Annotated in this window: 104 protein-coding genes (1 of these 104 only partly in view); 59 read left to right on the plus strand and 45 right to left on the minus strand. The window is 64.8% G+C overall.

The window, feature by feature from the left end:
- Window positions 1-255, minus strand: a complete 255-nt coding sequence (locus ACOIX3_RS02620; RefSeq protein WP_420968267.1) for a hypothetical protein — start codon at window positions 253-255, stop codon at window positions 1-3.
- A gap of 201 nt (window positions 256-456) precedes the next feature.
- On the opposite strand from ACOIX3_RS02620, the gene ACOIX3_RS02625 reads away from it, so the two are divergent.
- Together ACOIX3_RS02625 and ACOIX3_RS02630 are read left to right on the plus strand one after the other, a co-directional pair.
- Window positions 457-813, plus strand: coding sequence for a response regulator (locus ACOIX3_RS02625; RefSeq protein WP_420968268.1), 357 nt, complete (start codon window positions 457-459; stop codon window positions 811-813).
- Window positions 814-837: 24 nt separating this feature from the next.
- A complete protein-coding gene (locus tag ACOIX3_RS02630; protein ID WP_420968269.1) occupies window positions 838-1038 on the plus strand; it encodes a hypothetical protein in 201 nt (66 codons plus the stop codon).
- A gap of 34 nt (window positions 1039-1072) precedes the next feature.
- Here the strand turns inward: ACOIX3_RS02630 and ACOIX3_RS02635 are convergent, their stop codons facing one another.
- Entirely contained in the window at window positions 1073-2008 is a 936-nt protein-coding gene (locus ACOIX3_RS02635) for an ATP-grasp domain-containing protein (protein ID WP_420968270.1), read from the minus strand.
- A gap of 297 nt (window positions 2009-2305) precedes the next feature.
- Between ACOIX3_RS02635 and ACOIX3_RS02640 the strand changes: the two genes are divergently transcribed.
- The 3 genes from ACOIX3_RS02640 to ACOIX3_RS02650 all read left to right on the plus strand — a co-directional run bounded on the left by ACOIX3_RS02640 (window position 2306) and on the right by ACOIX3_RS02650 (window position 6447).
- Complete coding sequence (locus tag ACOIX3_RS02640) at window positions 2306-3079, plus strand: ferredoxin--NADP reductase (RefSeq protein ID WP_342725051.1); 774 nt, start codon at window positions 2306-2308, stop codon at window positions 3077-3079.
- A gap of 230 nt (window positions 3080-3309) precedes the next feature.
- A complete protein-coding gene (locus ACOIX3_RS02645; RefSeq protein ID WP_420968271.1) occupies window positions 3310-4179 on the plus strand; it encodes a patatin-like phospholipase family protein in 870 nt (289 codons plus the stop codon).
- A gap of 642 nt (window positions 4180-4821) precedes the next feature.
- Window positions 4822-6447 carry an FMN-binding glutamate synthase family protein gene (locus tag ACOIX3_RS02650; protein WP_420968272.1) on the plus strand — a complete coding sequence of 542 codons (1626 nt, stop codon included), beginning with the start codon at window positions 4822-4824 and terminating at the stop codon, window positions 6445-6447.
- 113 nt (window positions 6448-6560) lie between these two features.
- On the opposite strand, the gene ACOIX3_RS02655 is transcribed toward ACOIX3_RS02650, so the two are convergent.
- From ACOIX3_RS02655 to ACOIX3_RS02680, 6 genes are all read right to left on the minus strand, one after another.
- Window positions 6561-8030 carry an FAD-dependent monooxygenase gene (locus ACOIX3_RS02655; RefSeq protein ID WP_420968273.1) on the minus strand — a complete coding sequence of 490 codons (1470 nt, stop codon included), beginning with the start codon at window positions 8028-8030 and terminating at the stop codon, window positions 6561-6563.
- 311 nt (window positions 8031-8341) lie between these two features.
- Window positions 8342-10336: a carbohydrate porin gene (locus tag ACOIX3_RS02660; protein ID WP_420968274.1), complete on the minus strand. Its 1995-nt coding sequence runs from the start codon at window positions 10334-10336 to the stop codon at window positions 8342-8344.
- Window positions 10337-10643: 307 nt separating this feature from the next.
- Window positions 10644-10883 (minus strand): hypothetical protein, encoded by a 240-nt coding sequence (locus ACOIX3_RS02665; protein WP_420968276.1) that lies wholly within the window; start codon window positions 10881-10883, stop codon window positions 10644-10646.
- Window positions 10880-12565, minus strand: coding sequence for an NRAMP family divalent metal transporter (locus tag ACOIX3_RS02670; RefSeq protein WP_420968278.1), 1686 nt, complete (start codon window positions 12563-12565; stop codon window positions 10880-10882). Before ACOIX3_RS02670 ends, ACOIX3_RS02665 begins: the two co-directional genes overlap by 4 nt.
- 13 nt (window positions 12566-12578) lie before the next feature.
- On the minus strand, window positions 12579-12872 hold the full coding sequence (locus ACOIX3_RS02675; protein ID WP_420968279.1) for a hypothetical protein: 294 nt from the start codon (window positions 12870-12872) through the stop codon (window positions 12579-12581).
- A 186-nt stretch (window positions 12873-13058) separates the two neighbouring features.
- Window positions 13059-13352, minus strand: coding sequence for a hypothetical protein (locus ACOIX3_RS02680; RefSeq protein ID WP_298373664.1), 294 nt, complete (start codon window positions 13350-13352; stop codon window positions 13059-13061).
- Window positions 13353-13689: 337 nt separating this feature from the next.
- Here ACOIX3_RS02680 and ACOIX3_RS02685 point away from each other — a divergent pair, with 337 nt between their 5' ends.
- Window positions 13690-13959, plus strand: coding sequence for a metal-sensing transcriptional repressor (locus ACOIX3_RS02685; protein ID WP_097670986.1), 270 nt, complete (start codon window positions 13690-13692; stop codon window positions 13957-13959).
- Window positions 13960-14154: 195 nt separating this feature from the next.
- Here the strand turns inward: ACOIX3_RS02685 and ACOIX3_RS02690 are convergent, their stop codons facing one another.
- Window positions 14155-14418 (minus strand): hypothetical protein, encoded by a 264-nt coding sequence (locus ACOIX3_RS02690; RefSeq protein ID WP_173640237.1) that lies wholly within the window; start codon window positions 14416-14418, stop codon window positions 14155-14157.
- A 216-nt stretch (window positions 14419-14634) separates the two neighbouring features.
- On the opposite strand from ACOIX3_RS02690, the gene ACOIX3_RS02695 reads away from it, so the two are divergent.
- A complete protein-coding gene (locus tag ACOIX3_RS02695) occupies window positions 14635-15324 on the plus strand; it encodes a hypothetical protein (RefSeq protein WP_420968280.1) in 690 nt (229 codons plus the stop codon).
- 166 nt (window positions 15325-15490) lie between these two features.
- On the opposite strand, the gene ACOIX3_RS02700 is transcribed toward ACOIX3_RS02695, so the two are convergent.
- On the minus strand, window positions 15491-16297 hold the full coding sequence (locus tag ACOIX3_RS02700; protein WP_420968281.1) for a creatininase family protein: 807 nt from the start codon (window positions 16295-16297) through the stop codon (window positions 15491-15493).
- A gap of 145 nt (window positions 16298-16442) precedes the next feature.
- Between ACOIX3_RS02700 and ACOIX3_RS02705 the strand changes: the two genes are divergently transcribed.
- From ACOIX3_RS02705 to ACOIX3_RS02740, 8 genes are all read left to right on the plus strand, one after another.
- Window positions 16443-17474, plus strand: coding sequence for an ABC transporter substrate-binding protein (locus ACOIX3_RS02705; RefSeq protein WP_420968282.1), 1032 nt, complete (start codon window positions 16443-16445; stop codon window positions 17472-17474).
- A 16-nt stretch (window positions 17475-17490) separates the two neighbouring features.
- Window positions 17491-18294 (plus strand): ABC transporter ATP-binding protein, encoded by an 804-nt coding sequence (locus tag ACOIX3_RS02710; protein ID WP_420968283.1) that lies wholly within the window; start codon window positions 17491-17493, stop codon window positions 18292-18294.
- A complete protein-coding gene (locus ACOIX3_RS02715) occupies window positions 18291-19079 on the plus strand; it encodes an ABC transporter permease (protein ID WP_420968284.1) in 789 nt (262 codons plus the stop codon). The genes ACOIX3_RS02710 and ACOIX3_RS02715 overlap by 4 nt, the downstream gene beginning before the upstream one ends.
- On the plus strand, window positions 19079-20062 hold the full coding sequence (locus ACOIX3_RS02720) for a 2-hydroxyacid dehydrogenase (protein WP_420968285.1): 984 nt from the start codon (window positions 19079-19081) through the stop codon (window positions 20060-20062). The genes ACOIX3_RS02715 and ACOIX3_RS02720 overlap by 1 nt, the downstream gene beginning before the upstream one ends.
- On the plus strand, window positions 20062-20757 hold the full coding sequence (locus ACOIX3_RS02725; protein ID WP_420968286.1) for an AprI/Inh family metalloprotease inhibitor: 696 nt from the start codon (window positions 20062-20064) through the stop codon (window positions 20755-20757). Before ACOIX3_RS02720 ends, ACOIX3_RS02725 begins: the two co-directional genes overlap by 1 nt.
- A gap of 291 nt (window positions 20758-21048) precedes the next feature.
- A complete protein-coding gene (locus ACOIX3_RS02730; protein WP_420968287.1) occupies window positions 21049-21420 on the plus strand; it encodes a YciI family protein in 372 nt (123 codons plus the stop codon).
- A gap of 18 nt (window positions 21421-21438) precedes the next feature.
- The gene (locus tag ACOIX3_RS02735) at window positions 21439-21789 is read left to right on the plus strand and encodes a YciI family protein (protein ID WP_173640245.1); all 351 of its coding nucleotides are present in this window, start codon (window positions 21439-21441) and stop codon (window positions 21787-21789) included.
- 31 nt (window positions 21790-21820) lie between these two features.
- A complete protein-coding gene (locus ACOIX3_RS02740) occupies window positions 21821-23104 on the plus strand; it encodes an RNA polymerase sigma factor (protein ID WP_420968289.1) in 1284 nt (427 codons plus the stop codon).
- A gap of 20 nt (window positions 23105-23124) precedes the next feature.
- On the opposite strand, the gene ACOIX3_RS02745 is transcribed toward ACOIX3_RS02740, so the two are convergent.
- Window positions 23125-23562, minus strand: coding sequence for a hydrogenase (locus tag ACOIX3_RS02745; protein WP_420968290.1), 438 nt, complete (start codon window positions 23560-23562; stop codon window positions 23125-23127).
- A gap of 240 nt (window positions 23563-23802) precedes the next feature.
- On the opposite strand from ACOIX3_RS02745, the gene ACOIX3_RS02750 reads away from it, so the two are divergent.
- Window positions 23803-24831: a putative zinc-binding metallopeptidase gene (locus tag ACOIX3_RS02750; RefSeq protein WP_342725033.1), complete on the plus strand. Its 1029-nt coding sequence runs from the start codon at window positions 23803-23805 to the stop codon at window positions 24829-24831.
- Window positions 24828-25862 (plus strand): D-alanine--D-alanine ligase family protein, encoded by a 1035-nt coding sequence (locus ACOIX3_RS02755; protein WP_342725032.1) that lies wholly within the window; start codon window positions 24828-24830, stop codon window positions 25860-25862. The genes ACOIX3_RS02750 and ACOIX3_RS02755 overlap by 4 nt, the downstream gene beginning before the upstream one ends.
- Window positions 25863-25935: 73 nt before the next feature.
- Here the strand turns inward: ACOIX3_RS02755 and ACOIX3_RS02760 are convergent, their stop codons facing one another.
- Window positions 25936-26208 carry a hypothetical protein gene (locus ACOIX3_RS02760; protein ID WP_420968291.1) on the minus strand — a complete coding sequence of 91 codons (273 nt, stop codon included), beginning with the start codon at window positions 26206-26208 and terminating at the stop codon, window positions 25936-25938.
- A 365-nt stretch (window positions 26209-26573) separates the two neighbouring features.
- Entirely contained in the window at window positions 26574-27275 is a 702-nt protein-coding gene (locus tag ACOIX3_RS02765; RefSeq protein WP_420968292.1) for a Crp/Fnr family transcriptional regulator, read from the minus strand.
- Window positions 27276-27483: 208 nt separating this feature from the next.
- Here ACOIX3_RS02765 and ACOIX3_RS02770 point away from each other — a divergent pair, with 208 nt between their 5' ends.
- Both ACOIX3_RS02770 and ACOIX3_RS02775 read left to right on the plus strand, forming a co-directional pair.
- Window positions 27484-28482, plus strand: coding sequence for a L,D-transpeptidase family protein (locus tag ACOIX3_RS02770; protein WP_420968294.1), 999 nt, complete (start codon window positions 27484-27486; stop codon window positions 28480-28482).
- 146 nt (window positions 28483-28628) lie between these two features.
- Complete coding sequence (locus ACOIX3_RS02775; protein ID WP_420968295.1) at window positions 28629-30164, plus strand: serine hydrolase domain-containing protein; 1536 nt, start codon at window positions 28629-28631, stop codon at window positions 30162-30164.
- A gap of 542 nt (window positions 30165-30706) precedes the next feature.
- Here the strand turns inward: ACOIX3_RS02775 and ACOIX3_RS02780 are convergent.
- Window positions 30707-30883, minus strand: a complete 177-nt coding sequence (locus ACOIX3_RS02780; RefSeq protein ID WP_420968296.1) for a hypothetical protein — start codon at window positions 30881-30883, stop codon at window positions 30707-30709.
- 381 nt (window positions 30884-31264) lie between these two features.
- Here ACOIX3_RS02780 and ACOIX3_RS02785 point away from each other — a divergent pair, with 381 nt between their 5' ends.
- Entirely contained in the window at window positions 31265-31396 is a 132-nt protein-coding gene (locus ACOIX3_RS02785) for a hypothetical protein (RefSeq protein ID WP_275948933.1), read from the plus strand.
- A 120-nt stretch (window positions 31397-31516) separates the two neighbouring features.
- On the opposite strand, the gene ACOIX3_RS02790 is transcribed toward ACOIX3_RS02785, so the two are convergent.
- From ACOIX3_RS02790 to ACOIX3_RS02805, 4 genes are read right to left on the minus strand one after another with little or no spacing between them, the layout of a single operon-like run.
- Entirely contained in the window at window positions 31517-32272 is a 756-nt protein-coding gene (locus ACOIX3_RS02790; protein WP_342725027.1) for a GntR family transcriptional regulator, read from the minus strand.
- Between the two features lie 6 nt (window positions 32273-32278).
- On the minus strand, window positions 32279-33259 hold the full coding sequence (locus ACOIX3_RS02795) for a Gfo/Idh/MocA family protein (protein ID WP_420968297.1): 981 nt from the start codon (window positions 33257-33259) through the stop codon (window positions 32279-32281).
- Window positions 33256-34143 carry an NAD(P)-dependent oxidoreductase gene (locus tag ACOIX3_RS02800; RefSeq protein WP_420968298.1) on the minus strand — a complete coding sequence of 296 codons (888 nt, stop codon included), beginning with the start codon at window positions 34141-34143 and terminating at the stop codon, window positions 33256-33258. The genes ACOIX3_RS02795 and ACOIX3_RS02800 overlap by 4 nt, the downstream gene beginning before the upstream one ends.
- A 19-nt stretch (window positions 34144-34162) precedes the next feature.
- Entirely contained in the window at window positions 34163-35122 is a 960-nt protein-coding gene (locus ACOIX3_RS02805) for a Bug family tripartite tricarboxylate transporter substrate binding protein (protein ID WP_420968299.1), read from the minus strand.
- Window positions 35123-35259: 137 nt separating this feature from the next.
- Here ACOIX3_RS02805 and ACOIX3_RS02810 point away from each other — a divergent pair, with 137 nt between their 5' ends.
- From ACOIX3_RS02810 to ACOIX3_RS02820, 3 genes are all read left to right on the plus strand, one after another.
- Window positions 35260-35649 carry a carboxymuconolactone decarboxylase family protein gene (locus ACOIX3_RS02810; protein ID WP_420968300.1) on the plus strand — a complete coding sequence of 130 codons (390 nt, stop codon included), beginning with the start codon at window positions 35260-35262 and terminating at the stop codon, window positions 35647-35649.
- A 60-nt stretch (window positions 35650-35709) separates the two neighbouring features.
- Window positions 35710-37071 carry a class-II fumarase/aspartase family protein gene (locus tag ACOIX3_RS02815; protein ID WP_420968301.1) on the plus strand — a complete coding sequence of 454 codons (1362 nt, stop codon included), beginning with the start codon at window positions 35710-35712 and terminating at the stop codon, window positions 37069-37071.
- A 119-nt stretch (window positions 37072-37190) separates the two neighbouring features.
- Complete coding sequence (locus ACOIX3_RS02820) at window positions 37191-38447, plus strand: aminopeptidase (protein ID WP_420968303.1); 1257 nt, start codon at window positions 37191-37193, stop codon at window positions 38445-38447.
- Window positions 38448-38684: 237 nt separating this feature from the next.
- Here the strand turns inward: ACOIX3_RS02820 and ACOIX3_RS02825 are convergent, their stop codons facing one another.
- The 6 genes from ACOIX3_RS02825 to ACOIX3_RS02850 form a co-directional block, all read right to left on the minus strand.
- A complete protein-coding gene (locus tag ACOIX3_RS02825) occupies window positions 38685-39617 on the minus strand; it encodes a GNAT family N-acetyltransferase (protein WP_420968304.1) in 933 nt (310 codons plus the stop codon).
- Between the two features lie 11 nt (window positions 39618-39628).
- Window positions 39629-40678 (minus strand): amidohydrolase family protein, encoded by a 1050-nt coding sequence (locus tag ACOIX3_RS02830; protein ID WP_420968305.1) that lies wholly within the window; start codon window positions 40676-40678, stop codon window positions 39629-39631.
- A gap of 83 nt (window positions 40679-40761) precedes the next feature.
- Window positions 40762-42150 (minus strand): MFS transporter, encoded by a 1389-nt coding sequence (locus tag ACOIX3_RS02835; RefSeq protein WP_420968306.1) that lies wholly within the window; start codon window positions 42148-42150, stop codon window positions 40762-40764.
- A 34-nt stretch (window positions 42151-42184) separates the two neighbouring features.
- Window positions 42185-42646: a MerR family transcriptional regulator gene (locus ACOIX3_RS02840; RefSeq protein WP_212311799.1), complete on the minus strand. Its 462-nt coding sequence runs from the start codon at window positions 42644-42646 to the stop codon at window positions 42185-42187.
- The gene (locus tag ACOIX3_RS02845) at window positions 42646-43641 is read right to left on the minus strand and encodes an aldo/keto reductase (protein ID WP_420968307.1); all 996 of its coding nucleotides are present in this window, start codon (window positions 43639-43641) and stop codon (window positions 42646-42648) included. The genes ACOIX3_RS02840 and ACOIX3_RS02845 overlap by 1 nt, the downstream gene beginning before the upstream one ends.
- Before the next feature lie 120 nt (window positions 43642-43761).
- On the minus strand, window positions 43762-44577 hold the full coding sequence (locus ACOIX3_RS02850; RefSeq protein WP_420968308.1) for an MBL fold metallo-hydrolase: 816 nt from the start codon (window positions 44575-44577) through the stop codon (window positions 43762-43764).
- Window positions 44578-44803: 226 nt separating this feature from the next.
- Here ACOIX3_RS02850 and ACOIX3_RS02855 point away from each other — a divergent pair, with 226 nt between their 5' ends.
- The gene (locus tag ACOIX3_RS02855) at window positions 44804-45688 is read left to right on the plus strand and encodes an alpha/beta fold hydrolase (RefSeq protein ID WP_420971957.1); all 885 of its coding nucleotides are present in this window, start codon (window positions 44804-44806) and stop codon (window positions 45686-45688) included.
- A gap of 6 nt (window positions 45689-45694) precedes the next feature.
- Here the strand turns inward: ACOIX3_RS02855 and ACOIX3_RS02860 are convergent, their stop codons facing one another.
- Both ACOIX3_RS02860 and ACOIX3_RS02865 read right to left on the minus strand, forming a co-directional pair.
- A complete protein-coding gene (locus tag ACOIX3_RS02860; protein WP_420968309.1) occupies window positions 45695-47215 on the minus strand; it encodes a permease in 1521 nt (506 codons plus the stop codon).
- The gene (locus ACOIX3_RS02865; RefSeq protein WP_420968310.1) at window positions 47212-47964 is read right to left on the minus strand and encodes an ABC transporter ATP-binding protein; all 753 of its coding nucleotides are present in this window, start codon (window positions 47962-47964) and stop codon (window positions 47212-47214) included. The genes ACOIX3_RS02860 and ACOIX3_RS02865 overlap by 4 nt, the downstream gene beginning before the upstream one ends.
- A 293-nt stretch (window positions 47965-48257) precedes the next feature.
- On the opposite strand from ACOIX3_RS02865, the gene ACOIX3_RS02870 reads away from it, so the two are divergent.
- The 6 genes from ACOIX3_RS02870 to ACOIX3_RS02895 all read left to right on the plus strand — a co-directional run bounded on the left by ACOIX3_RS02870 (window position 48258) and on the right by ACOIX3_RS02895 (window position 55112).
- A complete protein-coding gene (locus ACOIX3_RS02870) occupies window positions 48258-49133 on the plus strand; it encodes a branched-chain amino acid ABC transporter permease (RefSeq protein WP_212311793.1) in 876 nt (291 codons plus the stop codon).
- Between the two features lie 9 nt (window positions 49134-49142).
- Window positions 49143-50294 carry a branched-chain amino acid ABC transporter permease gene (locus ACOIX3_RS02875; protein WP_420968311.1) on the plus strand — a complete coding sequence of 384 codons (1152 nt, stop codon included), beginning with the start codon at window positions 49143-49145 and terminating at the stop codon, window positions 50292-50294.
- On the plus strand, window positions 50291-51049 hold the full coding sequence (locus ACOIX3_RS02880; protein WP_029077993.1) for an ABC transporter ATP-binding protein: 759 nt from the start codon (window positions 50291-50293) through the stop codon (window positions 51047-51049). The genes ACOIX3_RS02875 and ACOIX3_RS02880 overlap by 4 nt, the downstream gene beginning before the upstream one ends.
- Before the next feature lie 10 nt (window positions 51050-51059).
- Window positions 51060-51839 carry an ABC transporter ATP-binding protein gene (locus ACOIX3_RS02885; protein WP_092119687.1) on the plus strand — a complete coding sequence of 260 codons (780 nt, stop codon included), beginning with the start codon at window positions 51060-51062 and terminating at the stop codon, window positions 51837-51839.
- A 156-nt stretch (window positions 51840-51995) separates the two neighbouring features.
- Window positions 51996-53834 (plus strand): AMP-dependent synthetase/ligase, encoded by a 1839-nt coding sequence (locus tag ACOIX3_RS02890; protein ID WP_420968312.1) that lies wholly within the window; start codon window positions 51996-51998, stop codon window positions 53832-53834.
- Between the two features lie 78 nt (window positions 53835-53912).
- Complete coding sequence (locus tag ACOIX3_RS02895) at window positions 53913-55112, plus strand: ABC transporter substrate-binding protein (protein ID WP_420968313.1); 1200 nt, start codon at window positions 53913-53915, stop codon at window positions 55110-55112.
- Between the two features lie 131 nt (window positions 55113-55243).
- Here the strand turns inward: ACOIX3_RS02895 and ACOIX3_RS02900 are convergent, their stop codons facing one another.
- Window positions 55244-55996, minus strand: a complete 753-nt coding sequence (locus ACOIX3_RS02900; protein WP_420968314.1) for a transglutaminase-like cysteine peptidase — start codon at window positions 55994-55996, stop codon at window positions 55244-55246.
- A 594-nt stretch (window positions 55997-56590) separates the two neighbouring features.
- On the opposite strand from ACOIX3_RS02900, the gene ACOIX3_RS02905 reads away from it, so the two are divergent.
- Entirely contained in the window at window positions 56591-60754 is a 4164-nt protein-coding gene (locus ACOIX3_RS02905) for a VCBS domain-containing protein (RefSeq protein WP_420968315.1), read from the plus strand.
- Window positions 60755-60847: 93 nt separating this feature from the next.
- Complete coding sequence (locus ACOIX3_RS02910) at window positions 60848-63082, plus strand: CHASE2 domain-containing protein (protein WP_420968316.1); 2235 nt, start codon at window positions 60848-60850, stop codon at window positions 63080-63082.
- 137 nt (window positions 63083-63219) lie between these two features.
- Here the strand turns inward: ACOIX3_RS02910 and ACOIX3_RS02915 are convergent, their stop codons facing one another.
- Window positions 63220-64827 carry an ABC transporter substrate-binding protein gene (locus tag ACOIX3_RS02915; protein WP_420968317.1) on the minus strand — a complete coding sequence of 536 codons (1608 nt, stop codon included), beginning with the start codon at window positions 64825-64827 and terminating at the stop codon, window positions 63220-63222.
- A gap of 210 nt (window positions 64828-65037) precedes the next feature.
- Here ACOIX3_RS02915 and ACOIX3_RS02920 point away from each other — a divergent pair, with 210 nt between their 5' ends.
- The 7 genes from ACOIX3_RS02920 (at window position 65038) to ACOIX3_RS02950 (ending at window position 72442) form a co-directional block, all read left to right on the plus strand.
- Complete coding sequence (locus ACOIX3_RS02920) at window positions 65038-66690, plus strand: ABC transporter substrate-binding protein (protein WP_420968318.1); 1653 nt, start codon at window positions 65038-65040, stop codon at window positions 66688-66690.
- A gap of 198 nt (window positions 66691-66888) precedes the next feature.
- Window positions 66889-67842, plus strand: a complete 954-nt coding sequence (locus ACOIX3_RS02925) for an ABC transporter permease (protein WP_176528672.1) — start codon at window positions 66889-66891, stop codon at window positions 67840-67842.
- A 64-nt stretch (window positions 67843-67906) separates the two neighbouring features.
- The gene (locus ACOIX3_RS02930; RefSeq protein WP_420968319.1) at window positions 67907-68794 is read left to right on the plus strand and encodes an ABC transporter permease; all 888 of its coding nucleotides are present in this window, start codon (window positions 67907-67909) and stop codon (window positions 68792-68794) included.
- Window positions 68795-68797: 3 nt separating this feature from the next.
- Window positions 68798-69871 carry an ABC transporter ATP-binding protein gene (locus tag ACOIX3_RS02935; RefSeq protein ID WP_420968320.1) on the plus strand — a complete coding sequence of 358 codons (1074 nt, stop codon included), beginning with the start codon at window positions 68798-68800 and terminating at the stop codon, window positions 69869-69871.
- A complete protein-coding gene (locus ACOIX3_RS02940; protein ID WP_092119665.1) occupies window positions 69868-70059 on the plus strand; it encodes a hypothetical protein in 192 nt (63 codons plus the stop codon). The genes ACOIX3_RS02935 and ACOIX3_RS02940 overlap by 4 nt, the downstream gene beginning before the upstream one ends.
- Window positions 70056-71468 (plus strand): amidase, encoded by a 1413-nt coding sequence (locus ACOIX3_RS02945; RefSeq protein ID WP_420968321.1) that lies wholly within the window; start codon window positions 70056-70058, stop codon window positions 71466-71468. Before ACOIX3_RS02940 ends, ACOIX3_RS02945 begins: the two co-directional genes overlap by 4 nt.
- Window positions 71465-72442, plus strand: a complete 978-nt coding sequence (locus ACOIX3_RS02950; protein ID WP_420968322.1) for an ABC transporter ATP-binding protein — start codon at window positions 71465-71467, stop codon at window positions 72440-72442. Before ACOIX3_RS02945 ends, ACOIX3_RS02950 begins: the two co-directional genes overlap by 4 nt.
- On the opposite strand, the gene ACOIX3_RS02955 is transcribed toward ACOIX3_RS02950, so the two are convergent.
- Window positions 72439-73347 (minus strand): LysR substrate-binding domain-containing protein, encoded by a 909-nt coding sequence (locus ACOIX3_RS02955; protein ID WP_420968324.1) that lies wholly within the window; start codon window positions 73345-73347, stop codon window positions 72439-72441. The genes ACOIX3_RS02950 and ACOIX3_RS02955 overlap by 4 nt on opposite strands.
- A gap of 300 nt (window positions 73348-73647) precedes the next feature.
- Between ACOIX3_RS02955 and ACOIX3_RS02960 the strand changes: the two genes are divergently transcribed.
- From ACOIX3_RS02960 to ACOIX3_RS02970, 3 genes are all read left to right on the plus strand, one after another.
- Window positions 73648-74253 carry a hypothetical protein gene (locus ACOIX3_RS02960; protein ID WP_420968325.1) on the plus strand — a complete coding sequence of 202 codons (606 nt, stop codon included), beginning with the start codon at window positions 73648-73650 and terminating at the stop codon, window positions 74251-74253.
- 149 nt (window positions 74254-74402) lie between these two features.
- Entirely contained in the window at window positions 74403-76154 is a 1752-nt protein-coding gene (locus ACOIX3_RS02965) for a type I secretion system permease/ATPase (protein WP_420968326.1), read from the plus strand.
- A complete protein-coding gene (locus tag ACOIX3_RS02970) occupies window positions 76151-77473 on the plus strand; it encodes an HlyD family type I secretion periplasmic adaptor subunit (protein WP_342709015.1) in 1323 nt (440 codons plus the stop codon). The genes ACOIX3_RS02965 and ACOIX3_RS02970 overlap by 4 nt, the downstream gene beginning before the upstream one ends.
- A 275-nt stretch (window positions 77474-77748) precedes the next feature.
- Here ACOIX3_RS02970 and ACOIX3_RS02975 read toward each other — a convergent pair whose 3' ends face one another.
- Complete coding sequence (locus ACOIX3_RS02975) at window positions 77749-78231, minus strand: CinA family protein (RefSeq protein WP_420968327.1); 483 nt, start codon at window positions 78229-78231, stop codon at window positions 77749-77751.
- Window positions 78232-78416: 185 nt separating this feature from the next.
- Here ACOIX3_RS02975 and ACOIX3_RS02980 point away from each other — a divergent pair, with 185 nt between their 5' ends.
- The 4 genes from ACOIX3_RS02980 (at window position 78417) to ACOIX3_RS02995 (ending at window position 81640) form a co-directional block, all read left to right on the plus strand.
- Window positions 78417-79493 (plus strand): amidohydrolase family protein, encoded by a 1077-nt coding sequence (locus ACOIX3_RS02980; protein ID WP_420968328.1) that lies wholly within the window; start codon window positions 78417-78419, stop codon window positions 79491-79493.
- Complete coding sequence (locus ACOIX3_RS02985) at window positions 79490-80599, plus strand: amidohydrolase family protein (RefSeq protein ID WP_420968329.1); 1110 nt, start codon at window positions 79490-79492, stop codon at window positions 80597-80599. The genes ACOIX3_RS02980 and ACOIX3_RS02985 overlap by 4 nt, the downstream gene beginning before the upstream one ends.
- Window positions 80600-81013 (plus strand): Rieske (2Fe-2S) protein, encoded by a 414-nt coding sequence (locus ACOIX3_RS02990; protein WP_016846808.1) that lies wholly within the window; start codon window positions 80600-80602, stop codon window positions 81011-81013.
- Window positions 81014-81133: 120 nt separating this feature from the next.
- Window positions 81134-81640, plus strand: coding sequence for a class I SAM-dependent methyltransferase (locus ACOIX3_RS02995; protein ID WP_420968330.1), 507 nt, complete (start codon window positions 81134-81136; stop codon window positions 81638-81640).
- Between the two features lie 39 nt (window positions 81641-81679).
- On the opposite strand, the gene tcuB is transcribed toward ACOIX3_RS02995, so the two are convergent.
- The 5 genes from tcuB to ACOIX3_RS03020 form a co-directional block, all read right to left on the minus strand.
- On the minus strand, window positions 81680-82783 hold the full coding sequence (tcuB, locus tag ACOIX3_RS03000) for a tricarballylate utilization 4Fe-4S protein TcuB (RefSeq protein WP_420968331.1): 1104 nt from the start codon (window positions 82781-82783) through the stop codon (window positions 81680-81682).
- Between the two features lie 70 nt (window positions 82784-82853).
- Window positions 82854-83888, minus strand: a complete 1035-nt coding sequence (locus ACOIX3_RS03005) for an esterase (protein WP_420968332.1) — start codon at window positions 83886-83888, stop codon at window positions 82854-82856.
- Window positions 83889-83912: 24 nt separating this feature from the next.
- Window positions 83913-85313, minus strand: coding sequence for an FAD-dependent tricarballylate dehydrogenase TcuA (gene tcuA / locus ACOIX3_RS03010; RefSeq protein WP_420968333.1), 1401 nt, complete (start codon window positions 85311-85313; stop codon window positions 83913-83915).
- 78 nt (window positions 85314-85391) lie between these two features.
- The gene (locus tag ACOIX3_RS03015) at window positions 85392-86720 is read right to left on the minus strand and encodes an MFS transporter (RefSeq protein ID WP_420968334.1); all 1329 of its coding nucleotides are present in this window, start codon (window positions 86718-86720) and stop codon (window positions 85392-85394) included.
- A gap of 239 nt (window positions 86721-86959) precedes the next feature.
- Window positions 86960-87859: a transcriptional regulator GcvA gene (locus ACOIX3_RS03020; protein WP_420968335.1), complete on the minus strand. Its 900-nt coding sequence runs from the start codon at window positions 87857-87859 to the stop codon at window positions 86960-86962.
- 118 nt (window positions 87860-87977) lie between these two features.
- Between ACOIX3_RS03020 and ACOIX3_RS03025 the strand changes: the two genes are divergently transcribed.
- Both ACOIX3_RS03025 and ACOIX3_RS03030 read left to right on the plus strand, forming a co-directional pair.
- Window positions 87978-88181, plus strand: a complete 204-nt coding sequence (locus ACOIX3_RS03025) for a DUF1127 domain-containing protein (RefSeq protein ID WP_298373485.1) — start codon at window positions 87978-87980, stop codon at window positions 88179-88181.
- 69 nt (window positions 88182-88250) lie between these two features.
- Entirely contained in the window at window positions 88251-88874 is a 624-nt protein-coding gene (locus ACOIX3_RS03030; RefSeq protein ID WP_420968337.1) for a GNAT family N-acetyltransferase, read from the plus strand.
- Window positions 88875-89188: 314 nt separating this feature from the next.
- On the opposite strand, the gene ACOIX3_RS03035 is transcribed toward ACOIX3_RS03030, so the two are convergent.
- Window positions 89189-90019 (minus strand): enoyl-CoA hydratase, encoded by an 831-nt coding sequence (locus tag ACOIX3_RS03035; protein ID WP_420968338.1) that lies wholly within the window; start codon window positions 90017-90019, stop codon window positions 89189-89191.
- 163 nt (window positions 90020-90182) lie between these two features.
- A complete protein-coding gene (locus ACOIX3_RS03040; RefSeq protein ID WP_420968339.1) occupies window positions 90183-90884 on the minus strand; it encodes an SDR family NAD(P)-dependent oxidoreductase in 702 nt (233 codons plus the stop codon).
- A 71-nt stretch (window positions 90885-90955) separates the two neighbouring features.
- Between ACOIX3_RS03040 and ACOIX3_RS03045 the strand changes: the two genes are divergently transcribed.
- On the plus strand, window positions 90956-92737 hold the full coding sequence (locus ACOIX3_RS03045) for an acyl-CoA dehydrogenase family protein (protein WP_420971958.1): 1782 nt from the start codon (window positions 90956-90958) through the stop codon (window positions 92735-92737).
- A gap of 54 nt (window positions 92738-92791) precedes the next feature.
- On the plus strand, window positions 92792-93880 hold the full coding sequence (locus ACOIX3_RS03050; protein ID WP_092119616.1) for a Zn-dependent alcohol dehydrogenase: 1089 nt from the start codon (window positions 92792-92794) through the stop codon (window positions 93878-93880).
- 148 nt (window positions 93881-94028) lie between these two features.
- Here the strand turns inward: ACOIX3_RS03050 and ACOIX3_RS03055 are convergent, their stop codons facing one another.
- From ACOIX3_RS03055 to mbfA, 4 genes are all read right to left on the minus strand, one after another.
- Entirely contained in the window at window positions 94029-94382 is a 354-nt protein-coding gene (locus ACOIX3_RS03055) for a nuclear transport factor 2 family protein (RefSeq protein WP_420968340.1), read from the minus strand.
- Window positions 94383-94504: 122 nt separating this feature from the next.
- A complete protein-coding gene (locus ACOIX3_RS03060) occupies window positions 94505-95977 on the minus strand; it encodes an amidase (protein ID WP_420968341.1) in 1473 nt (490 codons plus the stop codon).
- A 159-nt stretch (window positions 95978-96136) separates the two neighbouring features.
- Window positions 96137-97003 carry a hypothetical protein gene (locus ACOIX3_RS03065; protein WP_420968342.1) on the minus strand — a complete coding sequence of 289 codons (867 nt, stop codon included), beginning with the start codon at window positions 97001-97003 and terminating at the stop codon, window positions 96137-96139.
- Window positions 97004-97023: 20 nt separating this feature from the next.
- Window positions 97024-97995 carry an iron exporter MbfA gene (mbfA, locus tag ACOIX3_RS03070; protein WP_420968343.1) on the minus strand — a complete coding sequence of 324 codons (972 nt, stop codon included), beginning with the start codon at window positions 97993-97995 and terminating at the stop codon, window positions 97024-97026.
- A gap of 166 nt (window positions 97996-98161) precedes the next feature.
- On the opposite strand from mbfA, the gene ACOIX3_RS03075 reads away from it, so the two are divergent.
- Window positions 98162-98884, plus strand: coding sequence for a hypothetical protein (locus ACOIX3_RS03075; RefSeq protein WP_420968344.1), 723 nt, complete (start codon window positions 98162-98164; stop codon window positions 98882-98884).
- Between the two features lie 77 nt (window positions 98885-98961).
- Here ACOIX3_RS03075 and ACOIX3_RS03080 read toward each other — a convergent pair whose 3' ends face one another.
- Together ACOIX3_RS03080 and ACOIX3_RS03085 are read right to left on the minus strand one after the other, a co-directional pair.
- Window positions 98962-99333 carry a hypothetical protein gene (locus ACOIX3_RS03080; protein WP_194458035.1) on the minus strand — a complete coding sequence of 124 codons (372 nt, stop codon included), beginning with the start codon at window positions 99331-99333 and terminating at the stop codon, window positions 98962-98964.
- Between the two features lie 212 nt (window positions 99334-99545).
- Entirely contained in the window at window positions 99546-100691 is a 1146-nt protein-coding gene (locus tag ACOIX3_RS03085; protein ID WP_420971959.1) for an alpha/beta fold hydrolase, read from the minus strand.
- A 104-nt stretch (window positions 100692-100795) separates the two neighbouring features.
- Here ACOIX3_RS03085 and ACOIX3_RS03090 point away from each other — a divergent pair, with 104 nt between their 5' ends.
- Window positions 100796-101302 (plus strand): hypothetical protein, encoded by a 507-nt coding sequence (locus tag ACOIX3_RS03090; RefSeq protein WP_420968345.1) that lies wholly within the window; start codon window positions 100796-100798, stop codon window positions 101300-101302.
- 202 nt (window positions 101303-101504) lie between these two features.
- On the opposite strand, the gene ACOIX3_RS03095 is transcribed toward ACOIX3_RS03090, so the two are convergent.
- Both ACOIX3_RS03095 and ACOIX3_RS03100 read right to left on the minus strand, forming a co-directional pair.
- Window positions 101505-103049, minus strand: a complete 1545-nt coding sequence (locus tag ACOIX3_RS03095; RefSeq protein ID WP_420968346.1) for an acyl-CoA synthetase — start codon at window positions 103047-103049, stop codon at window positions 101505-101507.
- Window positions 103050-103229: 180 nt separating this feature from the next.
- On the minus strand, window positions 103230-104402 hold the full coding sequence (locus ACOIX3_RS03100) for an acetyl-CoA C-acetyltransferase (protein WP_420968347.1): 1173 nt from the start codon (window positions 104400-104402) through the stop codon (window positions 103230-103232).
- A gap of 198 nt (window positions 104403-104600) precedes the next feature.
- Between ACOIX3_RS03100 and ACOIX3_RS03105 the strand changes: the two genes are divergently transcribed.
- From ACOIX3_RS03105 to ACOIX3_RS03135, 7 genes are all read left to right on the plus strand, one after another.
- Window positions 104601-105263: a TetR family transcriptional regulator gene (locus ACOIX3_RS03105; protein WP_420968348.1), complete on the plus strand. Its 663-nt coding sequence runs from the start codon at window positions 104601-104603 to the stop codon at window positions 105261-105263.
- A 96-nt stretch (window positions 105264-105359) separates the two neighbouring features.
- Window positions 105360-106118 (plus strand): SDR family NAD(P)-dependent oxidoreductase, encoded by a 759-nt coding sequence (locus ACOIX3_RS03110; protein WP_420968349.1) that lies wholly within the window; start codon window positions 105360-105362, stop codon window positions 106116-106118.
- 205 nt (window positions 106119-106323) lie between these two features.
- The gene (locus tag ACOIX3_RS03115; RefSeq protein ID WP_420968350.1) at window positions 106324-107130 is read left to right on the plus strand and encodes an enoyl-CoA hydratase/isomerase family protein; all 807 of its coding nucleotides are present in this window, start codon (window positions 106324-106326) and stop codon (window positions 107128-107130) included.
- A gap of 41 nt (window positions 107131-107171) precedes the next feature.
- Entirely contained in the window at window positions 107172-109037 is a 1866-nt protein-coding gene (locus ACOIX3_RS03120) for an AMP-binding protein (protein ID WP_420968351.1), read from the plus strand.
- A 167-nt stretch (window positions 109038-109204) separates the two neighbouring features.
- On the plus strand, window positions 109205-110332 hold the full coding sequence (locus ACOIX3_RS03125; protein WP_420968352.1) for an acyl-CoA dehydrogenase family protein: 1128 nt from the start codon (window positions 109205-109207) through the stop codon (window positions 110330-110332).
- Window positions 110333-110450: 118 nt separating this feature from the next.
- Complete coding sequence (locus ACOIX3_RS03130; protein WP_420968353.1) at window positions 110451-111698, plus strand: acyl-CoA dehydrogenase; 1248 nt, start codon at window positions 110451-110453, stop codon at window positions 111696-111698.
- Window positions 111699-111810: 112 nt separating this feature from the next.
- On the plus strand, window positions 111811-112933 hold the 5' portion of the coding sequence (locus tag ACOIX3_RS03135; protein ID WP_420968354.1) for an acyl-CoA dehydrogenase. It continues 122 nt past the right edge of the window; the window shows 1123 of its 1245 coding nt (coding positions 1-1123); the start codon lies at window positions 111811-111813; the stop codon falls past the right edge of the window.

The raw sequence follows: 112933 nt of genomic DNA on the forward strand, positions 1-112933 counted from the left end.
CTAGTGTCGCTCCGCGACAAGCCGATCGACCTGCTGCTTGAGCTCCGCTTCCATCTCGGAAACGATGTCGTGCGGCAGGCGAGCGTCAAGCGAGCCGGTCGTCTCTCGCTCCATCGCCTGATGCCGCATATCATTGGCATCTCCGACCGGGTCTTCGACCCGTCGTCGAGAGGATAGATAGCTGGGCGCGCCAGCCGCCGCGTCGGCTTTGGTGGGTTCAGAAAAATCCTGATCCGAGCGTACAGCGTTCTTCATCAGCTTTGCCTCCTGGCACGACTTCCTGTCCCCAGGCCCGAACCATCCGGCTCGTCTCTCATCAATGACGCGGTAACCTCGAATGTTGTTCCGCTCGGAACTTGCAAACGTCCGCCGGAACCCGCCGGTTATCGAGTCCGGAACCAGAACTTTAAGCGTCCTCAGTCATTGAACACTGGGGTTGACCGTTTGGAGGTTGCCATGGGCTACACGAGGTCAATTCACCAAACCGCAATTGTGGTCGAAGACGACACGATCCAGCGCGACATGATTGCGTTGTTGTTGAAGGAAGGGCATTTCGACGTCATCCAATGCGAAGACGGCGAGACGGCTGCGCTTGCCGTCAAGATGCGTCACCCGTCACTGCTGGTCACCGACATCAAGCTCACGGGCAGAATGAACGGCATCGAACTCGCACAATGGGCGCTGGATTGCGACCCGGGCGTGCGCGTGCTCGTGATCTCGGGCCTGGCGCCGCCCAGTGATCTGCCTGACGGCGTCAAGTTCTTTGCAAAGCCGGTTTATCCTCCCGCCCTGCTGCGAGAGTTCACGTCGTAATTCTCGCGGATAGAAACCTGGCCTATGCAAGACGATCCTGAAATCGATTGGCACCGCGAGCAGATCACGAGGAATCGTGAACTGCTCGCGGAGTTGCAATCCGGAAATGCGGCAGGCGCTGATGTGTTTCCGGAGACGCAAGCCGAGATCGACCGTCTCACCGCACAGGTCGAGCAATCGAAACTGATCGTCGCCGCCTATGAGAAAGAGCACCCGCGAGGCTGATCGGGGGGCTCGAGGCAAGCGCGTGGCACGCTGCTTACGCGAACACGGCGTCCAGCGCCGCGTGATACGCCGCCTCGACCAGCGCCGGATGGCGGCGGCCCAGTGCCTCCATCTTCACGCCCGAATTCACTTCCAGCACCTGCCACGCGCCATCAACGTGCACGACGTCGATGGAGGCGAAGCGGATGCCGACGGCCTGCGCGGCCTCGATCGCGAGCGCGACGCAGGCCTCGCGCGTCGCATCATCCGTGAGCAGTACGGGCTCGGCACCGGCATCGAGGTTGTGCCGCCAGTTCAGCAGAAGCCGTTCGCCGGGCGGCGGAACGGCGTCGAGCGCAGCGGCATCGAAGTCCTCGCAGAGAGCCTTCAGCTGTTCGGCCGTCGCGGTCGCCTGCGCCAGCGCGCGCAGCGAGCGAACGCCGTCGCCGACCACCGACGGCCGTGCCTTGCGGTAGGCGATCAACGCGCGATCATCGAGCAGCACGATGCGCACCTCGTCCTTGATCTCGACATAAGGCGAGATCGCAAGGCTCGGATGCGCGGCGAGGATGCGTGCGACCGCGGTCTCCAGTTGCGTTCGCGTCGTGACGCGGAAGACGAGCTCGCCGGAGGTCCCTTCATTGGGCTTGACGACGAGGCCGTGCGGATGTTGCGCGAGCAGAAGCCGCATCGCATCCAGCGAGTCCGATCCGGGGATGTGCTTGCTGAGCTTGCTGCCAAGGAACAGCCGGTGCGGAACGGCTGATATGCCGGCCGATGCCAGCACGTCGGCGCAAGCCGATTTGTCGTTGGCGACCTGGTGCGCGACCGCGCTGTTCAGCCCGATGTCGTAGCCGATCGCGAGCCGCCGCGTGTCGCCTTTGGTCATGATGACCAGCCAGCCGCCGGACCGCACCTCGACGGCAATCGAGCGCGCCAAACAATATTTTTTGATGGTTTCCAGGAAGATTCGCTGGCTGATCAGGACCACGAGATCATTTTCCCTTCACCGCGGCTTTCGTAGCAATTAATTGCCAGATCGGTGGCGATCTCAGCAAGTAAATTACCTGCAGCGCCACGTGTTAACGATGTCGTGGCTGAACCTCTGCGCGAAATCGGACGACTGCCATTCTGAGATCGCAATTGCACGCCAGTTGATCTTGACTATCTCATGCATTGGCGCAATGGACACGCGAGATCTTCAATGATTTCGGCCACTTCAGCGCCGTCGCGAGCAGTCTAGAAATCAAGCCATTCTAAATCTGATCAGTCGAGAAAACGAAAACCCATGAGCGCGTTCTATCGAGAGAAAGTTCTTTCTGTTCAGCACTGGACCGATACGCTTTTCAGCTTCCGGGCCACCCGCGATTCCGGTTTCCGCTTCCAGAATGGCCAGTTTGCCATGATCGGCCTCGAGGTCGAGGGCCGGCCGCTGCTGCGCGCCTATTCGATGGCGAGCGCCAATCACGAGGAGGAGCTCGAGTTCTTCTCGATCAAGGTGCAGGACGGCCCGCTCACCTCCAAGCTGCAGAAGATCCGCGAGGGCGACACCATCCTGGTCGGCCGCAAGGCGACCGGCACGCTGATCACCGACAATTTGATTCCCGGCAAGCGGCTGATGCTGCTGTCGACCGGCACCGGCCTTGCGCCGTTCGCGAGCCTGATCAAGGACCCCGAGGTCTACGATCGCTACGATCAGATCCTGCTGGTGCATGGCTGCCGCCAGGTCTCCGAGCTCGCCTATGGCGAGGAGCTGGTCGCCAAGCTGCGCGACGACGAGCTGTTCGGGCCGTTGCTGTCCGAGAAGCTCTCCTATTATCCGACGGTGACGCGCGAGCCGTTCCGCAACCGCGGCCGCATCACCGACCTGATCACGTCGAACCAGCTGTTCGCCGACCTGCATCAGGGCCCGCTCGACATCGAGACCGACCGCATCATGATGTGCGGCAGCCCGGCGATGCTGGACGAGCTGAAGCAGCTGTTCGAGACCCGCGGCTTCAAGGAAGGCAGCGGCAACACCCCCGGTCACTTCGTGATCGAGAAGGCGTTCGTCGAGCGCTGATCTCTGTCGTCCCGGGCAAGCGAAGCGCGACCCGGGACCCATAACCACCGTTGCTGATTGGACGAAGGCTGGGGCCCCATCGGGCTCCAGCCTTTTGCATTCGTGGTTATGGGTCCCGGCCTTCGCCGGGACGACGATGGTGTTTGTGGCGTAGTCCATTGTCCCCTTGCTATAACGCCCTCAACGCCGCGCAGCCCTCTCCCGAACGCGGCGACCCGAGGAGCCGCGCCTTGTCCATCACCGATCCCGATGCCCCGAAGACCGCCTTTGTGTTCGCCGGCGGCGGCAGCTTTGGCGCGGTCCAGGTCGGCATGTTGCAGGCGCTGGCGGCGCATGGCGTCGCCGCCGACATGGTGGTCGGCTCCAGCGTCGGCGCCTTGAACGGCGCGTTCTATGCCGGCGACCCGACGCTCTCGGGGGTGGCGCGGCTGGCCGAGATCTGGCGCGGCCTGAACCGGCAGGACGTGTTTCCGGTGAGCTGGCGGACGCTGGTAGGCTTCCTGTGGCGGCGCGACTTCCTGATCTCGCATGACGGCGTCCGCAAGCTGATCGACGATTACATCCCGTTCCGCAATCTCGAGGACGCGCGGCTCCCGATCCACATCGTCACGACGGACATCATCAGCGGCGACAGCGTGGTGCTGTCGGAAGGCTCCGCGGCCGAGGCGATCGTCGCGTCGACTGCGATCCCCGGCGCGTTCACGCCGGTGCATTACCGCGATCGTTACCTTGCCGACGGCGCGATCTCCAGCAACACACCGGTCCGCGTCGCCGTGAAGCATGGGGCAAAGCGCCTGATCGTGCTGCCCACCGGGCATGCCTGCGCCAACCAGGCGCCGCCGGTCGGCGCGCTCGCCAATGCGCTGCATGCGCTGACGCTCCTGATCGCGCGGCAGCTCGTCAGTGAGCTCGAGAATATCGGTCCCGACGTCGAGTATTTCGTGGTGCCGCCGCTCTGCCCGCTGGTCGGCTCGCCCTACGATTTCTCCCGGACATCCGATCACATCGCACGCGCCCTCGACACCACCAATGCGTGGCTCGACAGCGACGGCCTGAAGGCGGGGCATATCCCCCACGAATTGCAGCCGCACGACCATTAGGCGAACGGTGCAGGTGATGGCACCGCGTGGTGTGACGCTTTAGAACGGGAACCGTCCTCATCGTCGTCCCTGCGAAAGCAGGGACCCATACGCCGGGGCGGACCTTGTTGCAGGGACTCGTCGTTCCAGCATCGCCCAACAATTGGCAGTTGTGGTTATGGGTCCCTGCTTTCGCAGGGACGACGCCCTGGAGGGGCCGCGGACACAACGGCAGGCGTCTCGACGGATGGCCGCAGGGAAGTACCGCGCCAGGGTTTTCCCCATACACGATGCGCCCCCCGCAAGCGCCACGGCGATCGCCGCAGAGTGAGGACGTTCGTCTCTACGATTTCGGAATAATGGAATAATGCCGGTGAGTTGCCCGACATGTCAAGTTGCGCTGTCGAACGCCGGTAGTTGCCGGCTACTGTGCATGGGGTTGTTTTCGATATTTTGACCGGGCGCCATTGTGGAGCTCCACTGCGCTGCACTGCAAAAGTCGATTTCAAATCAATTTGGCCGGTTGCGGCAGCCGCACCCGCCCATCCGGGCGGTTGTCACATCTGTGACTGCTCGGCCGTATAACCGTAGTGCACTTGTTCCGCGAGTTGGATTAGGCTCGCCGCCGACAGGGTATTCAAGGCAGACCGGTTGAGGGATTTGATGGATACGATACTGCTTCCGTTCTCGCCGCGCTTCATCGTGCTGACGATCTGCGCCGTCGTCACCGCGCTCCTGCTGTTGGTCGGGATTTTCGACCACAAGGTCTTCAAGATCGTTGTGATCCCGCTGGCGATCTTCGGCGCGCTGACATTGCTCGGCATCCGCGACCTGACGCAGAAGAACCATGCGGTGCTGCGCAACTACCCGATCTCGGCGCATGTCCGCTTCCTGCTCGAGGAGATCCGCCCGGAGATGCGGCAGTATTTCTTCGAGAGCGAGAAGGACGGCATGCCGTTCTCCCGCGACACCCGCGCGGTGGTCTATCAGCGCGCCAAGATGGTGCTCGACAAGCGGCCGTTCGGCACCCAGGAGGACGTTTATCGCGAGGGCTATGAGTGGATGCACCATTCGGTGGCGCCGAAGCCGAAAGCCGACCAGAAATTCCGCATCACCATCGGCGGCCCCGATTGCACCAAGCCGTACTCGGCCTCGGTCTTCAACATCTCGGCGATGAGCTTCGGCGCGCTCAGCCCGAACGCGGTGCGGGCGCTGAATGCCGGCGCCAAGAAGGGCGGCTTCGCCCATGACACCGGCGAGGGCGGCGTCAGCCCCTATCACCGCGAGATGGGCGGCGACATCATCTGGGAGGTCGGCTCCGGCTATTTCGGCTGCCGCAACCGCGACGGCACCTTCAATCCGGAGCTGTTCGCAAGCGTTGCCGGTGACGACCAGATCAAGATGGTCGAGCTCAAGATCAGCCAGGGCGCCAAGCCCGGCCATGGCGGCGTGCTGCCGGCCGCGAAGGTCTCCGAGGAGATTTCCAAGATCCGGGGTGTGCCGATGGGCGAGGACTGCATCTCGCCGGCCTATCACAAGGCGTTCTCGACGCCGCTGCAGATGATGGAATTCGTCGCCCAGATGCGCAAGCTGTCCGGCGGCAAGCCGGCCGGCTTCAAGATGTGCATCGGCCATCCCTGGGAGTTCCTGGCGATCTGCAAGGCGATGAACGAGAGCGGGCTCTATCCCGATTTCATCGTGGTCGACGGCAATGAAGGCGGTACCGGCGCCGCGCCGCTCGAGTTCATGGACCATCTGGGCATGCCGATGCGCGAGGGCGTCAGTTTCGTCCACAACGCGCTGATCGGCATCGGCGCGCGGGACCGCATCAAGATCGGCGCTTCCGGCAAGATCGCGACCGCTTTCGACCTGGCGCGCGCGATGGCGATCGGGGCCGACTGGTGCAATTCGGCGCGCGGCTTCATGTTCGCGCTCGGCTGCATCCAGTCCCTGAGCTGCCACACCGATCGCTGCCCGACCGGCGTCACCTCGCAGGACCCGATCCGCAACCGCGCGCTCTACGTGCCGGACAAGATCGAGCGCGTGTACAACTACCACCACTCGACCCTGCACGCGCTGACCGAGCTGCTCGCCGCCGCCGGCCTCGAGCACACCAAGGATCTGCGCCCGATCCACTTCTCGCAGCGGTCTTCGACCACCGACGTCCGCACCTTCGCACAGCTCTATCCGGCGCTGCGCCCGGGCGAGCTGCTCGAAGGCACCCAGGATCCCCGCTTCCGCGACGCCTGGGCGATGGCGCGCGCGGATTCGTTCCAGCCGGCGGGGTAGGGACGAAAGCGTCGCTTCGTAGCCCGGATGAAGCGTAGCGAAATCCGGGGCCGCTGTCTCCGGATCGACCGATCCCGGATTACGCTTCGCTCCATCCGGGCTACGCAGGTTCGTCAAGCTGATGGCGCGCCGAACCATTTGGTCAGCGCCTCGGCGAGGCCCAACTGACTCCGGTCTCCGACCCACGCCACGTAGCCGTCGGGCCGGACCAGCACCGCGCCGGGCGCCGCAACCGTTCCGAGCGCCGGAAGCTCCCACGTGCCGGCATACTCGGCATCGACCAGCTGAACCCGGTCTCCCCATCCCGCGATGTCGAAGCCGCCGGGCTCGCCAAGATTGAGCAGCACCGGCCGCGCGCCGTGCAGCAGCGCGAAGACCCGCAGCGGGCCGCTCGTCGTCGCCAGATCAAGATCGGGCATGCGGCGTCCGAGCAGCGGATGGCCCTCGCCGAGATCGTAGCGCAGGTCGAGGCCGGACATCATCGCGGCGAATTTTCGGCGCGGCTCGTCCATGCGCAGCAGTTCGGAGACGATCTCGTGCAGCGCCTTGCTGCGCGCGTCGGTCCGGCTGAGCGCGACATGCGCCATGGTGTTGCGCAGCACGCGGGCCGCCACGGGATGCCGCTCGGCCTGATAGCTGTCGAGCAAGCTGTCCGGCGATGTCTGCTTGACCACCTGGGCGAGCTTCCAGCCCAGGTTCGCCGCGTCCTGCACGCCGATATTGAGGCCTTGTCCGCCCATCGGCGGATGCACATGGGCGGCATCGCCGGCCAGCAGTACGCGCTGCTTGCGGTAGGTCACGGCCTGTCGGGTCATATCCGTGAAGCGTGATATCCAGACCGGGCTGTGGATGCCGAAATCGGTGCCGTACACCGCGGCCAACCGCTCGCTGACGTCACCCAGGGTCGGCTCCCTGTCGGTGCCGAGTTGCCGCTCGGTCAGCACGAGCCGCACCCGTTCACCGTCTTCCACCTTGCCGATGGCATAGATGCCGGCGTCGTCGTGGCGAAAGCCCCATTCCGGTTCGTCTGACATCTCGGCCTCGGCGATCAGCCAGCTCCTGGTCGGATCCCATCCGGCGAATTCGATGCCGGCCGCCTTGCGAACGATGCTGCGGCCGCCGTCGCAGCCGACCAGATACCGTGCGCGGAGCACCTCGCCATCCGACAGCGCGACATCGACGCCATCGTCGTCCTGCATGAAGCCGGTCACGTCGCGCCCGCGATCGATCGGCACCGCCAGTTGTTCGGCCCATTCGCCGAGCACACGCTCGATATGGTTCTGCCGTAGCCCCAGCGTGAAATTGCGCCTGGTCGGGAAGTCGCCGATCTCGAGCGGAACCAGATGCGAGTGGAACAGCACCGCCGGATGGCGCGTCCCCAGCGCGACGAAGCGGTCGCCGATGCCGCGCTGATCGAGCACCTCGATGGTGCGCGCGTGCAGACCGCCCGCCCGCGCGCCGATCAGGTCCGGATTCTCGCGCCGCTCGACGATCGCAACATCGACACCGGCCAGCGCCAGCTCGCACGCCAGCATCAGCCCGGTCGGCCCTCCGCCGGCAATCACCACAGCATGTTCCCGCATCGCGCACTCCTCCGTTCGATTGGGCGCGCGTTCTACGGGATGACCCCGGGCTTGCGGCAAGCCCGGGGGGTCTACATATATTTGAGTGGGGAGAGGGCTTTTGCTCTATCGAACCAATCCCGAGACATCATTGCGAAGAGCGGCGCGGCAAATTCAATGTCGTCCCGGCCTAGTGCGCAATTGCGCACGGCAGCCGGGACCCATAGCCACAGGGTGTTGTATTTGCCTCGCTGTGGCCCCAGCCCGTCATAACCACGGACAAAGGTGGTTATGGGTCCCGGCTTTCGCCGGGACGACGAAGTTGGCGCGCTTCAGAACTCGCCGTGGATGCGGCCGGAGAAGATGTGCACCGGGCCGCGGTCGGCGTTGTAGGCGGGGTTGGTGATGAACTGGTAGTCCGCGGTCAGCGTCAGGCTCTTGTTCACCTGATAGGCGTAGTAGGTTTCGAAGATCCGCTCCGGACTGTAGTTGAGTGCGCCGTCGCCGATCAGAAGACCGAGGCCGCCGGCGGCGAGATAGTCGCGATGCGCTGACGACAGTCCGTTGACCGCGCCGCCGATGCCGATCGTGTCGTTCGCCCGGCCCCAATAGCTGCCCTTGATCGACACGCCGCCGGAGACGCTGCGGTCGACGTCGGTGAACGACAGGATCTCGTTCTGACCGTCGTTCCAGCTCAGGCGGCCGAACAGGCCGACATCGGTTGCGATCTGCTGCTCGCCGTTGAGGTAGAAGCCGTACTTGGTGTTGTCCTTGCGGATACCGGCCATCACGTCGTTGATGTCGAGCCCGGGGTTGGCGTCCTCGATCGCGAGCGCCTGGCGATAATTGCCGGTGTTGCCGCGATTGCCGAACACGCCGACACGCAGCTTGCCGGGTTGATCGAAGATCGAGTAGCGGCCTTCGAATTCCAGCACCGCGCCGCCATTGTTGGCGTTGGAGACCAGCACGTCGCTGTTCGGTGCATTGGGCACCTGGAATACGCCGGCGCGCACCGCCCAGTCCTTGCGGTTGAGCTCGACCACGGCGCCGCGGGTGTAGCCGGGCAGATCGGCCGGGAAGTCGTAGGCCGCGGAGGCCCACATCGCCCAGTTCATGAAATCGGCGCGCGGGTCCTTGGCGTAGGAATTGCCGTCGAAGAAGTCGCCCACCGCAAAGCGGCCGACGACGATCGTGAGGCGGTCGATGTCGCGCTTGCCCGCGATCTGGTTGGGACCGTCGGGGACGTCTTCCTGCTCGCCGCCGAAGCCGAAGGTCTGCTTGAAGTAGTAGCGCTGCGGCCGGATTTTCGGGAAGGCCGCGCCGGCCTTCTGCGCTTCGCCGTTCGAGAAGCCGGCAAGGCCGAGCGTGCCGTTGAGGCCAAAGCCCTGCGCCGTCTCCGGATTGAAATAGAACTCGCCGCCTTCCCAGAGCCGTACGCCGAGAAACGCCGTCGTGGTCCAGGTCTCCTGCACTTGCCCCGCGCCCGGAAGGCTGTTGGTGCCGCCATAGGGCGCGCGGAACGACGGATAGCCCTGACCGAGCAGCGTCGTCTGTCCGTGCACGCTCCAGTCGCTGGACTCAGGCAGCGCGGTGCGCGTCGGCGTCGCCGACCAGGGCGAGTCGCCGAGCTGGTAGTTCAGGCCGAATTTGAGCAGGTGAATGCGCGGATCGATGCTGACGCCGGGCATGCCGAAATCGTTGAGGCCGAGCGTGCGCCGCGACAGGTCGATGTAGTCGTATTCGACCTTGGCCGTCCAATTGCCGCTCACCGCGAATTCGGCACCGGCGCCGACGGTCCAGCCGGTCTGGTACTGGCCGGGCTGCGAGATCACGGTGCCGCCGGCATCATTGACCCTGACCTCGGTGTGTCCCCAGGCGAAGCCGCCGGTCACATAGGGCATCCAGGTGCCGAAGCTGTAGCCGGCGCGGCCGCGCAGCGTGCCGACATAGTCGATCGACGAATTGAAGGGCCCCGGCACGCGCCGCGGCTGGTCGGTCGGCCCGGTGAAGGTCGCATCCGCCTCCATGCCGAGCACGAAGCGGTTGGCGAATTCCTTGTTGTATCCGGCCTGGAAGCCGCCGATCCCGCCGGTGATCGTGGGCGGAAAGAACACGCCCTGTTCCAGGATCGGATTGGTGCCCGGACCCAGCGTGCCGTCGCCATAGCCGACATGTGCGCCGACATAGAATCCGGTCCAGCTGTAGACCGCCTTGGCGGCGGGAGACTTGAGGGGCAAATCGGCCGCGGACGCCGGTGTGCCGAATGCCGCCGCGCCGAGCGCTGCGCCGGCGGCGATCCGAACCCGGAAGAGGCGGACGCAGGTCATGACGCGGCTTTCCGCGAACGGTTGGCGGTTTCGCCCGGCATTGCAGATTTGGCGGCCACTTGCCACCCGAGATTTGAATTCATCGCCCGCCGTCCCCGGTCCGATCCGTGTCGTCCCATCCAAAGCCAGATCAGCACCTAGCATCCCCCACGGCTTGTTGCAAGTAATTCGCAATAGCAACTGAGGCGCGCGGGATACCTCTCCGATTTGCACGCCACTATGACAGTCGCGTAACACCCCGAGGCCGTGGACCTCATCCGCTGCGATCGACCGCGCAGCTGTGGCAAATCGGTCGAGATTCGGCCGTTCAATCGAGGCCACCATTGTCTTCGTCCCTTGTCTTGATGAATGCCGCCTGCGAGTTGCTGCCCAGCACGACCCTCGCGCCGGCCCGTTCGGCCCATCGCGCCATCGACAACGCCGTCCGCAGCGCGGCACCTGAAATCACACGTCGCTGATAGAGCGCGGTTGCGCCGCGCAGGATGGCGCTTGCCAGCCTGAACAACACGATCGCGCCCCATCGTCGGCCGCGGCCGAGTCTCGTCACGCTCCCACCGTGGCGAGCTGGACGATCCGCAGCAGCACGAGCCCGGCGGCGACGACGAGGTAGCCGCGCAGCACCAGCATCCAGATCCGGCTCAGCGGGCTCAGCCGCGCCGGTGGCAGCCGGTCAAGCGGCGGCATCCGCCAGGTGTCACGGTCGAACAGCGGCGGCTTGTGCTTGAAGCGGGAGGACGCGCGACCGTGTGACAGCATCTCGTACAGCTTGACCGCCGCGGTGACCGCGAGCCCAAGCAGGCTGCCGCCGATCAGGATGCCGATGATCCATGCCTCGCTGAGATCCGGGAACAGCACCGCGGCAGTCAGGATCACCGACAGCATCACCAGCCCCGCCACCACCGCGCCCGTGAACAGGTTCAGCCTGACAGAATTTACCCACGGCCCGAGGATGTGGCGGTCGTTGCACAGCAAGAGCAGGAACACGGTCGCGCTCGGCAGTAGCACGCCGGCCAGCGTCTGCACCGCGTTGGTGAGCAGTCCGAGCGGCGTGCCCGGCGTCAGCACCAGCACGGCGGCAAGCACGATCAGCCCGCAATAGACGCCGTAGAAGCCCTTCGCATCCCACGGCTTGCGGTGCAGCGAGTGCTTGACCGCGAACACGTCGCCGATCGCATAGGCCGTCGAGAGCGAGACCGCGGCCGCGCCGATGATGCAGGCATCCAGCAGTGCGAGGGCAAACAGCACCGCCGGCAGCCGGCCGGCATATTTCTCAAGCCCGACCGCCGTCCCCAGCGCGTCGGTGTAATTGCCGAATTCGGGCTTGCCGCCGAACACTTCGGCGCAGAACGAGATCATCGCGACGGCGCCGACCACGACCAGCACGATGCCGATGCACAGGTCCATCCGCTCATAGCGGATGAAGCGCGGCGTGATCCGCTTGTCGACGATGTAGCTCTGCTGGAAGAACAATTGCCACGGCGCCACCGTGGTGCCGACGATGGCAACGATCAAAAGCATCACCTCGCTGAGCTTGGCGTCTTGCGGCATCTTCGGCACGAAGAAATCCGCCGCTATCTGCCCGACCGGCGGATGCACCATCAGGATCACGGGCACCAGCAGCAGGCTACCTGCGACCAGCACGATGCCGAAGCGTTCGAAACGGCGGAAGTCTCCGGTCGACACCGCCAGCATCACGATCACAGCCGAGGCCAGCACGCCCCAGAACTGCGAGACGCCGAGAAAATGAAGCGCGAATGTGATGCCGATGAACTCGGTGACGATGGTCAGCGCATTCAGAACCAGCAGGTCGATGACGCTGAAGGCGCCCCAGAACTTGCCGAAGCGCTCGAAGATCAGCCGCGCATGGCCGACGCCGGTGACGGCGCCGAGCCGCACCACCATCTCCTGGTTGACGTAGAGCACCGGGATCAAAAGCAGCAGCGTCCACAGCAGCGTGGTGCCGTAGTTCTGACCGGCCTGGGTGTAGGTGCCGAACGCGCCGGCATCATTGTCGCCGACCATCACGATCAGGCCGGGGCCGACGATCGCCAGCAGCGTCTTCAACCGGGCGAGCCATGTCGCGCGCGGCGCGGTGTCGTCGCGCGCGATGCTGCCGAGCGCGCCGTGGATGTCGCCGGCATGCGCGGGGTCGAGCACCGCGGTGCGGACGGAGCTGGCGGTGGCCTCACGATCGGAGGCGTGCACGTTCAAGTCATTGACGACGGTCATGACTCATTCCTTCTCATTTGCGTGGTTTGGTCGTTTTGGGAGTTGGAAAGCGGATGATGTTGCTGGCTTCGGGTGCCGGGATGTGGGCCGCAGCAGTCCGGCACCGCGGTGGATCGCTGCCGGTGTCCAGCATCAGCGCGATGCCAAGCGCGGCGACATGGCGCACGAGGCCGGCGCTCTCGTTGATCAGACCGACGACGCTTCGCATCACCGGGACGAGCGGGTCGTTGGCCGTTGCGGGACGCCTGACGGCACTGGCAACGGTCGGCCGACGGGCTTGCCCGAAAATGTCATTTATCTTGCTCATCGTCGTCTCCCCGCTGCCTGTTGGGCACGGCAGTAGGGACGCGGAGCAGCTCTATGCGCGCGCGCAGCCTCCGCTGCCGTGAGCAGCGGCAATTCCAAAAGTGATGTCGTTCCCCGGAGGGAGTCCCGTTGCCGCGCCGCGATGGCGCGCAACGGGACAACTAGGTCCTTCGTCCATGTCGGTCCTTCAGGCGCTTGCGGTCATCTTTGCTGCGGAATGCGCAGGTATTGCGCGCGGGCCGGAATACCGGTCCGCACGCCGCTTTCGATCGAGATCATTCGTTGATGATTCGAGGGTGGTTTCGACGATCCACCGGCACTCCAGGCGGCCGTCGATCAGGATCCAATGACAGGCCGGGGTTGGACGCCGGCGATCCGCCGGGCGGCGAAAACCCGGCAGGTTGTCATTGGAATAGGTGGCCGCCCGCGGCGGGATCTGCCGCGGCTCAAACGGCCGGAATTTTGCGAGCTTTTCGAACATCGCTCACCTCCACTTCCGCTGTCGCGCGGCGGGCCGGTGAGGAGCAGGCGGTTACGTGAGGCGTGACCACCCATCCACGCAGGCGAAATCTGCGCGATCAGTCTTGCTGTGTTGCGGCGTCAAGTGTCCCGTTGCCGGTCTACTGTCGCCTGAGTTGCTACTGCCCATGTGCCTTCTGTGTTGGCTCGTGGTCGGGTTGGTGTCGGGGGTCAGACCCCGGTGCGGAACGCATGTTCCGGCAACCGGGCACTACGCCTGCCACAATGGCCTGTCAAGCCGATTCTGCTATCCTCCGGGGAGGATCACGATTATCCTCCAGGGAGGATAGGAGAACCGAATGTCAGACGACCATCCGCACGCAGCGATTGCCCGGCGCCTGAAGCGCGCCAACGGCCATCTCGAGACCATTGTCGAGATGATCGAGCAGGGCCGGCCCTGTGCGCAGATCGCCCAGCAATTGCAGGCGGTGGAGAGCGCGATCGAGAGCGCCAAGAAGGCGCTGATCCACGATCACATCGGCCATAGCCTGGAAGAGACGCTGAAGGCATCGGGCCCGAAGGGCCGCAACATGCTGCGCGACTTCCGGCTGATCGCGAAATATCTGTGATCGCCGCCTTCAAGAATTGACCCGCCCGGGGGGATCACCGGACGGGTCGTGTGCGACACGGGGTGGATGAGGACCCGTGCCGAACGCAGGATCCGCAGCCCTAGAGCCTATTCGGCTCTAGATTCTTATTTGACGTGTTTTCTTCACGCGAACCGGTGCCCACTTCGCTCGAAAACACTATGAAAATCCCGTCGATCAGTAGCAGGAGCGCACGCGGCCGATGTAGTTGCCGTAGGCGTCGAACTGGCGCACCCAGGCGCAGCGGCGATAGCCGCCGTCATAATAGCCGTCACTGGCCGCGATCGCGCTGCCGACGATGGCGGCGCCGACGAGGCCCGCGCCGACGCCCCAGCCCCAGCCATACGGCTTGGCATTGGCCTGCGACGTGGTGGACGCGATGGTGCCGGTCACGGCGAGCGCGGTGAGGGCGAGGGCGGCAAACTTGGTCTTGATCGACATGGGATACTCCATCCTGTTTGAGCGCGGCGCCGGTGTGGTCCGCATGCCCGTTGGACGGAGGCTTTCCGGTTCCGGTTCGAAGGCCGTGCCGGAAATATGGTTTCGTGGATTGTTTCGTCGGCCTCTGCGAGGATATTGTCCTCGCCGTACCTAGCATCGGCGGATATGCTGAACTACCGCTGCTAACAGGGCTGGCGGCGCCTCTGGAATGCCCTCATGAAATTCACCCTGCATTATGATGGCCCGCTACCCTCATCGGGCAACAAACACAAGAATGCAGTCAAATGGGAAATCCGGTCGAAGCTCCACCCGCAGCTTGTCGACCTTTGGGTCAGCCACCCAGCGCTTCGAGCCGTCGAGGATAATCGACATTTCCCTAAGAGTGGCGGCGCGACGCTCACCCAAGCTCACCACCTCTACCCGGGTCCAGTAAACGCGCCGATCACCGGACCACTTCCCTTAGGTTACCGAGGTCGCGAACCATATAGTCAACCAGAGCCGCGCGAATTGCTGGATTTGTGCGAAGCTATCGAAAAGCACGGAGCATGGTTTCGACCGTTGGTTCGAGACTCTTATGCTCTTCACTGCGGCATGAAGGTTCGCTTTTTGCGCAAAGAGCCTCCAGGGAAGGTCTATCAGGGCGGCGACATAGATGGCCGGATCAAGACACTTGTGGATGCCCTAACGATGCCGCGCCACATCGAGCAAGTCTTGGATAGAACTAGTTCCGAAGCTTCCCCGATTTATTGTTTGCTCGAAGACGATTCTCTCGTTTCCGGATTCGAAGTCGAAAGTGAGAGATTGCTAGGGGACCAAGACAACGCGGCGGATTGGGTCAAGTTGATAATTGAAGTTGACGTGCGCGTCCGCCAAGCGACAATCTACAACCAATCATTCATTGGATGATATTGGCTTTCAAGGCCTTGTAGTCATCTCAAGCGCTCGCTCGAATTGCTCGCCGTCTTCGTCAGGACCAAGCTCCTGGGTCGTCTATGTGAGTCGATTGCACCCCGCCTGTCTGGGGACGGCCGGTGGAAGATCACCGCAGTAGCCAGGACGAAGGAATTCCCGGTCAGTTGCCCTGAAATACGCCCGGATCGAACCTGTCGACGTCGGCCAGCAGCTCGCAGAACGCGCGCGCGCCGTGCTCGATCAGCTGCTCGCCGTTCTCGGCCGAGGCCTTGGTCGCATCGCCGATCGCGCCGCTCGGATTGAGGTCCTGCGCCTGCCAGGCGAACGGCGCCGGCCGCTGGGTCGACAGCAAGCGGTGGTCCTTCTCGATCTGCACGCTCGCGGGCTTGAAATCCGCGATCGCATCCTTGCGCACATGTTGCGGATATTTCGCCAGCATGATCGAGGTCTCGACCGCACCGCCGTGGATGCCGTGGCGCAATTCGTCGGCATCGAACAGCCCATCCGGCGTGCCGAAGCGCGACCAGCTCGTGGTCACCACCAGCATCTTGTGTTGCGCGCGCAGGTCCTGCGCCACGAGCTGCATCGCGGCGGAATTGCCGCCATGGCTCGTCACCATCACGAGCTTCTTGATCCCAGCGCGCGCCACGCTCTCGCCGAGCGCCATCCAGCTGTTCAGCGCCACCTTGGTCGGCAGGGTCAGCGTGCCCGGAAAATCGATGTGCTCGGTGGAGATGCCGACCGGCTGCAGCGGCAGGAATGTGGCCGGCGTGGCCGCCGGCAGCAGCTCCTGAACCCGCGCCAGATACGCCTCGCCAATCATGACGTCGGTTCCAACAGGCAGATGCGGCCCGTGCTGCTCGGTCGCGGCCAGCGGCAGCACCGCGATCCAGCGCGCGGCCGAACCCTCGGCGAGGTCGGGCCAGTGGATGGCGGTCCAGTCACGGGGCGGAAGCTGAGAAGTCATCAAGCCGGTCGTCTCAATACAAGCGTTTCATGGGATGGATTTGCAGGCTAGTTTGTTTAACATCGGCGAGGCGTTCGCGTCTCCGGGCGCGGTCCGCGTCTTCCCGCCTTCCATCATGGGCCATAATGATCGACGGAGTCCAACCATGATCCCGGCCTTTTTGCCGCGAGCGTTAACCACGGCCCTTCTGGCCGCCACCCTCGGCGTTTCCGCAGGCCTCCTCCCGGCGCGGGCGCAGACTCTGGACAAGGTCTCGTTCGGCACCAATTGGGTCGCCGAGGGCGAGCATGGCGGGTTCTTCCAGGCGCTCGCCGACGGCACCTACAAGAAATACGGCCTCGACGTCACGATCGTGCCCGGCGGTCCGAACGAGAACAACCGCATGCTCCTGATCGCGGGCAAGCTCGACTTCTTCATGAGCGCGAACTCGCTGCAGACCTTCGACGCCGTCACCAACAACGTGCCGCTGGTCGCGGTCGCGGCGATGTTCCAGAAGGACCCGCAGGTCTTCCTGACCCATCCAGAGGTCAAGGTCAGCAAGATCGAGGATCTGAAGCCGCTGACGCTTTTGATCTCGAAGGAGGGCATCACCAGCTATTTCCAGTGGCTGAAATCCGAATACGGCTTCGACGAGAACAAGGTGAAGCCCTACACCTTCAACCCGCAGCCCTTCATCGTGAACAAGCAGACCGCGATGCAGGGCTATGTCACCTCGGAGCCCTTTGCGGTGGAGAAAGCCGCGGGCTTCAAGCCGAACGTGCTGCTGCTCGCCGATTACGGCTTCAACTCCTACTCCACCTTGATCGAGACCCGCCGCGACCTCGTCGACAAGAAGCCGGATCTGGTGCAGCGCTTCGTCGATGCCTCCGTCGTCGGCTGGTACACGTATGTCTACGGCGACAACTCGGCCGGCAATGCGATGATCAAGAAGCTCAACCCTGATATGAACGACGAGCTGCTGGCCTATTGCGTCGCCAAGATGCGCGAGCACGGCATCGTTGATTCCGGCGATTCCATCAAGAACGGGATCGGCGCCATGACCGACGAGCGGATGGCGAGCTTCTTCGACAAGATGGTGCGCGCAGGCGTGGTCAAGAGCACCATCGACTATCGCCAGGGCTACACGCTGCGCTTCGTCAACAAGGCGGTCGGCGTCGAGCTCAGGCCGAAGAACTGACGGGTGCGGACGCGCGATGGCGGAGCCTGCGTTGTCTGGATCTGATGCCGGATGGGCGGTGCGCCTGCGCGGCGTCACCAAGACCTATGACAGCGGGGTGAGGGCGCTCGGGCCGCTGGACCTCGACGTGAAACGTGGCGAGTTCGTCTCGCTGCTCGGCCCCTCCGGCTGCGGCAAGTCCACCGCACTCCGGCTGATTGCAGGTCTTGCCATCCCAAGCACCGGTACGGTCGAGCTCTCGCATCATGGCGCCGAGCAGCGCGGCAGCCACAGAGTAGGCTTCGTGTTTCAGGAGCCGACGCTGATGCCGTGGGCCAATGTGCGCGACAATGTCCGCCTGCCGCTCAAGCTCGCCCGCGCGCCGGCGACCGACGCCGAAGTGCGCATCGAGGCGGCGCTCGATCAGGTCGGGCTTGCGGAGTTCGCGACCGCCTATCCGCGCGAACTCTCCGGCGGCATGAAGATGCGGGTGTCGCTGGCGCGCGCGCTGGTCACCGATCCCGATATTCTGCTGATGGACGAGCCGTTCGCAGCGCTCGACGAGATCACGCGCTTTCGCCTCAACAACGATCTGCTGTCGCTGTGGCGCAATTTGCACAAGACCGTCATCTTCGTGACGCACTCGGTGTTCGAGTCGGTCTATCTCTCGCAGCGCGTGATCGTGATGACGGCGCGCCCGGGCCGGATCGGCGCCGCGTTTCGCATCACCTCGCCGGAGCCGCGCGGCGAGGAGTTCCGCACCTCGGCCGAATATGCCGCGCTCTGCCGCGAGGTCTCAGGCGCGCTGGCGCCGTCCTATGCAGGGCAGGCGGGCGCATGAAGTCTCCGCAGGACCTCGTCCGCTTTCTGCTTCCGCTTGCGGTGTTTGCCGCGGGCCTCGTGCTCTGGGAGGCGATTGTCCGCGCCTATGGCATCCAGCCCTATGTGCTGCCGAGCCCGCTATTGGTGCTGAAGACGCTGGTTGCGGATTGGCCGGTGCTGGCGCAATCGCTCGGCGTCACGCTGCTGACCACGCTCGAAGGCTTCGTCGCCGCCGCGATCGGCGGCGTCGTGCTGGCGCTATTGTTCAACCAGTCGAAATGGCTGGAATATTCCCTATTCCCTTACGCCGTGGTGCTGCAGGTCACGCCTGTGATCGCGATCGCGCCGCTGCTCCTGATCTATCTGCAGCAGCAGACCGCCGTGATCGTCTGCGCCTGGATCGTGGCGTTCTTTCCAGTGCTGTCGAACACCACGCTCGGCCTCAACTCGGTCGATCGTAACCTTGCCGGATTGTTTCAACTTTATGGCGCCTCGCGGCTGCAGACGCTGCTGTTGCTGAAGCTGCCCGCGGCGCTGCCCTATATCCTCGGCGGCCTGCGCATTGCCGGCGGGCTGTCGCTGATCGGCGCCGTGGTGGCGGAGATCGCGGCGGGCAGCGCCGGCGCCGGCTCGGGCCTCGCCTTCCGGATCGCTGAATCGGGCTACCGGCTGAATATTCCCCGCATGTTCGCAGCACTTCTGCTGCTATCGCTGGCCGGGATTGTCATCTATGGGGTGCTGGCGTTAGTTTCGCACCTTCTGTTGCGGCGTTGGCATGAGAGCGCGTTAGGAAAGGACAATTGATGGCCCCGATTTCTTCCGAAAAGATCGATCTGTTGGTTTATGGACCGATCCGGCCAATCCTCGAAAACGGCTTTTCCGATCAATACGTGCTGCACCGGGCCGAGAGCCGCGGCGACCTCGAGCGGCTGACGCCCGACACGATGGCCAAGATCCGCGGCATCGCCGTCACCTATCACACGATGGCGACCGACAAGACCGCGATGGCGATGTTTCCGAAGCTCGAGATCGTCGGCAGCTTCGGCGTCGGCTACGACCACGTCGATTCCGGCTATGCGCGGGATCACAATATCGTGGTCACAAACACGCCCGACGTGCTGACCGAGGAGGTCGCCGACGTCGCGATGGGCCTGTTGATCGCGACGCTGCGTGAATTCGTCAAGGCCGACCGCTATGTGCGCTCCGGCCTGTGGCAGACCCAGAATTATCCGCTCAGCGTCGGCTCGTTGCGCGACCGCAAGATCGGCATCGTCGGCATGGGCCGGATCGGCCAGGCGATCGGGCGCAGGCTCGAGGCCTCGCGCGTGCCGGTGTCCTATCACTCGCGCAATCCGTCCAAGGACGTCGCCTACAAGCACTATCCCGATCTGATCGAGATGGCGAAGGCGGTCGATACCCTGATTGTCATCGTGCCGGGCGGCGCCTCGACGGCGAAGATGATCAACGCCGACGTGCTGAAGGCGCTCGGCCCGCGCGGCGTGCTGATCAACGTCGCGCGCGGCTCTGTCGTCGACGAGCCGGCGCTGGTCGCGGCGCTGAAATCCGGCACCATCCTGGCCGCCGGTCTCGACGTGTTCGCGGCCGAGCCGAACGTGCCGGACGAATTGAAGGCGATGCAGAACGTCGTGCTGCTGCCGCATATCGGTTCGGCCTCGGTGGTGACGCGCAATGCGATGGACCAGCTCGTGGTCGACAACATCACAAACTGGTTCGCCGGCAAGCCGCCGCTGACGCCGGTTGCGGAAACGCCGGTGAAGGGGCGCTGATGTCGCTGTCCCGCTTCAGCGCCGTGCTGCTCATGCTGCTGGCCGGATGCGGTCCGGCAGCCGCGCAGGACGTCTCGACGTTGAAGAAGGACATGATCGGGCAGTGGGAACTCGCCACCACCGAGCGCAGCAAGACCTGCGTCGTGACGCTGAAGGGCGATGCGACGCCGCAAGGTTTCAAGCTCGAGCTCGAGCCGGCCTGCGTCGCAGCACTGCCCTTCACCAAGGACATTACGGGCTGGAGCATCAAGGGCCTCGGCGACATCGTGCGGCTACAGAATGCGGCCGGCGACGCCGTGATCGACTTCACCGAGGTCGAGACCGGCATCTTCGAGGGGATGCGCACCAACGAGGGCGTCTACATCCTGCAAAACCTCGCCGCCGCCCGCGCGCTCGCCAAGTCGATGGACCAGATGATCGGCGACTGGTCGATGGTCCGCGGCAACGGCCAGGCGATCTGCGCCCTGGTGCTGACCAACACCGACGCCGGCAACGACAATTTCCAGCTGTTCCTGAAAGGCAAATGCGATCCCGCGGTCGTCGCCTTCAATCCGACGCAGTGGCGGCTCGATCACGGCCAGATGGTCCTGATGTCGCCCAAGGGCGAGACCTGGCAGTTCGAGGCCGATGACAACGCCCAATGGCGCCGCGTCCCCGACAGCGCCGACCCGCTGATCATGCTGCGAGAGCAGTAGGGGACGGCGCCGCCACAAACTCGGTGTCGTCCCTGCGAAAGCAGGGACCCATAGCCACGATGCAAGTTGGTTTTGCGCGGCTGTGGCCACCGCATGCCTTAACAACCCAACCCTGTGGTTATGGGTCCCTGCTTTCGCAGGGACGACGATTGGGGCGATCTGCTTCTCGATCACACCCCGAAAATAAATCCCCAGCCTCTGTCGATCCGGCGGCTGCCGGATCGTCGTTCCCCATAGCGAGCCGATTTCACCGCGATTATCCTCGTGGCTTGCCGGAAACAGGAGCATTTCATGCGCTTTATGTCGATCGTCACCTCGCCCCAGCCGCCCGCACAGCCGACCCCGGCGCTGCTGGAGGCCATGCACAAACTCGCCGACCGCGAGATCAAGGCCGGCCGCATGGTCGATACCGGCGGGCTGATGCCGCTCGCGACCGGCGCGCAGGTCCGCATTGTCGACGGCCATCTCAGCGTCGTCGATGGTCCGTTCGTCGAGGCCAAGGAAGTGATCGGCGGCTACGCGATCTTCGAGTTGGGCAGCAAGGAAGAGGCGGTGGCGCTCGCCGTCGAGTTCATGCAGCTCCACAAGGATCACATGCCCGGCTGGCAAGGCACCTGCGAGGTCCGCGCCTTTGCAGGCTTTGCCGGACAGTGTCCCGAGTGAGTCGGAGGAGGACAGCCGATGCGCTTCATGTATGTCCTGGTGGCCGAGAAGCCGATGCTGCCGAACCCACCATTGAGGGAGGCGATCGGCAAGCTCGCCGAGCGCGAGATCGCGGCCGGCCGCATGCTCGACACCGGCGCGCTGTTGCCGCGCACGGCGGGCGCGGAGGTGAAGATCAAGGACCGCAAGCTCACTGTCACCGACGGTCCGTTCATGGAGGCCAAGGAGGTGGTCGGCGGCTACGCCGTGTTCGAGCTGAAGGACAAGGAGGAGGCCGTGGCGCGCGCCGTCGAGTTCATGCAGCTTCATCTTGACCATATGCCGGATTGGGAACTGTCATGCGAGGTTCGCCCCTTCATGGACTGCTGACGGTCGCCTCGGTCGCAGGCCGGGGGCCGGCGTGACGGAGGACGAGGTCAAGCGCACCATCCTCGGTGTGTGGCGCATCGAGCAGCCGCGGCTGATCACCAGCCTGTCGCGGATGCTGCGCGACGTGCCGCTCGCCGAGGACCTGACCCAGGAAGCGCTGATCGCGGCGCTCGAGCACTGGCCGCTCAGTGGCGTCCCGGAGAAGCCCGGGGCCTGGCTGATGGCGACCGCCAAGCGGCGTGCGCTCGATCATATCAGGCGCGACCGCATGCTGACCGAAAAGCACGGCATGCTTGCGCATGATCTGGTGCGGGAGCAGGAGACCATGCCCGATTTCGATTCCGCGCTCGACGACGATATCGGCGACGAATTGCTGCGGCTGATCTTCACCGCCTGCCATCCGCTGCTGTCGCGCGAGGCTCGTGCCGCACTGGCGCTTCGGATGATCTGCGGCCTCACCACCGAGGAGATCGCGCGCGCCTTCCTGCAGGCGGAGACGACCATCGCCCAGCGCATCGTGCGCGCCAAGCGCACGCTGTCGGAATCCGGTCTGGTCTACGAGACGCCGCGCGGCGAGGCGCTGTCGGAGCGGCTCGCCTCCGTGCTCGAGGTCGCCTACCTGATCTTCAACGAGGGCTATACCGCGGCAAGCGGCGACGAATGGCTGCGGCCGCAGCTCTGCAACGAGGCGCTGCGCATCGGCCGCGTGCTGAGCTCGATCGCGCCGCAGGAGCCGGAGGCGCACGGGCTGCTGGCGCTGATGGAGTTCAACGCCTCGCGGATGGCAGCGCGCACCGACGCGGCCGGCGAGCCGATCCTGTTGATGGACCAGAACCGCGCGCTGTGGGACCGCCTGCAGATTCGACGCGGGCAACTGGCGCTGGCGCGCGCCCGCGAGCTCGGCGGCGCCGGCGGCTTCTACGCGCTGCAGGCCGCGATCGCGGCCTGCCACGCCGAGGCCGACACGCCTGACGCGACCGACTGGCACCGCATCGCCGCGCTGTACGGCGATCTCGCCGCGCTGCTGGATTCGCCTGTCATCGCGCTCAACCGCGCGGTCGCGATCGGCATGGCCGAAGGACCGCTGGCGGCGCTCGCGATCGTCGACGGTCTCGCCGACGAGCCGGCGCTGAAAGCCTATCATCTGCTGCCGAGCGTGCGCGGCGATCTGCTGCACCGGCTGAGCCGTTTTGCCGAGGCGCATACCGCGTTCGAGGCCGCCGCTGCACTCGCCGGCAACGCGCGCGAGCGCGAATTGCTGCGGCGGCGCGCCGCGGTCGCGGCACGCGCCGCGCAGGATCACGGCCAGCGCTGACGACGGGAAGTCAGGAGGAGCTATCCCGCGTCATGGGCAAGGGCAGCCTTGCCGCGCAGTCCCCACAACAGCAAGATCGATGCTGCGATGATCGCAAGACCGATCGAGACGAATCCTGTGGTCACCAGCGCCTCCTGCCACGGCGCGGCGCCACGCCCGGCCGCGGTCACCGGCGACAACGCACCGGTTCCGAGAACCGCGGCGAGTGTCGTCACGGCCCAGTTGCCGTATGTCCCGCACAACAGCGCCCAGTAGGCTGCGACGCTCGCGCGGCGCGGCAGCCTGACCTCGCTCCAGATCGCGCCGACCGCGAGCAGGAACGTGCCGTTCATCACACCTTCGAGATGGGCCGCGAGCGCCATCCGCACATTGCTGAAGTGCTGCTCGAGAAGGCCGGTCAACAGCCCGATCAGGAACAAAACCATGCCGTGAAAAAGCAGCCGCCGCCGATCATCCATTCCTGTCCCCTCAAATCACTGGTGTGAATAACGGCCGACCATAGCAGAATGCGCGAAGACGCCCGGGCGCGATTAGCGCCTGCCGCGCCGGCTGCCGGCCGAAGCATGGGCGGGCGCGCGCCCGGACTGGACCTGAGCCGGCACGGGCCGGGCCCGCCATCCGCGAAGGCCCGGCGGTTGTTGCGGGCGGCAACCTATGACACCATCCCGATTCCGGTTTGTTTTTGATCTTGGAAGCCTATGCCGCGTCGCAAATTTGCCTGGGAGAAGCTCACGGATGCGCAGTTGCTCGAGCAACGCCTCAGCAGTCTGAGGGTTGCGGTCGAAGGCACCTGGCTCGCGGATTGTGTCAGCACGCTCTACGAAGAGCTCGAAGAGCGCGGCATCCGGCTGCGGCCGCATGCATGGATCTCGAGCGAATGGTTCAGCCCGGCCGATGTGCCCGGTATCGCCATTCCGTTCTATCTCGCGCATCCCCGCCTGATGAAGCTCGAGAAGAAGATGATGCTCGACGTCGAGGGCGCCTCGTGGTCCGAGTGCATGGCCATTCTCCGTCACGAGGCGGGGCATGCCATCCAGCACGGCTACCAGCTGCAACGCCGCCGGCGCTGGCAGCAGCTGTTCGGTCCGTCGTCGCAACATTATCCGCGCTACTACCGGCCCAATCCGGCCAGCCGCAACTATGTCCAGCATCTCAGGCTGTGGTACGCGCAGAGCCATCCGGATGAGGATTTCGCCGAGACCTTCGCGGTGTGGCTGCGGCCGCGCTCGAACTGGCGGACGCGGTATGCCGGCTGGCCGGCGCTGAAGAAGCTCGAATATGTCGACGAGCTGATGGGCGAGATCGCGGGCAACCGGCCGTTGCTCACGACGCGGGAACGGGTGGATCCGCTGCATACGCTGAAGCAGACGCTGGGCGAACACTACAAGAAGAAGCAGGCGTTCTACGCCTTCACGCCGCCGAAGACCTACGACCGCGATCTGTCCAAGCTGTTCTCCGCCGATCCGCGGCATCGGCGGCAGCCGCCGGCCGCGGTCTTCATCAGGCGGCACCGCGCCCAGATCAGGCAGCTGGTCGCGCGGTGGACCGGCGAGAACCAGCTGACGCTCGATGCCGTGCTCGACGACATGATCATGCGCTGCCGCGAGCTCAATCTGCGTGCCGTCGGCCCCGAGCAGAAGCTGGTGACCAATTTCACCATCCTGCTGACAGCCAAGACCATGCACGCGCTGTTCGGCCCGTCGCGCCGCAAATGGATCGCGCTATGAAACACTTTCGCATTCTGGTGCTGATGCACCCGGACTGTGTGCCGCCGGACTCCAGCGACGGATACTCCGCGCGGGAAATCAACGAGTGGAAAACCGAATACGACGTGGTGAGTACCCTGCGCGCGGCCGGCCATGAGGTGCGTCCGCTCGGCGTGCAGGAGGAAATCAAGCCGGTCCGCGACGAGATCGAGGGCTTCAAGCCGCACGTGGTGTTCACACTGCTGGAGGAGTTTCACTACGACGTCGTGTATGACCAGCACATCGCGAGCTATCTCGAGCTGATGAAGATCCCCTATACCGGGTGCAATCCGCGCGGCCTGATCCTGGCGCGCGGCAAGGATCTGTCCAAGACGCTGGTGCATCATCGCCGCATCCCGGTGCCGGCCTTCGCCGTGTTCCCGATGCGCCGCAAGGTCAAGCGGCCGCCGCGGCTTGCGCTGCCGCTGATCGTCAAGAGCCTGAGCAGCGATGGATCGCTCGGCATTTCGCAGGCGTCGATCGTCGATACCGACGAGAAGCTCGCGGAGCGCGTCGCCTTCATTCATGAGCGGATCGGAACGGCCGCGATCGCCGAGCAGTTCATCGAGGGACGTGAGCTCTATGTCGGCGTGATCGGCAACAACAGGCTGCGGGTCCTGCCGGTTTGGGAATTGAAGTTCGGCAGCATGGGCGGCCCCGCCGCACGCCAGATCGCCACCGAAAAGGTCAAGCACGATACCAGCTATCAGGAGCGCATCGGAATTGCGGATGGGCCGGCCGAGGATCTGACGCCGGAACTATCCGCCCATATTCAACGGCTGGCGAAGCGCATCTACCGGACCCTCGGGCTCGATGGCTATGCGCGCATCGACTTCCGCCTGTCTACCAATGGCGTGCCGTATTTCATTGAAGCCAATCCCAATCCCGAAATCGCCAAGAGCCAGGAGTTCGCGACAGCCGCCGGGCATGACGGACTGGACTATCCGGTTTTGTTGAATCGCATCCTGACGCTCGGAATCAGCCGCGCCAAGGCCGGCGTATCCCTGGGCTGAATCGGAACTCTCGATTCTTGTTTTGACGCGTTTTCTTCACGCGAACCGGCGCCCACTTCGCTCGAAAACGCTTTTAAAGGCTGCGCTGCAGCAGGTGGCGTCGCGCGTCCCTGGGGATGAACATCGCAAACGTTTCCCTAACGCGTGCCGCCGGTGTCGCGACCGCAGTGGCTGTGGGAGCGGGTGCTGTCTCCGGACGAAACGCATCCGGGTCCGGCCAGCGCCGTGCAATCACGTCGCGCACGGGGGCTGCCCTCAGCAACCCGTCGCTGCGGCAGGCATCGTAGACGTACAAAACGGCAAGAAAAATCGATACGACAACAAGGATCGTCTTGAAAATCGGCATTGTGATTGCGCCTTCTTGATTGAGGCGAACAATGCCCGGTCACGGTGAACCGCGCGTTTAGCGCGCCGGCCGATCGGCCGATACGGTTCGCAACTCATGAACGGAAGCTTGCGTAAACGGCTCGCTTACCAATGCCTTCAAGGTTGCGGCAACCAGCTTTCCTCACCGGCGGGAAAGAAGTCTCTGGCATCAAGAGACCAACAAGAAGACTGAGGAGGCACCATGTTCGTCGCCATTCGAGTCATGATCCTGATCGCCAGTGCTTACGCCGGCTCGGCCGTTGCAGAGATGCAGTTCGCGCCGCTGCCGAGCCTTGCGGCGTCGTCCGCGCCGTAGCACCGGCAACCGGCGAGTGCCCCGGCGCTTCACGCAGGATTGGGTGTTGCCGCGGCAACCCCGATTGCGCGGGCGGCGTTTTCCGTCATCCGGGTCGCCGTCAGCCGCAGGAAATACAGCGACAGTCCCGGATTGCGTTCGCATAGCTTCCGCAGTGCGCCGTCGCTGATCCACAGCAAGTCCACATCGGTTGCTGCCATGGCCGTCTGCGTGCGGCGCCGTTCGAGGGAGAACAGTCCGATCTCCCCGAACAATTCGCCTGCCGAGACCCCACGATCGATCTCGGGAAACCTGACGTCGCCCGATACGACCATGTAGAGCAGGTCGGCGTCGTCGCCTTTCTTGAAGATCGTTTCTCCCGCCCTGACGTGCTTCGCGTGCATGAACGGTTGCAGCCAGTTCGGAGAAAGATCCGTCGCGGCAGCGCGCCTGGCCTTGCGAAGCAGCCGAACCATCTGGAACAGCAATACCACGTTCAGCGGCAGCAGAATGATGTGCAGGATGAGCACCGGGTAGATCCGGTCGCCCAATCCATAGCTGATGAATGCCAGATTGCTGGATATCGCGACGGCGCGCAGGCTCAACATCGTGCTCATGCAGAACGTCAGCAACACAAGAGCCGACGCCAGGTAACCCAAGCCATCAATGAATGTCATGACAGCGCCCACTGGAAAATGAATGGCAAGCAAAGCGATCTGAAAACGACCGGCAACATACACCAGGGCGTTCATTTTACTGAACGGAAATCCATCCGGCCCGCGCTTGCGGCGGTGCACACGCCGTGACGCGGCCTCAGCTCGACGAGCGCGAACGCGAGGCCACGTCGATTGCGGCGAAGCCGCGATATCGGCTGTTCCACCGCAGAACTCCGTCGCTGTTTGCATTGGAACTTCGACGCTTTCCGTAACTTTACGGAATGTAGCCACGTTGAGATGCACGATGTTCCGACATTTTCCCGTCGCGTGTTTTGCTGTTGTCCTTTTGCTTGTCTCCGCTGCGCCCGCGATGGCGGCGGGCCTCGATGCCGCCGCGATCAACGACGCAGTGGCGCCAACGAAAAAATTGCCGGGCCGTCATCAGGCCAGCGCCTCCATTGCCAAGCTCGAGATTCTGCTCGATCGCGCGCATTTCTCTCCCGGCGAGATCGACGGCCAGCTAGGCGAGAATGCGCAGAAAGCGCTCACGGCGTTTGCCGCGGCGAATGGATTGTCGTTCGACAAGGCTGTGACGCCGGATATCTGGAGCAAACTCGCCGCCGCCAGCGAAGGGCCTGCGGTCGTCAACTACACCATCGTCGATGCCGACGTGAAAGGCCCCTTCCTGAAGCAGGTCCCTGCGAAGATGGAGAGCATGAAGGGCCTGCCCGCGCTGAACTACACCGGTCCGCGCGAAGCGTTGGCCGAGAAATTCCACATGAGCGAGGCGTTGCTACAGGCACTCAATCCCGGCCAGAAGTTCGACAAGGCCGGCGACAGCATCGCGGTTGCCAACGTCGTCGACACTGGCGCTTCGGCGCCGGTTGCCCGCGCCGAAGTCGACAAGGCGCGACAGACGCTCAGCACATTCGACGCCGCAGGAAAGCTCACGGCCTTCTATCCCGCAACGGTCGGCAGCACAGAGAAACCGACACCGAACGGCACGTTGAAGGTGACGGCGATCAACAAGAACCCGACGTATCGCTACAATCCCAAGTACAAGTTCAAGGGCGTCAAATCCAGGACGCCGTTCACGATCAAGCCCGGCCCCAACAACCCGGTCGGCTCGATCTGGATCAATCTCTCGGCGGAAGGCTACGGCATCCACGGCACGCCCGATCCCGGCAAGGTCTCCAAGGCCGCGTCCCACGGCTGCGTTCGGCTGACGAACTGGGATGCGCAGCAGGTCGCGGCCGGTGTCGCGAAGGGGACGCCGGTTACGTTCGTGGACGGGACGCGATAATGCGATAGGAGGGACCGAGCTGCGCCGGCCATCGCAAAGCGCTGCCGCCACGGCGGTACCGAGATTGACAGGTAAGCCTGGCATCGCGGATGGTGCGGTGACAGCCGCATCCTGATGGGGCGCCGATGCATCTCAGACATTTGGCCGTGTCGACGCTATGGGGGCTATCGCTCGCCGCGCTGATCTGGTCCGGCGCAGCCCGCGCAGAAGGGGCCGCCGATCCGGTGTGGCCGACCCGGCAGTGGCAGAGCTCGACGCCGGAAGAGCAGGGGATGGAGTCCGCCGCGCTGGCGCGGCTCGTCAACTTTGGCGCGGCTCACAATTTCGATAGCCTCCTGATTGCGCGTCACGGCCGGATCGTGCTCGACGCTTACTACGCGCCGTACACGCCGGAGATTCCGCATCTCTTCAATTCCGTCACCAAGGCGGTGACCGGCACGCTGGTCGCGATGCTGCTTAGGGACAATTTGCTCGACAGCCTCGACCACCGCATGGTGGATTTCTTTGGCGACCGCAGCATCGCCAATCTCGATGACCGCAAGCGGGCGATCACGATCCAGACCATGCTCGACATGACCTCGGGGATGGCCTGGACGGAAGGCGTCGAGGGCGGCAGGCCGGAGTCGCTGATCGAATGGGGGCGCAACCCCGATGCGATTCAGTTCATCCTGGACCGTCCAATGGCAAAGGCGCCGGGCGAGGCGTTCTACTACAACACCGGCAATCCGCAGCTGCTGGCCGCGATCATCAACAAGCTCACCGGCGTGAGCGCGCGGGACTATGCGGTGACGAAACTGTTTCGCCCGCTCGGGATTGCCGCGCCGTACTGGCACAGCATCGGGCCGGGGCTGACGCAGGGCGGCGGCGGGCTTCTGCTTGCGCCGCGCGACGCCGCCAAGATCGGGCTGCTCTATCTGCATGACGGCGAATGGGAGGGGCAGCGGCTGCTGCCGTCCGGCTGGGTCGATCGTATCAGGCACGCGACGACAGAGATGCACGCCTCGTTCGATCCGTCCCTGCGCTACGCCAATTTCTTTTGGGTGATGCCGAAGCAGCAGGCCTTCTTGGCGGTCGGCGACCGCTGCCAGCTGATCATGATCCTTCCCGCGCTCGACATCGTCACGGTCGTGACCGCGCGCGACTACTGCTCATTCGGCAGGATGGCCGACGACATATCCGGCGCCGTCAAGTCCGACACGGCACTGCCGGTGAACTCCGCCGGCGGCAATCAGCTTGCCGCGGCGCTGCGTGATGGCGCGACGGAAAAGCCGTCGGCGGTCGATCCCGTGCCCGAGACCGCGGCGGCCATCTCGGGCAAGACCTGGCGCTTCCCGGCCAACGGTCTCAATCTGCGGGCGCTGACGCTGTATCTGACCGATCCGTCCGCGCACTACGAGCTGGAGACGGCGACGCCGGATCCGGCGCGGCCGGTCATCAAATTGGCGGGACCGATCGGGCTCGACGGCACCTATCGTCTCGGCCAGCCGACGCCGCTCGGCGTGATGGCGCTGAAGGGAACGTGGCAGACTGGTGAGGCGTTTGCGATCGACCTGCGTCTGGTCGGCGGCGATACCGACCACAGATGGCTGCTCACGTTCGACGGCGGCAAGGCCACGCTCAGCGGCAAGGATCGCTTCGGCCACGATGTGCAGGTCGATGCGGAAGCGCAGGCCGCGCAATAGCGATTCGCTATTTTGAGGCAACGCGCACGGTGCAATAACGGTGATGTGTGCACGCACCCGGCTTTCCCTGCGCCCTCTGTTCGAGAGAGAGGGCGAAACAAAATGTAAAACTCGGACAAGGATGTCGCGAGAACGCGGAAGCGTGATCCACAAGCAGCGCCATAAATTCAGTGTCGTCCCGGCGAAGGCCGGGACCCATAACCACCGAAGGTGATTGTTGCGCGCCGCTGGGGCCACAGCTCTCTTCAACAACACGACCCTGTGGTTATGGGTCCCTGCTTTCGCAGGGACGACGCCTGGGAAGGAGCCGTGCACTCGATCACCCGCTTTCGCTTTTCGCGGGTGATGGCACCGAACGAGCTGTTTGACAGGTCAATCGGACTCTCCCCGTCGCGCGTGCAACGGCTTTGCCGTTGCGGCCCGAGCAGGCCCCCAGCACGACTGACGCACACCAATGCGCGCAGCGGCCATTGTCAGACGGCCGCACGGATCAGCAATGCTGCGGAGATTGTGCGCTCGCGAGTCGAGCCGCGGCAGCGCGCCTAGTGGTCGGTCTTCGGCGTCTTGGCTGCGAAGTCGAGGCCGAGCCGAAGGGCACGCTCCTGGCGCTCTTCCGCCAGGAACTGCAGCTCCCGCTCCAGCGACCGCGCGACCTCGTCCTGGGTTTTCTGGGAGTGGCGGCGGGAGCCGCCGTGCGGTTTGGCCGGTTGGACAGTCACGGGAGAACCCTTGTCATCGCAGTGTCACAGGCGCAGGCATGCCACGGCTGGAGTCCGGCGGACAATCAAAAAGAATTCAGCGGCGGCGCTTTGGAACGTTTGTTGTGCATCTGACTCAAATTTAAGCAGGAAATTCTCCGGCCTTGTCGTGCGCACCGGAGCCGTCAACCCGCGGTCTCATCAATTCGGATGAGACGGCCCGGTTCCGACGAAATCATTTCCGGATTCGCACGAAGACGTCCCGAAACCGACAAGGTCTAACCTTAGTAGCGTTGTGAAGGACGGGTGCCTGGTGAGACGCTGACGGTTGAGGTCGTGAGATTCACGACCGAGGTTGTAAGGTTCGTCGGTGCACCTGAGACGTTGGGGATGATCTCGGAAATGAAGAAGCCGAATGCTGTGCCATATGTCTGGGCGGCCGCGCTGATCGCGGTCGTGATCTGGGGCGTGAGCGGAACCCCGCAGATGGCACATACCTCTGCCAGCAGCACGCATCTGGCTCGGGCGCGCTAGCGCGACTTCAAGCGAAGCGGCTTCCGGCTCGCGTCAAGACAACGCGTCTCCACAAAGCCAGAGCGTCTTCGAGCGAAGTGGACACCGGTTCGCGTGAAGAAAACGCGTCAAAACTAGAATCTAGAGCTTCGGCCGCAGCGAGCGCTGCATATCCATCGTGTAGGTGTAGCGCCCTTCCGGGTGGGTGGTGATGGTGACCTCGAACAGTTCCTCGCGCAGGCCGTAGTAGCGGCGTACCACGGTGAGCGCCGGCGATCCGGTCTTGACGCCGAGTGCCTTGGCGATCGGCGCCGGCATGCCCCGCACGAAGATTTCCATCTGCGCGCGCTCGGTGACCTGGCCGTACATTTTGGCGATCTGCTCATGCACCGGGGTGCGGCCGTGGTCGCTGCGGGTCACGACATCGGCGAACCGGCGCAGCACGTAGATCTCGGTCCAGCCGAGCGGCGCGGCGAACTGGTCGGAGCGGCGCACGGCCTCGATCAGGAACCAGCTCTTGCCGGGCTCGCATTTCAGGAGCGCAGCCAGCTTGCGGTCGGCGACGATATCGCTGTTGCCGACCACGTCGCGGTAGGTCTCGTTGGAATAGCGCAGCCACTCGCCGAGCGACTTGACGCTGTGGGTGAACAGCACCGGCGGCTCGGAGGCGATCACCACCGAACCGAGGCCGGCGCGGCGCACGATCAGGCCCTGGTCGATCAGGATGCGCAGCGCCTCGCGCACGGTCTGGCGACTCGCCTGATAGCTCGCCATCAACTCGGTTTCGGTCGGCAACAGATTGCCCACCGCGTAGGTGCCGAGACGGATGTCCTTCTGCAGTCCGGTGGCGATGTCGCGGTAGCGGGACGATCTCGCCCTCTCCGGTTGTTCAGACATGGCGGATCACTGGTATGCCGTATGGCAGGCAACCGGATGTCCTGACTGCATCGACTGCAACGCGGCCTCGAACGCCGAGAGCGTCGCCAGCACATCTGCTTCGGGCACCGGGAACGGCATCTTGCGTTCGACCGCGTCGGCAAAGGCCGAAAGTTCCGCGGTGAGCGTGTTGACCGCCGGATAGCGCGTCGTTGCAGGCGCCTCGCCGGATTTCCGTAGCACCATCGTCCCTTCGTCGAGCACCTCTGCGGATCCCTTCGTCCCGAACACATGCACGCGCCAATAGAACGGTGTTGCGCGGACCGTAGCAAGGGTTGCACTCACGCCATTCACAAATTCAATCGCTAAAGTTGCAGTGTCGAGCGGCGGCGGTCCGGCCTCGCGTTCACTCAACCGGGCATAAACCTGTCGGGCAGGACCAAGGAGGCTGACGAAGCCGTCGAGCACATGCAGTCCCGCGCCGGTCAGCCCGCCGCCCGGCGACTCCGCGGGCGACAGCCGCCAGCCCTGCGTGACGGCTAGAGAGTTCTCGTTGCTGTTGTGGCCCTCGACATGCAGGATGGTGCCGAGCTCGCCGCTGGCGACAATCGCGCGCAACGCCTGCATCGACGGCCAGAACCGACGGTTATGCCCGACCGCGAGCAGCACGCCGGCATCGCGGCAGGCCGCGAACATCTCGGCCGCATCGCTGCGCCTCAGCGCCAGCGGCTTCTCGCAAAACACCTGCTTACCGGCTCTGGCTGCCGCGATCACCTGGCTCCTGTGCAGCGAATGCGGTGTTGCCAGCAGCACGGCATCGATGTTGGGCTCGGCCAGCACGGCCTCGATGCTGGCCGCAGGGGACAGACCGTGCGCTGCGCAAAAGCTCGCGGTGGCGCTCATGTCGGGTTCCACCGCGCGGACGATCCGCAGCCGCGGCTCGCCCTGCGCAGCCTCGACCAGCGCGCGGCCCCAGCGGCCGAGGCCCGCGATCGCACAATTGATCATGAATGTTCCTCACCCCGGCCGCGTCCGGCACGGATCGCCTCGATGACAGCGGCACTGTCGCTGTCCGGGCCTTGCAGCGCTATCGCCGCGCGCAGCAACTCGGCCTGCACCGAGGTCAGCGGCAGCGGCAGGCCGTGCCGGCCGGCCTCCTGCAGGATCAGCTCGGCGTCCTTCAGGGTCTGCGCGATATGCGATTGCGGCGCGAAATCCCGCGCCAGCATCTTCGGTCCCTTGCTGTCCATCACGGCGGAATATGCCGCCGATTGCCGCGCGGCCGCAAGGAAGCTCGCGCCGTCAAGGCCGAGGCTCTCGGCAAAGGCGATGCCTTCGGCGAGCGCGGCGCGGTTGTTCTGCAGGATCAGGTTGATGGCGAGCTTGGTGCGGCTGGCATTGCCGATCGCGCCGACATGGATCCGCTGTGGGCAGAGGATGTCGAGCGTCGCTGCGGCGGCTGCGATGACGTCGCGATCGCCGGCGACCAGCGCGGTGGCCGTGCCCGCGCGGACCTCGGCGCTGGTGCCCGAGATCGGCGCTTCGATGAAGGAGAGGCGTGCGCGCGCCGCGAATTCGGCGATCGCCGTGATCTCGTCCGGCGCGCAGGTGGTGGTGCAGATCACGAGCGGCGGCGGTTCGGCGTTCGCGAGGTCCGGCAGCAGGCCCGTGACCTGGGCCGCGTCGTAGACGGCAATCACGATGGTCCGGCAGCGCGCCGCCACGTCGGCTGCGAAGGCCGCGAACTCGGCGCCGCTGGCCCGCATCCCGTCCGTCTTCGCCGCGTCGACATCGAAGCCGATCACCCCGATGCCTGCATCGATCAGCCGCGCGGAGAGCGCCGATCCCATCAGGCCCAGGCCGATCATGCCGATAGGTGTCTCGCGAGCCATGGTGCGCCGCCGCTTCGCTTTATTGCGGCTGGATGCCGGCCGCCTTCACCTCCGCCGACCAGCGCACGACCTCGCTCTTGACGAAGGCGCCGAACTCGGCCGGCGCCAGCGGCGCCACCATCACACCGACATCGGCGAGCTTCTTCCCGGTCTCCGGCATCGCGAGGTATTTGGCGCACTCGGCGTAGATCTTGTTGACCACCGGTTCCGGCGTGCCGGCCGGCGCGAACAGCCCGTACCAGATGGTGGCCTCGAAGCCCGGCATTGCTTCCGAGAGCGCGGGCAGGCCGGGCGTCAGCTCGTTGCGGGTCGCCGATGTCACGGCGATCCCACGCAAGGTGCCGCCCTGCATCTGCGGGATCGCGACCGAGAAATCGCCGAAGGTCAGGTCGATGACGCCGGCCATCACGTCGGTCATCGCCTGCGGCACGCCGCGGTAGGACGCCGCGATCAGCGACAGGCCGCCGCGCGACTGCAGTTGCGCAATCGAGATCTGCGATGCGCCGGAGCCGTAGCCCGCGGTCAGATTGGGGGTGGCCTTGGCGTAGGAGAGGAACTGCGGCAGGTCCTTCGCCGCGAGCTTGGGGTTGACCAGCAGCACCATCGCCGTGGTGGTGGTGCGGATGACGGGCGCAAAATCCTTCACCGGGTCGTAGGGCAGGCTCTTGAGCGTCGCGACATTGCTGGCATGGGTGGTGTTGGTGCCCATCAACAGCGTGTAGCCGTCGGGCGCGCTGCGGGCGACTTCCTGGGCGCCGATGCTGCCGAGCGCGCCGGCGCGGTTCTCGATCAGCACGGTCTGGCCGAACGCGTCCTGCAGGTGCTGGCCGACCAGCCGCGCGACGTTGTCGGGGCCGGCGCCGGCCGGAAACGGCACGATGATCTTGATCGGCCGTTGCGGGAAATCGTCCGCCGCGAAAGCCGGCAGGGCCGGAAGCGCAGCGAGCAGGACGACGAGCAGCCCCAGCCGTAACTTCATCCCGGTCCCCTCCGCCTCTGCTTTTGGCAAATTTATACGGACAAATAGTTCGGAAAGGCAAGCATCAAGCCTATCGGAATATTGAGGTGCGACATATTTATCCGTATAAATAGCCCAACCAGGGGAGCCAGACGACGATGGTGGACATCAGCGATCTCCATGCCCGCGGGCTGCGCCGGCGCCAGAAGATGTTCGGCGAGGGCGATGTCGCCAAGCGGATGGCGGCTGCGGGCGATTTTGGCACGCCGCTGCAAAACATCATCAATGCTTACGTCTATGGCGACGTCTGGGAGCGCAGCGGCCTGTCCGACCAGATTCGCAGCCTCGTGATGCTCGGCATCACCGCGGCGAGCAGCAAGCCGACCGAGTTCCGTGTCCATGCCAAGGGCGCGCTCGCTAATGGCTGCACCGCCGCGCAGGTGCAGGACGTGCTGCTGCTGGTTGCGATGTATTGCGGCATTCCGGCCGCGATCGAGACCAGCAAGATCGCAGCCGAGGTGTTCGGCGAGGCGCCTGCGGAGGGGTAGGGCACGGGCGCGCGCCGTGATAGGGACGTTGCCGACTGCGACCGGCAACAGGATCTGCCCATGTCCGCCTTTCCGACCTCGACCACCGTGCTCGATTCCGTGCTGTTTCGCGATGCCTTCGGCACAAGCGCGATGCGCGAGGTGTTTTCCGACCTGCGGCTGCTCCAGCGCTATGCCGAGGTCGAAATCGGCCTCGCGAAGGCCGAAGCGCGCTGCGGCGTGATCCCGGCGGAAGCGGCCGAGGAGATCGCAAGGCGCACCGATGTCGCCGCGTTCGATTTCGACCTGCTACGGCAGGAGACCGACGTGGTCGGCTACCCGATCCTGCCGCTGGTGCATCAGATGGCGAAGCAGTGCGGCGAGGCCGGCCGTTATGTCCATTGGGGCGCCACCACGCAGGACATCATGGACACCGCCGTGGTGCTGCAACTGCGCGATGGCCTTGCCATCATCGAGGACGACATCGCCGCGCTGCGCGGCATCCTGGCCGATCTGTCGAAGAAATACCGCGACACGCCGATGGCCGGCCGCACCCATCTGCAGCAGGCGCTGCCGGTGACCTTCGGCTACAAGACCGCGATCTGGCTCGCCGCGTTCGATCGCCACGCCGCACGGCTGGCGGAGCTGAAGCCGCGCGTGCTGGTCGGCCAGTTCGCCGGCGCCGCCGGCACGCTGGCCTCGCTCGGCGACAAGGGCTTCGAGGTCCAGCAGGCGCTGTGCGAGGAACTCGGCCTCGGCATTCCCGTCTCCACCTGGCACGTCGCGCGCGACGGTCTGGCGGAAGCGGTGAATTTCCTCGCGCTGGTGACGGGAACGCTCGGCAAGATCGCGCTCGACATCATGATCATGGCGTCGACCGAGTTCGGCGAGGTCTACGAACCCTTCGTCAAAGGACGCGGCGCTTCCTCGACCATGCCGCAGAAGCGCAACCCGATCTCCTCGGAGCTGATGCTCGCCGCTTCCAAGGCGGTGCGCCAGCACGCAGGTTTGATGCTGGACGCGATGGTGCAGGATTTCGAACGCGCCACCGGCCCGTGGCACGCCGAATGGATGGCGATCCCGGAAAGCTTCGTGCTGACCGCAGGCGCCCTGCACCAGGCCAGGTTCGCGCTTGGCGGCCTGATCGTCGACGAGAAGCGGATGGCCGGCAATCTCGACATCAACCGCGGGCTCATTGTGGCCGAGGCCGTGATGATGGGCCTTGCGCCGGCGATCGGCCGGCAGGAGGCGCATGATGTGGTCTACGACGCCTGCCGGGTCGCCAACGACAAGGGCCTGACGCTGGCCGAGGCGCTGGCAGCGGATGATCGCGTCGCGAGCCGGATCGATCGGGCGACGATCGACCGTCTCACCGCGCCGAAAAACTATCTCGGCCTCGCACCCGAGATGGTCGACCGGGTGCTGGCGTCGGTGAAGCGGTAAAATTCGCGGCAATTGCTCGCCGTCGCGTGATCGAGCGCGGCGGGCGGGAACCTTGCGGATGCGGATCGAATTGGACTACGAATCCTTGAATGCCCTCAAACGACACGGCCGGACACTTCATGACCGCACATCAACGCAACCTTTCCGCCTCGATCGATCCCGTGAAACTCGATCGGCTCGCCGAAGTCGCGATCAAGGTCGGCCTGCAGCTGCAGCCGGGGCAGGATCTGCTGCTGACGGCGCCTTCCGCGGCGATGCCGCTGGTGCGGCGGGTGGCGGAGCACGCCTACAAGGCCGGCGCAGGTCTTGTGACCCCGTTCTTCTCGGACGAAGAGCTCACGCTGGCGCGCTACCGCTACGCCAACGATGCGAGCTTCGATCGCGCCGCAAGCTGGCTCTACGAGGGCATGGCCAAGGCGTTCGGCGCCAACACCGCGCGGCTTGCGATCGTCGGCGACAATCCGATGCTGCTGTCGGGCGAAGACCCGACCAAGGTGGCGCGCGCCAGCAAGGCGAATTCGATCGCCTACCAGCCGGCGCTGGAGAAGATCGTCAATTTCGACACCAACTGGAACATCATCGCCTATCCCAGCACGTCCTGGGCGAAGCAGGTATTCCCCGATGATGCCGAGGACGTCGCGGTGGCGAAACTCGCGGACGCGATCTTCGCCGCGTCCCGGGTCGATCAGGACGGCGCCGTCGCCAACTGGGAACAGCACAATGCCAGGCTGCGCGAGCGCACCGAATGGCTGAACGGCCAGCGCTTCCACGCATTGAAATATTCCGGTCCCGGAATGGACCTCACCATTGGCCTTGCCGACGGTCATGAATGGGAAGGCGGCGCATCGACCGCCAAGAACGGCATTGTCTGCAATGCCAATATCCCGACCGAGGAAGTCTTCACCACGCCGCACTGCCGCCGCGTCTCAGGCCACGTCGTCAGCTCCAAGCCGCTGTCCTATCAGGGCACGCTGATCGACAATATCTCGGTCAAGTTCGAGGAGGGCCGCATCGTCGAGGCCAGGGCCTCGCGCGGCGAGGAAGTGCTGAACAAGGTGCTCGACACCGACGAGGGCGCGCGCCGCCTCGGCGAGGTCGCGCTGGTGCCGCACTCATCGCCGATCTCGAAGAGCGGGCTGTTGTTCTTCAACACGCTGTTCGACGAGAACGCCGCCTCGCACATCGCGCTCGGCCAGTGCTACTCGAAATGCTTCGTCAACGGCGACAAGCTGACGCCGCAGCAGATCGCCGAGCAGGGCGGCAACAAGAGCCTGATCCATATCGACTGGATGATCGGCTCCGCCCACACCGACATCGACGGCATCCACGCCGACGGCCGCAGTGTGCCTGTGTTCCGGAAGGGCGAGTGGGCGTAAGGGGCAGCTGACCCATCTTACGCAGCCCAATTCCGTCATCCTGAGGAGCGGCCACTTGGCCGCGTCTCGAAGGATGCACGGCCCGGATGCGTCTGCGCGCTGCTTCTCTACCACCGGGAGTGTGGCCGTCGACCCTTCGAGACGCCGCTTCGCGGCTCCTCCAGCGACAAAGGCGAAGCCTTTGCGCGGGGGGTGACGGGGATAGATTTGTGCCGCGGGACTTATGCTGCAGGCCGGCTAGCGAAACTTCCGCTCACGCGCGGCGATCAGCTCGCTTCGCGGCGCGCTGAAGCGGCAGGTCTCGTGCTGGGGCCGGAATCCGAGCCGGCGGTAGATTTTCAGCGCGGGCGCGTTGCGGCTCGAGACGTTGAGCCAGCAGGGATGTTCGACCGACACGTCGTGGGCGGCCAGCACGCGGTAGACCAGCAGCTGGCCGAGCCCGCGTCCTTGCCGCGCCGGGTCGACGGCGACCGACTCGATCCACATCGAGTTCCGCTCCGGCTCGGTCAGGCAGAAGCCCGACATCTGGCCATCTTCCGACGCGATCCAGACCTCGCTCTCGGACAGGACCTGCGCCATCTCCTCCGGCGAATACCGTCTGAAGGCGGAGTCCGAGGCATAGGCGGCGTTATGGATGCGCGCGACCTCGCCGGCGCAGGCGGTGACGTCGCCGGTCTGCTCGATGGTGGCGCGGGCCGCCGCGAGCGTGCGCGCCGGCTGCAACGGCTCGACGCATTTCATCCCGATTTCGGACTCGACATGAACAAAGCCGAAGGCGGCCACGAAAGCCATTCCCGCCGGCCAGTCGCCGCTCACCAGCGTCTGGACGGTGAGATCGCGATCGGTGTCGATCGCAAGCACGTCGTCGAACAGCGCGAGGCCAATCCGGCGGCGCCGCATCTCGGGCGCGACGACGATCTTGAGGAACCGGGAATGATGCGCGCCCTGGTCGCGCAACGATGATTCAGCGAGGCCAAGAAGCCGGCCGTTCCGCTCGGCAATGCGGAAGTCGCGGCCGCCACGGTTCTGCGGCAGCTTCAGGAACTGGTCCCACTGCGGCAGCGTGACAGGGCCCAGCCGCGGTTCCACCGCAGCCGCCTTTGCGTAGAGTTCGACCACCGCTTCTGCATCAGCCTCACGAAGCGGCCGGATGGTGATGCTGTCATCCATGAGTCGCAAGTTTACCCGATATCGAGCCGATAGACATCCTTTGCCGTCTGCAAGAACAACGCCGTCTTCTCGGCTTCGCTATATTGTGATGCAAGCCGTTTAAAGGTGTTGAAGATCACCTGGTAGCTGCACTGTCCCTTATCAGGTGGGAAGTTGCTTTCGAACATGCAACGGCTCGGGCCGAACGCCTCGATGCAGGTCTCCACATAGGGCCGCCAGGCGGCTGCGAGTTCCTCCGACGAGGGCGGCCTGGGGCGGAGGTGGAAGTCGTAGCCGAGCAGGCACATCGCCAGCCCGCCGAGCTTGACCACGACGTTCGGGCATTTGGCGATCTCCCGGATCGACGCCTTCCAAACCGGAAAGGTCTCCTCGCGCTTGCCGGCGAAGCGGCCGGTGCCGACGGGTCCGCCGCAATGGTCGAGCACGATCCTTGTGTCGGGGAAGGCACGGGCGAGGTCGGTCAGTTCGCCGATCTGCGGGTGGAACAGCCAGGCATCGAAGCTGAGGCCGAGCGGCGCCAGGCAGGCGAACCCCCTCCGAAAGGTGGCATCCAGCAAGATGCCCTTCGGGCGGTTGGCATACATGTGGGCGACGTTGGGGTCCTCGTCCCAGGCCGAGGAGTGGCGGATGCCGCGGAACCGGCCGTTGCCAGCGGCGATTTCCGCCTCCAGCACCGCCTTGGCCTGGTCGCCGATCAGAAGGTTAACGTGGCTGACGATGCCGGCGCAGATCGCCGCCTTGCCATAGCCGCCGCTCGCCGCCATCGCCGCGACGCCGTTGGCGAACTCGACCTCGCCGACCGGGCGGAACGCCTCCGGCCCGTCGGCGCGATACATCGACCGGCAATCGACATAGACGGTCGCCACGATGTTGTGGCCCGAGGCGATGTCATCGCGCATCTCCTCGATCAGGTAGCGCAAGCCGCCGCGGTCCCAGAGATGATGGTGCGGATCGACGATCGGCCTGTCGGGATCGATGATCTCCTCGGTATATTGGGCGAGCCAGTCTTCGCGCGGATTGGCATAGAGCCCGCTCGCAGAGGCGGGCAGAGTGCTGGCCATGGATGATGCTCCCTGTTCTTGCTCTTGTCGGCCGCCGATCCGGTGTCGGCTGTGCGAAGGATAACGAGCAGCGCGCGAGCAGGTCAAATGCGCAGCCGTGGCGCCTCGCGCCCTGTCACCATCCACGCCACGCCGGCGCCAGCGAACTGGACGAGGCTTCCGGCGATCATCGCGAGCAACAGGCCGTGGCTGCCGCCGCCGGTTGCCGCGTAGCACGCGCCGAGCACCGCAACCCCGATCGTCGCGCCGCTGATCCGGGCCACGTTGATCAGCGCGGCCGCCGTACCGGCCCGCGCAGCGGCGACGTCGCCGACAGCCATCGCCGAGAGCGGCCCCGCGGCGAGGCCGAGCCCGAGCCCGGTGATGGCCAGTCCGAACTCGGCCAGGGCGATGTCCGGTCGCAGGCCACCGAGGCCAATCATCAGGAGGCCGACACCCATCAGCGTCACGCCGTCCGAGGTGGCCGCGCGCAGCCCGAGCTTTTCCGACAGCATGCCGGAGAACGGTGAGACCAGGACGAACACCAGCGACATCGGCAGCAGCGCGGCGGCGCTTGCCGCGGCATCGAGCCGTCCGCTCGACTGCCACGCCAGCGGCAGCACGAAGACCATACCGTACCCGCCGAAGGTCATGCCGGTGGTGGCGATCATGGCGGCGCGGAACCGGCGTGCGCTGAAAATCTCCGGCGACAGCAGCGCCCCGGTCCCTCTCCTTCTTTCGACGGCGATCAGCAGGGCTACCGAAAGCGAAGCGATGACCAGGGCGGCGGTCATCGCGCCCGGCGCCGATTGTGCGGCGATGGCGGCATAGGTCAGGCTTCCAAGTGCCAGCGCACCGCAGAGCTGGGCCGGAATGTCGACCGCGCGCCGCTGCGGGTTCACCGATTCCGGGATCGTCGACCCAGCCATCAGCACGACGAGCAGGCCGAACGGCACGATCACCAGGAAGATGCTGCGCCAGCCCAACCACGGGATCAGCAGCCCGCCAAGGCTCGGTCCCAGTGCCATGGCGACGCCGTTGCAGGCGGCCCAGATACCAAGCGCGCGGGCGCGCTCCTCCGGCCGGTCCCAGACCACCCGGATGATCGCAAGCGAGGCCGGAATCATCAGCGCGCCGCCGGCGCCCGTGAGGGCACGTCCGCCGATCAGCACCAGCGCGGATGGCGCGGCCGCGCATAGCAGCGACGCGAAAGTGAAGATCAGAGCGCCGCAGATCAGAATGCGACGCCTGCCATATCTGTCCGCGAGCATCCCGCCGGTCAGCAGCGAGACCGCGTAGACGAGATTGTAGCTGTCGACGATCCATTGCAACTCATCGACACCCGCACCGAAATGATCGCCGATCGCGCGCGCGCCGAGATTGACGATGAACGTATCGATATGCGCGATCGTGACGGCTAGGCACAGCGTCAGCAGCGTCAGCCGCTGCGATGCGCGCATGGCAAAGGGTTTACGCCGAAGCATATCGTCCATCGCGGATCCTGCTATTCGATGTCGGGCCGGGCGTTCAGGCCCTGGTGGCGGACCGCTTGGCGCGGGCGCGCTGCTGTGGCGAGACCTTGGGCCGCGTGCCTGCCGCGACCCACTCGTCGTAGAACTCGATCTTGGCGTCGACCAGCGCGAGCGCTTCGGTCCATTTGGCGATCATGGCCCGGACGCGGAGCTGGTGCTCGGCGAGCAGCGCGCGGCGCTTGCGCAACGTCGCGCTGCCCTGCTTCACGAGCGTGGTATAGTCGCGAAGCTGCTTGATCGACATCCCGGTCAAGCGCAGCCGCTCCATCAGATCGAGCCAGCCGATGTGATAGTCGTTGTAGACGCGGCGCCGGCCGCGGTCCCTGACGACGCCGGGCATCAGGCCCTGCGCTTCGTACCAGCGGATGGTATGCACGCTTCGGCCGGAGCGCCGCGCGATGTCGCCGATGTAGAGTGCGTTCGGCGTCGCCTGCAAATTTGGTGTCCGGGCGTCCATCACAGATAGACCGCTTTCATCGCGCCGGATGGATAGCGCTCACCTGCCGCGGCGCCGGCCGGGATGGCTGCTGCAATCCGTGCAAGCTCGTCCGGCGAAAGCACCACGGCGAGGGCGTCGATGTTCTCGTCCAGCCGGACGCGCTGCTTGGTGCCGGGAATCGGCACGATGTCCTGTCCCTGCGCCAGCAGCCAGGCGAGCACGAGCTGAGCCGGTGTGCAATTCTTCTCGCGTGCGATCGTCACGATGCCGCTGACGAGATCGCGGTTGCGGGCAAAATTATCGCCGGCGAAGCGGGGATGGTCGCCGCGGCGATCGCCCGCGATGTCGGCTTGCGACTGGATCTGCCCGGTCAGGAAGCCGCGGCCGAGCGGCGAATAGGCGACGAAGGCGATGCCGAGCGCCCGCGTCGTCTGCAGGGTCTCCTCGGCCTCGCTGCGGTATAGCAGGGAATATTCGGTTTGCACCGCGGCCAGTCTGTGCACCTTGTGCGCGCGGCGAATGGTTTCGGGGCGCGCCTCGCACAGGCCGAGATGGCGAACCTTGCCTTGCTCGACGAGGCGCGCCATCGCGCCGACCGTATCCTCGATCGGAACGTTCGGATCGATGCGGTGCTGGTAGTAGAGATCGATGGTTTCGATGTTGAGCCGCTTCAGGCTCGCCTCGCAGGCTTCTTGGACATAAGCGGGCCGTCCGTCCACGCCCTGTCCGGTCGCGGTCTTCACCTGACCGAATTTGGTCGCGATCACGACCCTGTCGCGCAGGCCCTTCAGCGCGCGGCCCAGCAATTCCTCGTTGTGGCCCCAGCCATAGAGATCGGCGCTGTCGAGGAAGTCGATGCCCCGGTCGATGGCGTAGCGGATGAAGTCGGGCGTCGCCGTATCGTCATTGGCGCCGTAGATGCCGGACAGTGACATGCAGCCGAGCCCGACGGCGGAAACCTGCGGGCCGTCAATGCCGAGCCTGCGGTGCGGGAGCTTGCTTGAAGGTGTCATGCGGTTGGTCCTCGTGGCCGGGTGTTGCCGGACGATCCCGAGTGAACAAGCTAGAGTATACTCTAGGTCAAGCGCGAAAAGTGCCGGTGCACGAAATCGTGTCAGGGGCAGTCGGGCGCCTTATACGCCGTCGAGGATGATCACCGTCGGCGTTGACGGCAGGGTGTCGCGCGAAATCCGCAAGGTGCGCTCGCCGCCGCGGCGGTCGATCTCGAATTGCTGGCCGATCAGGCGCATGAACTCGTCGAGCGGCGTGGCGAAGCGGTGCATCGGCAGCACGACGGCGGCGCGCAGCCGCTTGGTGATCTCGGAGATGCCGTCGAGCGACATCGTATAGGTGCCGTCGATCGGCACCATCACGATGTCGAGCCGGCCGATCGCCGCGAAATGGCTGTCATCGAGCTTGACGTGGAGGTGGCCGAGATGGCCGATGCAGAGGCCGGCGACCTCGAAGATGAAGATCGAGTTGCCGTCCTTGATCATCTCGCCGCCGGAGTCTTCGCCCCAATAGCGACGAATGTCGGTGGTGACGTTGCGGATATAGACGTCGCCGATCCGCATCCCGTAATGCACGGCCTGGCCGTTCTCGCCCCAGCCATGCAGCACGTGAGGAATCCCGGGATCGGGAAACAGGGTATAATGCGTCGCGTGTGCCCGGTTCATGGTCGCGACGTCGGGCAATCGCCCGGTCTGATAGACGCCGTTGTAGTCGGTCGCGATCCTGACGCCGCCGGGCGTGTCGATGTAATAGGTGGAATGGCCGGCATAGGTGATCGCGACCTCGTCGGCTTTGGCCGCGACGCGCCGGTAGTTCACCGGGACGGCGCGCGGGGGCGCATTGGCCATCGCCAGGCATTCGCTGCGCTGGGCATCCTGCGCAAAGGCGTGACCGGTCAAGGTTCCCAGCGAGACGAGCGCGGCGAGCAATCTCAACATGACCTGTTCCGCCTTCGGCGATCCCCGGCGTAAGACTATCGCGCAATTGGCGTGCCGTCATGATGAGACGGGCGCATCGCTCCATGGCGTTGGCTGCAATACGATCCGGGCGATTATTGCGTTGGCAGGCGCTATGATGCCCGCGCAGATCACAGCGATCAGGGAGTTCTGCGTGACTGACAATAGCTCCGCGCCGCGCGCATCATCCACCAAACGGCTCGAGCCGTTGCGCCATGTCGACGCAGGCGTGCTCGACATCGCCTACTATGAGGCCGGCCCCGCCGACGGTCCCGCCGTGATGCTGATGCACGGCTTTCCCTACGACATCCACTCCTATGTGGACGTCGCCCCACTGCTGGCGGCGCAGGGTTGTCGGGTCATCGTGCCCTATCTGCGCGGCTACGGCCCGACGGTGTTCCGCGACAAGGCGACGCCGCGCTCGGGCGAGCAGGCGGCGGTCGGGGCCGACCTGATCGCGCTAATGGACGCGCTCGGCATCAAGCGCGCGGTATTTGCCGGCTATGACTGGGGCGGGCGCGCCGCTTCGATCGGTGCGGCGCTGTGGCCGGAACGCTGCATCGGGCTCGTCTGCACCAATGGCTACATGATCCAGGACATCGCACATGCGATGGTGCCGGCGCGGCCCGAGCGCGAGGTGCCGCTTTGGTATCAGTACTACTTCCAGCTCGAGCGCGGACGCGCCGGGCTTGCCGCCAACCGGGCCGGCATCGCGAAGCTATTGTGGTCGCAATGGTCGCCGAGCTGGGCGTTCGACGATGCCTGCTTCGAGCGGACCGCGGTCGCATTCGACAATCCCGATTATGTCGACGTGGTGATCCACAGCTACCGGCATCGCTACGGCGTTGTCGCCGGGGATCCGCAATATGCGGATTTGCAGCGGAGGCTGGACGCACTGCCGGTGATTACGGTCCCCACCATCACGCTCGACGGTGGCGATGACGGGGTTACGGCTGCCGGCGATGGCAGCGCCAGCGCGGCCAAGTACACGGCGCGCCGGGCCTATCGTGTGGTCCCGGGCGCAGGCCACAATCTGCCGCAGGAAGCGCCGGAGGCATTTGCTGCGGCGGTGATGGAAGTGATGAAGGCGTGATGGCCGTCAAACGCGCCGCGGGCTGATCTTCCAGGCGATCGCGAGCGTCAGCAGCGTCAGCATGCCGCTGACCAGCGCGGCCATCGGGATGGTCAGGGCCAGCGCCGCGGTTGCGGCCCAGCCGATCGAGGAGAAGGCTTCCGCGAAGGTGGCGATGCGGGAGGAGGTCTGGCGCCGGCGGAACTGGCTGCGCTTGGCCTGCGCGCGGAACCAGAGCTGGACCGCTGCGGCGGATGCGGTCGCGATGATGATCGCGATCGCCGTCACCGCGGCCTGCCCCGGCGAGGCGAACGCCAGCGCGGCCACCAGCGGCGCGAAAACCGAAGCGATCGCGATCAGGACGACCTCGACCTTGGCACGGGTCACGCGCGACGGCGGCAGCGGCGCGGTCGCCACCAGATCGGGCGCGTCTTCGCCCGAGATGGTCAGCCACGCCAGCCCACCGGCGAGCTGGCCTGCGGCCATCACGATGACAGGCGTGATCAGCACGATCGCGGTCGACGTGCCGGAGAAGCTGCGCCACAGCATCAGTGCCGGCGGCAGCAGATAGAGCATCTGCATCAGGCTCTGCGACAGCAGCCACGGATCGCGGCGGAGCAGCAGGAATTCCTTGCGCCGCAGCGCCTGCTGCCGCGAGCCGGTCCGGAATGCGCGGGCGCGTCCTTGCGTGACCGCTGCCGGATTGGCTGCGACGCGCGCGACGGTGTCGGCAAACCGCGGCGCGAACACCGCCATCACGCCGCCGAGCAGCACGAGCGCTGTGGCGAGCAGCAGCATCATGATGTCGAGATCGCCGAGCGATGCGCGCGCCGGCCACCAGACGAGGCTGTCGAGGGCCGGGGCAATTCGTGCCGCGGTTTCCGAGGTCAGGAAGGCAAAGCGCGACAGTGTGCCGTAGGACAGCACGGCGACGACCTGCAACGCGATGACGAAGCCGGCGCCGATGACGGCGGAGACGATCTGTGCCACCAGCCGCGTCCGGCCCGGTCCGATCAGGCGAAACAGCAACGCGGTGACCGCGATCGCCGCGGCCGCCGCCGACAACCCGATCGCAAGGACGACGCCGAAGCCGGCAAGCCAGCGTGCACCGCCGAGATACACCAGTACGTCGATGAACGGCGTCGACAGCAAAAGCGCCATGCTGCTCACCGTCAGCGCGATCGCGGCGATCCGGATCGAGAATATGTTGGTGAGTTTTGCCGGCGACGACATGATCAGGTCGAGATCGGCGCGGGCGTAGAACACCCGCGTCACCGACTCGATCGCCTGCGACAGCATCAGCGCCCAGGACAGGAAGATCGTCGCGGTCAGCACGATCAGCGAGGACGGATCGAGCGGAAACCGCAGGTCGACATAGCGGGCAACCACGGCATAGGCCGGCAGATGCAGGATCACCGCGAAGATCAAGAGGCCGATCACGGCGCGATTGCGCCGGCGCCGGCCGCCGGTCATCATCGCCAGCCATTCGCGCCACGCCAGGCGGAATTCGTGGCGGGCGAACCAGGTGAGATGGGCGACCGAGCTCACGCGGCCGCCGCTTCGGTATCGACCAGCGCGATGAACATGTCCTCGAGGGTGGTGTCGTTGCGGCCGTTCTGCTCGCGCAGCTCGGCCAGCGTGCCCTCGGCGATCAGCCTGCCGGCCGCGATCACGCCGATCCGGTCGGCCATGCGCTCGGCGACTTCGAGAATGTGGGTGGTCATGATCACGGTGCAGCCGGCCCGGACGCGCTCCTGCAACAGTCCCTTGACGTGACGCGCCGACAACGCGTCGAGGCCGGTCAGCGGTTCATCGAGAATGATCAGGCGGGGGTCGTGCACCAGCGCACCGGCGAGCGCCACCTTCTGGCGCATGCCCTTGGAGAAGCCTTCGCAGCGCGCGTTGAGATGCGGCTCGAGCCCGAGCGACACCAGGAGATTGCGCGCCGACTTCTCCGACGTGCGGGGATCGATGCCCCACAGGCCGGCGACGAATTCGAGATATTCGAGCGGCGTCAGCTTGTCGTAGATCATCGGCTCGTCGGACACCCAGGCCATGATCTGCTTGGCTGCGACCGGGTCGGCCAGCGCATCGATGCCGAGGATCGACACCGAGCCGGCATCGGGCCGCAATAGCCCCGCCACCATGCGCAGCGTCGTGGTCTTGCCGGCGCCGTTCGGCCCCAGCAGCGCATAGAATTCACCGACACGGACGGTGAGATCGAGCGCGTCGACCGCCGGGCGGTCAAAACGCTTGGTTAACCCTCGCACGGCGAGTGCGGACAGTTCCGAAGTCATGGTGCGTTGGCGATCCGGGAGTTCGCTCGTCGGTTGCGTAAGCTTGGACAAAAACCGTTTCGGTGCAGTGAATCGCACGGGGCAAATCGAACGCGATATCCGTATTAGTCCGTGCTGCGGCATATCTCCGCAAATGTGATGATATAGCCGGATCAGCGGTTTGTTGACAGGGATCGGGCCTTTTGGCTCAATCGGGGCGGACATAGGCAGCTTTCAGCGCTTCCCACACAAGGGCGTGAAGGCGGGATGCAACGAGCGATCGGGAAGAATCGCCGGGCATCGGGGAGGGAACGATGCTGGACTTTGTTCAGCAGCTCGTCAGCGGCATCGCGCTCGGCTGCGTTTACGGCCTGATCGCGCTCGGCTTCGTGCTGGTCTACAAGGCAACCGAGGTCGTCAATTTCGCGCAAGGCGATTTGATGATGCTGGGCGGCTTTTTCGCCTTCACCTTCATCGGCATGCTCGGACTGAATTACTGGGTCGGCTTCGCCGGCGCGGTGATCTGCATGGCGCTGTTCGGCATGCTGGCCGAGCGGGTCGTGGTGCGGCCGATTCTCGGCTATCCGCAGTTCTCCATCATCATGGCGACGATCGGGCTCGGCTATTTCCTGCGCTCGGTCTCCGGCATGATCTGGGGCACCGACGACTTCAAGATCGAAACGCCGTTCAGCCAGGGCGTCTTGAGGATCGGCAGCCTGGTGCTCGCGTATGACAAATTGTCGGTGATCGCGGCGACCATCATCCTGTGCGCGCTGCTCTATCTGTTCTTCAACCGCACCACGCTCGGCACCGCGATGCGCGCCAGCTCCGAGAACATGCTGGCTGCCTATTACATGGGCATCCCGGTCAAGCGCGTGGTCTCGATCGTCTGGGCGATCTCGGCGGCGGTGGCGACCTGCGCCGGCGTGCTGCTGGCGCCGATCACCTTCATCCATTCCAATGTCGGCCTGGTGCTGGGGCTGAAGGCGTTTCCGGCCGCCGTGCTCGGCGGCTTCGGCTCGATCCCGGGTGCGGTGGTCGGCGGCGTCCTGATCGGCGTGATCGAGAGCATGGCCGGCTTCTATCTGCCGCAGGGATGGAAGGACGTCGCGCCCTACATCGTGCTGCTCGCGGTGCTGTTGCTCAAGCCCGAGGGCCTGTTCGGCCTTCACGTCCGCAAGAAGGTTTGAGGGTAACACATGCGGTTTCTCTTCAAGACCGACTATGAAGACGACATCAGGCTGTTTCCGCATTCCGGCTATATCTATTCCTACGGCCTGCTGCTGGCGGTGCTGTTGATCGCGCCCTACGTGCTCTCTAGCTATCTGATGAGCCAGCTCGTCTTCGTCTGCATCTATGCGACCGTCGGCGTCGGGCTGTTGATCCTGACCGGCTTCACCGGACAGGCCTCGCTCGGCCATGCCGCGTTTCTGGCGATCGGCGCCTATACCGCGGCCTATCTGCAGCAATTCAACGTGCCGTTTCCGGTCTATTTCCTCGCCGCGGGGCTGTTGACCGGCGTGGTCGGCGCGCTGGTCGGATTTCCGGCGCTGCGGCTGCAGGGCATCTATCTGGTGATCGCGACGATCTCGTTTGCCTTCATCGTCGAGGAAATCCTGGCGCGCTGGGAAAGCGTGACCCACGGCAATGAGGGCATGCGGGTCAAGACCATTCAGCTGCTCGGCACCACCGTGTCGCGCGACGGCCCGACCTTCTATTATCTCTGCCTTGCGGTGCTGGTGCTGACCATCGTCGGCACGCTCAATCTGCTGCGCTCGCCGACTGGGCGCGCCTTTGTCGCGATCCGCGACAGCGAGACCGCGGCGCGCAGCATGGGCATCAACGTTGCGCTCTACAAGGTGAAGTCGTTCGCGATCTCGGCTGGTATCACCGGCTTTGCCGGTGTGCTGTTCGCCCACAAGCTGTCCTTCATCTCGCCCGAGATGTTCACTTTGCAGCTCTCGATCGAGTTCATCATCGTGATCCTGATCGGCGGCACCTTCAGCCTGCATGGCGCGGTGCTGGGCGCGATCTTCCTGGTCATGATCGATCCATTCCTGACCTATCTGAAGGACGACATGCCCGGCGTGATCAGCGGCGTCGCGGCCACGTTCGGCGCCGGCACGGAACGCGCGGGCCATATCCAGGATGCGGTCGCGGCGTTTGCCTCCGCCAACGGGCTGAAGGGCGCGATCTACGGCGTCATCATCGTGGTGTTCGTACTCTTCGAACCCCTGGGGCTCTATGGCCGCTGGCTCAAGATCAAGCTCTTCTTCCAGCTGTTCCCGCTGTACAAGCGCGCGACCTTCAAGCGGCAGAAGATCTACGTGAAATCGGAGCGGAACAGATGAGCTATTTCCGCGCCGAGAACCTGTCCCTGCATTTCGGCGGCCTCAAGGCCGTCGATGCGGTCAGCTTCGCGGTCGAGAAGGGCGAGATCCTCTCGATCATCGGGCCCAATGGCGCCGGCAAGAGCTCGATCTTCAACCTGATCTCGCGGATCTATCCGCCGACCTCGGGCAGGATCTTCTTCGAGGATCAGGACATCACGCAGGAGCCGGCCTACGACATCGCCAGGCTCGGCATCGCGCGGACCTTCCAGAACATCGAGCTGTTCGAGAACGCGACCGTGCTGAGCAATCTCTTGGTCGGCCGCCATCGCCATTCCACCACCCAGCTCTGGCAGGAACTCTTGTTCCTGCCGAGCGTCCGGGCCGGCGAGAAGGCGCATCGCCGCCGGGTCGAGCAGGTGATCGAATTCCTCGATCTCGAGCCGTACCGCGACAAGCTGATCTCGGGGCTGCCCTACGGCGTGCGCAAGGTGATCGAGCTGGCGCGCGCGCTGTGCTCGGAGCCGAAGCTGATCCTGCTCGACGAGCCGTCGTCCGGCCTCAACGTCGAGGAGACCGACGACATGTCGTTCTGGATCCGCGACATGAAGAGCGAGCTCGGCATCACGGTCTTGATGGTCGAGCACGACATGACGCTGGTCAACCGGGTCTCCGACCGCGTCATCGCGCTGAACTACGGCCGCGTGCTGGCGATGGGCTCGCCGTCCGAGGTGCAGCACCATCCCGACGTCGTCGCAGCGTATCTCGGCGCATGAGGATGATGCCATGAGCGCAGCAGACATCATCCTGAAACTCTCCAACATCGAGAGCTATTACGGGCCGATCATGGCGATCCGCGGCATCAGCCTCGAGGTGCCGCGCGGCCAGATCGTGACGCTGCTCGGCGCCAACGGCGCCGGCAAGACCACGGTCTTGAAGACGATCTCCGGCATCCTCGATCCGCAGAAAGGGTCGATCGAGTTCCTCGGCAAGCCGATCCAGCGCATGGAGGCTGACCGGATCGTGCGGCTCGGCCTCAGCCATGTGCCGGAAGGCCGCGAGGTGTTTCCGTTCCTGTCGGTGCGCGAGAACCTGATGATGGGTGCCTATCTGCGCAAGGACCGCGACGGTGTGGCGCAGGACCTTGAACGCGTCTACGGCTATTTTCCACGGCTGAAGGAGCGGCTCGGCCAGCCGGCCGGGCAGCTTTCGGGCGGCGAGCAGCAGATGCTTGCGATCGGGCGGGCGCTGATGAACCGGCCGACCTTGCTGCTGCTGGACGAGCCGTCGCTCGGGCTGTCGCCGATCCTGGTGAAGGAGATCTTCACCATCATCCGCCGCGTCAATGAGGAGCAGGGCATGTCGATCCTGCTGGTCGAGCAGAATGCCAAGATCGCGCTGGAGACGGCGCATTACGGCTATGTGCTGGAGATCGGCCGCGTCGTCATGAACGACACCTGCGAACGGCTGTTGAATTCGCCCGATATCCAGGAGTTCTACCTCGGTGCCAAGGAAGCGGGCGCGCGGGGCGAGCGGCGCTGGAAAAAGAAGAAGACGTGGCGCTGAGGCATATCTGGCGTTGACGAAGGTTGGCGTCGACTAAAGTTGGCCGAGGAAGGTTTGGCGCTAAAAGCGAGTTGGAGCTAGATTTCAGGCCTGCTTCGCGAACAAGACCGGCATTCGGGCCGGCGGGCGAGGCAAGCGGCAGAGGAGGGAGCGCGCATGGCAGGACCAGCGGTGCTGACGGTTGCCGACACGATCGCGAGGAGCTTTCTGCTCGCGGTGCAAACGCGTGGCGACAGGCCCGCGATCCGCGAAAAGAAGTTCGGCATCTGGCAGCCGACCAGCTGGCGCGAATGGCTGCAGATCTCCAAGGACATCGCCTTCGGCCTGCATGCGACCGGCTTCCGTCCCGGCGATGTCGCCTCGATCATCGCCAACGCGGTGCCGGAATGGGTTTATGCCGACATGGGCATCCTGTGCGCTGGCGGCGTGTCCTCCGGCATCTATCCGACCGATTCGGCGGCGCAGGTCGAATACCTCGTCAATGATTCCCAGACGCGGGTGATGTTCGTCGAGGACGAGGAGCAGCTCGACAAGGTGCTGACCTGCCGGTCGCGCTGTCCGACGCTGGAGAAGATCGTCGTGTTCGACATGGAGGGCCTCTCCGGGTTCTCCGATCCGATGGTGCTGTCGCTCGCCGAATTCACCGCGCTCGGCCGCAATCATGCGCAGGGCAATGACGCCTTGTGGGATGAAATGACCGGCAGCCGCACCGCCTCCGATCTCGCGATCCTGGTCTATACGTCGGGCACGACAGGCCCGCCCAAGGGCGCGATGCATTCCAACCGCAGCGTGACGCACCAGATGCGCCACGCCAACGATCTCTATCCCTCGACCGACAGCGAGGAGCGGCTGGTGTTCCTGCCGCTCTGCCATGTCGCCGAGCGGGTCGGCGGCTACTACATCTCGCTCGCGCTGGGTTCGGTGATGAATTTCGCCGAGAGCCCGGAGACGGTGCCGGACAATTTGCGCGAGGTGCAGCCGACTGCATTCCTTGCGGTGCCCCGGATCTGGGAGAAGTTCTATTCCGGCATCACCATCGCGCTAAAGGACGCGACCCCGTTCCAGAACTGGATGTATGCCCGGGCGCTCGCGATCGGCAACCGGATGACCGAGTGCCGGCTGGAGGGCGAGGCGCCGCCGCTGTCGCTGCGGCTCGCCAACCGCGCGGCCTATTGGCTGGTGTTCCGCAACATCCGCCGCATGCTCGGGCTCGACCGTTGCCGGATCGCACTGACCGGCGCGGCGCCGATCTCGCCGGATCTGATTCGGTGGTATCTCGCGCTCGGCATCGACATGCGCGAGGTCTACGGCCAGACCGAGAATTGCGGCGTCGCGACCATGATGCCGGCGGACCGCATCAAGCTCGGCTCAGTCGGCAAAGCCGCGCCCTGGGGCGAGGTGATGATCTGTCCGAAAGGCGAGATCCTGATCAAGGGCGACTTCCTGTTCATGGGCTATCTCAACCAGCCGGAGAAGACCGCCGAGACGATCGACGCGAAGGGCTGGCTGCACACCGGCGACGTCGGCGCGATCGACAATGAAGGCTATGTGAAGATCACCGACCGGATGAAGGACATCATCATCACCTCCGGCGGCAAGAACATCACGCCGTCCGAGATCGAGAACCAGCTGAAATTCTCGCCCTACGTCTCCGATGCGGTCGTGATCGGCGACAAGCGGCCGTATCTCACCTGCCTGATCATGATCGATCAGGAGAATGTCGAGAAATACGCCCAGGACCAGGATATCCCCTTCACCAACTACGCGAGCCTGTGCCGGGCCCGCGAGATCCAGGACCTGATTCACCGCGAGGTCGAGGCGGTCAACACGAAGTTCGCGCGGGTCGAGACCATCAAGAGATTCTTCCTGATCGAGCGCCAGCTCACGCCCGAGGACGAGGAGCTGACGCCGACCATGAAGCTGAAGCGCAATTTCGTGAACAAGCGCTACGCGGCCGAGATCGACGCCATGTATGGCGCGCGGGCGGTGGCCTAGCCGGAGAGAAGGAATTGGCGAAGGAGCGAGCAGGCCCGACCCTTCGCTCAACATGGGCCATGTAAGGAGGAGACTGCAATGTCGAAATCGCTGAAGGCGCTGGGCCTTGCGGTGAGCGCGCTGGCGCTGACCTGTCTGCCGGCCGCAGCCCAGACCAAGGTCACCAATGAAGGCATCTCGCCGACCGAGATCGTGATCGGAACGCATCAGGATTTGTCCGGCCCGATCAAGGTCTGGGGCGTCCCGGTGTCCAACGGCATGAAGATGGCGGTAGAGGAAATCAACGCCAGCGGCGGCATCAACGGCCGTAAGATCAAGATGATCCTGGAGGACAACGGCTACGACCCGAAGAAGGCCGTGCTGGCCTCGCAGAAGATGGTCGAGCGCGACAAGGTCTTCGCGATGATCGGCCCAATGGGATCGCCGACCGTGCTCGCCGCGCAGGACATCCTGTTCGATGCCGGCGTGCTGCAGCTGTTCCCGCTGACCGCCGCCGAATTCACCTTCAAGTTCGATCCCGCCAAGCCGCAGGAACGGCTGAAGTTCAACAACCTGCTGCCCTATGTCGAGAGCACACGCGCCGCGATCAAATACATGATGGAGTGGAAGAACTTCAAGAAGCCCTGCATCATGCACCAGGACGACGAGTACGGTAAGAACGTGCTCGACGGCTTCACCCAGCAGCTCGGTGCGATGAAGGTGCAGCCGGCCTCGGTCACGAGCTACAAGCGCGGCGCCTCCGACTTCTCGGCGCAGGTCGCCAAGATGAAGTCCGACGGCTGCGACCTCGTCGTGCTCGGCACCGTGATCCGCGAGACCATCGGCGCCATGAACGAGGCGAAGAAGCTCGGCTGGGACGTCACCTTCCTCGGCGCCACGCCGACCAACGTGCTCGAAGTGCCGGCGCTCGGCAAGGAAGCCGTCGAAGGCCTCTACGCAGCGTCGGGCTTCGAGATTCCCTACGAGGACACGGCCAAGGGCAAGGTGAAGGACTGGCTCCTCAACTACAAGAAGATGTTCAATAGCGAGGCCAACACGCAGGCGATCATCGGCTACAACGCGGTGATGACCTTCGCGTTCTACGCGCAGAAGGCGGGCAAGGACCTCACCGGCCAGAAGATGCTCGACGCGCTGGAGTCAGGCGACAAGTTCCTCGACATCTTCAGCTCGCCGCCGACCAAGTTCTCCAAGACCGATCATCTCGCCAACACCATCACCCAGGTGCAGCAGGTCAAGGGCGGCCGCTGGGTGCTGGTGAAGGATAATTTGATGTTCTGAGCGGTCCAGCACTGCAACCGGGCGTCATTGCGAGCGAAGCGAAGCAATCCATTCCGCAGCTTGTGCGGACCGATGGATTGCTTCGTCGCTTCGCTTCTCGCAATGACGGAAGCGGATTCCCATCGTTTCGTTCAATTCATCCCCGCCGTCGGCCGCCACGCGGCCTCGGTGACGAGCGGCGCATCGACATAGCGGCTGACGCCGTTCTGGTCGATCACGAAGGTCGGCCGAAAACGCCTGATGTCAGCGTCCTCGATCATCGCCATGCGGCGATTGTCGAGCGTCAGCCAGTGGCCGTCGAGCCGCGCCGCGACCACGGCATGGTCCTCGTCACCGAGCAGGTCATGCATCACGACGATGCGCAAATCTTCCGGCGCGACGCCGGCCTTGCCGAGCGCCACGAATTTCGCGATCGCATAGTCTTCGCAATCGCCGCTGCCGCGGGCGAAGGTGGCGAGCGGCGTGGCCCAGACGTCGGGTTCGCCATAAGTCGCGAGATCGCTGCCCGGGCGGATAGCCAGATTGATCGCGCGGTTAATCTCGCCGAGACGGGCGCGGCCGGTGCGCGCGCGTCCGGCATCGACGATTGCCAGGAATCGCAGCGCCTCCGGCGACGTACATCCTGCGCGGTCGCTCTCGCAAGCTGCGAGCTGCACCAATTCGTCGGCAAGCTGGCGCTGCACGCTGAGCCATTTGTCGCGCAGGCCGCCGCCGGCAAGCAGGCTGGTCGACAGGCCGAACGGCTCGGTCGACTTTCTGAGCAGTGTCGCCGGGCCGGGCGAAAGCACCGAGGCGGCATTGAGCTCGGCAATCGGCGCGGCCATGGCCAGGCCGAAGCCCAGCATGACGGCACGCAGCGCAAACGAGCGAAGCGAGTTACCCATGTGACACCCCCTGTCCGCTCATCGACGGGTGGATACTGCACCGCGCACGCGACCGGATCGTTTCATGCCGACAGCATGGCCAACGATCCCTTCGAATCGACTTAAGATGTGGGGAAACCGGGCAGGAGGCTAAAGGGCCTGTGGTCCGGGTCCCGAAAACTTTACCGGTTTGTGAAACGAACCGGCGAACCTTTTTCCACCGCGAAACGCCTCATCCTTGCCTTCTGGTTAACCCGGCCGGTCCGCGCACGGGATAGCTGCGATTTGTAAGCCAGGTCACAGCTTTAGCCGGAAAATTGGGGTCAAATGCCCTCTCGGGGCTGCGGGGAAATAAAGGCAAGTAGAGAAATGCAGGTCAATACCACGAATACGTGGCTCAGTACCCATCTTGGCTTAAATCCCATCTCATGGTACCGTCCGGTAAGCCCGGACTACACGACTCATCTGAGAGTGAGCCAAGTCACACCCAGTCAAACCGCGCAATCAGAGCACCTTGCGAAAGCACAGGATGGTTTCGCGAAGCTTTATCCGATGATATGCAGGCGTAATCATTCGGATATTCTACCAATATTAACCTTCGTGCGGTGATCCGCAGTGAACTTTGTCGAGAAATTCGACGGCTATTTGCCGAACACGGACGCTTATGCCCGTGGATCGGTACACGTCGACAGCGTTTCCACGCATGCTCCGCCCGGCGCGATCACCGTCGACGACGGGCATTTGCTGTTCACCGGCGACTTCAAGCGGACCGGGCTCGATCTCGTCATCTCGAAGGACGACCGGGAACTCGTCCTGCACGACTACTTCAAGGGCGAGAAGCACGCGGCCCTGGCGTCGCCTGAAGGCGCGCATCTCACCGGCGACCTCGTCAACGCGCTCACCGGCTACACCCAATATGCACAGGCCGGCGGCGCGGCCGAGCCGGCCAAGGTCATCGGCCATGTCACCAAGCTGGCGGGCAACGCCACCGCGATCCGCAACGGCGTCGCGATCGTCCTGAACCAGGGCGACAACGTCAACAAGGGTGACGTGGTGCAGTCCGGCAGCGACTCGACGCTCGGCATCACCTTCATCGACGGCACCGTGTTCGGTCTTGGACCGAATGCCAAGATGGTGCTGAACGAGATGATCTACGACCCGAACGGGTCGAGCAATTCGTCGCTGATGAGCCTCGTCTCAGGCACGATCTCGTTCGTTGCCGGCGCGACCGCCAAGCATGGCGACATGAAGGTCGATACGCCGGTCGCGACCATGGGTATCCGCGGCACCGCGGTGCTGGTCGAGATCGATTTCGACGTCCAGGGCACAGGTGGCGTGCCGCCGGCCAAGTTCCAGGTGCTGGTCGAGCCCGACGGCACCACCGGCTCCTACATCCTGTTCGACAAGACGACGCTCAATCCGATCGCGACCGTCGATCAGGCCGGCACCCAGACCATTGTCAACGGCCAGGGTAGCGTCAGCTTCGTCTCGTCGGCACAACTGTCGACCGACGCGCAGAAGCTGATCTCCGACGTCTTCGCGCTGAAGTTCACCGACAATTCGAATCCCAACACCAAGCTCACGACGAACTTCACCGACAGCGTCGTCCCGGTCACGATCGGCCTGAAGCTCGCCACCGGCGACGCCTTCGTGCCGATCAACTTTCTGCTGGGTTTGACCAACAATTCCGGATCGCAGGCCGCTGCCCCCAAGTCCGACCACATAGCCGGGGCGCCGCATGTCGTGACACAGAATGGGGCGTTCAGCGAACAGGCCGGGCAGACCCACAGCACGCTGTTCGACACGGTGAACGGCCAGATCACCTGGGTGGACGTCAACCTCGGCGACAAGCCGACTGCAGCCATCAACTTCAGCACGTTCAGCTACCACGACGCCGGCGGCAACGACGTCACCTCGTCGCTGACGGCGGCGGAACAGGCGGCCATCGCGGCCGTCGAGGTCCCGGTGCTGCTCGAACCCAATCCGCTGAACAACAACATCGGCTCGGCGACCTGGACTTACAGCCTTGCCGACGGCGCCTTCGACTTCCTCGCCGCCGGCGAGACGCTGACGCTCACCTATATGGTGCGCGTCGATAACAACTACGCGCTGAGCAACGAGACCGCGTTCAAGACCATCACCATCACGATCACCGGCACCAACGACACGCCGGTCGTGACGTCCTCGGCACAGGTCGGTTCGATCACCGAACTGCCATGGACGACGAATTCCGCCGTGCCCGACACGGCGCATGGCACGGTGACGTTTACCGATGCCGATTTGACCGACACGCACACGGTCGCCATCACCGGCGTCACCGCAACCGGCTTCACAGGCGGAATTCCCAGCCAAGCCACCATGCTGAGCTGGCTGTCGCTGGGCACACTGACCGATTCGACCGACGGCGTGATGGGATCGCGCTCGTGGACGTTTTCGGCCGCCGACAAGAGTTTTGATTATCTCGCCGTCGGCGAGACGCTGACGCTGATCTACACGGTCCAGATCGACGACCATCATGGTGGCGTCGTTACGGTCCCCGTCACGATCACGATCGTCGGCACCGACGACAAGCCGGTGATCACCTCGCCGACCCAGGCGGCCGCCATCACCGAGGCCGAGAGTGTGACCGGTTCGGCGAACCCGGATACCGCGTCCGGCACTGTGACCTTCACCGATGCTGATCTCAGCGACACCCACAGCATCACCGTGGCCGGTGTCACCGAAACGGGCGTGACCACCGGGCTTCCCGATCAGGCGACGATCCTGAGCTGGCTCTCGCTCGGCACGCTGAAGGATACGACCGGCGGCGTCACCGGATCCAATGCCTGGACGTTCTCGGCCGCCGACAAGAATTTCGACTATCTGGCGGCCGGCGAGAAGCTGACGCTGACCTATCTGATCCAGGTCGACGACCACCATGGCGGCGTCGTCACCCAGCCCGTCACGATCACCATCACGGGCACCAACGACACCCCGACCTTCACATCGGAACCGTCGACCACCTCGGTGCCCGAGGCGATCGGCGAGACCGGCTCGACCAAGCCGGACGTGGCCCAAGGCGTGGTGGCGTTTGCCGACGTCGATCTCAGCGACACCCATACCGTGTCCATCACTGGCGTCGCGGAAACCGGCACGACCACGGGCCTGCCTGAGGACGAGTCCACGATCCTGAACTGGCTCTCGCTGGGGACGCTGACGGATTCGACCGGCCATGTGAATGGATCGCAGGCCTGGACCTTCTCGGCCGCGGACCAGAATTTCGACTATCTCGCCGCCGGCGAGACGTTGACGCTGACCTACACCGTCAAAATCGACGACCATCATGGCGGCGTGATCAGCCAACCGGTGACAATCACGATCGTCGGCAGCAATGACGCGCCCACCGTCACGTCGGCGCCGCAGACCGCCACTATTCCCGAGCAGCCCGACACGACGGGTTCATCCAAGCCGGACGTCGCATCGGGCGTGGTGGGATTTGCCGATGTCGATCTCAGCGATGCTCACATCGTATCCATCACCGGCGTGACCGAATCCGGGGCGACCGCGGGCCTGCCCGAGGACCAGTCCACCATCCTGAACTGGCTCTCGCTGGGGACGCTGACGGATTCGACCGGCCATGTGAACGGATCGCAGACCTGGGCCTTCTCGGCCGCAGACCAGAATTTCGACTATCTGGCCGCCGGCGAGACGCTGACGCTGACCTACACGATCCAGATCGACGACCAACATGGCGGCGTCATCACCCAGCCCGTGACGATCACGATCAACGGCGCCAACGACGCGCCGACGCTGGCTGACGTCAACGCCGGCACGCTCACCGATACCGCTGCTGACGACACGTTCAGCCCGCTCACCGGCGCGCTGCACGGCCATGACGTCGACGACGGCGAGACCGCGACGCTAACCTATGCCGCGCTCAATTCGGACCACGTCGCGGTCAACTCGTCGATCGCGGGCCTCTACGGCTCGCTCACCGTCAACGCCGACGGCACCTACAGCTATGTTCCCGACGCCGCCGCGATCAACGCGCTGGCCAAGGGCACCTATGCCGACACGTTCACCGTCGAGACCATCGATGTGCATGGCGCGACCGGGACTGCGACGCTGACGGTCGATGTCGTCGGCGCCAACGACGCGCCGGTGATCCATACCGACAACATCAGCATCACCGACAATCCCAACGGGACCGAAACGATCTCCGGCCTGACCGTCACGGATGTCGATGCCGGCGCCAACGAGAACTTCACCCTGGCGGCCGCGACGAACCCCGGTTCGGGCAGCAGCGTCGCGCCGCCAGTGCTGCTCGGCCATCTCCCGGATATCAACACCGCGCTCGGGTCGCCGGGCCTTGTCTACAACCCGGGCCAGACCCCGCCGGCGACCGACAAGATCGCGCTCTCCGTGACCGACGGCCATGGCGCGAGCGATACGGTCAACCTGATCTTCAACGTCCAGCAAAATCCGTCTCAGCCGGTGACGCTGACTGGCACCAGCGACAAGGACGTGTTCTTCGGATCGGGCTATCAGGACAAGTTCGTGTTTGCGCCGAACTTCAATCACGACACGATCCTGAACTTTACGCCGGGCCAGGACCAAATCGACCTGTCCACGGTCGTCTCGACAAGCACCTTCAGCAGCTGGTTCGATCAGAATGTGACGACGTCGCCGACGAATTCGGCGGATACGCTGATCACGGTCGATAGTGCGGACACGATCACGTTGCACAATGTCTCGAAGGCGAGTTTGCATCAGAGCGACTTCATCATTCATTATACGTGATGGGCGTCGGCCTCCTGAAAAGGCCGACCGGATCCGGCATTGCGCAACGTCTGCTCGATTGGAACTACTCTCCGCGCGTGATATCCAGACGGTATGAGACGGCTGAAGGCGATACGAAGGTGGTTCGGACGGCGCTTCGGCTATGCGCGGCTGGCCTGCGTGGCGCTGTTGATCGGCATTGCCGCGCTGCGGATCGCTGATCCGGCTCCGGTTCAGGAGCTTCGCGTCAGGACATTCGATACCTTCCAGGTGATCGAACCGCGCCAGAAGACCGCGCGGCCGGTCACCATCGTCGATATCGACGAGAAGAGCCTCGCTGACCCCCGGCTCGGGCAATGGCCGTGGCCGCGGACGCGACTCGCCGACATCGTCATCAACCTCACCCGGCTCGGCGCCGTGGTGATCGCGTTCGACGCGGTGTTCTCCGAGCCCGACCGCCTCAACCCCGATATCGCGGCCGATACCTTCAGCAGCCTAGATGAGGAGATGCGCGCCAGGCTGCGGCAGCTGCCGAGCAACGACAGCATCCTGGCCGACGCCATCAAGAACTCGCGTGTGGTGCTCGGCGAGTCCGGCGGCCCCAACGTGCGCGCCGACCTCAACGAAAAGCTGCCGGTCACCGGGCTTGCGATGCTCGGCGAGGAGCCGCAGCGCTTCATGTTCCAGTTTCCGGGATTGTTGCGCAACGTGCCGGTGCTCGAGGAGGCCGCGGCCGGGCGAGGTCTGTTTACGATCAGGCCGGAACGCGACGGCATCGTCAGGCGGGTGCCGATGATGATGGTCGCGCAGGGCATCACCATGCCGTCGCTGACCTTCGAAATGCTGCGGGTGGCGGGCGGCTCGGGCACCATCCTGATCAAGGCCGACAAGGCCGGCATCCAGAGCCTCGGGATCAAGGGTTTTGCGATCCCGACCGATCTCTATGGCCAGCTCTGGATCCACTATGCGCGCCGTGACCCCTCGATCTACGTCTCGGCCGTCGACGTACTGGACGGGCGGGTGCCGCCGGACAGGATCGCCGGCAAGCTGATCCTGATCGGCACCTCCTCGGTCGGGCTCAACGACATCAAGACCACGCCGGTGACGCCGGCGATGCCCGGGGTCGAGGTTCACGCCCAGGTGCTGGAGAGCGCGCTGACCGGTGACGTGGTTTCGCAACCGAACTACGGCATCGGCATCGAGTTCTTCGCGGCGCTGATCATGGGGCTGCTGGTCATCGCCTTCGCGCCGAAGTTCGGCCCGATCACGCTGGTCGTCGTCGGCGGGATGTTCGCTTCGGTGCTGACCGGCACCTCCTGGTATTTCTATTCCCAGCACCGGCTTCTGATCGATTTCACCTATCCGCTGATGTCGACCACGGCGATCTATCTCACGCTGATCTTCTCCGCCTTCGTGCGCGAACAGCAGCAGCGCCGGCAGATCAGGTCGCAATTCGTGCAGTACATGTCGCCCGCGCTGGTCGAGCAGCTGGCGCAATCGCCGGAGCGGCTCGTGCTCGGCGGCGAGGAGCGCGAGATGACCATCATGTTCTCGGACATGCGCGGCTTCACCTCGATCTCGGAAACCTACAAGCGCGATCCGCAAGGCCTCACGACGCTGATGAACCGTTTCCTCACCCCGCTTTCCAACGCGATCCTTGCCCGCAAGGGCACCATCGACAAATACATGGGTGACGCCATCATGGCGTTCTGGAACGCACCGCTCGACGACAAGCAGCACCAGCTCAACGCCTGCGACGCCGCGCTCGACATGCTGGAACGCGTCGACGACCTCAACCGTGCGCGCGAGCAGGAGGCCCAGGAGGGCGGCCACATCTATGTGCCGCTCAACATCGGGGTCGGTCTCAACACCGGCACCTGCGTGGTCGGCAATATGGGCTCCGATGTGCGCTTCGACTATTCGGTGTTCGGCGACAGTGTCAATCTGGCCTCGCGGCTGGAGGGGCAGTCCAAGGAATACGGCTTCCCGATCATCGTGGGATCGAAGACCGCGCTCGCGGTGAAGGAGAAGTTCGCGATCCTCGAACTCGACTTCATCATGGTGAAGGGCAAGAAGGAGCCCGAGGTGATCTATGCGATCGCCGGCCGCGAGGACGTGGCCGGTTCCGGCCGCTTCCAGCGGCTGCGCAACCTGACCATCGAGATGCTCGCCTGCTACCGCAGCCGCGACTGGGACGGTGCGCTCGCCGCGATCGAGCGCGGCCGCAAGACCGACGAGGCGCAGACGCTGCAATATCTCTATCGCCTTTACGAGGCGCGCATCCGCTCCTTCCAGAAGGAGCCGCCGCCGGACGATTGGGACGGCGCCTTCGCGTTGACGACGAAATAGGCGCCACACCACTGTCGTCCCGGCGAAAGCCGGGACCCATAACCACAAATGGGTGTTGTTAGAAAGCCGTCTCGCCGCTTGCGTATTGCGCCGGCTGCGGCGTATGGGTCCCGGCTTTCGCCGGGACGACGAGAGATCTACTCTAGTCCGATCTGCGTCAGATCCTGGAACCAGTGCTGCGCTTGCACGAAGGTTTTCACCTTCGGCGACAGCGCGTGCGGATTGGTGTCGTGCACCACCCACACCAGCGCGGCATCGTCGACGATCAGCGCGTGCGCCTGCGCCAGCAGCGCATCCTGTTTCGCGCTGTCGAAGGTCTGTTTGGCCTCGTCGATCAGCGCGTCGACCTTCGGATTCTTGTAGCCGCCCCAGTTGACGCCTGTCGGCGCCACCTGGCCGGAATGGAAGAACCGCACGATGGCATAGAGCGGATCCGAGGTGACATAGGCGATGTTGTTGGCGGTGATGCCGGCGTTCATCTCGTCGGCGGCGCCCTTGCGCCAGTGCGAATAGAGCGTCTCGAGCTCGACCACCTTGAAGTCGATATCGATGCCGATCTCCTTGAAGCTCTGCTGCAGGAATTCATTCATCGGCAGCGACAGCATCTGCCCGGTGCCGCCCTGGGCGATGATGAAGGTGGTCTTCAGCGGCTTGTCCTTGGAATAGCCGGCTTCCTCCACCAGCTTTTTCGCGGCCGCGAGGTCGTATTTCAGTTCGAAGCTCGGCTTGCCGAACCACGGGCTCGACGGGTCGACCTGGCCCTTGGCCGGCTTGGCGAGGTCGTTCATCAGGCCAACCACCGCATCGCGGTCGATCGCGAGGTTGAGCGCCTTGCGCAGGCGGATGTCGGTCCAGGGCGAGCCTGGCAGCACGCTCAGATGATAATTCCAGACATGCGGCGTCACGTTGTCGACGATCCTCATGCCGGCGGCCTTGAGCTGCGGCACGGCGTCGGGCGCCGGCGTCTCGATCAGGTCGACCTGGCCGGCCAGCAGCGCGTTGGTGCGGGTCAGCGCCTCCGGCATCGGGATCAGGATCAACTTGTCGACCTTCGCAAGCCGCTTCTTGTCCCAATAGTCCGGGTTCTTGGTCAGCTCGGCGAGCTCGCGCGGCACCAGCTTGGTCAGCTTGAACGGGCCGGTGCCGGAGGGCTGGCTCGCGAACTTGTCCCAGTCCTTGCCGAGCTTCTCATATTGCGCGGGGCTCGAGACCAGGAACCAGAGCATCTGGTAGGGGAAGAAAGAGTCGACCGTTTTGGTGGTGATCTCGATGGTCTGGTCGTCGATCTTGGCGTAGCTCGCGACCGAGGGCAGCCGGGTCTTGACCTGCGCGCTCTGCCGCTTGTCGAATTGCGGTGCCTTGTCGTTCAGCACCTTGTCGAGATTCCAGATCACCGCGTCGGCGTTGAAGTCGCTGCCGTCGTGGAATTTCACGCCCTTGCGCAGGGTGAAGCGCCACTTGGTCTTGTCGTTGTCATCGACCTTCCATTCGGTCGCAAGCCCGGGCACCAGTTTGCCCGGCCGGTCGGCAACGTCCATCTCCCAGGCCACCAGCGGATCGTAGATCGTGTAGGCCGTGAACTGATAGGCGCCGGCGCCGCGATCGGGCTGGCCGGTCGTCAGCGGAATGTCGGCCATCGAAATGCCGTAGCGCACAATGGACTCTGCTCGCGCGGATATGGCCGGCCAGCCCGCGGTCAGGGCGAGCGCCATTGCCGCCGTCAGGATCGAATTGCGCGCGCGCATGTGCAGGCTCCGTTGGTGGGAAGTCGGGGCCAAATCCTGCAAGCATGATGCCAGAATAGGCATCTTCGCACGGTTGGGGCGCGAGGTGGGAAGAAATGACGCGCCCGGCGGTTATTTGCTGAAGAACTATTCCCCTTGGCACAGGCATTGCATACGCTTGCTCAAGAAATAATCACTAAAACGTCACCAGACTTCGAAGGGGTTGCTCAGATGCGTAACAGGAAGACCAATGCGACGGCGATCATGCTGGCGCTTGCGATCGCCAATTGTGTGCCGGCGATCGCCAGCGCCGAGACCGTGCTGCGCATTGGCATGACGGCTGCCGATATTCCGCGCACGCTCGGGCAGCCCGACCAGGGTTTTGAGGGCAATCGCTTCACCGGGCTCACGATGTATGACGCGCTGACGATGTGGGACCTGTCGTCGTCGGACAAGGCGAGCGCGCTGATCCCGGGCCTCGCCACCGAGTGGAAGGTCGACGATGCCGACAAGACCAAGTGGGTCTTCAAGCTGCGTCCCGGCGTCAGCTTTCACGACGGCTCACTGTTCAATGCCGACGCCGTGGTCTGGAACGTCGACAAGGTGCTGAAGCAGGACGCGCCGCAATACGATGCGAGCCAGGTCGGCGTCACCGCCTCGCGCATGCCGACCTTGGTCTCGGCGCGCAAGATCGACGACATGACGGTGGAGCTGACCACCAAGGAGCCGGACAGCTTTCTGCCGATCAACCTCACCAATTTGTTCATGGCGAGCCCGGCCAAGTGGCAGAAATTCTACGACAAGGCCGAAGGCGCCGACGCCAAGGCGAAGTCGCAGGCCGCATGGGCCGCGTTCGCCAAGGACGCGTCGGGCACCGGCCCGTGGAAGATGTCGAGCTTCACCCCGCGCGAGCGGCTCGAGCTGGTGAAGAACGAGAACTACTGGGACAAGGCCCGCGTGCCGAAGACCGACAAGATGGTGCTGTTGCCGATGCCCGAGGCCAACGCGCGCACCGCGGCGCTACTGTCGGGGCAGGTCAACTGGATCGAGGCGCCGGCGCCCGACGCACTGCCCGAGATCAAGCAGCGTGGTTTCAATCTGTATTCCAACGAGGAGCCGCATGTCTGGCCGTGGCAGTTCTCCCGCGTCGAGGGTTCGCCGTGGAACGACATCCGGGTCCGCAAGGCCGCCAACCTCTGCGTCGATCGCGAAGGGCTGCGTGACGGCCTGCTCGCGGGGCTGATGGTGCCGGCCACCGGCACGTTCGAGCCCGGCCATCCCTGGCGCGGCAACCCGACCTTCCAGATCAAGTACGACAAGCCGGCCGCGCAGAAGCTGATGCAGGAGGCCGGCTTCGGTCCGAACAAGAAGCTGACGGTCAAGATCCAGACCTCGGCGTCGGGCTCGGGCCAGATGCTGCCGCTGCCGATGAACGAGTATCTGCAACAGGCTCTGGCCGAGTGCTACTTCGATGTGCAGCTCGACGTCATCGAGTGGAATACGCTGTTCACCAACTGGCGGCGCGGCGCCAAGGATCCGTCGGCCAACGGATCGAACGCGACCAACGTCACCTATGCGGCGATGGATCCGTTCTTCGCGCTGGTGCGCTTCCTGCAATCGGGCATGGCGCCGCCGGTCTCGAACAATTGGGGCTTCATCGACAATCCGAAGTTCGATGAGCTGGTGAAGAAGGCTCGCCAGACCTTCGAACCGGCGGCGCGCGACGCTGCGCTCGCCGAACTGCACGCGGCCTCGGTCGACGATGCGGCGTTCCTGTACGTCGCTCACGACGTTGCGCCGCGCGCGATGAGCCCGAAGGTCAAGGGCTTCGTGCAGCCGAAGAGCTGGTTCGTCGACTTCTCGCCGGTCTCGGTCGTGCCGTGACGGGTTAGCGACATACTCGGTGCACCCTCTCCCCTTGTGGGAGAGGGTGGCTTCGCGACAGCGAAGCCGGGTGAGGGGGTGTCTCCGCGGACGCTCCTCTCCGATCCAAAATGACGTTATCCGCGGATAGAACCCCTCATCCGGCGCGCTCTGCGCGCCACCTTCTCCCACAAGGGGAGAAGGAAGAAAGAACCCAACGTGCTCGCCTATACGTCCAGACGGATCGTCTACGTCATTCCGATCGTGCTCAGCGTTGCGCTGGTGTGCTTCCTCTTGGTGCACATTACGCCCGGCGACCCCTTGGTCGCGGTGTTGCCGGCCGATGCCTCGCAGGAGCTCGCCGCGCAGTTGCGAAGCGCCTACGGCTTCGATCGTCCATTGCCGGTGCAGTTTGGCCTGTGGCTGTGGCGCGCGATCCATGGCGATCTCGGCAATTCGATCGCCACCGGGCGGCCGGTGCTGTCGGAGGTGATGCGCGCGGTCGGCAACACCGTGATGCTGGCGATTGCGGCCGCGATGATCGGCTTCACGCTCGGCCTGCTGTTCGGGTTGATCGCCGGCTATTTCCGCGACACCTGGGTCGACAAGGTCGCGACGTCGGTTGCCATCGCCGGCGTCTCGCTGCCGCATTACTGGCTCGGCATGGTGCTGGTCATCATCTTCTCGGTGCAGCTCAACTGGCTGCCTGCGGTCGGCGCCGGTCCCGGTGGCTCCGGCGCCTGGGCGTGGGACTGGGAGCATCTGCGCTATCTGGTGCTGCCGGCGATCACCACCTCGGTGATCCCGATGGGTATCGTCACCCGCACGGTGCGCGCGCTGACCGGCGACATCCTGAGCCAGGATTTTGTCGAGGCGCTGCGCGCCAAGGGCCTGCGCGAGACCGGCGTATTTCGTCACGTCATCAAGAACGCGGCGCCGACCGCGCTTGCGGTGATGGGCTTGCAGCTCGGTTACATGCTCGGCGGCTCGATCCTGATCGAGACCGTGTTCTCGTGGCCGGGCTCGGGGCTCCTGCTGAACTCGGCGATCTTCCAGCGCGATCTGCCGCTGCTGCAGGGCACGATCCTGGTGCTGGCGCTGTTCTTCGTGCTGCTCAATCTCCTGGTCGACATCGCGCAGGCCGCGATCGATCCGCGCATCAAGCGGAGCTGAGCATGATCCGGAAAAGTGGGGACCGGTTTTCCGACAAGATCATGCTCCAACAAAGAGCCAGCGCATGAGCGCGATGTCAGATACTGCATTGCAGGCCGCGCCCGCGACCAAGGCACGCGGCTACTGGGCGACGGTTGGGCGCCGCATCAGGCGCGACAAGGTCAGCATGGCCTGCGCCACCATCCTGGTGCTGATCTTCGCCTCCGCGCTGCTGGCACCATGGCTGCATCTCGCCGATCCCTATCAGGGCTCGATGATCCGTCGTCTCCGCCACATCGGCACGCCGGGCTATCCGCTCGGCACCGACGAGCTCGGCCGCGATATGCTGGCGCGGCTGATCTATGGCGGACGGTTATCGCTGGTCATCGGCATCCTGCCGGTGATCCTCGCCTTCATGATCGGCACCTCGCTCGGCCTCGTCGCCGGTTATGTCGGCGGCAAGCTCAACACCGCGATCATGCGCACCGTCGACGTGTTCTACGCCTTCCCGTCGGTGTTGCTGGCGATCGCGATCTCGGGTGCGCTCGGCGCCGGCATAACCAATTCGATCGTGTCGCTGACCATCGTGTTCGTGCCGCAGATCACCCGCGTCGCCGAAAGCGTCACCACCGGTGTCCGCAACATGGATTTCGTTGAGGCGGCGCGCGCATCCGGCGCCGGTCCTTTCACCATCATGCGCGTGCACATGCTCGGCAATGTGCTCGGCCCGATCTTCGTCTACGCCACCGGCCTGATCTCGGTGTCGATGATCCTGGCCGCCGGTCTCTCCTTCCTCGGGCTCGGCACCAAGCCGCCGGAGCCGGAATGGGGCTTGATGCTGAACACGCTGCGCACCGCGATCTATGTCAATCCATGGGTCGCAGCGCTGCCGGGCGCGATGATCTTCGCGGTCTCGATCTGCTTCAATCTGCTCAGCGACGGCATGCGCAGCGCCATGGACATCAGGAATTAGAGCATGAGCGAGGCCAATCTCTCCGTCGATATGCTGGAGCCGGTCGCCGATATCGGCGGCGCAGCGCAGCCGCTGCTGCAGGTCAAGGGGTTGACCAAGCACTTCCCGGTGCGCGGCGGGCTGTTCAGCCCGCGCAAGACCGTGCGTGCCGTCGACGACGTCAGCTTCGCGGTCATGAAGGGTGAGACCGTCGGCATTGTCGGTGAATCCGGCTGCGGCAAGTCGACCACCGCGCGGCTGTTGATGCACCTGATGGCGCGCGATGCCGGCGACATCATCTTTGACGGCCGGCAGGTCGGCCCGGCGCTCTCGCTGCGCGAATTGCGGCGCGGCGTGCAGATGGTGTTCCAGGACAGCTACGCCTCGCTCAACCCGCGCCTCACCATCGAGGAGTCGATCGCCTTCGGACCAAAAGTCCACGGCATGGCCGACGACACGGCGCGGACGCTGGCGCGCGAACTGCTCGGCAAGGTGGGCTTACGGCCGGAGATCTTCGCCAACCGCTATCCACACGAAGTGTCCGGCGGCCAGCGCCAGCGCGTCAACATCGCCCGCGCGCTCGCGCTGTCGCCGCGGCTCGTGATCCTCGACGAGGCGGTTTCCGCGCTCGACAAATCGGTTGAGGCGCAGGTGCTCAATCTGCTCGCCGATCTGAAGCGCGAATTCGGCCTGACTTATCTGTTCATCAGCCACGATCTCAACGTGGTCCGCTACATCTCCGATCGCGTGCTTGTGATGTATCTCGGCGAGGTCGTCGAGCTCGGTCCGGTCGACGCGGTCTGGGACGCACCGGCGCATCCCTATACCCGCGCGTTGCTGGCGGCGATGCCGTCATCCGATCCCGACAGGCGCACCGAAGTGCCGCCGATCTCGGGCGATCCGCCCAATCCGATCGATCCGCCGGCCGGTTGTCGCTTCCACACCCGTTGTCCGTTTGCGGAGCCGCTCTGCGCAAACGACACGCCAAAACTCAGCGATCTCGATACAATGGGCCATCAAGCGGCGTGCTACATGGCCATTGCTGGCTCGGGGCACAGCCGCGCGCCGGCAAAAGCAAAAGGAGAAAACGCGGCATGACCAGACCAACCCCCAAGGACGTCAAGGTGATCGCGCACGTCGCCGACGTGCCTGCCGATGACGATGTCGCCACCCGCATCGCCAACTCGATCGGCCCGGCGTTCGACGGCTTCGCGCCGATCTCCGGCACGTTGCCGTTCGATCTCGAACCCGCGAGCTTCCTGCTGGCGCAGAAGGTGTCGAAATGAGCTCTGATCCGGCCCTGATGACGCTGACCGCGGTCGCCAAGGCGATTGCCGACAAGAAAGTCTCCTCGCACGAGGTGACGCGCGCTGTGCTGCATCGCATTGCCGAGTGGCAGCCGCGCCTCAACGCCTATATGGCGATCGAATCCGAACAGGCGCTTGCCGCCGCCACCGAGGCCGATGCCGCGCTCGCCAAGGGCAACAGCCGAGGCCCGCTACACGGCGTGCCGCTGGCGCACAAGGACATGTATTACGAGGCCGGCAAGGTCGTGACCTGCGGCTCGCTGATCCGCCGCGACTTCGTGCCGAAGACGACCGCGACGGCGTTGCAGCGGCTGAAGGATGCCGGGCAGGTCCGGCTCGGCTCGCTGCAGATGGTCGAGTTCGCCTATGGGCCGACCGGCCACAACGTGCATTACGGCGCGGTGCGCAATCCCTGGAATGTCGCGCACATCACCGGCGGCTCGTCGTCGGGCTCGGGCTCGGCGGTCGCGGCGAGGCTCACCTTTGCCGCGCTCGGTTCCGATACCGGCGGCTCGGTGCGGATGCCCGCGCATTTCTGCGGCGTCACTGGCCTCAAGACGACGGTCGGCCGCGTCAGCCGCGCCGGCGCAATGCCGCTGTCGCAGTCGCTCGACACCGTCGGTCCGCTGGCGCAGACCGCGGAGGACTGCGCGCTGCTGCTCGGCCTGATGGCTGGCGCCGACCCCGAGGATCTGACGGCGTCGACGCAGCCGGTGCCCGACTATCTGGCTGCAACGAGAGAGACACTGAAGGGCCTCAGGATCGGCGTCCCGACGGCGTTCTATGTCGACGACCTCGATCCCGAAGTGGCGCGTGTCCTCGACGAGACGGTGGCGACCCTGAAGAAGGAGGGCGCCGAGATCGTCAAGGTCGAGCTGCCGGATCAGCGCCAGCTCGGCGCCGCGTCGCAACTGGTGCTCGCGGCCGAAGCCGCGGCCTACCACAAGCGCTGGATGATCGAGCGGCCGCAGGATTACGGCGCGCAGGTCCTGATGCGGCTGCAGAACGGCCTCACCATTCCCGCGGTTACCTATCTCGAAGCAATGCGCTGGCGCGGGCCCGCGCTCGCCGCGCACAACGCGGCGGTCAGCGGGATCGATGCTGTCATCGCGCCGTCCTCGCCGGTGCCGGCGCCGACGATCGCCGAGAGCGATGTCGGCAACGGTCCGGGCGCGGAAGCGGTGATCCAGCGGCTGACGCGGTTCACCCGCCCGGTCAACTATCTCGGCTTGCCGTCGCTCTCGATCCCCTCGGGCTTCACCAAGGCGGGTCTGCCGGTCGGCATGCAGCTGATCGGCCGCTCCTTCGAGGAAGCGGTGTTGCTCCGGATCGGCGCCGCCTTCCAGCGCGCGACCGACTTCCACGCCAGGGTCCCCAAGCTCGCATGACCAATCTCGTCGAGATCAACAACCTCAACATCCGCTTCACCGGAGATCGCACGGTCCATGCCGTGAACGATCTCAGCCTACAGCTCGGCGAGGGCGAGGTGTTGGGGCTGCTCGGCGAGTCCGGCTCGGGCAAGAGCGTGACGCTGCGCGCGCTGATGCGGCTGTTGCCGAAGAAGCGCACGCAGATTTCCGGCAGCGTCAATGTGCTTGGCCGGGACGTGCTGGCGATGGATGACGAGGCGCTGTCCGCATTCCGCGGCCAGACCGTCTCGATGATCTTCCAGGAGCCTGCGCTGGCGCTCGATCCGGTCTACACCATCGGCCGCCAGATCGCGGAAACGGTGATGCGCCACGAAGGCAAGAGCGAGCGCGACGCCACAGCGCGCGCGCTCGAAATGCTCGAAGTGGTGAGGATCCCCTCCGCGAAGCGGCGGCTCGATTCCTATCCGCACGAGATGTCGGGCGGCATGCGCCAGCGTGCGATGATCGCGCTGGCGCTGGCCTGCAAGCCGAGGATCCTGCTGGCGGACGAGCCGACCACCGCGCTCGACGCCACCGTGCAGATCCAGATCCTGCTGCTGCTGCGCGAGCTGCAGCGCGAGTTCGGGATGTCCGTCATCTTCGTCACCCACGACATCGGCGTTGCGATCGAGATCTGCGATCGGGTCGCGGTGATGTATGCCGGCCAGATCGTGGAGCAGGGCGCCTTGCGCGATATCGTGCGCACGCCGGTTCATCCCTATGCGAAGGGCCTGCTGGCCTCGACTATTCACGGCGCGATGCGCGGCCAGCGGCTCGAGACCATCCCGGGCACGCCGCCCTCGCTCGATCATGCGCCGGCCAGCTGCTCGTTTGCGCCACGCTGCAGATTCGCCGAGCCGCGCTGCAGTGAACGATTGCCGCCCAGCGTGCAAACCGCGCCCGGGCATCTGACGCGCTGCGTTCTCGCAGAACCGGCAGTCGCCGCGGGTTAGGATGCCCGCGCGACCGCGTCGGTAATCCAGCGTCTCACCGCCGCGATCCGCCTGTCCCGCGCCTGCTCGGTGCGGGAGACCAGGTAGATCGTCTCGTAATGCGCGGCCTCGAACGCAAACGGCGCCACCAGCCGCTTGCCGAAGCCCGGCCGCGTCTTGATCAGGGGTGCCATTGCGAGCGCCACGCCGAGCCCGTGTTCGGCGGCCTCCAGCATCGCCGGCACGCTGTCGAGCCACAGATGCCCGCGCGGGGCGAGATGCGGCAGCCCGGCCTCCTTCAGCCAGGCCGGCCACGCCCGCGGTTGCGTCGTGACATGGATCAGCACCTCGCGCGATAAGTCCGCAGGGTTCCGAAGCCCCGCCTTGACCATCGCCGGCGTGCAGACCGGCAACCCCTTGACCTGGACCAGCGGCTCGACCTTCAGCCCGGCCGCATGTTCCCGCCCGTAGCGGATCGCGACATCGACGCGCGAGCCGTTGAAGTCGGCATATTGGTGCGTGGCCTCGATCCGCAGCGTCAGTTGCGGATGCCTCCGCTTGAACTCCGGCAGCGCCGGCAGCAGCACGGCGCTGGTGAAGAACGGCAGTGAGCTGATCCACAGCTCACCGCTGGCCTCGCCGCGTTGCCGCAGCATGTCGCGGCTTGCCTCCTGCAGCGTCGCCAGCGCGGCCGACACCTTTGCAAGGTAACGTTCGCCGTCAGCGGTCAGGCGCACCGAGCGCGCGCCGCGGACGAACAGCTTGGTGCCGAACTGCTGCTCCAGTCCGCGGATCTGGTGGCTGATCGCCGACGGGCTCAACGACAGGTCGCGCGCGGCGCGGCGGAAGCTGAGCTGGGTTGCCGCGCGCTCGAAGGCGAGCAGCGCCGGCAGCGGCGGGATGGCTCGTGGATCCGGGGCATCCAATGGGTGAATCCTGTTCACCTGAAGTGATGAATGGCCTTTTGTCATGGCGGCTATTCTTGGATCAGATTGCCCCTACGCTCAATCCTGCTCACCTCAGGAGATCTCATCAGCCTTGGCTATCTTCGAACCGCTCGCCACGCCGCATCACTGGAAGCCCGCCGCGCTGGCGGCGGGGCCGTTCGCAGGCCTGCAGGGTGGCGCGGTCGCAAGCCTGTTGACCGCCGAGGTCGAGGCCATGCAGGTCCGCGCAACTGGGGTACCGCGATATCGGCGTCAGCCTGGTTCCTGCGGCCCACGCCGATGGCGGAATTGCGCACGCAAGTCGCCGTCGTGACCGAGGGCGGCCGGGTCAGCGTCGTCGACAACACGCTGTGGCCGGCCGGCGCGGAGCAGCCCTGTGCGACGGTGCGCGTGACGCTGTCGCGCGAACGTGCGGTCGAGATCCCCGGTTTTGGCGGCGGCGCAGCCGACCCGGTGGATCCCACGGTCTTTCCGTTGCGCAGCCCGCACGCGGTTCATGGCCGCAGCTGGTTCATGGACGCGATGGAAGCCCGTGCCGGCGGCGATGTCGCCTGGTTTCGCATGCATCATAGCGTGATCGCGGATGCCGGACCGCTGGCGCGCGTGCTCGGACCGGCCGACTGGACCCACGGCATCGCGCGCCCGGTGCAGAATGTGGTGGCCGACCCCAATCCGAACCTCGTGGTGCAGCTGTTCCGGCCACCGCGTGGCGAGTGGGTCGGCGTTCGCGCCGAGGCCCGCTGGCGCCCGGAGGCCGGGCTTGGCGTCGGCAGCGGGGTATTGCTCGATGTGGATGGCGAGATCGGTCGGGTCTCGATGTCGGTCATTCTCGTGCCCTTTCCGAGAAGCGCACCCGCTGCGGGTCCAGGTTCCGCGGCCGGTTAACCCTAATTATTCCGTCAACTGTCTGTGGGATCACAAAAATAGGTCGCAAACCATGCTTTGGTTCGCGCGACTTGAAATGGACGGTGGTCGCAAACGTCTGTACAACGTGGCGATCACGTAACTCTTTTGTTTTGCAGAGATCGGTTTTTATGGCAGCCGCGCCCGCTGTCCGGCGTTCCGAACTGGCTGAGGCGCTGCGCGCATGCCGCAGTGCCTTCATCGGCGTCGGCCTCATCAGTTGCATGATCAACCTGTTGTACCTGACAGGCTCGATGTTCATGCTGCAGGTCTACGACCGCGTGCTGCCGAGCCGCAGCGTTCCGACCCTGGTCGGCCTCGTCGCCATCGCCGCGGTCCTCTACATGGCCCAGGGCGTGCTCGATCTGTTGCGCGGACGGATCCTCGGCCGCGTCGGCACCTCGCTCGACGAAGCGCTCAATGCGCGGGTGTTCGACACCATCGTGCGGCTGCCGCTGATGGCCGGCAATCGCAGCGAGGGCCTGCAGCCGTTGCGCGACCTCGACAATGTGCGTTCCTTCCTCGGCAGCATGGGTCCCGGCGCGTTCTTCGACCTGCCCTGGCTGCCGTTCTACATGTTGATCTGCTTCGCGTTCCATTGGCTGCTCGGCGTCACGGCGCTGGTCGGCGCCGTCATCCTGGTGACGCTGACGCTGATCACCGAATACATGTCGCGCACGCCGGCCAGGGAAGCGATGTCGCTGGCGGCGCGGCGCAACGATCTCGCCGCTTCCAGCCGCCGCAACGCCGAAGTGCTCGTGGCGATGGGCATGGCCGGGCGGATGAACAAGCGCTGGAACGAAGCCAACGAGGAATATCTGTCCGGCAACCAGCGTGCGAGCGACGTGAGCGGCGGGCTCGGTGCGGTCGCCAAGGTGCTGCGCATGATGCTGCAGTCCGCCGTGCTCGCGGTCGGTGCCTATCTCGTGATCCACCAGGAGGCCACCGGCGGCATCATCATCGCCGGTTCGATCCTGAGCGCGCGGGCGCTGGCGCCGGTCGATCTCGCGATCGCGCATTGGAAGAGCTTCGTCGCCGCGCGGCAGAGCTGGCAGCGCCTCAACCGCCTGCTGCAGCAGATTCCGGCGCGGCCGGAGCAGACGCTGCTGCAGGCGCCGCAGAAGAAACTCTCGGTCGAGGCGGTGACCATGGTTGCGCCGGGCGACCAGCGCCCCATTGTGCAGGATGTCACCTTCGCCGTCGAAGCCGGCAGCGGCGTCGGCGTGATCGGCCCGAGCGGTTCCGGCAAGTCGTCGCTGATCCGGGCGCTGGTCGGCGTCTGGGTGCCGGCGCGCGGCAAGGTACGGCTCGACGGTGCCGCGCTGGATCAGTGGTCGTCGGACCAACTGGGACGCCATGTCGGCTATTTGCCGCAGGACGTCGAACTGTTCGCCGGCACGGTCGCGCAGAACATCTGCCGGTTCGATCCCGACGCCAAGTCCGACGGTATCATCGCGGCGGCCAAGGAGGCCGGCGTGCATGAGATGATCATCAAGATGCGCGAGGGCTACGACACCCAGGTCGGCGAGCAGGGCACTGCGCTTTCCGCCGGTCAAGCGCAGCGCGTCGCGCTGGCGCGCGCGCTCTACGGCAATCCGTTCCTGATCGTGCTGGACGAGCCGAACTCCAATCTCGACAGCGAAGGCGACGAGGCGCTGACCCGTGCGGTGCGTGGCGCCCGCGAGCGGGGCGCCGTCGTCATCGTGGTCGCACACCGGCCGATCGGCATCGAGGGCGTCGACCAGCTGCTGGTGCTCAAGGACGGCCGCATGCAGACCTTCGGGCCGAAGGAGACCGTGCTCGCGCAGGTGCTGCAGCGCGTCACGCCGCCGGCGCCCACGCCGATCAAGATCGTCGCCGATGCTGGGGCGACCAAGTCATGAGCGACCGCATGACCGATCAGCCGCGCAACGCACATGCTTCGATCAGGAAGCACCTCGTGGTCGGCCTCGTCGTGGTCCTGGTTCTGGGCGGCGGCGTCGGCGGCTGGGCCGCGACGGTGCCGATCTCGGGCGCGCTGATCGCGCCGGGCTCGGTGGTGGTCGATACCAACGTCAAGAAGGTGCAGCATCCGACCGGCGGCGTCGTCGGCGAAATCCTGGCGCGCGACGGCGACACGGTCAAGGCGGGCGACGTCGTCGTGCGTCTCGACGAGACCGTCGTGAAGGCGAGCCTTGCGATCGTGGTCAAGACGCTGAACGGTCTCTATGCGCGGGCGGCCCGGCTGCAGGCCGAGCAGCAGGGCCTCGACAAGATCGCGTATCCGCCGCAGCTCACCGAGCAGGCGCGGGATCCCGACGTCCGCGATATCATGGCGAACGAAACCAAGCTGTTCGAGGTCCGGGTCAACGGCCGCGCCGGCCAGAAGGCGCAGCTGCGCGAACGCGTCACCCAGCTCAACGAGGAAATCGCCGGCCTGCAGGCGCAGGAAACCTCCAAGGACAAGGAGATCGCGCTGGTGCAGCAGGAGCTGGTCGGCGTCCGCCAGCTGTATGAGCAGCATCTGGTGCAGCTCACCCGCCTCACAACGCTGGAGCGCGACGCGGCGCGGCTCTCCGGCGAGCGCGCGCAGTACATTGCGTCGCGTGCCCAGGCCAAGGGCAAGATCACAGAGACCGAGCTGCAGATCATCCAGGTCGACAAGGACATGCTCTCGGAGGTCTCGAAGGACCTGCGCGAGGCCAACGACAAGATCGGCGAGTTCGTCGAGCGCAAGGTGACCGCCGAGGACCAGCTCCGCCGCATCGATATCCGCGCCCCGCAGGACGGCGTGGTGCTGCAATCGACCGTCCACACGGTCGGCGGCGTCGTCACCGCGGGCGATGCCATCATGATGATCGTGCCGAGGGCCGATGACTTGTCGGTCGAGGCCAAGGTCAATCCGCAGGACATCGACAAGCTCCAGGTCGGACAGAAGACCGTGCTGCGGCTCTCCGCCTTCAACCAGCGCACCACGCCGGAGCTGAACGGCGTCGTCACCCGCGTCTCCGCCGACGTCAACACCGACCAGCGCACCGGGCAGAGCTACTACACGATCCGCGTCTCGATGCCGCCCGAAGAAGTCGCGCGCTTGGGCAGCGAGGTGAAGATCATCCCCGGCATGCCGGTGGAAGCCTTCGTCCAGACCGGCGACCGCACCATGATGTCGTACCTGATGAAGCCGCTGAGCGACCAGTTCATGCGCTCGTTCCGTGAGAAGTGAGTCTTTCGCAGAAGCTCTCGTAGCCCGGATGAAGCGCAGCGAAATCCGGGAACAGTGATGCGGATGCAGCTGCCCCGGATTGCGCTTCTCTTCATCCGGGCTACGGCCCTTAGCCAGAGCGGGCTCTTTCCTCATGTCGTCCCTGCGAAAGCAGGGACCCATAACCACCGCAGATCTTTGCGGCGCAACGCAGTGGCCGCAGTGTTCTTGAACGGTGGCATCGGTGGTTATGGGTCCCGGGTCGCGCTGCGCTTGCCCGGGACGACGGCGGAAAACTATTGCGCCAGATTCTTCAACAACAGCTCGAGCGCCGCTTTCGCGAACGCCTGCATGTTGGCCTGCCGGTCGCTGCTCGCAGTCTCCAGCGTGACCACCTGTTGCCGGGGACCTGCGACCGCCATGCAACTGTGGCCGGCGGCATCGCCGTAGCGGTTGCCGGTCGGGCCGGCGGCGCCGGTCTCTGACAAGCCCCAATCGGTGGAAAGGCGCTCGCGGATCTGGCGCGCCAGCAACTGCGCGTAGGGTTCCGACGACGAGCGGAGGCCGCGCATGGTGTCGTCGGGAATGTCCATCAGCGCGCGCCGTGCATCGCGGGTGTAGATCACGCCGCCGCCGAGGAAATAGGCCGACGCGCCGGGCACCGCGAGCAGCGATGCCGAGATCAGCCCGCCGGTGGAGGATTCCGCGACCGCAATCGTCTGCTTGTTCGCGATCAGTTTCGCGGCGACCTGCTCGGCGATGTATATGAGTGCGTTCATCGGCGCTCTTTCTCGTTGCTTGCCATGAAAACTGCCATGAAAATCCCGTGGGGCGTTCTGCCTTCCTAGCACACCACACCGGCCTCTGCCGAGTTGCGGACCGCGGCCCGGCCTGATTGAATATCGGACAAGAACCAAGCGGCGCCCGACAAGTTGTTGTGAGAGCGTGCGCCGGAGGAAACACCATGACGTTGCCGATCGCGGGTGGCGTGGATTGCGATCTGCATCCCGCCGTGCCTCACCTCACCAGCCTGCTGCCGTACATGAACGACTACTGGCGCGACCAGGTGACGACGCGCGGCATGACCGACCTGATCTCGCAATCCTATCCGACCAATTCGCCGATCGCCTCGCGGCCGGACTGGCGTCCCGCCCAGGGCAAGCCCGGTTCGAGCCTTGCCGACATGCAGCGCCAGGCGCTCGACCGGTTCGGCACCGCCACCGGCATCTGCAATCCGCTCTATGGCGTGCAGATGGTGTTCTCCGAGGACATGGCCGACGCGTTCTGCCGCGCGCTGAACGACTGGCTGGCCAAAGAATGGCTGGACAAGGACGACCGCCTGCGCGGCTCGATCGTGATCCCCGTGCAGAGCATCGACAAGGCGGTCGCCGAAATCGAGCGCTGTGCGCAGGACAAGCGCTTCGTCCAGGTGCTGATGCTCGTGATGGGCGACATGCCGCTCGGCAAGCGTCACTACTGGCCGATCTACGCCGCGGCCGAACGGCTCGGCCTGCCGATCGGCATCCATGCCGGCAGCGCCTATCACAATCCGCCGACCTCGGTCGGCTGGGGCTCCTATCACATCGAGGATTATGTCGCGCAGGCGCAGGCATTCCAGACCCAGCTCACCAGCCTGATCGTCGAGGGCGTGTTCGCGCGTCATCCGAACCTGAAAATGGTGATGCTGGAGTCCGGCTTCACCTGGCTGCCGCCGTTCCTGTGGCGGCTGCACAAGTTCTGGCGCGGCGTGCGCATGGAAACACCGTGGGTCGACCGCGCGCCGCTGGAGATTGTGCGCAGCAACATCCGCTTCTCGCTGCAGCCGGTCGACGCGCCGCCGGACGGCGATACCCTGAACCGGCTGTTCGACCATATGCAGTCGGACGAATTGATCCTATTCTCGACCGATTACCCGCATTGGCAGTTCGACGGCGACGAGGTGCTGCCGAAGGGGTTGTCGCAGGATCTGGTCCGCAAGATCATGATCGATAATCCGCATGCGACCTATCCGCGCTTGCAGGTGAAGGAGACGGTGCGATGAACATCCAGATTCGGGAACGTCCCGACGCGGCTGCGTCAGCCGGCATCAAGACCGCGATCGCCGATTGCGACATTCATCCCGCACGCGCGACCAAGGACGAACTGCATCCTTATCTGGCCAAGCGCTGGCACAGCCATCTCGAGACCTTCGGCGTCCATCCCTATCAGGGCATGATGGAAGGCCCGCCCTATCCGAAGGCGCAGCCCAATGCCTCGCGCCGCGATGCCTATCCGCCGGAAGGCGGCCCGCAGGGCTCATCGCTGTCCTTCATGCAGAAGCAGCATCTTGATCCCAACAATGTCGCGCTCGGCGTGCTCAACCCGCTCAACACCGGGCAGGGCATCCGTAACCAGGATCTCGCCGCCGCGATCTGCGCGGCGATCAACGACTGGCAGATCGAGAAATGGACCAGCAAGGACTCGCGGCTGAAGGGCTCGGTCGTTGTCGCCAACGAGGACGGCGTGTCGGCCGCGGCCGAAATCCGCAGGCGCGCAGGCGATGCGAATTTCGTCCAGGTGCTGCTGCTGAGCCGCAATGTCGAGCCGCTCGGCCAGCGCCGTTACTGGCCGATCTATGAGGCGGCGCAGGAGGCCGGCCTTCCGATCGGCGTGCACGCCTTCGGCTTCGGCGGCAACCCGATCACCGCGTCGGGCTGGCCGAGCTATTACATCGAGGAGATGGTCGGCCATTCGCAGTGCCAGCAGACCGCGCTGGCGAGCCTCGTGCTCGAGGGCGTGTTCGAGCGCTTCCCGAAACTGAAGATGGTGATGGTCGAGGCCGGGTTCGGCTGGGCGCCGTCGCTGGCCTGGCGGCTCGACAAGGTGTTTGCGCGGCTGCACGCCGAGGTGCCGCATCTGAAGCGCAAGCCGTCGGAGTATATCCGCGATCACATCTGGTGGACGACGCAGCCGATGGAGGATCCGGAGAGCCGCGACCATCTGTTCCAGACCATCGAGTGGATCGGCTGGGACAAGCTGCTGTTCGCGACCGATTACCCGCACTGGGATTACGACGAGCCGTCGCGCGTCCTGCCGGCCGGCGTCAGCGACGCCAACCGCCAGGCGTTCTATCTCGACAACGCGAAGCAGCTGTACGGTATCTCATAGATGGCGCGTCATGTGATCGCCCCGGTGGACGAGCTGCCGCCGGGGTCGCGAAAATTCCTTGAGATCGACGGGCGGCCGATCGCCGTCTTCAACGTCAAGGGCGAGTTCTTCGGCCTGCTGAACCGCTGCCCGCACCAGGGCGCGGCGTTGTGCGAGGGGCCGCTGATCGGGCTCGCCTCGTCGTCCGACCCCGGCGAGATCGAATACACCAAGCTCGGCGAGATCCTGCGCTGTCCCTGGCACGGCTGGGAGTTCGACATCCGCACCGGCCAGTCCTATTGCGACCCGCGCCGCTTCCGCGTGCGCGCCTATCCCGTCAGTGTCGAGCCGGGCACCAATGTGGTGAAGGGGCCGTATGTCGCCGAGACCATCAAGGTCGCGGTCGAAAGCGACTACGTGGTGGTGGATCTGTAGCCGCGATCGTCCCGGAATCCAGTTCACCGGAGATGGCACTGCGTGAGCGTCATGCGAAGCATTTTCCTGCGCGCGTTTGGCCGCCCTCGGGGCCTCCTGGGGAGGCTGGGCGGCGTGATCATGGCGCGTACCAACGCCGACTGCGGCGCGTGGGTGACGGACCTTCTTGAAGTCGAACCGGACGAGAATGTGCTGGAAGTGGGGTTCGGACCCGGTGTCGTCATTCAACGTCTGTCGAAATTGGTGCCAGCAGGGCGCGTTGCCGGCATCGACGCGTCACAGGAGATGGTCGAGCAAGCTCGTGCCCGGAACGAGGCCGCGATCCAGGACGGTCATGTCGAGTTGCGACTCGGCTCGGCGGAGAGCCTGCCGTTCGATGAAGACAGCTTTGACAGGGCGCTGGCGATCAACTCGATGCAGGTTTGGCCTGACGGCGCGGCCGGGTTACGAGAGATACGGCGGGTGATGAAACAAGGCGGCAGGATCGCGCTCGGTTTCACGTCCTATTCCGGACAGCCCAGGGGAGGGGTCGTGGAAAAGATTGTGGCCGCTGGCTTCACCAACGCTCGCCTGGTGGAGACGGATGAGTGGTTTTGCGTCCTGGCGACGAAGCCTGGCGCAGGATGAGCTTGTCGGGCGGTTCGATGCAGCTAACCCACCTGCAGTTTATTCCGCCATCATCTGCCGTTCCCGCGCGTAGCGCACCAGCGCGACGAAGCGGTAGATGCCGTGCACGAATTTTCCGTAGGGCATGGTGATGAACAGCGCGAACACCACGCCGAGATGCAGCGCCAGCAGCGGCCCCATCGCGGCGTTCTCGCGCCAAAGCAACAGGGCAAGGCCGGTGACGCTGGTCAGGAACAGCATCAGGATGAACGCGGTGTCCATGCCCATCTGCTGCTCGTCGACCAGCACGCGGTCGCGCTTCCATTTCTCTGACAAGAGCCCGATCGGGCCGACCGCGAGGCCGATGCCGCCGAGCGTGCCGAGCACGACCGGCAGGTCCCACCACGCATAGGGTGCCTCGCGCGCCAGCAAATAATGGTAAAGCGTGCCGACACAGGTCGCGGCGAAGCACAGGACGAAGCCGTAGAAGGTGAAGTGGTGATACAGCTTGCGGCGGTCGGTCGGGTGTTCGTCCTCGTTGAAGCAGCCGACACCGCCACCGTCGAGGTAGCGCAGCTCGCCGGCGTCACGGACCGCCTGCAGCAGTGATCTTGCGTCGGTCTTCATGCCGACGGGCTCGCCGATATCGCGCCAGAACGCCCGCACGCCCATCACCAGCGCGAGGATCGCGTAGAGCAGGGCGGCGCCGAACAGCAGCGCCATCGCATTATGCGGCATAAGTTTGTAGAACGCGCCGGGCCCGGTGTGGATGCCATAGAGCACGCCGCGGTCGTTGATCGCGGCGAAGCCGAAGATGAAGGCGGCGACGCTGAGCGCCGCGATCAGGCTGATGACGAGGCCGTTGCGCGCGAACGCGCCGGCAAATGCGCGCGGCCAAGCATAGGCAGCGTAGGATTCCGCCCGTGCCACCGCCAGCGTCTTCGGCACATTGACGTTGAATTCGTGCGGCGGCGAGAACTGGCAGTCGGTGTAGCAGGCACCGCAGGCATGGCACAGGTTGGCGAGATAGTTGAGGTCGCCGTCGGAGAAGGCCCGGCGCATCTCCATCGCGGGAAACACCGCGCACAGGCCCTCGCAATAGCGGCAGGAATTGCACACCGTCATCAGACGGTCGGCTTCCTGCAAGATCCTCGTCCCGTGCATCTTGTCCGACTCTTTGTTTGACGCGTTTTCTTGACGCGAACCGGTTCCCACTTCGCTTGAAAACGCTACGTTACTTCTTCGTCAGCCCTTTGCCTTCCAGCCATGTCTGGATCAGGCTGGCGACCTCGGCGTTGTTTTTGTCCATCATCATCATGTGCGAATTGCCTGTGATGCCGGCCTTGGGCAGGTCGACCACATCGACGCTGCCGCCCGCGGCGCGGATGGCGTCGGCGAAGGCGCCACCGGTGGCGCGGATCTTCGGCCAGCGCGAATCGCGCTCGATATAGTCGCCATAGACCATCAGCGTCGGGATGTTTTTCAGCGCGTCGACCTTGGCGGGATCGCCGACGCCGGCCGGCTCGATCGCGATCAGCGCCTTGACCTTGTCGGGCCGCGCCTGCGCGACCTTGAAGCCGAACATGCCGGCCTGGCTGTGGAACAGGATGATGCAGGGGCCGACGCGATCGATCTCGGCGATGTAGGCCGCGATCGTTGCGTCATCGGTGGTGGTCCAGCGCGGCACGTTCTGCTTGACGAAATTCTCGTAGCCTTCGTTCGGGAACTGGCTGCCGGGCATCAGGCGGCGCTTGGCCGGATCGGGATCGTAGGAGCCGGGGCCGTCGCCGATCCGAAAGCGCTCGAACGGATTGGCTGTGGTGAGGAACACCGGCTCGCCCTTGAAGATATCAGGGTACTGCGCCCAGCCGGCGCGGCCGCGCTCGACCGCGTCCGAGTTGTAGACGCTCCAGCCCTTGCGCAGGAAATAGTTCAGCCAGCCCTCGCGGCCATCGGGCGTCGTTTCATAGGTGACGCCGGTCAGGCCGCCGCCATGCCACAGCAGCAGCGGATAGGCACCCTTCTCGTTTTGCGGCAGGAAGTACTGCACGTACATCTGCTCGACCTGGTAGGTGCCGTTCGGATCGACTTTTGCGGGCACGCCGCCGGGCGTGAAGGTGACGTCCTTGACCGGCTTGCCGCTGATCTCGACGAGGCGGCCGCCGACATGGAACGAGCCCATGTCGCGCAGCGCGATCGGCTCGGCGGCGTGGCTCGCGGCCGATGTCATCAGGGCCGTCGCAGCGGCGAACGTCGCAAGGCGTGACATTGCTCCTCCCCGATCGAGCGAAGTTCAATTCCGCGCATTCTTCGCCGCTTCTCGCCCGGCGACGCGGCCGAACACGCTGCCGATGGTCATGCCGATGCCGGCGGCGTAGCCCTTGCCGAGCACGTTGCCGGCCATGATCTCGCCGGCGGCGAACATGTTGGCCGATGGCTTGCCGTCCTTCATCAGCATCCGCGACTGCTTGTTCACGCGGGTGCCAAGATAGGTGAAGGTGATGCCGGGCCGCACCGGATAGGCGAGATAAGGCGGCGTCTCGATCTTGCGCGCCCAATGCGTCTTCGCCGGCGTGATGCCTTCGGTACGGCAGTCGTCGAGGATGGTATGATCGAACGTGCCGGGCTGCACCGCGGCGTTGAAGTCGGTGATGGTCTTTTCCAGCGCGCTCGCGTCGAGCTCGAGCTTGCCGGCGAGCTCGGCAATCGTCGCGCCCGCGATCGGCGGAAACAGCGTCGGCATGAAGCTCGTCACGACGGTCGAATCGAAGATGATGTAGGCGATCTGGTCCGGCTGGGCGGCGACCAGGCGGCCCCAGATTGCGTAACGCTTCGGCCAGATGTCCTCGCCCTCGTCGTAGAAACGCTCGGCGTGCTTGTTGACGACGATGCCGAACACGACCGAGTCGTGGCGGGTGATGATGCCGCCGTCGAATTTCGGCGCGCGCGCGTCGATCGCCACCGCATGGCATTGCGTGGGATCGCCGATCTCCTGCACGCCCTTGGCGAGCAGCATCTTCAGGATCGCGCCACGGTTATAGGGTGTGCCGCGGATCAGGAAATTGTCGGCGGCCTCGCCCCAATATTCCTTCAGCCACTCGATATTGGCCTCGAAGCCGCCGGCCGCCGCGACCAGCGTCGAGGCGCGCACCTCGGTCCTGCCGCCGACCGGCTGCTTCAGCTGCGCCGAGAGGAACATGCCGTCCTCGATCTTCAGATCGATCACCTCGGCATCGTAGAGCACGTCGACGCCGAGCTCCTCGGCGGTGCGATAGAGCGCGTTCAGCATCGCGCGGCCACCGCCGAGGAAGAACGAGTTGGTGCGGCCAAGGCTCAGCGTGCCGCCGAGCGAGGGCTGCCAGCGCACGCCCTGTTCGACGATCCAGTTCAGGATGTCCTTGGACTCGTGGATCATGAAGCGGGCCAGTTCCTCGTCGGTCTGGCCGCCGGTCACCAGCAGCAAATCCTTCCAGAACTCCTCCTCGGTGTAGGGACCGGTGAGGATCTCGGTCGCCGCGTCATGGGCGCAGCGCATGTTGCGGGTGTGGCGGGTGTTGCCGCCGCGGTAGAATTTCGGGGCGCCCTCCAGCACCAGCACGGAGGCACCGGCGCGCCGTGCGCTGATTGCAGCGCAGAGGGCGGCGTTGCCGCCGCCGATCACCAGCACGTCGAACCTGCGCGTCAGATCAACCATGCGCTCTTGTTATCGTTGTTGGCATGGAAAGCAACATGTCGGGGCAGGCGATCGGCCTGCCCCGAATGCATATGGCAATTACGCCGCGACCGTCTCTCGCTGCTCGATGGTCTGGCCGCCGCGATAGACGATCAGCGCGGCGATGATGCCGAGAACAGCGCCGAACATCAGCCAGTAGGCCGGCGAGGCCTTGTCCTGCCCGGTCATGGCGATCAGCTTGGTCGCGACGAAGGGAGTCGAGGTGCCGAATATGCCCGCCGCCAACGCGAACGCGATCGAGAAGCAGGTGGTGCGGACATGCGCCGGCACGATCTCGACCAGGCATCCCAGCATCGTGCCGCTGTAGACGCCGAAGTAGAACGAGAACATCATCTGCACGGCCAGCAGCTTTCCGAGCGTGGGCTCATGTGCGAGCCACGACAGCGCCGGGTAGGCGGTCACGAACGACAAGCTCGCGATCGCGATCAGCACCGGCTTGCGGCCGATCCGGTCGGACAGCGCGCCGCCGACCGGATTCCAGATGAAATTCGTCACCGCAACGAGCAGGGTCACCAGCAGTGTCCCGGAGGCCGAAAGGTGCAGCTCCTTGCCGAAGCCGGGCGCATACACGGTGATGAAATAGAACGTCGTGGTGGTCAGAATCGCGATCATCATGCCCAGGATGACGATGCGCCAGTTCTCCAGCGCCGAGGCGAACACCTCGCTTGGCGTCGGATGCTTCTTCATGGCCAGGAAGGCCGGCGTTTCCTCGAGCGAACGCCGCAACATGAAGATCACGGGAATGATGAGGCATCCGATGAAGAACGGGATGCGCCATTTGGCGACGCCGCCGCCGATCGCATCCAGGAAGGTGTCGCCTGGAATCGCCTCCCTCAGGACGAAGCCGATCACGGCTGCGACGAAGATCGCGACCTGCTGGCTGGAGGATTGAAACGAGGTGTAGAAACCGCGGTTGCCGGGTGTTGCGATCTCGGAAAGATAAACGGAGACGCCGCCCAGTTCGACGCCGGCGGAGAAGCCCTGGATCAGCCGGCCAATCAGCACGATGATCGTTGCGGCAATGCCGATCGATGCGTAGGACGGGCAGAACGCGATCACCACCGTACCGAGCGCCATGAGCGCGAGCGTCACGATCAGGCCCTGGCGGCGGCCGATGCGATCGATATAGGAGCCGAGCACGACCGCGCCCACGGGACGCATCAGCGCGCCGAGCCAGAACACGCCATACGCATTGAGCAGTGCCGCGGTCTCATTCTGGGCGGGGAAGAATGCTTTCGCGATGTCCTGCGCATAGAAGCCGAACAGGAAGAAGTCGAATTGCTCGAGGAAATTGCCGCTGGTCGCGCGCAGGATGGCGCCGAGACGCGACTTGATCTGCGGGACTTGCGATGAACTCGACTGCGACATAGCGCCCTTTCCTCCCCGTGACAAAACGGCCGGCGCAAATTGTGTCGCCGGCCAAGGCAGTTAACTGCCATATGCGGCAATTTGGCACGGCTGTCCGGCGCGACCAACCCGAAATCGCGCCGCCGCCATTGGAAAAAAGCCGTAGGTGGAATTTGATGAGAGCGTTTTCGAGCGAAGTGGACACCGGTTCGCGTGAAGAAAACGCGTCAGGACAATGGTCTCGTGCGGCGTGCGCCGCATCAAGGCGTCGTATGCGCCGTGGCGCCGAGCCAGGAGCGGAATGCAGAGAGCTTCGGTGAATCGGCGCGTCCCTGCGGCGTGACCAGGTAGAAGCCGGCGTCGGCCGGCAGCGCGATCTTGAAGGGAACCACGAGGCGGCCCTTGGCGATGTCGTCCTGCACATAGGAGGTGCGGCCCATCGCGATGCCGATACCGTCGATCGCGGCCTGGATCGTCACGAACAGCAGGTCGAAGGTCACGCCCGGCTGCTTGGAAATGTCGGTCGCAAGGCCCGCCGCGGTCAGCCACAGCCGCCAGTCGTCGCTGTTGGCGTTGCTGGTGTGCAGCAGCACATGGTCCCTGAGGTCTTCAGGGCATTTGAGCGGCCTGGTTCCTCCGAGCAGCGAGGGGCTGCACACCGGAAACAGCTCGTCCGCCATCAGCCAGTCCGCGCGCAGGCCCGCCCATTGTCCGCGGCCATAGCGGATCGCCGCGTCCACCTTGTCGCGCTGGAAGTCGACCAGGCTGGTCGAGGTGGTGATGCGGACATCGATGCCGGAATGCGCCTCCTGGAACGCCGACAGCCGCGGCAGCAGCCATTTGGCGGCGAGCGATGCCAGCGTCGAGACGGTCAACACATGATCGTCGTCCCGGCGCAGCAGGCGGTCGGTCGCGAGCCTGAGGTCATTGAAGGCGGCGCGGACGCCGGGAAGGTATTCGGCGGCCTCCGGCGTCAGGCTCAACGAGCGGTTCTGACGGACGAACAGACGAACGCCGAGCTCTTCCTCGAGGCGCCGGATCTGATGGCTGATCGCGGTCTGCGTCACGTTCAATTCGGACGCTGCGACCGTGAAGCTCATGTGCCGCGCGGCGGCCTCGAACGCCCTCAGGCCGTTCAACGAAGGCAGGCGGCTGGTCATGTCAAAATGGTCTCCAAATGCATGACTTTAATTCATGCGAAGCGGTACAAAGTGTCGTTTGTGAACAGGCCGAATAGCTCCGATATTACCGCCAACAGGTTACCGATAGGAGCCGCAGATGTCCATTTTCACCCATGAATCGATGACAAATCATCATACGCCTGGGTTGCTGAACCAGGTCAGCGATACGCTGCATGTCTGGTGGGATCGCTACGAGCGCCGCCGCGAGCTGTCGCAGTGGACCGAGCGTGACCTGCACGACATCGGCATGTCCCGCAGCGACATCGTTTTCGAGACCGACAAGCCGTTCTGGCGGGCCTGAGAAGGACGCCATCGCTGGCGCCGCCTCGATCGAGGGGCGCCGGCTAATTCTTCACCCGAGGAGCGTGTCATGACTGCGCTGCATCTCGACGATCTCAAGCAATACTCTGACGTGCTGCGCGCCAAGAACGGCAGCGAGATCAAGGTGCGCTTCGTCGAGCCGCGCGATCGTGAAGAGCTGCAGAATTACATCCGCTCGCTCTCCGCCGGGTCCCGTTACAACCGCTTCCTGGGTGCGCTGAGCGAGCTGCCGAAGATGGAGCTCGAGCGTTTTATTCACGTCGGCGAGGCTGACCGGTTCACCGTGGTCGCGACGATGCTGGTCGATGGTTTTGAGACCATCGTCGGCGAAGCCCGCTATGCCTTCCATGCCGATACGTCGAGCGTTGAGTTCGGCCTGTCGATCGATGACCGGTGGCAGGGCCACGGCATTGGCAAGGCGCTGCTGAAGAATCTCGAATGCCGCGCGGCGTCTTTCGGAGCCGAGCGCATCTTCGGCGACACGCTGCGGTCCAACGCCACGATGATCGGCCTCGCCCGCAAGTCCGGCTATGCCTTCGCTGCGAGCCCCGGCGATTGGAAGCTGGTGCGCTTTGCGAAAGAGATCTACGTCGAACCACAAGACATTCCCTGTGCCAGCTGGCGGCTTGCCGCCACTTCCCGCTCGGCCACGATGTCCTCGCTTGCGGTTTGACTGACTAGGCCCGGTTCTGGCCCCTCCAGAACCGGGCCCTTTTCTTTGGATCTAGCCCTCACGCCGTAGCGCGGATGAAGCCAACGGGTCGCGCGAAGGGCGCACCCGATGACAGGCTCAGCGCAATCCGGGGCAGCCCTTACCGCAGCGAGACTTGTCCCGGATTTCGCTTCGCTCCATCCGGGCTACGCGCTCTTGCCACGATTCTTGCTCGTCATGCGCGGGCTTGACCCGCGCATCCATCCACAGAAAGCGTTTTCGTGCGATGGATTGCCGGGTCAAGCCCGGCAATGACGCGGCGCGCAAGCGGACGCCTAATTGCCCCGGAACACTGGCTTGCGCTTCTCGATGAAGGCCTGCACCGCTTCCTTGTGATCGGCCGTTGTGGTCAGGCGGATCAGCCGCTCGGCCTCGTGGTCGCGCGCGGTGGCGAAGTCGAATTGCAGCGCCTCGTCGAGATTGTCCTTCATGTAGCGGAGCGCCAGGGTCGGGCCTTCGGCCATCGACTTCGCCAGCGCGAACGCCTCGTCCTGCAGCGTCTCGTCCGGCACCACGCGGTTGACGAGGCCGATCTGCTCGCATCTTGCGGCATCGACCTTCTCGGACGTGAACATCAGCTCGCGGGCGCGCGAGGTGCCGACCAGGCGCGTCAACAGCCAGGCCATGCCGTAGTCGCCGCTCAGCGCCACGCGCAGATAACCGGTCGATATGAAGGCGGATTGCGCCGCGATCCGGAGGTCGCAGGCCATCGCGATCGCAAGGCCGGCGCCCACCGCCGGGCCGGGAAGTGCTGCAATGGTCGGCTTGCGCACCGAGGCGAGCGCACCGGTGAGCAGGCGCTGGCGCTCCTGCAGGTCCGCGACCTTGTCCTCATAGGACATTTCGAGCCTCTTCGGGTCGCGATTGGCGCCCATGCCCTTGACGTTGCCGCCGGCGCAGAACGCCTTGCCGGCGCCGGTGACGAGCAGCACGCCGACCTCGGGGTTCTCGCCGCAGGTCCGGATCATCGTGCGCAGCGCCGGCGTCAGCGTGTCCGACAGCGAGTTGCGGGCGTCCGGCCGGTTCAGCGTGATGACGGCGACGCGGTCGCGGATCACGCAGAGCAGTTCGTCGGTGCCGGTCTCGATCTTGATTTCAGCGGTCATGATTCCTCTCCAAGCCAATCGTTGCCGTCATTGCGAGGCGCGAAGCGCCGAAGCAATCCATTTCGCCGCTCGTGGTGGCATGGATTGCTTCGCTCCGCTCGCAATGACGGATGCGGCGGATGGTTGTCGGCGACGTTACGCCGCTTGCATGATCTCCGTCATCTCAAAACTTCTCAACCCAGGGCCGCAATTCCAGCTCCCAGGTCCAGGCGCTGCGCGGCTGCTGCAGCACGTTCCAGTAGCTCAACGCGATCGCGTCGGGATCGAGCATCGAATCCGGGCGGTCGGCGGGCTCGGCGCGCGCGGCGCTGCGGATGCCGCCGTCGATCACGAAATGCGCGACATGGATGCCTTGCGGCGACAATTCGCGCGCCATGCTCTGCGCCAGCCCGCGCAATGCGAACTTGCCCATCGCGAACGGCGCCGATTGCGCATAGCCCTTGACGCTGGCGGAGGCGCCGGTGAACAGGATCGCACCCTTCTTGTTGGGCAGCATGCGCTTCGCCGCCTCCTGCGCCACCAGGAAACCGCCGAACGCCGAGATCGCGATCGCCTGCTCGACCTCGGAAGGGACCAGTTCGACGAAGGGTCCGCGCGAGCGGCCGGAGGCGTTATAGACCACGAGGTCGGGTGTTCCGATCTCGCGCTCGACCAAGCCGAACAGACGCGCGACGTCTTCGGCCCTGGTGGCGTCGCATGCATAGGCGCGCGCGCCGGTCTCGTTGCAGAGCGCGCCGAGCTTCTCGATGCTGCGCGCGCCCAGCGCCACGCGAATTCCCTCCCGCGAAAATAGCCGCGTCAGCGAGGCGCTGAGGCCCTCGCCGGCGCCGACGATCAGGGCGATCTTGTACTTCGGAATATCCATTGGGCTTTCCTTTGCTCGGCCGGAGGAGGATAGTCGTGCCCAAACAAATGAGCACCGCAGCCGGGAATTCAATGCAGCCGCACAAGCAGGATCCGAAAACGTCGTCCGCCGGCCAGCCGGGCCTGTTGGCGCCCGATACGACGGGAATGAACTTCTACCGGGCCGATCCCGCGTTGACCGATCTTCTGAAACTGCATCTGCCCGAGGCGTTGTTCCGCCATATCGAACCGCATCTCGATCGGCTCGGCGGATTGGCCGGCGGCACTCTCGACGAATGCGCGCGGCTGGCCGACCGGCATACGCCGGTGCTGCACCAGCGCGACAAGTTCGGCCGCGACGTGCAAACAATCGAATATCATCCGGCCTATCGCGAGATCGAGAAGGCCGCGTTCGGCGAGTTCGGCATTCACGCGCTGTCGATCCGCAAGGGCATCATGGGCTGGCCCGACAAATATCCTGTGGTGGCCAAGCACGCCTTCACCTTCCTGTTCAACCAGGCCGAATTCGGCATGGGCTGCCCGATCAACGTCACCGACGGGTGCGCTAAGCTGTTGGCGAATTTCGGCAGCGAGACGTTGAAGGCGAAATATCTCGACGGCCTGACCCAGACCGACATGAGCAAGCTGACGCAGGGCGGCCAGTTCATGACCGAAAAAGAAGGCGGCTCCGATGTCGGCACGCTGACCACGCGCGCCGTGCAGGAGGGCGACCACTGGCGGCTCCATGGCGAGAAGTGGTTCTGCTCGAATGCCGATGCCAAGGTGGTGATGCTGCTGGCGCGCCCCGAAGGCGCGGGGCCGGGCACCAAAGGCGTCGGCCTGTTCCTGATGCCGCGTTTCCTCGACGACGGCTCGCAGAACCACTACCGGATCGTGCGCCTCAAGAACAAGCTCGGCACCCGCTCGATGGCCTCGGGCGAGATCAAGCTCGACGGTGCGATCGCGTACGCCGTCGGCAAGCTCGACCGCGGCTTCGTGCAGATGGCCGAGATGGTGAACTCGTCGCGGCTCTCCAACGGAGTGAAGTCAACCGCGCTGATGCGCCGTGCCTGGCACGATGCGATCACGGTCGCGCGGGGCCGCGTGGTGTTCGGCCAACGGATCATCGATCTGCCGCTGGCGCGGCGCCAGTTGATGAAGATCATGCTGCCGACCGAGCAGGCGCTGTCGATGAGCTTTTTGACCGCCGACGCGCTCGATCGCGCCGAGGCCGGCAGCCAGGATGCCGCGGCGCTGCTCCGCATCCTGACGCCGACCCTGAAATTCCGCGCCACCCGCGATGCCCGCAAGGTCTGCGGCGATGCCATGGAGATGCGCGGCGGCATCGGCTACATCGAGGAATTCGTCACGCCGCGGCTGCTGCGCGATGCGCATCTCGGTTCGATCTGGGAGGGCACCGGCAACATCGTCGCGATCGATGCGCTGAAGCGCGCGGTCGGACGTCATGGCGCCGACAATGCGCTCGCCGCCGATCTGCATGCGCGGCTCGATGACAGCCCGAACGTGCCGCAAGCCTGGCGCAACCGGCTGCGCGATCTCAGCGATCGTGCGATCGGGTTTGCGCGCGAGGTGGCAGGCCGCATCGACAATGAGGGCGATGCGCGGCGCGCCACCAGCCTGCTCTATCACGTCGCGAGCGCCGTGGCGCTGGCATGGGAGGGCGGACGTATCCACGAGATGCGCGGCGACGCGCGCCGGCTACTGCTGTCGCGGATGGTGATCGATCACCGCGTGACGCCGGGCGATCCGTTCCGGCTTACGGAAAATACCGTTCAGCGCAGGATGACCGAGTACCTGCTCGGCGATCGCGCCGTCGGCATGGCCGAGGTTGGCGAATTGCTATCAGCAGCGTAGTCTGCCGCGCGAGCTTAACGCCTAATCAAAACAGAAACGCCAAGGGAGATCCCGATGAAGGCCGCCGTCCTGCATGAAGTCAATCAGCCGCTGGTGATCGAGGATGTCAGCGTACCCAATCCGGGGCCGCGCGAAGTCCTGATCCGCACCGCGGTCGCGGGCCTCTGCCATTCCGACCTGCATTTCATGGAAGGGCTTTATCCACATCCGCTACCGGCGGTGCTCGGCCATGAATCGGCCGGCGTGGTCGAGAAGGTCGGCTCCGACGTCAATTACGTGAAGCCGGGCGATCACGTCGTCACCTGCCTGTCGGTGTTCTGCGGCACCTGCGACAATTGCACCACCGGCCGCACCGTGCTGTGCACCGACACCACGGTGAAGATGCTGCCCGGCGCCTCCAACCGCCTGTCGTGGGGCCGGAAGGAGAAGCTCAACCAGTTCCTCAACCTGTCGTCGTTCGCCGAGCAGATGCTGGTGCACGAGAACGCGATCGTGAAGATCAAGAAGGAGATGCCGCTCGATCTCGCCGCGCTGATCGGCTGCGGCGTCATCACCGGCTATGGCGCCGTGGTGAACACCGCGAAGGTCACCGCGGGCGAGACCGTGGCTGTGATCGGTTGCGGCGGCGTCGGCATGGCCGCGATCAACGGCGCGCAGATCGCCGGTGCCGGCCGTATCATCGCGATCGACACCAATCCGGCGAAACTGCAACTCGCGACCAAGCTCGGGGCCACCGACATCGTTGATCCCGCGCGCGGCGACGTGGTGCAGCAGGTGCGTGAGCTCACCGGCGGCGGCGTGCATCACTCCTTCGAGGTGCTCGGCCGCAAGGAGACCGCCGAGCAGGCCTTCGCCATGCTGGCGGCGGGCGGCACCGCGACCATCGTCGGCATGATCCCGTTCGGCCAGAAGATCGAGCTGCACGGTTTTGACTTTTTGCGCGAGCGCCGCATTCAAGGTTCGTCAATGGGTTCGAACCACTTCCGCGTCGACATGCCGCGCCTCGTCGACTTCTACATGCGCGGCAAGCTGCATCTGGAGGACTGGATCTCGGCCAAGCTGAAACTCAGCGAGATCAACGAGGGCTTTGCCAACATGAAAGCCGGCAAGACACTGCGCAGCGTGATCATGTTCGATAGCTGAGGCCCCGTCGTCCCGGCCAAGCGAAGCGCGAGCCGGGACCCATACGCCGCGGCTCCGCTTTGGGCACGAAGGTGGACGACTTTCTTTACTCGCCACAAATGGCGGTGGTTATGAGTCCCGGCCTGCGCCGGGACGACACCTGAGTCGTTCACCGCGCGACGTGCGCGGACACCGCGAGCCATTTGCCGTTCTGTCGCGCCCAGCAATCGGTGTAGCGGCCGTGCGCGGGCTCACCGTCCGCGCCGGTGTAGCTGGTCTGGGCGTGGATGATGGCGAAATCACCGAGGATGCGGATCTTGACGTCCTCGGCCTTCAGTCCCTTGATCTTCACCGGGATCGCCGTCTGCTTCAGGAAGGCGGCGCGGTCGACCAGGCTCTTGTCGGGATTGGTGCAGTAGAAGTCCTGCGCCAGGATTTCGTCGAAGCGCTTGACGTCGCAGTTCTGAACTGAATCGACGTAGTCCTTGTTGAGTTTTGTCAGCTCTTCGATGTCGTTGTTCATTGGTTCCCTCCCGGCTTCTCATCTCGTCATTGCGAGGAGCGGAGCGACGAAACAATCCATCGTTCCGCGCACGTTGCTACATGGATTGCTTCGCTTCGCTCGCAATGACGACTGGAATTCACTCAATCGTCGAACATCTTCGGCGGCACGAAGCCGCCGAACTCGCGCTCGATCAGCTCGGCGAGCTTCAGCGGCGTGCGGTCTTCCAGCATGGGGCCGACGATCTGCACGCCGACCGGCAATCCGTCGGGCGCAAAGCCGGTCGGGATCGCGGTGGAGGGCAGGCCGGGCAGGGTCGCGATGCCGGGCCAGGCGAGCTGGTCGGTGTAGACGTGCGGCTCGCCGTCGATCAGAATTCGCCGCTGCTCCTGGTCGGGCGAATGATCGTGCGGATAGGCCGGCGTCGGCATGATCGGGCAGATCACGGCGTCGAACGATTTGAACAGCTCGCGCCATTGGGCGCGTAGCCGCGCGCGGCCGCCATCGGCAATCACCCAGTCGCGGTGGCTGAGCGCGATGCCGCGCAGCCGTTCGGCTTGCAGGCTGGTGTCGCTGGCCGGCAGCGCAGCTGCCGCCGCGCAGGCACCGGCATAGACCTCCGGCGGGAAGGTCGCCGCGAGGAACGACAGCAGGATCCGCATGTAAAGCCGCGAGGACGCGGCGAAATCCGGCAGCAGCGGGCTCGAGCGAGACACCTTCGCGCCGGCCTTGTCGAGATTGCTGGCCAGCTTGTCGATGGTTCCGCGGATCACCTTGTCGGTCGGCAGCACCGGATCGCTGTCGATCACGAGGATGCGGAAATCCTTCAAGACGCTGTGGCGCGCCGCCGGCAGGTCCAGCCGGTAGGCCTTGCCGGCTTCGAGCGGATCGGGGCCGGCCATCACGTCGAGCACGAGGGCGAGGTCGGCCGCGCCGCGTGCCATCGGGCCGATCACGGAAAGATCGCGATCGAACGGCAGCGGCGGCAGCGGCGGCGGGGTGTGGCCGCGCGATGGCAGCAGCGCGAAGGTCGGCTTGTGCGCATAGATACCGCAGTGGAATCCCGGCACGCGCAGCGAGCCGCCGATGTCGGAGCCGAGCGACAATGCGCCGTAGCCTGCGGCGAGCGCCGCCGACGATCCGCCGGACGAGCCGCCCGGCGTGCGGCCGAGGTCGTAAGGGTTGTTGGTGGTGCCGTAGATCTCGTTGTAGCTCTGCCAGTCGGCGAGGGCGACCGGCACGTTGGTCTTGCCGAGGATGACGCCGCCGGCGTCCTTCACACGGGTGATCGAGAGCGCGTCCTCCGACGGCACGAAATCCTTTTGTGGCGGGAAGCCCCAGGTGGTCGGCAATCCGGCGACGTTGAAGGATTCCTTCACCGTCATGGGAATGCCGAGCAACGGCTTGTGCTCGCCGCGCGCGATCGCGGCATCGGCAGCGCGGGCCGCAGCGAGGCCGCGCTCGAAATCGCGCACGCAGACCGCGTTGACCTTGCCGTCATGGCGCTCGATGCGGCCGATCGCGTCTTCTGCGAGCTCGACGGCGGAGACCTGCTTGTTGTGCAGGGCTTTCGACAGTTCGACGGCGGTCTTGAAACTGTATTGCGATTTGGCCACGGCGTGCTCCCTGATTTTGGCGGCGATCATGCGCAGAATGGAGCGGGCGGGCAAGACCGGCTTGATCGCAATTGCGCTCGCGCAACCTCGACGTCACACATCGCCTGACGCGATCGTGATTATCGGGCTCTGCCTGATACCGGGGAGGCCGGCGCGCGCCTAGTAAGGCGTGCTGCGCGCCGACAGATGCGCCATTGGATTGATGGGGCCGCTCGCGCTGGCGCGCTCGCTGCTCTGCTTGGTCCCGGGCACCGGGAAGGCGTATCCGATGATGGTCTTGACGACGAGCCGGTCGGATGCCCGCGTCAGGCCGTAGCCGACGCCGAAGTCGATGTCGACGTCGCCCACCTTGAAGTCGGTCACCGCGAACAGCGTGTGCTGCTGCTCGGCGGACGGGCTGAAGTCGCCGATCTTGCCGAAATCGGCGTAGTATTCGAGGCCGACATACACATCGTCCTTCACCTTGCGCGCCACGCGCGCGGCGGGGGCGAAATCCGCCTCGCCATATTTGCCGAAGCCGACATCGACGATCGGGTTGACGATGAATTCATAGTCCGCGTTGCGCACGCCGATGATCGGCCGAATCTCCAGGCCCCAGCGGGTCTGCGCGAATTTCGGCATCTGGTAGCTCAGCTCGAAATTGATGCCGTAGAACAGATTGCGCTTGTCGGCGTTCGGCGAGACAAACAGCGTGCGCAGCTTGAAGGCGTCGGACAGCAATTGCCGGTCCTGCACGGCGAACGGCAGATAGAGCCCGAGCTCCCACCAATCCGTCATGCCATAGGCAAATTCCGGCGTGCCGTTGAGGCTGCCGTTGGAGGGAAAGCCGCCGGGGAAGGGCGGATCCTTCTGGCCGATGCCGACATAGTTGAGATGCTGCTGGATGGTGAGCTGGCCGACCGCCGCGATGCCGGCATTGTAGACCTGGATCTCGTCGGTCGCTTGCGCGCGACCGCTGCATCCAAGCGCGCCTAGCAAAGTCAATGCTGTGCCGGCCAGGACTCGCTGCTTGTGAAAACGCCACATCAGGGTAGCTCGATTCCGTCCTACGCCGCGCCGATCAATATGCCGACCGCGAGCACGATCGCGCCGCCGAGCACGATCTGGAACACCGCCTGCAGGAACGGCGTGTCCATGTAGCGCGAGCGGATGAAGGCGATCGCCCACAACTCGAAGAACACCACGATTCCCGCGATCGCGGTCGCGATCCAGAATGCGTTCGGCCAGGCGTCGGGCACCAGATAGGGAATGGTGTGGCCGAGGCCGCCGAGCGTCGTCATCAATCCGCAGGTGATGCCGCGCAGCCAGGGCGAGCCGCGCCCGGTCAGCGAGCCGTCGTCGGAGAGCGCTTCGGCAAAGCCCATGCTGATGCCGGCGCCGATCGAGGCGGCGAGGCCGACCAGAAAGGTCTGCCAGTTGTGATGCGTGGCGAAGGCGGCGGCGAACAGCGGCGCCAGTGTCGAGACCGAGCCGTCCATCAGTCCGGCGAGACCGGGCTGCACATATTGCAGCACGAACATCCGCCGCCGCGTGCGGTCTTCCTCCGCGCGCACGTCGGGCTTGAGGATCTCGCCGGTCAGGCGGACCGCGAGCTTCTCGTGGCCCTTCTCCTCCTCGGCGAGATCGCCGAGCAGCCGGCGCACGCCGACATCCTCGGCCTTCTCGGCGGCCCGGGCATAGAAGCGCTCGGCCTCGAGCTCCATGGTCTCGACTTCCTTGCGGATGGTGTCGAGCGGCAGGTTCTTGGTCAGCCAGATCGGGCGCCGGCGCAGAAAGCCTTTGACGTCCTCGCGCCGGATCGGTGGCAGGTGCGCGCCGAAGCGCTGCTCGTAGGTTTCCAGCAGACGGTGGCGATGGCCGCGCTCTTCCTCCGCCATCTCCTCGAAGATCTTTGCGGTGTCTGGGTAGCGCTCGGTGAGATCCTCGGCGAAGGACATGTAGATGCGGCTGTCCTCCTCTTCGGAGGCTATCGCGACCGCCAGCACCTCGCGCTCGGTCAAATCGGCGAAATTCTTCACGGCAACGCCTTGTTTACGGAGTTTAGAATTAGAATAATTCTAATATGTGTAGGCCGTGCTGGGGTCAATCCACAAAGCCGCGCTATGGCCCTGTTCGTGATCACGATGAAGGGAACCGGGCCGTAACGTGCCCGTTCGAGTTCCTGTGGCTCACGAGGGGGATTGTATGGACACGGTCAAATATCGGCTGAATGACGCGCGCCTGGCGCCGCGGCGGACGAAACTCGAGATTCCTGGCTGGGCCGGCAACCGTGAGCCGCGCAGCGATGGTTCGCGCGAGCAGGTCTGGCATTGCGTGCCGTTCTCGGAAGGCGCGCAATACGGGATCGAGCTGTTCTATCCCTATGATTTCGAGCTGCACGTCACCACGAAGGACGGAAGGTTACAACTCGACGCTGATTGGGGTGAGCCGCCGGACAGCGGCGTGCAGTGGCCGCCGTTCCGGAATTTCGGCGACGCGTTCTACACCTATCAGATATTGCTCGATCTCAAGGTCGAGAAAGGCATGGCGATCCGTACCGAACCGCATCCGCGCTTCTACACCGATCGCTCCGACACCGTGCCGATCGCCGTTCCGGCGCTCGTGCGCAATTGGTGGCCGATGATGTTCTTCACGGTGTTCAAGGCGCCGGCGGAAGGGCGCACTCACATTTTCCGGCCGAACGAGCCGTTCGCCCAGATCATCGTGATTCCCGAGGAAGCGAACTTCCAGCTCGAGCAGATGGGCGAGGAGGAGGCCGCCGAACGCGAATTGCAGGCGCGCCGCATCTACAACAATCGGCCCAAACTGGCCGCCGGAACGGAATGGACGTCGTCATCGGACACGGTGTTCGACGGCACATATCGCCATCTGCACCGCGCTGCCAAGGAGAAGGCGCGCAACGATTGAGCGAGAGCCGCATCATAGTTGACAAAACAACGGGGCCCGCGGGCCCCGTTGTGGTATCGCCGATCGGTCGCCATCGCTCAGTAATCGCGACGGTAGAAGCTGTGATGATGATGGTGGTGATGATGGTGATGGTGGTAGCGCCGATAGCGCGGCACCACGATGACCGGGCGGTCGTAGTAGTCGCGGCGATAGTAGCCGTGATGATGATGGTGGTGGTGATGGTGGTGGTAGTAGTACTGTGCAAGCTGCACGTTCTCGCGGACCGGAGCGGGCGCAGCCTCGTCGAGCGCCTGCAGCTTTGCGGAGGCATTCGAGATCGGCTCCAGCAGGTCCGCGTATGAGTTCGCCTGCAGAACGTCGGCCGGGTTCGGCCCAGGCGCAGCTTCGGCGGCACCGACCGCGCCGAACGCGGCCACCGCCCCCAGAAGTCCAGCGATTTTCCTATCCATCTTTGCTCTCCTCAAAAAGTCGCCGGACCGAGCGCCGGTTTCTAGCAACGCCAATCATTGCCCAATGTTTCGTGAACCGCGCATTAACGCCCCGTGACGGGATCGTGGCGGCAGGCACCCGCATCTGACGCGGGACGGATGCCGGCTCGCGCGAAGAAAACCTGCCGGAACAAGAATCTAGAGCGACTGATTCGATCAGAACCGAGGTGGCTCTAGCTTGCACGCGCGAGGAACTGAAGCAGCAGCCGGCTCACTTCGTCCGGCTGCTCCTGCTGCACCCAGTGGCCGGCGCCGTCGACCAGATGGCAGCCGATCATTTTGGTACAGGCCCTGGTCTGCATCGTCTCGAACACGCCGGGCCGCTGATAGGTGCCCCAATCCTGCTTGCCCGAGATGAACGCGGATGGTTGGTCGATGCTGCGGCCGCTCCAGGTCTGCAATTCCGGAGTGAACGCGCCTGACGTCCCGCAGCGATACCATTGCAGCCCGCCCTGGAATCCCGTGCGCTGATACTCCGCGCTGTAATAGGCGAGGTCGCGGTCCGGCAGCCAAGTGTTGGCGGCGATCGCCTCGCGCGACGGCATCTCCTCGGCGACCGTCGCAGCCATGTCCTTGGCGAGGTCCATCACATAGTAGGTCGGCAGTTTGGCCAGCTCCCCCGCCGACCAGGATTGCAGCGGATACGGCTTGTTGTCTTTCCAGTCCGCGCTCTTGTGATGGTAGTAGGCGCGCAGGAAGTCGTGCACGCCCTGCGGCGCGCGATGCATGTCGGCATTGGCCGGACGCGTCGAATAGTACCATTGGTAATGCTTGCGCGGGCGCGGCAGCGCCGCCAGCTCGCGATGCACGGGGTCCTCGCTCGCGGGTTTCGTGGGCTCAGTTGCGGTGTTGAACGGCAGCGACGGCGTTCCTCCGAACGGCGCGCTCATCATGACGACGGCGCGGAATACGTCTGGGCGGATCAGCGCGCACCATGCCGCGACCGACGAGCCGAAATCGTGCCCGATCACGGCATCGACGTGCGTGTAGCCGAACGCCGCGACCAGCCCGAGCGCATCGCGCACCAGATTGGGCAGGCGGAATGATGTGAGGTCGCCGTCATAATCCGCGCTCCAGCCGGTGGTGCGGCCATAGCCGCGCTGGTCCGGCGCGATCACGTGATAGCCGGCCGCAGCGAGCTTCGGCATCACCTTGCGCCAGGAAAACGCCAGCTCCGGAAAGCCGTGCAGCAGCAACAGGCAAGGCCGGCCGGCTGCTTCGAAGCCCGCCTCCAGCACATGCATCCGCAGGCCGTTGATCCCGTCGACATAGCGCGAGCGGATGGTGGCGGGGAGCGGGACGTCGGGGAGCGTTTCCATCGTGCAGATCACCTGTTGGGCATCGCCGCAGAACCAGCGCATTTTGCTGTATGCTGGCGGCCATTGATTCACGATAGCAACTTTGACCACGGGATGCATACCGCATGCGCCACGCGAGGATTGCAGAGCTGCCCGGCTGGATGTCGCGTCTCGGCCTGATGATCGTAGTCGCCGGCCTGGTGCTGATGCCTGCGGTCCGTGCCGCCGACATCAAGGAGCTCACCGAAAAATTGCCGCGCGCCTATATCGGCGAATTCCTGTGGGATGGCGACAACACGGTGCAGAACGTCGTCATCACCTTCGACAAGGTGCAGGCCTTGAACGAGCAGAACGCGGAAGCGCGAGGCTGCGGTTCATATGAGGTCGCCCGTCACGTGACCAGGATCGGCGTGCAGATGTTCATCCGGTTGTCCGATCTCGAGGTCGAGATCTTCGAACGCTCGCCCGACGGCAACGGAGCGTTCGAGACCGACGGCAGCCATCGCGGCAAGCTGTCGGAAGATTTTCAGCAGATCGATGCGCAGTGGACCAGCACCGCATCAGGCAAGCACGGCCAACTGCACCTGCGTGCCGCGGCGTCGGTGGCATGCGGACCGGCGGAGGATTTGTAGTGCTGGATAACGCTAGAAGCGTTGTCCATCCTTCACCCTCCCCTGGAGGGGGAGGGTCGGCTCACAGCGAGCGAAGCGAGATGTGAGGCGGGGTGGGGTGATCTCTCAACACGGGAAGTCACCGATACGAGGGACTTTCACCCCACCTCGGTTCGCATTTCATGCGAACCGATCCTCCCCCTCCAGGGGAGGATAAGAGGAATTACGCTTTGGCGGGAGCCTTCGGCCAGTACCTGTCGCGCAGATGCCGCTTCACCAGTTTCCCGGTCGGCGTCCGCGGCAGCTCCTGCTCGAAGTCGATGCTCTTCGGGCATTTGATCGGCGACAGATGCTGGCGGCAGAACGCGATCAGCTCGGCCTCGAGCTCCTTGCCGGCCCTGGCGATGTCGTGCGGCTGCACCACGGCCTTGACCTCTTCGCCCATCTCCTCGTTCGGCACGCCGAACACCGCGACGTCGGAGACCGCCGGATGCGTGATCAGCACGTCCTCGGTCTCCTGCGGATAGATGTTCACGCCGCCGGAGATGATCATGTAGCTCTTGCGGTCGGTGAGATAGAGGAAGCCCTCTTCGTCGAGGTAACCGACGTCGCCGAGCGTCGACCAGCCCTTGGCGTTGTAGGCCTTCTTCGTCTTCTCGGGATCGTTGTGATAGGTGAACGCGGGCGCGTCGGCGAAATAGACCTGGCCGATCTGCCCGGTCGGCGCCTCCTCGTCGTTCTCGTCCAGGATCTTGACCTTGCCGACCACGGCGCGGCCGACCGTGCCGCGATGGGTCAGCCATTGTTGCGAGGTCGAGACCGTGACGCCGTTGCCTTCGGAGCCGGCGTAATACTCGATCAGGATCGGTCCCCACCATTCGATCATCTTCGCCTTGACGTCGACCGGGCAGGGCGCCGCGGCGTGGATCGCGCCCTTCAGCGACGAGACCTTGTAGCGGGCGCGCACCTCGTCGGGCAGCTTGAGCATGCGCACGAACATGGTCGGCACCAGCTGCGACTGCGTCACCTTGTGCTTCTCGACCTGCTTCAGAAATTCCTCGGCGTCGAAATGCTCCATGATGACGGAAGTGCCGCCCAGCACCGTTGCCATCATGTTGAAGCGCAAGGGAGCCGCGTGATAGAGCGGCGCCGGCGACAGATAGATGCTGTCGGCATTCATGCCGCACATGTCGGCGGTGAGAATGCGCAGGAACGGGCTCGGCACGTCAATCCGGTTGCCCTCGAACTCCCTCTTGATGCCCTTGGGCCGGCCGGTGGTGCCGGAGGAATACAGCATGTCGTAGCCGGCGACCTCGTCGGCAACCGGCGTGGTCGGCTGTGCGGCGGCCTCCTTGTCGTAGGAGCGGAAGCCTGGTGCCGGCTCGTCCATCATGTAGAACAGCGGTTCGCCCGGCTCGCCCTTGATCAGGCCTTTCACCTTGTCGGCGCATTGCGGCGTGGTGATGAACACCTTCGCTCCGCAGTCTTTGATGATGTAGGCGATCTCCTCTTCGGTCAGGTAGCGGCTGATCGCGGTGTAATAAAGCCCCGAGCGCTGCGCGGCCCAGCAGATCTCCATGAAGGCGAGGCGGTTTTCCATCAAGAGCGCGATGTGGTCGCCGGCCTTCAGGCCGAGCGAGCGGAACAGATGCGCGCCCTGGTTCGAGAGCTCGTCGAGCTCGCGATAGGTGATCGCCTTGCCGGATGCCGCCATCTGGTAGGCGATCTTGTTCGGATGGTTGCGCGCGTGGATGGACGGATGGGTCATCGTGTTTCCTCGGAGCATCAATAGTGGTCGTCCCGGCGAAGGCCGGGACCCATAACCACTGAATTTTGTTGTTGGACCGGGTTGCGGCCCCAGCCGGGCCTAACCACAAACGACTGTGGTTATGGGTCCCGGCCTGCGCCGGGACGACACCATTGTTGTGGCCGCTGGTGCGGGCTCTTCTTACAGCCGCTCGACGATCGTGACGTTGGCCATGCCGCCGCCTTCGCACATGGTCTGCAGGCCGTAGCGCTTGTTGCGCTGCTTCAGGGCGTGCAGCAGCGTCGTCATCAGCTTGGTGCCGCTGCCGCCGAGCGGATGGCCGAGCGCGATCGCGCCGCCATTGACGTTGAGCCGGGCCGGATCGGCGCCGGTCGTCTTCAGCCACGCAGTCGGCACCGAGGCGAACGCCTCGTTGACCTCGAACAGGTCGATGTCGTCGATCTTCATGCCGGCCTTCTGCAGCGCGCGCTGGGTTGCCGGCAGCGGCGCTTCCAGCATGATCACGGGGTCGCCGCCCATCATGGTGAGATGATGGATGCGCGCCATCGGCTTGACGCCGAGCGCCTTGAGGCCCTTCTCGTTGACGACCATGACGCCGGACGCGCCGTCGCAGATCTGGCTGGCGCTCGCCGCGGTCAGCTTGCCGTTCTCGGCGATCAGCTTGACGCTCTTGATGCCGTCGAGGCTGGCGTCGAAGCGGATGCCTTCGTCGACGTGGTGGGTGTCGGTCGAGCCGTCGGCGCGGGTGATTGTCACCGGCACGATCTCGTCCTTGAAGTGGCCGGCCTGCGTGGCCGCGATCGCGCGCTGATGGCTGTTGTAGGAATATTCGTCGAGCTCGTCCTTCGACAGGCCGTACTTCTCGGCCATCATCTCCGCGCCGGTGAACTGGCTGAAGACGATGTTCGGATACTTCGCCTCGATGCCCGGGCTCTTGTAGTGGCCAAAGCCGTTCTTGGCGGGCAGCGAGGAGGCGAGGCCCATCGGCACGCGGGTCATCGATTCCACGCCGGCGGCGATCACGCAGTCCATGGTGCCGCTCATCACGGCCTGCGCCGCGAAGTGCAGCGCCTGCTGCGAGGAGCCGCACTGGCGGTCGATCGAGGTCGCGGGCACGCTCTCGGGCAGCTTCGAGGCCATCACCGCGTTGCGGGCGACGTTGTTGGATTGCTCGCCGGCCTGCATCACGCAGCCCATGATCACGTCCTCGACCTGTGCCGGGTCGGCGCCTGATCGTTCGACCAGCGCATCGAGCACGGTCGCGGCCAGATCGGCCGGATGCCAACCGGAAAGACGCCCTCCCTTGCGGCCGCCGGCGGTGCGGGCGGCGGCGACGATATATGCCTCGGCCATGTCTGATCTCCCTGATGTTTCTGGATTGGGCGGTTTTGAAAGTTGGGCCGGATTTAAGGAGCGGCTCAGCATTTAGTCAATCAATCAATTAACTCTTGAGTGCAGCCCCGCCATGGGCTTATGTGCGGCCTCGATTTACCGGCGAGCCAAAAAACAGCTAGGGAACAGCCGGGGACACAGAGCGGGATCAGAGCGCAGTTGAATACCAGCGTACCGACGAAACTTCCGGCCGGCAAAAATGCCACTGCCGACAAGCTATTGGTCGCAGCCAGCGAGCTGATGATCGAGCGCGCCTCGATCGAGGTTTCGCTGTCCGACATCGCCCAGAAGTCGGGCGTCAACGCCGCGCTCGTGAAATATCATTTCGGCAACAAGGACGGGCTGCTGCTGGCGCTGCTCGCGCGCGACGCCGCCACCGAGATATCGCAGCTCGAATATCTCCTGGCGCAGCCGATCACGCCGTCCGCGAAACTGCGGCTGCATATCGGCGGCATCATTCGCGCCTATCACCAGTTCCCCTATATGAACCGGTTGATCCATTATCTCCTGCACGAGAGCTCGACTGCCGCCGCGAACGAGGTGTCGAAATTCTTCGTCGCGCCGCTGCTGGATTTTCATCGCCGCCTGCTCGCCGAGGGCATCAAGGCCGGCGAATTCCGCAAGATCGATCCGGTGCTGTTCTACACCAGCCTGATCGGCGCCTGCGATCACCTGTTCTTCGGCCGCCACGCGATGTCGCGCGCGGTCGGCGTCGGTCCGGTCACCGACGAGGTCTGCCGCGAATACATCAAGCACATGGAAGCCTTGATCTTCGGCGGCGTGCTGGAAGCGAAGGAATCACGAATGGCGAATAGCGAGTAGCGGATTGGGAGAGGTCATCTCTTCCATTCGCTATTCGCTGCTCACCATTCGCCATAACAAGTCTAGAGAAGAAACGCCCAAGGAAAGGTTGTTCCCATGCAGTTGAAAGACGTTGCCGTTCTCATCACCGGCGGTGGCTCCGGCCTCGGTGCCGCCACAGCGCACGCCATGGCCGCCAAGGGCGCCAAGATCGGCGTGATCGACCAGAACAAGGAAAACGCCGAGAAGGTCGCCGCCGAAGTGAAGGGCGTTGCCCTGCACGCCGACGTCACCGACGAGGAAGCGATCAAGGCAGCGATCGCCAAGGCCGAGGCCGCGCACGGCATCGCGCGCGTGCTGATGAACTGCGCCGGCATCGGCGGCTCGCAGCGCATCGTCGGCAAGGACGGCGTCTATCCGCTGGCGAAGTTCGTCCGCATCATCAACGTCAATCTGATCGGCACCTTCAACGTGCTGCGCCTGTTCGCCGAGCGCCTGGCCACTGAAGCCCCGATCGGCGAGGAACGCGGCGTCGCGATCAACACCGCATCGGTCGCGGCCTATGAAGGCCAGATCGGCCAGATCGCCTATTCGGCATCGAAGGGCGGCGTCGTCGGCCTCACGCTGCCGGCCGCGCGCGACCTCGCCAGCCTGAAGATCCGCGTCAACACCATCGCACCCGGCCTGTTCCTGACGCCGCTGCTGATGGGTCTCAACGAGGAAGCCCGCAAGAGCCTGGGCGCCCAGGTGCCGCATCCGGCCCGCCTCGGCGACGCTTCGGAATACGGCAACCTCGCCGTCCACATCGTCGAGAACCCGATGCTCAACGGCGAAACCATCCGCCTCGACGGCGCCATCCGCATGGCCCCGCGATAGCGGCGAGTTCCGCCGTACTTCCCTTCTCCCCTTGTGGGAGAAGGTGGCGCGGACGCAGTCCGCGACGGATGAGGGGTTCTCTCCGCGGAGACAGACCCCTCACCCAACCGAATGCAAAGCTAACAGCGAACATGCCCTCTCCCACAAGGGGAGAGGGCACAGCAACGAGCATCGCGTTCGCTGAACGGTCGGGAGGACCATGCGCGTGTCTCAGCCGCTGCTGATCGAACATCACGACGGGGTCGATTGGGTCACGCTCAATCGCCCCGAGAGCCTCAACGCGCTCGATGCCTCGCTGATCGACGCGCTCAATACTTACTTCCAGGGCCTGCAGCGCAACCGCGACACCCGCGTCGTGGTGCTGAAGGGCGCCGGCGCGAATTTCTGCGCCGGGCTCGACCTCAAGCACGCGATGGCGCGCCGCGGCGGGCAGGCCGAGCCGCCCGGCGTCACGGAGTCGCTGGACTCGCAGCGCCGCATTGCCGACATCGTGATGCTGATGCGGCGCTGTCCGCAGCCGATCATCGCGCTGGTGCAGGGGGCCGCTGCCGGCGGCGGTTTCGCGCTGGCGCTCGCCGCCGACATCCGCATCGCGGCGAAGAACGCGCGGATGAACTGCGCCTTCATCAAGCTCGGCCTCGGCGGCTGCGACATCGGCACCAGCTATTTCCTGCCACGCCTCGTCGGCGTGTCGGTCGCCTCCGAATTGATCCTCACCGGGCGCTTCATCCATGCCGACCGTGCGCTTGCGGTGGGCCTGGTGTCGGAGGTGGTTGACGCGGCCGATCTCGACGCTGCGGCCAATCCTTATGTCGAGGCGATGATGACGGCCTCGCCGGTCGGCCTCCGTCTCTCGAAGGAATGCCTCAACATGAGCGTCGATGCCGGCTCGATCGAGGCCGTGATCGCGATGGAGGATCGCAATCAGGTGCTGTGCAGCCGCTCGGAAGATTTCCAGGAAGGCATCAAGGCCTTTCTCGAGAAACGAAAGCCTGTCTATATCAGACGCTGAGAACAGATCCTCAAAAGGACGAGAATTCCGGGAGACGCAAAATGGATGGAGACGCGGCGATGCTGACGAAGCCTGCCTTTCGCAAGGTGGACTGGCTCGCGCGTGACATCGCGGTCGAGCGGCGTGACGACGGCACCGTCGTGCTGAAGTCGCGGATCCCGCTGCAGGCCTACGAGACCCACATCCCGGCCTATCTCGCCAAATGGGCGGCGCAGGCGCCGGAGCGGATCTGGCTGGCGCAGCGCGGCGGCCCCGACCGGCAATGGCGCAAGGTCTCCTATGGTGACGCCAAGCGCACCGTCGATGCGCTGACGCAGGGCCTACTCGATCTCCGTATTGCTGATGGCCGGCCCGTCGCGATCCTGTCAGGCAATTCGATCGAGCACGCGCTGATGACGCAGGCTGCGATGCAGGCGCGGTTGCCGGCGGCGCCGGTGTCGCCGGCCTACTCGCTGATGAGCCAGGATCACCTCAAGCTCAAATATCTCTTCAATCTGATCAAGCCCGCCGTCGTGATGGTGCAGGACGGCCCGACCTTCGAGAAGGCGCTGAAGGCGATCGATCTCACCGGCATCACGGTCATTCACGTCCTGCGTCCCTGCGACGGCATCAGGAGCGTGGCCTTCGCCGAGCTCGCGGCAACGCCGGTGACGGCCGACGTCGGCGCGTCGATAGCGAAGATCGCGCCCGACACCGTCGGCAAGCTGCTGTTCACCTCGGGCTCGACCGGCATGCCCAAGGCCGTCATCAACACCCAGCAGATGATGTGCGCCAACGCGGCGATGATGATGCAGGTGCGCCCGCGTGAGACGGCCGGCCCGATCCCGACCGTGCTCGACTGGATGCCTTGGAATCACACCATGGGCGGCAACGCCGCGTTCAATCCGGTGCTGGTCGACGGCGGCACGCTCTATATCGACGACGGCCGGCCGATGCCGGGCCAGCTCGAGGAGACCATCAGGAACCTGCGCGAGGTGTCGCCGACCTACTACGCCAATGTGCCGGCCGGCTATGCCGCGCTCGCGGCTGCGATGGAGAAGGACGAGGCGTTGTGCGCGAGCTTCTTCAAGAACCTTTCGATCATGGCCTATGGCGGCGCCCGGCTGCCCGACGATCTCTATGACCGGATGCAGGCGCTGGCGGTGAAGACCACGGGCGAGCGCATCGTGTTCTACACCGGCTGGGGCTCGACCGAGACCGCGCCAACCTCAACCGGGACCTATTGGGACACCGAGCGCGTCGGCCTGATCGGCCTGCCGTTCCCCGGCGTCGAGCTGAAGATGGTGCCGTGCGGCTCGAAATACGAATTGCGACTGCGCGGCGTCAACGTCACGCCGGGCTATTTCGGCCAGCCGGAGCTCACGGCCAAGATGTTCGATGAAGAAGGCTTCTACTGCATCGGCGATGCCGGCGTGTTCGTCGATCCCGAAGACCCTCTGCAAGGCATCATCTTCGCCGGCCGCGTGGTCGAGGACTTCAAGTTGACGACAGGCACCTTCGTCCATGTCGGCTCGCTGCGCACCGATGCGATCGCTGCCGCGACGCCGGTCGTGCATGACGCGCTGGTTACGGGGCAGGACCGCGAGTTCATCGGCCTGTTGTGCTGGCCCAACCTGCATGCCTGCCGCCAGCTCGTCGGCAATGCGGATGCGAGCTACGAGGACGTGATCCGGCATCCCGATGTGCTCGCGTGTCTCAAGAAGGGCTTGCAGGCGCACAATGTATCCACCACCGGCAGCAGCATGCGCATTGCGCGTGCGATGTTGATGGTCGAGCCGCCGTCGATCGACGGCAATGAGCTCACCGACAAGGGCTACATCAACCAGCGCGCCGGCCTCGAACGCCGCGCCGCGCTGGTGGAGAAGCTCTACGCCGGCAAGCCCGGTGATGAGGTGATCGTGCTGTGATGAGGCCGACGCTCTCTCCATTCGTCATTCCGGGATGCGCCCACTTGGGCGCAGGCCCGGAATCCATCAAGCCACATCATCTGCGGCTCAATGGATTCCAGGCTCGCGCTTCGCGCGCCCCGGAATGACGGCGAATTGAAACGACAAGAACCAAGAAGGTAAGCGCCATGAATTTCGATTTCTCCGACGAACAGAAGCAGATGCGCGACGAGGCGCGGAAGTACCTCGCCGAACAGTGCCCGCCGAAGGCGGTGCGCGAGGTGCTCGACGGCAAGGCGCCCTACGACAAGGCGCTGTGGAAGGGCCTCGCCGAGATGGGCTTCCTCGGCGTCGCGATCCCGGAGAAGTTTGGCGGCGCGGGTGCCGGTCATCTCGAGCTCTGCGTCATCGCCGAGGAAATGGGCCGCGCGCTGGCGCCGGTGCCGTTCTCTTCGACGGTCTATCTCGCTGCCGAGGCGATCCTGATCGCAGGCAGTGATGCGCAGAAGCAGAAATGGCTGCCGAAGATCGCCTCCGGCGATGCGATCGGCACGCTGGCGCTGTTCGAGGGCAAGGGCAATCCATCGCCGAAGGCCATCAACGTCACGGCCAATGGCGGCGTGCTCAACGGCGTCAAGAAGCCGGTCGCCGACGGTGCGATTGCCGATTTCGCCGTGGTCGCTGCGCGCACCGGTTCGAGCGGACGGGAGTCCGATATTTCCCTGTTCATCGTCGACCTCAAGGCCGGCGGCGTCGAGGTCAAGTCGCTCACCAACATCGACCTGACCCGCGGCCAGGCCGAGATCACCTTCAAGGACGCCAAGGCCGAGCCGCTGGGCGCTGCCGGCGAGGGCTGGAGCGTGATCACCCAGGTGCTGGATCGTGCCGCCGTGTTGATGGCGTTCGAGCAGGTCGGCGGCGCCGACCGCGCGCTCGAAATGGGCCGCGACTATGCGCTCGACCGCATCGCGTTCGGCCGTCCGATCGGCTCGTTCCAGGCGGTCAAGCATATGCTGGCCGACATGTATGTCTCGGCGACGCTGGCGCGTTCGAATTGCTACTACGGCGCCTGGGCGCTCTCGACCAATGCCGGCGAATTGCCGGAAGCCGCCGCCGCCGCGCGCATCAGCGCGACGCAGGCGTTCCAGCACTGCGCCAAGAACAACATCCAGGTCCATGGCGGCATGGGCTTCACCTGGGAGTTCGACTGCCACATGTACTACCGCCGCGCCAATGCGGTCGCGCTTGGCCTCGGCAGCCTGTCCTATTGGGAAGACGCGCTGATCGACCGCATGCGCAAGAAGAACGCGGCGTAACCGTTGATGATTTGTAGGATGGGTAGAGCGCAGCGAAACCCATCATGACGCGGGTGGTCCAAAGATGGGTTTCGCTTCGCTCTACCCATCCTACGACACCGGCGAAGGATGACAGACCATGAATTTCGACGACACCCCGCAGGAGGCCGCATTCCGCGCCGAGGCGAAAGCCTGGATCGCGGCCAATGCGCCCAAGCAATATGAGGAAGAGCTGCGCAAGGCCTCGCTGGGCCGCGTTGCGCTCAAGGGCGCCAACATCCTCGAAGTGGCAAAAGCCTGGCAGAGGAAGAAAGCCGATGCCGGCTGGGCCTGCCTGCACTGGCCGAAGGAATATGGCGGTCGTGGCTCGTCGCCGATCGAGCGCGTGATCTGGCAGCAGGAGGAGGGTCCGTTCGGCCGCCTCAGCTCGATGTTCATCATCGGCCACGGCATGTGCGGCCCGACCATGATGGCGTTCGCCGGCGAGGAGCAGAAGCGCAGATATCTGCCGCCGCTCGCCTCGGGCGAGAAGATCTGGTGCCAGCTGTTCTCCGAGCCAGCCGGCGGCTCCGACGTCGCGGGCTTGCGCACCCGTGCCGAGAAGCAGGGCGACGAGTGGGTGATCAACGGCCAGAAAATCTGGACCTCGGGCGCGCATTATTCCGACTACGGCATCCTCTTGACCCGTACCGATCCGACGGTCGCGAAGCACAAGGGCCTCACCATGTTCTTCCTGGACATGAAGAGCCCGGGCGTCGAGGTGAGGCCGATCAAGCAGGCGAGCGGCGCCTCGGACTTCAACGAGGTCTATTTCACCGACGTGCGCATTCCGGACTCGCAGCGGCTCGGCAATGTCAATGACGGCTGGAACGTGTCGCTGACCACGCTGATGAACGAGCGGATGTCGATCGGCGCCGGCGTCTCGACCGGCTTCCCCGAGCTGTTCGACTTCTGCAACAGCCTGATGCTGGAGGATGGCCCCGCGATCGAGAACCGCGCGGTGCGCGCGAAACTTGCGAACTGGGCGGTGAAGGCGAGCGGGCTGAAATACACCAGCATGCGCGCGATCTCCGCGCTCTCCCGTGGCGAACGCCCGGGACCGGAGAACTCGATTGGCAAGCTTGTCGCCGGCTCGATGATCCAGGACGTCGCGACCTACGCGCTCGATCTGCAGGGCGCCGCCGGCGCCTTGAACGGACCCGAGGATGCCGAGGTCGCCGGCAAATTCCAGGCGATGCTGCTGCGCGCGCCGGGCACCCGCGTCGAGGGCGGCACCGACGAGATCATGCGCAACATCATCGCCGAGCGCGTACTGGGTCTGCCCGGCGACATCAGGGTCGACAAGGACGTTCCCTTCAACAAGATCCCGACCAAGGGCAGAGCTTGAGCAATCGTAGGGCGGGTTAGCGCAGCGTAACCCGCCATTTCGCAACAACGTTTCGATGGAATCGGTGGGTTACGCCTTCGGCTAACCCACCCTACGCAAAAAGAGGTTCGCCATGAATTTCGATGACACGCCGCAGGAAGCCGAATTCCGCAAGATCGCGCGCCAGTGGATCGCGGCCAACGCGCCGAAGGAGTTCGAGGAAGAACTCTCAAAATCCTCGCTCGGCCGCATCAGGCTCGCCAAGCACGACATGGTCGAGGTCGGCAAGGCCTGGCAGAAGAAGAAGGCGGAAGGCGGCTGGGCCTGCCTGCATTGGCCGAAGGAATATGGCGGTCGCGGCGCCACCCCGATCGAGCGCGTGATCTGGCAGCAGGAAGAGGGCGTCTACGGCAAGCTGACCCAACCGTTCCAGATCGGCGAGGGCATGTGCGGCCCGACCGTGATGGCCTGGGGTTCTGAAGACGCCAAGCGCCGCTATCTGCCGAAACTCGCTGCCGGCGAGGAGATCTGGTGCCAGCTGTTCTCCGAGCCGTCGGCCGGCTCCGACGTCGCCGGCCTGCGCACCCGCGCCGAGAAGAAGGGCGACAACTGGGTCGTCAACGGCCAGAAGATCTGGACCTCCGGCGCCCATTACTCCGACTACGGCCTGTTGATCGCCCGCACCGATCCGAATGTGCCCAAGCACAAGGGTCTCACCATGTTCTTCCTCGACATGAAGAGCCCGGGCGTCGAGGTGCGGCCGATCAAGCAGGCCAACGGCATGCAGGAATTCAACGAAGTCTATTTCACCGACGTCGTGATCCCGGACAGCCAGCGCTTGGGTGCGGTCGGCGAGGGCTGGAGCGTGTCGCTGACCACGCTGATGAACGAGCGCATGTCGATCGGATCGCGGCTTGCGACCGGCGTGCCCGAGATGTTCGAGTTCTGCTCGAATTTGATGCTGGAAGATGGCCTTGCGATCGATGATCCAGCGGTGCGCTCCAAGCTTGCGAGCTGGGCGGTGAAGGCGAGCGGGCTGAAATACACCAGCTACCGTGCCATCTCGGCGCTGTCGAAGGGCGAGCGTCCTGGTCCGGAAAATTCCATCGGCAAACTCGTCTCCGGCCTGATGCTGCAGGATATCGCGACCTACGCGATGGACCTCGAAGGCGCAGCCGGCAGCCTCACCGGCACCGATGAGGAGCAGGCCAACGGCCAGTTCCAGCAGATGCTGCTGTCGTCGCCCTCGATGCGCA

The organism is Bradyrhizobium sp. B120 (genome assembly GCF_049075665.1).
Classification (GTDB): Bacteria; Pseudomonadota; Alphaproteobacteria; order Rhizobiales; family Xanthobacteraceae; genus Bradyrhizobium.

What these genes read in the sequence shown, in the direction of transcription:
- ACOIX3_RS02840 (WP_212311799.1), bottom strand. Translation starts at nt 42,646, where the DNA reads ATGGACGCCCGGACACCAAATTTGCAGGCGACGCCGAACGCACTCTAC.
- ACOIX3_RS02880 (WP_029077993.1), top strand. Translation starts at nt 50,291, where the DNA reads ATGAGCTATTTCCGCGCCGAGAACCTGTCCCTGCATTTCGGCGGCCTC.
- ACOIX3_RS02700 (WP_420968281.1), bottom strand. Translation starts at nt 16,297, where the DNA reads ATGACTTCTCAGCTTCCGCCCCGTGACTGGACCGCCATCCACTGGCCC.
- ACOIX3_RS02875 (WP_420968311.1), top strand. Translation starts at nt 49,143, where the DNA reads ATGCGGTTTCTCTTCAAGACCGACTATGAAGACGACATCAGGCTGTTT.
- ACOIX3_RS02800 (WP_420968298.1), bottom strand. Translation starts at nt 34,143, where the DNA reads ATGGCTCGCGAGACACCTATCGGCATGATCGGCCTGGGCCTGATGGGA.
- ACOIX3_RS02765 (WP_420968292.1), bottom strand. Translation starts at nt 27,275, where the DNA reads ATGAACGCCCTGGTGTATGTTGCCGGTCGTTTTCAGATCGCTTTGCTT.
- ACOIX3_RS02940 (WP_092119665.1), top strand. Translation starts at nt 69,868, where the DNA reads ATGACCAGACCAACCCCCAAGGACGTCAAGGTGATCGCGCACGTCGCC.
- ACOIX3_RS02965 (WP_420968326.1), top strand. Translation starts at nt 74,403, where the DNA reads ATGGCAGCCGCGCCCGCTGTCCGGCGTTCCGAACTGGCTGAGGCGCTG.
- ACOIX3_RS02680 (WP_298373664.1), bottom strand. Translation starts at nt 13,352, where the DNA reads ATGTTCGAAAAGCTCGCAAAATTCCGGCCGTTTGAGCCGCGGCAGATC.
- ACOIX3_RS02920 (WP_420968318.1), top strand. Translation starts at nt 65,038, where the DNA reads ATGCGTAACAGGAAGACCAATGCGACGGCGATCATGCTGGCGCTTGCG.
- ACOIX3_RS02960 (WP_420968325.1), top strand. Translation starts at nt 73,648, where the DNA reads ATGGCGGAATTGCGCACGCAAGTCGCCGTCGTGACCGAGGGCGGCCGG.
- ACOIX3_RS02640 (WP_342725051.1), top strand. Translation starts at nt 2,306, where the DNA reads ATGAGCGCGTTCTATCGAGAGAAAGTTCTTTCTGTTCAGCACTGGACC.
- ACOIX3_RS02870 (WP_212311793.1), top strand. Translation starts at nt 48,258, where the DNA reads ATGCTGGACTTTGTTCAGCAGCTCGTCAGCGGCATCGCGCTCGGCTGC.
- ACOIX3_RS02735 (WP_173640245.1), top strand. Translation starts at nt 21,439, where the DNA reads ATGCGCTTCATGTATGTCCTGGTGGCCGAGAAGCCGATGCTGCCGAAC.
- ACOIX3_RS03030 (WP_420968337.1), top strand. Translation starts at nt 88,251, where the DNA reads ATGACTGCGCTGCATCTCGACGATCTCAAGCAATACTCTGACGTGCTG.
- ACOIX3_RS03130 (WP_420968353.1), top strand. Translation starts at nt 110,451, where the DNA reads ATGAATTTCGACGACACCCCGCAGGAGGCCGCATTCCGCGCCGAGGCG.
- ACOIX3_RS02945 (WP_420968321.1), top strand. Translation starts at nt 70,056, where the DNA reads ATGAGCTCTGATCCGGCCCTGATGACGCTGACCGCGGTCGCCAAGGCG.
- ACOIX3_RS02720 (WP_420968285.1), top strand. Translation starts at nt 19,079, where the DNA reads ATGGCCCCGATTTCTTCCGAAAAGATCGATCTGTTGGTTTATGGACCG.
- ACOIX3_RS02820 (WP_420968303.1), top strand. Translation starts at nt 37,191, where the DNA reads ATGACCGCACATCAACGCAACCTTTCCGCCTCGATCGATCCCGTGAAA.
- tcuB (WP_420968331.1), bottom strand. Translation starts at nt 82,783, where the DNA reads ATGCACGGGACGAGGATCTTGCAGGAAGCCGACCGTCTGATGACGGTG.
- ACOIX3_RS02990 (WP_016846808.1), top strand. Translation starts at nt 80,600, where the DNA reads ATGGCGCGTCATGTGATCGCCCCGGTGGACGAGCTGCCGCCGGGGTCG.
- ACOIX3_RS03065 (WP_420968342.1), bottom strand. Translation starts at nt 97,003, where the DNA reads ATGTGGCGTTTTCACAAGCAGCGAGTCCTGGCCGGCACAGCATTGACT.
- ACOIX3_RS03050 (WP_092119616.1), top strand. Translation starts at nt 92,792, where the DNA reads ATGAAGGCCGCCGTCCTGCATGAAGTCAATCAGCCGCTGGTGATCGAG.
- ACOIX3_RS02655 (WP_420968273.1), bottom strand. Translation starts at nt 8,030, where the DNA reads ATGCGGGAACATGCTGTGGTGATTGCCGGCGGAGGGCCGACCGGGCTG.
- ACOIX3_RS02745 (WP_420968290.1), bottom strand. Translation starts at nt 23,562, where the DNA reads ATGGATGATCGGCGGCGGCTGCTTTTTCACGGCATGGTTTTGTTCCTG.
- ACOIX3_RS03075 (WP_420968344.1), top strand. Translation starts at nt 98,162, where the DNA reads ATGGACACGGTCAAATATCGGCTGAATGACGCGCGCCTGGCGCCGCGG.
- ACOIX3_RS02885 (WP_092119687.1), top strand. Translation starts at nt 51,060, where the DNA reads ATGAGCGCAGCAGACATCATCCTGAAACTCTCCAACATCGAGAGCTAT.
- ACOIX3_RS02935 (WP_420968320.1), top strand. Translation starts at nt 68,798, where the DNA reads ATGAGCGAGGCCAATCTCTCCGTCGATATGCTGGAGCCGGTCGCCGAT.
- ACOIX3_RS02715 (WP_420968284.1), top strand. Translation starts at nt 18,291, where the DNA reads ATGAAGTCTCCGCAGGACCTCGTCCGCTTTCTGCTTCCGCTTGCGGTG.
- ACOIX3_RS02760 (WP_420968291.1), bottom strand. Translation starts at nt 26,208, where the DNA reads ATGCCGATTTTCAAGACGATCCTTGTTGTCGTATCGATTTTTCTTGCC.
- ACOIX3_RS03045 (WP_420971958.1), top strand. Translation starts at nt 90,956, where the DNA reads ATGCAGCCGCACAAGCAGGATCCGAAAACGTCGTCCGCCGGCCAGCCG.
- ACOIX3_RS02950 (WP_420968322.1), top strand. Translation starts at nt 71,465, where the DNA reads ATGACCAATCTCGTCGAGATCAACAACCTCAACATCCGCTTCACCGGA.
- ACOIX3_RS02795 (WP_420968297.1), bottom strand. Translation starts at nt 33,259, where the DNA reads ATGATCAATTGTGCGATCGCGGGCCTCGGCCGCTGGGGCCGCGCGCTG.
- ACOIX3_RS02710 (WP_420968283.1), top strand. Translation starts at nt 17,491, where the DNA reads ATGGCGGAGCCTGCGTTGTCTGGATCTGATGCCGGATGGGCGGTGCGC.
- ACOIX3_RS02865 (WP_420968310.1), bottom strand. Translation starts at nt 47,964, where the DNA reads ATGACTTCGGAACTGTCCGCACTCGCCGTGCGAGGGTTAACCAAGCGT.
- ACOIX3_RS02815 (WP_420968301.1), top strand. Translation starts at nt 35,710, where the DNA reads ATGTCCGCCTTTCCGACCTCGACCACCGTGCTCGATTCCGTGCTGTTT.
- ACOIX3_RS02695 (WP_420968280.1), top strand. Translation starts at nt 14,635, where the DNA reads ATGAAATTCACCCTGCATTATGATGGCCCGCTACCCTCATCGGGCAAC.
- ACOIX3_RS03100 (WP_420968347.1), bottom strand. Translation starts at nt 104,402, where the DNA reads ATGGCCGAGGCATATATCGTCGCCGCCGCCCGCACCGCCGGCGGCCGC.
- ACOIX3_RS02985 (WP_420968329.1), top strand. Translation starts at nt 79,490, where the DNA reads ATGAACATCCAGATTCGGGAACGTCCCGACGCGGCTGCGTCAGCCGGC.
- ACOIX3_RS02970 (WP_342709015.1), top strand. Translation starts at nt 76,151, where the DNA reads ATGAGCGACCGCATGACCGATCAGCCGCGCAACGCACATGCTTCGATC.
- ACOIX3_RS02845 (WP_420968307.1), bottom strand. Translation starts at nt 43,641, where the DNA reads ATGACACCTTCAAGCAAGCTCCCGCACCGCAGGCTCGGCATTGACGGC.
- ACOIX3_RS02690 (WP_173640237.1), bottom strand. Translation starts at nt 14,418, where the DNA reads ATGTCGATCAAGACCAAGTTTGCCGCCCTCGCCCTCACCGCGCTCGCC.
- ACOIX3_RS03020 (WP_420968335.1), bottom strand. Translation starts at nt 87,859, where the DNA reads ATGACCAGCCGCCTGCCTTCGTTGAACGGCCTGAGGGCGTTCGAGGCC.
- ACOIX3_RS02785 (WP_275948933.1), top strand. Translation starts at nt 31,265, where the DNA reads ATGAAGAAGCCGAATGCTGTGCCATATGTCTGGGCGGCCGCGCTGATC.
- ACOIX3_RS03095 (WP_420968346.1), bottom strand. Translation starts at nt 103,049, where the DNA reads ATGACCCATCCGTCCATCCACGCGCGCAACCATCCGAACAAGATCGCC.
- ACOIX3_RS03125 (WP_420968352.1), top strand. Translation starts at nt 109,205, where the DNA reads ATGAATTTCGATTTCTCCGACGAACAGAAGCAGATGCGCGACGAGGCG.
- ACOIX3_RS02930 (WP_420968319.1), top strand. Translation starts at nt 67,907, where the DNA reads ATGAGCGCGATGTCAGATACTGCATTGCAGGCCGCGCCCGCGACCAAG.
- ACOIX3_RS02685 (WP_097670986.1), top strand. Translation starts at nt 13,690, where the DNA reads ATGTCAGACGACCATCCGCACGCAGCGATTGCCCGGCGCCTGAAGCGC.
- ACOIX3_RS02660 (WP_420968274.1), bottom strand. Translation starts at nt 10,336, where the DNA reads ATGACCTGCGTCCGCCTCTTCCGGGTTCGGATCGCCGCCGGCGCAGCG.
- ACOIX3_RS02980 (WP_420968328.1), top strand. Translation starts at nt 78,417, where the DNA reads ATGACGTTGCCGATCGCGGGTGGCGTGGATTGCGATCTGCATCCCGCC.
- ACOIX3_RS02790 (WP_342725027.1), bottom strand. Translation starts at nt 32,272, where the DNA reads ATGTCTGAACAACCGGAGAGGGCGAGATCGTCCCGCTACCGCGACATC.
- ACOIX3_RS02810 (WP_420968300.1), top strand. Translation starts at nt 35,260, where the DNA reads ATGGTGGACATCAGCGATCTCCATGCCCGCGGGCTGCGCCGGCGCCAG.
- ACOIX3_RS02900 (WP_420968314.1), bottom strand. Translation starts at nt 55,996, where the DNA reads ATGGGTAACTCGCTTCGCTCGTTTGCGCTGCGTGCCGTCATGCTGGGC.
- ACOIX3_RS02730 (WP_420968287.1), top strand. Translation starts at nt 21,049, where the DNA reads ATGCGCTTTATGTCGATCGTCACCTCGCCCCAGCCGCCCGCACAGCCG.
- ACOIX3_RS03015 (WP_420968334.1), bottom strand. Translation starts at nt 86,720, where the DNA reads ATGTCGCAGTCGAGTTCATCGCAAGTCCCGCAGATCAAGTCGCGTCTC.
- ACOIX3_RS02630 (WP_420968269.1), top strand. Translation starts at nt 838, where the DNA reads ATGCAAGACGATCCTGAAATCGATTGGCACCGCGAGCAGATCACGAGG.
- ACOIX3_RS02770 (WP_420968294.1), top strand. Translation starts at nt 27,484, where the DNA reads ATGTTCCGACATTTTCCCGTCGCGTGTTTTGCTGTTGTCCTTTTGCTT.
- ACOIX3_RS02650 (WP_420968272.1), top strand. Translation starts at nt 4,822, where the DNA reads ATGGATACGATACTGCTTCCGTTCTCGCCGCGCTTCATCGTGCTGACG.
- ACOIX3_RS02975 (WP_420968327.1), bottom strand. Translation starts at nt 78,231, where the DNA reads ATGAACGCACTCATATACATCGCCGAGCAGGTCGCCGCGAAACTGATC.
- ACOIX3_RS02620 (WP_420968267.1), bottom strand. Translation starts at nt 255, where the DNA reads ATGAAGAACGCTGTACGCTCGGATCAGGATTTTTCTGAACCCACCAAA.
- ACOIX3_RS02750 (WP_342725033.1), top strand. Translation starts at nt 23,803, where the DNA reads ATGCCGCGTCGCAAATTTGCCTGGGAGAAGCTCACGGATGCGCAGTTG.
- ACOIX3_RS03005 (WP_420968332.1), bottom strand. Translation starts at nt 83,888, where the DNA reads ATGTCACGCCTTGCGACGTTCGCCGCTGCGACGGCCCTGATGACATCG.
- ACOIX3_RS02755 (WP_342725032.1), top strand. Translation starts at nt 24,828, where the DNA reads ATGAAACACTTTCGCATTCTGGTGCTGATGCACCCGGACTGTGTGCCG.
- ACOIX3_RS03120 (WP_420968351.1), top strand. Translation starts at nt 107,172, where the DNA reads ATGGATGGAGACGCGGCGATGCTGACGAAGCCTGCCTTTCGCAAGGTG.
- ACOIX3_RS02995 (WP_420968330.1), top strand. Translation starts at nt 81,134, where the DNA reads ATGGCGCGTACCAACGCCGACTGCGGCGCGTGGGTGACGGACCTTCTT.
- ACOIX3_RS03085 (WP_420971959.1), bottom strand. Translation starts at nt 100,691, where the DNA reads ATGGAAACGCTCCCCGACGTCCCGCTCCCCGCCACCATCCGCTCGCGC.
- ACOIX3_RS03055 (WP_420968340.1), bottom strand. Translation starts at nt 94,382, where the DNA reads ATGAACAACGACATCGAAGAGCTGACAAAACTCAACAAGGACTACGTC.
- ACOIX3_RS02910 (WP_420968316.1), top strand. Translation starts at nt 60,848, where the DNA reads ATGAGACGGCTGAAGGCGATACGAAGGTGGTTCGGACGGCGCTTCGGC.
- ACOIX3_RS03040 (WP_420968339.1), bottom strand. Translation starts at nt 90,884, where the DNA reads ATGGATATTCCGAAGTACAAGATCGCCCTGATCGTCGGCGCCGGCGAG.
- ACOIX3_RS02915 (WP_420968317.1), bottom strand. Translation starts at nt 64,827, where the DNA reads ATGCGCGCGCGCAATTCGATCCTGACGGCGGCAATGGCGCTCGCCCTG.
- ACOIX3_RS02675 (WP_420968279.1), bottom strand. Translation starts at nt 12,872, where the DNA reads ATGAGCAAGATAAATGACATTTTCGGGCAAGCCCGTCGGCCGACCGTT.
- ACOIX3_RS03035 (WP_420968338.1), bottom strand. Translation starts at nt 90,019, where the DNA reads ATGACCGCTGAAATCAAGATCGAGACCGGCACCGACGAACTGCTCTGC.
- ACOIX3_RS02850 (WP_420968308.1), bottom strand. Translation starts at nt 44,577, where the DNA reads ATGTTGAGATTGCTCGCCGCGCTCGTCTCGCTGGGAACCTTGACCGGT.
- ACOIX3_RS03090 (WP_420968345.1), top strand. Translation starts at nt 100,796, where the DNA reads ATGCGCCACGCGAGGATTGCAGAGCTGCCCGGCTGGATGTCGCGTCTC.
- ACOIX3_RS02805 (WP_420968299.1), bottom strand. Translation starts at nt 35,122, where the DNA reads ATGAAGTTACGGCTGGGGCTGCTCGTCGTCCTGCTCGCTGCGCTTCCG.
- ACOIX3_RS02670 (WP_420968278.1), bottom strand. Translation starts at nt 12,565, where the DNA reads ATGACCGTCGTCAATGACTTGAACGTGCACGCCTCCGATCGTGAGGCC.
- ACOIX3_RS02890 (WP_420968312.1), top strand. Translation starts at nt 51,996, where the DNA reads ATGGCAGGACCAGCGGTGCTGACGGTTGCCGACACGATCGCGAGGAGC.
- ACOIX3_RS03110 (WP_420968349.1), top strand. Translation starts at nt 105,360, where the DNA reads ATGCAGTTGAAAGACGTTGCCGTTCTCATCACCGGCGGTGGCTCCGGC.
- ACOIX3_RS02625 (WP_420968268.1), top strand. Translation starts at nt 457, where the DNA reads ATGGGCTACACGAGGTCAATTCACCAAACCGCAATTGTGGTCGAAGAC.
- ACOIX3_RS02830 (WP_420968305.1), bottom strand. Translation starts at nt 40,678, where the DNA reads ATGGCCAGCACTCTGCCCGCCTCTGCGAGCGGGCTCTATGCCAATCCG.
- ACOIX3_RS02895 (WP_420968313.1), top strand. Translation starts at nt 53,913, where the DNA reads ATGTCGAAATCGCTGAAGGCGCTGGGCCTTGCGGTGAGCGCGCTGGCG.
- ACOIX3_RS02835 (WP_420968306.1), bottom strand. Translation starts at nt 42,150, where the DNA reads ATGGACGATATGCTTCGGCGTAAACCCTTTGCCATGCGCGCATCGCAG.
- ACOIX3_RS02725 (WP_420968286.1), top strand. Translation starts at nt 20,062, where the DNA reads ATGTCGCTGTCCCGCTTCAGCGCCGTGCTGCTCATGCTGCTGGCCGGA.
- ACOIX3_RS03080 (WP_194458035.1), bottom strand. Translation starts at nt 99,333, where the DNA reads ATGGATAGGAAAATCGCTGGACTTCTGGGGGCGGTGGCCGCGTTCGGC.
- ACOIX3_RS03025 (WP_298373485.1), top strand. Translation starts at nt 87,978, where the DNA reads ATGTCCATTTTCACCCATGAATCGATGACAAATCATCATACGCCTGGG.
- tcuA (WP_420968333.1), bottom strand. Translation starts at nt 85,313, where the DNA reads ATGGTTGATCTGACGCGCAGGTTCGACGTGCTGGTGATCGGCGGCGGC.
- ACOIX3_RS02825 (WP_420968304.1), bottom strand. Translation starts at nt 39,617, where the DNA reads ATGGATGACAGCATCACCATCCGGCCGCTTCGTGAGGCTGATGCAGAA.
- ACOIX3_RS02705 (WP_420968282.1), top strand. Translation starts at nt 16,443, where the DNA reads ATGATCCCGGCCTTTTTGCCGCGAGCGTTAACCACGGCCCTTCTGGCC.